The sequence below is a fragment of the Streptomyces sp. NPDC057702 genome (assembly GCF_042799315.1).
Taxonomy (GTDB): Bacteria; Actinomycetota; Actinomycetes; order Streptomycetales; family Streptomycetaceae; genus Streptomyces.
Genome location: NZ_JBHVJC010000003.1, coordinates 1 through 115,343, shown reverse-complemented (window position 1 = coordinate 115,343; position 115,343 = coordinate 1). Strand labels below are relative to the sequence as shown.

25 protein-coding genes (1 of these 25 running past the window's edge) are annotated in these 115,343 nt (G+C 72.2%); 11 read left to right on the top strand and 14 right to left on the bottom strand.

What is annotated here, in order from left to right; genetic code table 11:
• The 8 genes from ACFVFR_RS02810 to ACFVFR_RS02775 all read right to left on the bottom strand — a co-directional run.
• Window positions 1-1,815, bottom strand: the 5' portion of a protein-coding gene (locus ACFVFR_RS02810; protein ID WP_383697457.1) for an alginate lyase family protein. 171 nt of this gene lie to the left of the window's left edge; 1,815 of the gene's 1,986 nt are visible here — the first part of the coding sequence; its start codon is at window positions 1,813-1,815; the stop codon falls past the left edge of the window.
• Window positions 1,812-4,010, bottom strand: a complete 2,199-nt coding sequence (locus ACFVFR_RS02805; RefSeq protein WP_383697455.1) for a bi-domain-containing oxidoreductase — start codon at window positions 4,008-4,010, stop codon at window positions 1,812-1,814. Before ACFVFR_RS02805 ends, ACFVFR_RS02810 begins: the two co-directional genes overlap by 4 nt.
• A 26-nt stretch (window positions 4,011-4,036) precedes the next feature.
• Window positions 4,037-5,965 (bottom strand): asparagine synthase (glutamine-hydrolyzing), encoded by a 1,929-nt coding sequence (asnB, locus tag ACFVFR_RS02800; RefSeq protein WP_383697453.1) that lies wholly within the window; start codon window positions 5,963-5,965, stop codon window positions 4,037-4,039.
• A gap of 2 nt (window positions 5,966-5,967) precedes the next feature.
• Window positions 5,968-7,539: a Wzz/FepE/Etk N-terminal domain-containing protein gene (locus ACFVFR_RS02795; protein ID WP_383697451.1), complete on the bottom strand. Its 1,572-nt coding sequence runs from the start codon at window positions 7,537-7,539 to the stop codon at window positions 5,968-5,970.
• A complete protein-coding gene (locus tag ACFVFR_RS02790) occupies window positions 7,536-8,927 on the bottom strand; it encodes a Wzz/FepE/Etk N-terminal domain-containing protein (protein ID WP_383697449.1) in 1,392 nt (463 codons plus the stop codon). Before ACFVFR_RS02790 ends, ACFVFR_RS02795 begins: the two co-directional genes overlap by 4 nt.
• Window positions 8,924-10,189: a glycosyltransferase family 4 protein gene (locus tag ACFVFR_RS02785; protein WP_383697448.1), complete on the bottom strand. Its 1,266-nt coding sequence runs from the start codon at window positions 10,187-10,189 to the stop codon at window positions 8,924-8,926. The genes ACFVFR_RS02790 and ACFVFR_RS02785 overlap by 4 nt, the downstream gene beginning before the upstream one ends.
• On the bottom strand, window positions 10,179-11,495 hold the full coding sequence (locus tag ACFVFR_RS02780) for a nucleotide sugar dehydrogenase (RefSeq protein ID WP_383697446.1): 1,317 nt from the start codon (window positions 11,493-11,495) through the stop codon (window positions 10,179-10,181). The genes ACFVFR_RS02785 and ACFVFR_RS02780 overlap by 11 nt, the downstream gene beginning before the upstream one ends.
• 70 nt (window positions 11,496-11,565) lie before the next feature.
• A complete protein-coding gene (locus tag ACFVFR_RS02775; RefSeq protein ID WP_383697444.1) occupies window positions 11,566-13,044 on the bottom strand; it encodes a sugar transferase in 1,479 nt (492 codons plus the stop codon).
• Window positions 13,045-14,275: 1,231 nt separating this feature from the next.
• Here ACFVFR_RS02775 and ACFVFR_RS02770 point away from each other — a divergent pair.
• Together ACFVFR_RS02770 and ACFVFR_RS02765 are read left to right on the top strand one after the other, a co-directional pair.
• Complete coding sequence (locus ACFVFR_RS02770; protein WP_383697442.1) at window positions 14,276-15,886, top strand: alkaline phosphatase D family protein; 1,611 nt, start codon at window positions 14,276-14,278, stop codon at window positions 15,884-15,886.
• 651 nt (window positions 15,887-16,537) lie between these two features.
• On the top strand, window positions 16,538-18,157 hold the full coding sequence (locus ACFVFR_RS02765) for a M4 family metallopeptidase (RefSeq protein ID WP_383697441.1): 1,620 nt from the start codon (window positions 16,538-16,540) through the stop codon (window positions 18,155-18,157).
• Between the two features lie 90 nt (window positions 18,158-18,247).
• Here the strand turns inward: ACFVFR_RS02765 and sbnA are convergent, their stop codons facing one another.
• From sbnA to ACFVFR_RS02745, 4 genes are all read right to left on the bottom strand, one after another.
• Complete coding sequence (gene sbnA, locus ACFVFR_RS02760) at window positions 18,248-19,405, bottom strand: 2,3-diaminopropionate biosynthesis protein SbnA (protein ID WP_383697439.1); 1,158 nt, start codon at window positions 19,403-19,405, stop codon at window positions 18,248-18,250.
• An 89-nt stretch (window positions 19,406-19,494) separates the two neighbouring features.
• Window positions 19,495-20,502 carry a TauD/TfdA family dioxygenase gene (locus ACFVFR_RS02755; protein WP_383697437.1) on the bottom strand — a complete coding sequence of 336 codons (1,008 nt, stop codon included), beginning with the start codon at window positions 20,500-20,502 and terminating at the stop codon, window positions 19,495-19,497.
• A 35-nt stretch (window positions 20,503-20,537) separates the two neighbouring features.
• Window positions 20,538-23,789 (bottom strand): amino acid adenylation domain-containing protein, encoded by a 3,252-nt coding sequence (locus ACFVFR_RS02750; protein ID WP_383697435.1) that lies wholly within the window; start codon window positions 23,787-23,789, stop codon window positions 20,538-20,540.
• 138 nt (window positions 23,790-23,927) lie between these two features.
• Entirely contained in the window at window positions 23,928-26,573 is a 2,646-nt protein-coding gene (locus ACFVFR_RS02745) for a Pls/PosA family non-ribosomal peptide synthetase (RefSeq protein ID WP_383697433.1), read from the bottom strand.
• 2,711 nt (window positions 26,574-29,284) lie between these two features.
• Here ACFVFR_RS02745 and ACFVFR_RS02740 point away from each other — a divergent pair.
• The 3 genes from ACFVFR_RS02740 (at window position 29,285) to ACFVFR_RS02730 (ending at window position 31,539) form a co-directional block, all read left to right on the top strand.
• Window positions 29,285-30,088: a hypothetical protein gene (locus ACFVFR_RS02740; protein WP_383697431.1), complete on the top strand. Its 804-nt coding sequence runs from the start codon at window positions 29,285-29,287 to the stop codon at window positions 30,086-30,088.
• Window positions 30,085-30,525, top strand: a complete 441-nt coding sequence (locus tag ACFVFR_RS02735; protein ID WP_383697429.1) for a hypothetical protein — start codon at window positions 30,085-30,087, stop codon at window positions 30,523-30,525. Before ACFVFR_RS02740 ends, ACFVFR_RS02735 begins: the two co-directional genes overlap by 4 nt.
• 192 nt (window positions 30,526-30,717) lie before the next feature.
• Complete coding sequence (locus ACFVFR_RS02730; RefSeq protein WP_383697717.1) at window positions 30,718-31,539, top strand: SAM-dependent methyltransferase; 822 nt, start codon at window positions 30,718-30,720, stop codon at window positions 31,537-31,539.
• Between the two features lie 37 nt (window positions 31,540-31,576).
• On the opposite strand, the gene ACFVFR_RS02725 is transcribed toward ACFVFR_RS02730, so the two are convergent.
• Both ACFVFR_RS02725 and ACFVFR_RS02720 read right to left on the bottom strand, forming a co-directional pair.
• Window positions 31,577-32,512 (bottom strand): helix-turn-helix domain-containing protein, encoded by a 936-nt coding sequence (locus ACFVFR_RS02725; RefSeq protein ID WP_383697427.1) that lies wholly within the window; start codon window positions 32,510-32,512, stop codon window positions 31,577-31,579.
• 102 nt (window positions 32,513-32,614) lie between these two features.
• Complete coding sequence (locus ACFVFR_RS02720) at window positions 32,615-32,863, bottom strand: DUF397 domain-containing protein (RefSeq protein WP_383697425.1); 249 nt, start codon at window positions 32,861-32,863, stop codon at window positions 32,615-32,617.
• Window positions 32,864-33,220: 357 nt separating this feature from the next.
• Between ACFVFR_RS02720 and ACFVFR_RS02715 the strand changes: the two genes are divergently transcribed.
• From ACFVFR_RS02715 to ACFVFR_RS02690, 6 genes are all read left to right on the top strand, one after another.
• Window positions 33,221-36,199, top strand: coding sequence for an NACHT domain-containing protein (locus tag ACFVFR_RS02715; RefSeq protein WP_383697423.1), 2,979 nt, complete (start codon window positions 33,221-33,223; stop codon window positions 36,197-36,199).
• Between the two features lie 1,066 nt (window positions 36,200-37,265).
• Window positions 37,266-50,252, top strand: a complete 12,987-nt coding sequence (locus ACFVFR_RS02710; RefSeq protein WP_383697421.1) for a type I polyketide synthase — start codon at window positions 37,266-37,268, stop codon at window positions 50,250-50,252.
• Window positions 50,253-50,305: 53 nt separating this feature from the next.
• Window positions 50,306-69,400 carry a type I polyketide synthase gene (locus ACFVFR_RS02705; RefSeq protein ID WP_383697419.1) on the top strand — a complete coding sequence of 6,365 codons (19,095 nt, stop codon included), beginning with the start codon at window positions 50,306-50,308 and terminating at the stop codon, window positions 69,398-69,400.
• 64 nt (window positions 69,401-69,464) lie between these two features.
• Window positions 69,465-94,241 (top strand): type I polyketide synthase, encoded by a 24,777-nt coding sequence (locus ACFVFR_RS02700; RefSeq protein WP_383697417.1) that lies wholly within the window; start codon window positions 69,465-69,467, stop codon window positions 94,239-94,241.
• Window positions 94,242-94,272: 31 nt separating this feature from the next.
• Complete coding sequence (locus ACFVFR_RS02695; protein ID WP_383697415.1) at window positions 94,273-109,833, top strand: SDR family NAD(P)-dependent oxidoreductase; 15,561 nt, start codon at window positions 94,273-94,275, stop codon at window positions 109,831-109,833.
• A 97-nt stretch (window positions 109,834-109,930) separates the two neighbouring features.
• Window positions 109,931-115,343: SDR family NAD(P)-dependent oxidoreductase (locus ACFVFR_RS02690; protein ID WP_383697715.1), on the top strand; the 5,413-nt coding region annotated here is incomplete at its 3' end.

Below are 115,343 nucleotides of genomic sequence, written 5' to 3'. Positions count from 1 at the left end.
CAGGTCGAGCACGGCGGAGCGGTCCACCCCGTCCCGGGTCCAGCCGAGCACCGCCCGATGGCCCTCCAGACGGGCGGTGACGGTCGGCCCGAGGTGGAAGGCGAGCCGCGCGGCCCGGGGCGGTCCGCTCACCTCGTCCAGCACGCGCAACTCCCCGCTGCTGGAGTCCAGTTCGACCCGGCGGCGGTGAACGCAACCCTGGTACCCGTCGTGCTCGGCACACCAGCGGGAGGTCCCCCCGGTGGCGGCGCCCGAGGTGTCCGCGACCAGGACCCGGCTGCGAGCCTGCCGGGTCCACAGGAACGGGCCGCCGGAGACGGACTGGTCGAGACCGTCCAGGGACAGGGTGTTGTGGCCGAGGGTGGAGCGGAAGTACCGCCGCCACTCGGGCTGCCCGTGGTAGCAGTACGTCCCCGGGTCGGCGAGCACGTCGACGCCCTCGTGCCGGACCTCCACGGACAGCGCGTCCGCGTGGGCGTGCGCGGCGATGGACAGGAAGCCGTGCGGGCCACCGTCACAGCGGCACCAGATGCCACCCGGGCCGCGCAGCACGGTCAGCCCCGCGTCGGCGAAGTGGGCCGGCCGGCTGGCCGGGCGCAGCACCGACGGCGCGATGCCCTCGCGCGCGCGGGAGCGTACGAGCGCGGCCAGCAGCGGGGTGCGCACATCGGTACCGGTCACCGCCGGCCACCAGGCCAGCCGGCCGAACACGGCGTCCCCGGTGGCCAGCAGTGAGCCCCAGCGGTCGGTGCCGGCGCCGTCCACGACCAGGCCGTGCCCGTCGTCCGCGTCCCCCTGGCGCGGCGGGCGCAGCCGCTCGTCCACGACGGCCGCCAGCGCGTCGGTCATGCGCAGCAGCACCAGGTGGGTGGAGGCGGGCACCGGCACGCCGGCGACGTCCGCCTCGGCCACCGCGGCCAGGCCCAGCTCCAGCACGAGCCCGTGGTACTCGGTGGCCAGCTCGCGGTTGAGGCCACTGGCGAAGGTGTTGGTCCGCAGGTGTCGGTCCAGCGAGCGCAGCGCGTCCCGCCGCCAGCGCGCCGAGGCCGGGAACCAGTCGAACGCGCAGGCCGCGGCGAACTGCCCGGCGGCCTCGGCGATGACGTGGTTGTTCGCCGACGACCCCCGGCTGGGAAAGGCGGCCAGCCAGCGCTGGTGGTGCCAGATCTGCCCGAGCGCCACCGGGTTGGCCTCGAACAGCCCGGCCACGCCCGGCCAGGTGTGCAGCAGCCGGCGAATCCACACCCAGGACAGCAGCCGGATGCCCAGCTCGATGCCGCTGACCCAGTGCACCCCGCGCAACGGAGGGTTGGCCGCCCACCACGACCGCAGATGCGCGGCCACGCGCTCGGCGTACCGCTCGTCCTCGGTGATCGCGTAGGCGGCGGCCAGGATGGTCAGGTACTGGTGCCGGGACGGCTCCCAGAGCTGCTTGACGTCCCCGACCGCGTCCTCGCTGCGGTACGGCACGTCGAAGGCGTAACCCGAGGGGGCGCGGCGCCCGGTCTTCGGGTCGTACGACCAGTCCGGGTCGACGAGGTCGTCGCGAGCCACCCCGAAGAACTCCGCGTGTCCGGCCAGCAGTCGGTCCGCCTCGGCGACCAGCCGCTTCGCGGCGTCCGGCGGCACGGCGGCCAGCGTCCCGGCGGGCAGGGCCGCGGTGAACCGGGCGTCGCTCACGCGCGGGGCGGCGGGCAGCGCCGCGCGCCACCGCCGCCGACGCACCGTGTCACCCACCCGGCCGCCGACCTCGCGCGGCCCCATCCGGGACAGCCGCCGCAGGTACCAGCCCGCGCTGCCCGAGCGCACCGTCATCGCGTCCTCGCAAGCGTCACCGGCGCGCCGCCGACCAGGCTGGCCCGCACCGCGAGGGTGGCCGCCGTGGTGGCGGTCAGCGACTCCAGCGACACCGGCATCGGCCCGCCGGTGCGCACGGCCCGCACGAAGGCGGCCAGTTGGGCCGCCTGGCCCTTGTCCCGGGCCTTGGGCAGCCGCGAACTGACCCACCGCCGGTCGGCGTAGACCGAGGCGCGGACGAAGTCGTCCAGCCGCAGCACCCTGCCGTCGGCGACCAGGTCGAGGGTCTCCTTGGGGAAGCCGGCCGCGCCGGTGGTGACGTAGCTGACGGTGGCGGTGGACCCGTCCGGGTAGCGCAGCACGATCTGCAGGTCCTCGCTGCCGGGCGGGGCCACGGCGTACACCGAGATCGGGTCGGCCGCCAGCAGCCAGCTCACCGTGTCGAGGAAGTGGCCGCCCTCGCCGGCGAACCGCGTGCCCTCGGTGCGCTCCTTGAGGTACCAGCTGCCGTGCTCCAGGCGTCCCGCGTTGATCAGGTAGCGCACGCTGGCCGGGCCGCCGCGGGCGCCGAAGCGCGTTCTGGCCTCCTGGAGCAGCGGCGCGAAGCGGCGGTTGAAGCCCACCTGGAGTCGGTCGTTGCCGGACTCCTCCACCGCCGCGAGCACGCCGGCCAACTCGTCCTCGGTGAGCGCCAGTGGCTTCTCCACGAACACCGCCTTGCCGGCCAGCAGCGCCCTGCGGGTCAGTTCGGCGTGCGAGCTGTGCCGGGTGACCACGAACACCGCGTCGATGGCCGGGTCGTCCAGTGCCGCGTCGAGGTCGGTGGAGGCCGCGGTGAAGCCGAACTTGCGCTTGGCGTTGGCGGCGGACAGCGCCGTGGTGGTCACGACCCGGGCCAACTCGACGCCCGCGCGCTGGGCCAGGTGCGGCAGCAGCATCGACGTGGCGTAGTTGCCTGCGCCGACGAACGCCAGCCGCACCGTCGACCTGACCGGTCGGGCCGGGCCGGCGGCCGGGCCGGTGCGCCGCACCGCGGGCACGGCCACCGTCGCGGGCGGCTTTGCCTCGGCCCGGCCGGGCCGGTCGTCCTGGCCGGGGTAGCGGAACAGCACCGCCACGGCCTTCAGTTCGCCCTCACCCAGGCGCTGGTAGGTGTCGACCGCGTCGTCGAAGTCGGCTACGTGGGAGACCAGGGGCTCCACGTCGACGCGGCCCCGGGCCAGCAGGTCCAGGAAGCACGCCAGGTTGCGGCGCTCGGTCCAGCGCACGTAGCCGATCGGGTAGTCCCGCCCCTCCAGCTCGTACTCCGGGTCGTAGCGCCCGGGGCCGTAGCTGCGGGAGAAGCGGACGTCCAGCTCCTTCTCGTAGTACGCGTTCCACGGCAGGTCCAGGCGGGTCTTGCCGATGTCGACGACCCGGCCCCGGTCGCGGCTGAGCCGGGCGGCCAGCTCGACGGGCTGGTTGCTGTCACCACCGGCGGCCAGGTACACCTGATCCACCCCGTGCCCGTCGGTCAGCTCGGCCACCGCGCTGGCCACGGCCGCGGACGCCGGATCGTCGCAGGCCGTGGCGCCCAGCCGGGTGGCCAGCTCGCAGCGCGCCGGGTCGGGGTCGACGCCCACCACGCGCACCCCCGAGGCGACCAGCAGCTGGACCACCAGCTGCCCGATCAGGCCCAGCCCGATGACCAGCGCCACGTCACCCAGCTGGGACTCGCCCCGGCGCACACCCTGCATCGCGATCGACCCGACGGTGCCGAAGGCCGCGTGCCGTGGCGCGAGACCGTCCGGCACCCGGGCGTAGAGGTTCTGGGGCACCCAGTTCAGCTCGGCGTGCAGCGCGTGCTCGTTGCCGGCACAGGCCACCAGGTCGCCGACGGCCACGTCGTCGACCCCGGCGCCGACCTGCTCGACCACCCCGCACAGCGAGTAACCCAACGGCGTGTACGAGTCCAGCTTGCCCATCACCTTGCGGTAGGTGGCGGGTACCCCGTTGGTGGCCACGCTCTGCATGACCTTGGCCACCTGGTCCGGTCGCGAACGGGCCTTGCCCACCATCGACATGCCCGCCTCGGACACCTTCATCAGCTCGGTCCCGGTGGAGATCAGCGAGTACGCGCTGCGGACCAGCACCCCACCGGGCTTGCACCCCGGCACCGGCACGTCGAGCAGCGCCAGCTCGCCGCTCTTGTAGTTCTGCACAACCTGTTTCACCCGAGCTCCTCGTGATGTCTTCGCTGTCAGGCCGACTGGCTCCGGCCGCTGCCGGAGATCGCGCCGCGGTACCAGTACTCAAGGGTCAGCACGTGCCACAGATGTTTGGAGAAGTCCCGCTGCCCGGCCGCGTCCTCGGCGACCATCCGCGCCAGCGCCTCGCGGCGCAGCAGCCCGGAGCGGACCAGTTCGCCGTCGTGCACCACCTCGCGCACCAGCGGCGCCAGGTCCCGACTCATCCAGGCCCGCAACGGGGCGCTGAACAGGCCCTTGGGCCGGTAGACGATCTCCCGGGGCAGCACCGAGGTGGCCGCCTCCTTCAGAACGGCCTTGCCCTGCCGGCCGACGATCTTGCGATCGCCGGGCACGGCGAACGCCGCCCTGACCACCTCCACGTCCACGTACGGAACGCGTACCTCCGTCGAGGCGGCCATGCTGGAGCGGTCGGTGTACGCGAGGTTCAGGCCCGGCAGGAACATCCGCGCGTCGCCCAGGCACATCCGGTTGACGAAGTCGTCGAGGTCGTTGTCCGCGTAGAGGTCCGCGTGTTCCGTCAGCACCTCGTCGACCGCCGGGGCCAGGTCCGGGTTGACCAGCCCCAGCAGCTCGCCCCGGTCGTACATGGTGTAGCTGCGTCGGAACGCGGTCTCCTCGGGCAGGTCGGCGAAGGACAGGAACCGCTTGGCGAACCGCACCGACCGCAGCCCCCGGCGGGAGGTGGCGACCGGCAGCCGGTCCACCACGCGCGACAGGCCGCGCCGCAGGGGGCGCGGCACGCGCTGGTAGCGCAGCGCGAGCAGGTTGGCCAGGTGCTTGCGGTAGCCGGCGAACAACTCGTCCGCGCCCATCCCCGAGAGCATCACCTTCACCCCGGCCTGGCGGGCGGCCGAGCAGATCAGGAAGGTGTTGATGGCGGCCGGGTCACCGATCGGCTCGTCCAGCTGGTGCGTCATCCGGGGCAGCAGGTCCAGGACGTCCGGCGCGATCTCGATCTCCTTCAGGTCGACGCCGAACCGCTCGGCCACCCGTCGGGCGTAGCGCAGGTCGTCCGGCATCGCCTCGAACCTGGCGTCCTCGGCGCGGAACCCGATCGTGTACGCGGAGATGCCGGGCCGCTCGCGGGCGGCCAGCGCGGTCAGATAGCTGGAGTCCAGGCCGCCGGAGAGGAAGGTCGCCACCGGCACGTCGGAGACCAGGTGCCGCCGGTTGGACTCCTCGACCACGGCCGCCACGTCCGGCAGCTCGCCGCTACGGGCCCGCTCGCGGCCCTCGCTGGCCACCTGCCGCAGGTCCCAGAACCGGCCGCGCTCCACCCGGCCGTCGGCCCGGCACCGCAGCCAGCTCCCCGGCGGCAGCTTCTCCGCCTCGCGGAAGGCGCACCGCGAGTCCGGCACCCAGTAGTAGAGCAGCGAGGCCACCATGGCCGCGTGGTCCACCTCCAGCGTCCCGCCGCTGACCCCGGCCAGCGCCTTGAGCTCGGAGGCGAACATCAGGCCCCCGCCGCGCCGCAGCAGGAACAGCGGCTTGATGCCGAGCTGGTCACGTACGAGCACCAGGTCCCCGGTGCGCTCGTCGAAGACCGCGAAGGCGAACATGCCGCGCAGCCGGGGCAGGCAGTCGGTGCCCCAGCGCCGCCAGGCCGCCAACAGCACCTCGGTGTCGGAGGTGCCCCGGAAGCGCGCGCCGCCCGCCGCCAGCTCGGCGCGCAGCTCGGGCGCGTTGTACAGCTCGCCGTTGTACGTGAGCGAGAGGCCGTCGGAGACCATCGGCTGGGCGCCGGTCTCGGAAAGGTCGATGACGGCCAGCCGACGGTGTCCCAGGTGCACCTCGCCGTCGCCGGCGGGGTGGCTGTAGCGGCCGGCCCCGTCCGGGCCCCGGTGGGCGAGGAGGTCGGTGAGCCGGTCGGTCACGACCTTGCCGTCCGGCCACCGGTACGTACCTGCGATGCCACACATGTCTACCGCGCCTCCTGGTCGCTGTCCGGGACCCGAGCGGCCGGCATCGACGGCCGCTCCGCCCGGGGTGGGCCCGCCCTGTTCGGTCGGGCCAGCCGCCTGGTGCGGGGCCGGCCCGACTCGCTGTCGCGGGCCGGTGGTTCGAGGTGGCCGCGCAGCGCGGTGTGGAGCCCGTCCCACAGCGTGCCGTCGGTCCGATCCCCCGGGTCGGGGTCGATCAGCACCACACCCAGCACCGGAATGTGCTGGTCGGCGAGTTGCCGGGCCACGGTGTGCAGCCAGGCCGCGCTGCCGTGCCCGGCCCGTACGACGAGCACGGTCTGCTCGCCGAGGTAGCGCAGGTCGGTCCACGCCGTGCCGGGGGCGACCGAGCCGACGCCGATCCGGCGCACCTGGTCCGACACGGTCTCCGCCCGCTCGCCGCTGACCACGCTCACGTCCCGCGGCGGCTGGGCGCCGTGCGCGAGGTGCTGGCCGGGCAGGCCGTCGACGACGACCACCGGGCCCTCCGTCGCCAGGGCCTGGCCGACGGCGAGGGCGATGGCACCGGTGCTGCGCGCACAGCCGAGTTCCAGCAGCGACACGGGTTCGGCCGCGCCGCGCACGGCGCGGGCCACGGTCGCGGTCAGCCGGTCGCGCGCGGCCCGGGTGGCGCGGCGCTCCCAGCGCCCGCGCGCACGGCGGGGCGTACGGCGCCCCTCGGCGATCACCGAGGCGCCCAGGTTCGCCGCGATCTCCCGGCGCAGCACGGGGCGGTCCGCCACCACCGTGCCGACCGTGGCCAGCGCGAGCCCCAGGACGAGCCCGAGGACGAGGCCGATTCCGGCGTTGGTGACCAGGGCCCTGGACAGGGAGTACGGCACCGCGCGCGGGGCGTCCACGACCTGCGTGCCGGCGATGAGTCGGGGAGTGCCGGTGCGTGCCTCGGCGGCGCGCTGGTCGAAGTCGGCGATGCGTGAGTTGAGTTCGGAGCGGCGGGCGAACAGGGACTCGACGCTGGCCGACGCCTTGGGGTCGCTCTGCGGCGACCGGTCCCCGATCGTCTTGTTGACCTGGGCGAGCTCCGTGCGCAGGCGGTCCCGCTGGTCGAGGAGGGCCTTGGCCTCGGCCTGCGCGGCCTCCCGTATCCGTCGTACGTGGTCGGCGACGAACGCGTCGGCCAGCGCCCGGGCGCGGGCCACCGCCTCGGCCTCGCTGGCACCGCTCACGTCGATCTGGAGCAGGTTGTTGGTCAGACCGGTGCCCCGGTAGTCCCGCATGAAGTCCTCCGGTCTGGCCGTGGAGTCCAGGGACTTCAGGGCCGCGCCGGCGATCCGGGTGGTGTTCAGCAGCGCGACGTCGGTGCGGATCAGGGTTCCCATGTCGTTCGGCTGGTCCTCCCGGTGGACGACCAGCACCTTGGTCACCGCGGCCGGCGCCGGCGGCATCAAAACCGTCGCCACCGCGCCGACCAGCAGTCCGAGGAGGGCCAGGCAGACCCACAGGCGACGCCGTCTGCGGACGGCCACCACCAGCACCTGGAGGTCGAGCAGCGGAGTGGCCTGGGAGGACTCCGCGGTCGTGCTCGTGCTCACGCCGACCCTCCCGTCGCGTGACCGCGCACCGCGAGCGCCAGGGTGGCGCTGTCCGGGGGCTGGTCGCCCGACCGCGTCGGGCGGGCGCGGACCACACCGGCGACGACGACGCCGACGACCTCGTGCCCGCCGTCGGCGCACGCCCCGGCGATGCCGGCGAGCTCGCCCGCCGTGTGAGCGCCCGCGCCGAGCACGACCAGGGCACCGGTCTCGGTGTCCCGGTCGGGCACCACGGGCCGCGCCGCCGACACCTCCACCACCCGCAGCGCGGGCTGCCCGCCGCCGGACGCGCCGGTGGCCGGTTCGTTCCTGGCCTCGGCCACGAGCAGCCCGGCCGCCACCCGGGCGACCGCGTCACCCTCCGGCACGACCACCAACAGCCTTCGAGGTGAGGGCAGTTGGTCGCGAAGTCGGACGCACACCCGTCGGTAGCGCAGCCGTCTGCTGGCCTCGTCGCCGGAGGTCTGCGGGGCCGGTACGTCCCACCGCGCGTCCACGCCGAGCAGCCGGCGCACCCGGGCTCGCGGGCCGCCACCGCCCGCCCGGCCCGTGGCCTCCTGGGCGGGTACGTCGACGCTGCCCAGCGGGGGAGCGCCCAGCGCCGTGGCGATCTCCGCCTCGGTGCGCGGGCGACGGTTGGCCCGCGCGGCGGCCAGGTGCCCGACGGAGGCGAGCGCGAAGGCCAACAGCGCGCCGCCGATGACGAGGTGGGTCCTGGTCGGTGGCGCCGCACCGGTGGGACGGGTCGCCGGTCCCATGACGACCATGCCGGTCTTGTGGCTGGCCGGGTCGGCCTGGTCCAGCTTCTTCATGGCCTCCTCCAGCGCCGTACGCAGCTTCTCCAGCGCCGTGCGGGCCTGCACGCTCTCCACGGTGCGGCCCGGGTTCGCCGCGGTGGCCAGTTCGGTGATGCGACGGCTGGTCTGCGCGACCTTCTCGCGCAGCGCCTCGGGCCCGCTCGCCGTCTCGGTGCCGTCACCCGCCAGCCGGGCGGCGAACGCGACGAACTGCCGCGCCATCTGGTCGGCGAGCCGTTGCGCGCGCTCGGGCGAGCCGGCCGTCCCCGAGATCCTGATGATGTTGCCGTCGGTGACCTTGGCGCTCACCTGACCCCGCAGGTCACCACCGCTGACACCGGACCAGCCCAGCGCGGTGGCCGTCTGGTCGACCACCGTCGAACTGGTCACGATGTACGCCTGGGTCAGCAGTTCGCGCTCCTCCCACTGCCCCGGCAGCAGCACCGAGGCCGAGGCCGTGTAGCGCGGGGGGAACAGCACCGAGACGCCGTACCCCACCAGCGCGCCCAGCAGCGCCAGCAGGGTCAGCAGCCGCCAGCGCCGCTGGAACATCCGCCCGATCGTGACCAGGCGTATCGTGTCGTCGCTCAACGGTGCGGCCTCTTCCCGGCCCGGACCGGCGCGCGGCGCGCCACCGGGGTGTGGTCACGGCAGGCGGCGTCGTAGGCGGCGAGCAGCGAGCGTTGGGAGTTGCTCCAGGACAGCGGTCCGCTGATCCGCGCGCGGCCGATCTCGCCCATCCGGGCCCGCTGGTCCGGGTCGTCCAGCAGCAGCGCGATCAGCCGGGCGAACTCGGCCTCGTCGTTGGCCGGCGCGTAGTGGGCGGCGTCCCCGGCGGAGACGCGCGCCTCCCGCAGGTCGAACGAGACGACCGGTCGCCCCATGGCCATGTACTCCAGGACCTTGTTCATGGTGGACACGTCGTTGAGCGGGTTGCGCGGGTCGGGGGACAGGCACACGTCCGCGGTGGACAGGTAGCGCACCAGATCGGCGTCGGGAACGCGCCCGGTGAAGTGCACCTGGTCGGTCAGGCGGAGTCGCCGGGACAGCTCCACCATCGCCTCGAAGGCGTCCCCGGAGCCGACGAACACCGCGTGCCAGTCGGTCCGCCCCAGCTCGTCGCGCAGCCTGGCCAGGGCCCGCAGCGCGTAGTCGACGCCGTCCTGCGGGCCCATGACACCCAGATAGCACAGCAGATGCGGCTTGCCGCGCTTCAACTCGGGCTCTGGTGGGACGAGTTGGAACCGGTCGAGCTGCGGCGCGCTGCGCACCACGAAGACGTCATCGGGCCGCTTGCCGCCCCGGCTTACCGCCACCTCCCGGTAGCTCTCGTTGGTGGCGAGCACGATGTCCGCGGCCCGGTAGGTCAGCCGCTCCAGGGCGCGTACGGCGCGGTAGAGCAGGTCCTCGCCCCGGTCGAACCGCGACAGGTACAGCTCGGGCACCAGGTCGTGCTGGTCGAAGACGAACCGCGCCCCGCGCCGCTTGAGCCACAGGGCGGGCAGGAACAGCAGGTCGGGCGGGTTGCAGGCGTGCACGACGTCCACCGGGCCCACCCTGCGGGCCAGGCGAGCCGTGTGCCACAGCGCCGCCCCGTACTCCCGCAGGTAGCCGGCCGGGCCGCCGGTGGCCGCCCGCAGCGGGTAGCGGTGGACGTGTACCCCCTCGATCTCCGCCTCCGGCTCGGTGTCCCGCTTGCTGCCCTGCGGGCAGATGACGTGGACGTCCCAGCCGGCGTCGCGCAGCGTCGTGCACTCCTGCCACACCCGCCGGTCGAAGGGCACCGACAGGTTCTCCACCAGGATCAGCGCGCGTCGGCCCGGCCGCGCGGCGCCGGTCTGTTCACCAGGCAAGGCCCACGTACCCCGGCTCGGCCCGGCGCGCGTCGGCGTCGGGAAGGTGGACGAGGTCGATGAGCGCCGGGCCACCGCCGCGCGGCAGCGCCGCGAGGACGGCCGGGTCGCTGGTGCCCACCAGGCACACCTCGGCGTGCTCCAGCACCTCGGCGACGGAGTCCGCCAGGAGTTGCGCCAGGTGCGGCAGCCGGGTCTCGATGTACTCGCGGTTGGCGCCGAGCAGTCGGGACAGGCTGACGTTCGCGTCATGGATGCGCAGGTCGTACCCCTTGCCGAAGAGCCGCTCGGCCAGCTCGACCAGCGGGCTCTCCCGCAGGTCGTCGGTGCCGGGCTTGAAGGACAGCCCCAACAGGCCCACCCGGCGTTTGCCGGCCCGCTCCACCAGCTCCACCGCGCGTTGCAGATGCGCGGAGTTGGACGGCAGCACGTGGGAGAGGATGGGCACCGCGACGTCGGCCCGTTGCGCCGCGTGGACCAGGCTGCGCAGGTCCTTGGGCAGGCAGGAGCCGCCGAAGGCGAAACCGGGTCGCAGGTAGGCGGGGCTGATGTTCAGCTTGCGGTCGGCCATGAACACGTCCATGACCTGGTGCGAGTCCACCCCGAGTGCCTGGCACACCGCGCCCAGCTCGTTCGCGAAGCCGATCTTGAGGCCGTGGAAGGCGTTGTCCGCGTACTTGATGGCCTCGGCCGTGGGGATCGGCACTCGGAACACCTCGCCGGGTAAGTCCTCGTACAGCGCGCGCACCACGTCGCCGCTGGCCGTGTCGATCTCGCCGATGACGGTCTTGGGCGGGTCGAAGAAGTCCCGCACACTGGTGCCCTCGCGCAGGAACTCCGGGTTGACCGCGACCCCGAGGTCCACCCCGGCCGTGCCGCCGACGTACTTCTCCAGGATCGGCACCAACAGGTTCAGGCAGGTGCCCGGGAGCATGGTGGAGCGGAACACGACGGTGTGCCGGCCGCGCCGCTCGGCCAGCACGGCGCCGATCTCCTCGGTGACCCGTTCCAGGTAGGTGGTGGACAGGCTGCCGTTGGGCGCCGACGGCGTGCCCACGCAGACCAGCGACACCTCGCTGCCCGCGATCGCCTCGCTCACGTCGCTGGTGGCGCGCAGCGCCCCGCTGCCCACGACCTCGGCGATGAGTTCGCCGATCCGCTCCTCGACCACCGGGGCCTTGCCGTCGTTGACCAGGTCGACCTTCACCTGGTTCACGTCCACCCCGATGACCTGGTGTCCCATGCTGGCCAGGCACGCGGCCGACACGCAGCCCACGTAGCCGAGCCCGAAAACGCTGACCCTCATGACTCGTCCCTCCCCCCAGGCAGGCCCCGTGGGCCCGCGGTCCACGCGCTGGTCAAACGACCCCCGCGCATCAGTACGCCCCTTGTCCGTGCAGTACCGCCCGCAGCGTCTTCCACAAGATCACCGTGTCCAGGGCGAGCGACCAGTCCTCCACGTACCGCAGGTCGAGGCGGACCGCCTCCTCCCACGGCAGGTCGCTGCGCCCGCTGATCTGCCACAGGCCGGTGAGCCCGGGTTTGACCAGCAACCGCCGCCGGATGTCCGGTCCGTACGCGGCGGACTCCTCCGGCAGCGGGGGCCGTGGGCCCACGAGCGACATCGACCCGGCGAGCACGTTGACGAGCTGGGGCAGCTCGTCGATCGAGTAGCGGCGCAGGACCGTGCCGATCCGGGTCACCCGCGGGTCCCGGCGCAGCTTGAACAGCAACCCCGCGCCCTCGTTGCGATCCGCCAGCTCGGCGCGGGCCCGGTCGGCCCCGGCGACCATGGTGCGGAACTTGTAGAGGGTGAACTCGCGGCCGTCCTTGCCCACCCGGCGCTGGCGGTAGAACGCCCCGCCACGGCTGTCGACCAGGACGAGCAATCCGACCAGCACCATCAGGGGCGCGAACAGCAGCAGCAGGATCGCCGCGCCCAGCCGGTCGACGACCTCCTTGACCGCCCGCCGCCCCCCGGTGAAGGCCGGCATGCTCACCCGCAGCAGCGGCAGCCCGAGCACGGTGTCCACATGCAGCCTGGGCCCGGCCACCTCCATCAGCACGGGGGCCACGACCATCTCGGCGTCGCTGCCCTCCAGGTTCCAGGCCAGCCGTTGCAGGCGGTCCGGCGACCAGTGCGGGTCGGGTGTGACGGCGACGACGCGGTAGCCGTCGCGCCGGACGTGGTCGGCGACGTCCGTCAGCCGACCGACGACCGTCACCCCGTCCAGCTGGCCACCGTCGGCGCCGGTGCCCCGCGTCGTGCACACCGCGTCCACCCGCCAACCCAGGTGCGGGAACTTGCGGGTGCGGGTGATCAGGTCGTGCACGGTGGCCGGGCTCCCGGCGGCGAGCACCGGTCGCAGGCAGCGACCCTCCTTGCGCTGTCGGTGCAGCCACAGGCGCAGCAGATAGCGCGCGGTCAGGGTGGTGAGCGCGATCGCGGGGACCGCGACGAAGATCCAGAGCTTGATGTTGCGCGAGGTCAGGGCGATGCCGCCGAGCGCCAGGACGACGGTCGCGGTGAACAGCGCCCGCCCGAGCCGGCGGAACTCCTCGGCACCCTGGCCGAGCACGGCCGGCGCCCACGAGCGGCCCACGGCCAGCGCGCCCAGCACCAGGAGTTCGGTGCCGAAGGCGAGGATGCCCCACTTCTCGTGCCAGTTGGCCGCGTCCCGGGCCCCGAAGAAGTTGCCGATCGCCGCCACCACGAACGCGGTGGCCACGGTGTCACTGATGATCACGGTACGGCGGTACCGCTGCTCCCATTCGATCGCGGGTTGGCTGACTGTCCCGTTCGCCAGACGCCCGTGCGCTGGCGGAAACGGGCTGACTAACTCCCCCTGCCGCACAGAACCCCCCCAGGTCCCCAGTGGTGAGACGTGATCGCCTAAGACCGTTGCTCCGCTGGAGGCCCCCGCCCCCGCTGCTCTCCCTCTCGGAAGGCCCCCGCCTTCCGCGCATGACGATTCGGATCTTTCACCGGCACGTGAACAACCCGCTCCGACGGCAGTGGGCTCATGAGCCCTGCCGGACTCCCACGGTGGAACGAGACCTGTCGACACCCTGGGTGCTCCCCGCCCCGGGGTCCCGCTCAGGCTCCAAGAACTGATCACCCCGACGAGTGGCCCCGGGGACGACTGCTGCGGTCCGTGACGTCGGACCCATAGATCATTATTTGTCGCTTCGTGTCCGAACATCTGAAGCACGGTCAATCTAGAGCATCGGAGCCACGATGGAGAGGGGATGTGTGCAACTTGTGCGCGAGTTTTGAAACTGCACCATCAGATGTTGACCTTCCATGGGTTTAGTGGGATGGAAGTCAACTCCTGTGACGTGTGTGACGACTGTGCTGCCCTGACGCCCCCGTGCGCCCCGTAACGCCACCCGGACCGGAGCGCCACACGCCCCCAGCGCCGTCCCGCCCCCCGAGAACGCCAACCACCGCCCCAGCGTGCGGGGTTCGTCCCCGCGTGCCCGATCGGTCCCACCCTGCCGAGGCTCGGTCGCCGGGTCGGGTGGTCTCCGGCGATTGGCCGCTTTCCATGCACGGAGGCTGTCGCCGCCGGGAAGGGTGGGGGAGAGGTGGGGGAACAGTGAATCCGAGGCGGGTGGTGGGTGGGTGGAGCGGGAGGGGGACGTGAGGGTGGGTCGCCCTCCGCGCCGTGCGACCCGCACGTTCCCACGTGCTCACACCCGCTTACGCACCGCGATCGGCGCGGCTGGAACACAACTGTGCCTGGCGGGAGTTCCGACCCGTTGTGCCAGTTCAGCGGCGTTGTCGGCAGCGAGTCAGTCGATGCGGGTGGCGCGAAAATGCCCATAAGGGGGAGAGGAAGGGGGCACTCCGGTCGAACTGCCGCCGCGTCCGCTGCCGTTCGCGCCTCCGTGGCCCCCTGGCGTTCTGTTCCACCCGCCAGCGCAACCTGTGCTCGTGATCGTGGGCCAGTCCGTCGGCGGTACGGGGAACCGTGGGGACGCACACGCGTGAACGGGCCACTCCCCGTACCGGAGTCCGCCGGCGCCGTGTGTCCCGACGCCCCCTCCGCCGACCACTCGCGCGTCATCGAAGGGACCTGATCCGTGGATATCAGCAGACGTCGCCTGATCGGTGCCGCCGGTGTGACCGGTGCCGCACTCGGCCTGTTCAGCGCCGGTCTGAGCACCGGCGCGGCCTGGGCCGCCCCCCGCTACAAGGGCGACCCGTACCGTCTGGGCGTCGCCTCCGGCGACCCCGCCCCCGACGGCTTCGTCCTGTGGACCCGACTGGCCCCCGACCCGCTGGCCGTGGACAGCCGGGGTGGCATGCCCGAACGCAAGGTCGCCGTCGAGTGGCAGGTGGCCACCGACGAGCGGTTCCGTCACATCGTCCGCGTCGGCCTCGCCTGGGCCGTACCCGAACTCGCGCACTCCGTCCACGCCGAGGTCCACGGACTGCGCCCGGGTCGGGAGTACTTCTACCGCTTCCGCACCGGCGGCGCGATCAGCCCGGTCGGCCGCGCCCGCACCGCCCCCAACCCCTTCGGTTCCGGCCGGGGCTCCGAGGTGAAGTTCGCCTTCGCCTCCTGTCAGTGCTGGTACGAGGGCTTCTACACGGCCTACCGGCACATGGCCGCCGAGGACCTGGACTTCGTCGCGTTCCTCGGCGACTACCTGTACGAGGGGGGCGTGGGCGCCAACGCCGGTGTCCGTGACATGCAGTTGGACCCCTCGTACCAGCGCGAGACGTACACCCTCCCCGAGTACCGCAACCGCTACGCCCTCACCAAGCTGGACGTCGACCTCCAGGCCGCGCACGCCGCCTTCGCGTGGATCGTCACCTGGGACGACCACGAGATCGAGAACAACTGGGCCGGCGACATCGCCCAGGTCGACAAGGACGGCTTCCCTGACGACGACATCCCCTCCTTCCGCGCCCGCAAGGCGCGCGCCATGCAGGCGTACTACGAGCACCAGCCGCTGCGGCTGCCGCAGAAACCCCGGGGTCACCGCACCCGCATGTACCGGCGCCTGAACTTCGGCTCCGTCCTTGACCTGCACGTCCTGGACACCCGCGGCTACCGCGACGACCAGGTGGGCGGCGACGGCACCAAGCCCGGCTTCGACAAGGAGCGGCGCGAGAAGTCGCGCACCATGCTCGGCGCGGAGCAGGAGCGCTGGTTGCTGGGCGGCGCCGGCCGGTCCCACGCGACGTGGAACGTGCTCGCCAACCAGACCCTCATCGCCCAGGTCGACCAGGACCCTGACCCCGCGGTCCTCTCCTCCGGCCTGGACATGTGGGACGGCTACACGGCCGCCCGCGACCGGCTGCTCACCGGCTTCCACCGACGGGGTGTGAACAACCCGGTGGTGCTCACCGGCGACATCCACCGCAGCGTGGTCGCCGACCTCAAGCTGGACTTCGACAACCCCAAGTCACCCACCGTCGCCACGGAGTTCGCCGGTACGTCCATCACCTCTGGCAAGGACGGCGCCGCCATGGACAAGGTGGGCCGCGACTGGATGACGGAGGGTGTCAACCCGCACCTGAAGTGGCACAACGCCCAGCGCGGGTACACCCGGGTCCAGCTCAACCACCGTGAACTGCGGGCCGACTATCGCGTACTGCCGTTCGTGACCAAGCCGGGCGCGCCGGTGGAGACCGCCGCGTCGTTCCTGGTCAAGGCGGGTCGCCCCGGAGCCCAGCAGCTCTGACCCCCGGCACCGGGCGCCCCCGCCAGGCGGCGGTGCCCACACGGCGCGACGGGTGGGCCGTCTCCCACGGCCACCCGTCGCGCCGTCGCGTCCCCACCCGCCGCGGGCACCCCCGTACGCCAGCCGTCCAGCGCCCCGTACGCGCCTCGCGCCGAGTCACCCACCCCGCGTGGCGTACGCCGGACACCCCGCCCGGCCGCACCGCACCCTCCGCCCGGCTGTCGCTCCGCCCGGCCGCACCGCACCCCGCCGCACCCCCCGCCGCTCGGCGGCCCGGACCCGGCTTGGCCCGTCCGACCCGGCCGGGCGCGCACCGCCACCCGTCGCCTGGCCGCAGCGTCCAACTCCCGCGCCACGTGACCCCGTTGGGGGAGGCGGCCAGCCGGTCACCGCTGCCGCCTACGCGGGCCGCGTGTCGGGTGTGTCGCGGTCGTGTTGCCGGGACTTGGCGCCCACATGACCGCTCTTGTCCGCCCGTGAACGGACCTTGTGCGTCATGTGAACAACCACCCCGCCTATCGCCCTACACCGGACAGTCCCGTCATTTGGGGGCGTGACATGTGCGCGTCGCTCCGGGAACGTCATGCCTCGGCAAGGCCCTGACGCTCGTACGCCGGGCAGCACTCCAGCCGCCCGGCCTTCCCCACAGCCATGAGGAGATCAGCCGTGTCCGCCAACCCTCGCACCTCCTCCCGCGCCGCCCGCCGCAGAGGCCGCACGCTCGCCTTCTCCGGCGGCGCCGCCGCTCTCGCCGCCGCGCTCCTCGCCACCGGCGTCACCACCGGCACCGCGGGCGCCGCCACCAGCCACGCCACGGACACCGGGGCGTCGCGCACCGCCACCGTGCTCGGCCTGGGCGAGCGGGAGCAGCTCGTCGTCACGGACACCATCACCGACCGCGACGGCACCACGCACACCCGCTACGAGCGCACCTACGCCGGGCTCCCGGTGCTCGGCGGCGACCTGGTGGTGCACCGCGCCGCCGACGGCACCGTCACCGGCTCCACCCGGGCGACCAACCGCACCATCGCGGTCGACAGCCTCACCCCCAAGGTGACCCCGACCGCCGCCACCTCCCGCGCGCTGCGGGTGGCCAAGGCCGACCGCACGGCGCCCGGCGCCAAGAGCGACACCCCGCGCAAGGTGATCTGGGCCGCGACGGGCAAGCCCGTCCTCGCCTACGAGACCGTCGTACGCGGCGTCCAGGCCGACGGCACCCCCAGCCGGCTGCACGTGGTCACCGACGCCACCACCGGCCAGGAGCTCCACCGCTACCAGGCCATCCACAACGGCACCGGCACCAGCCAGTACAGCGGCAAGGTCCCGCTCACCACGCGCAAGTCGGGCAGCACCTACCAGCTCACCGACACCGCGCGCGGCGACCACAACACCTACGACCTCAAGGGCGGCACCAGCGGCCGAGGCACCCTGTTCACCGACGCCGACGACGTCTGGGGTGACGGCACGCCCGCCAACCGGCAGACCGCCGCCGTGGACGCCGCCTTCGGCGCGGCCACCACCTGGGACTTCTACAAGAACACCTTCGGCCGCAACGGCATCAAGAACGACGGCAAGGCCGCCTACAGCCGGGTCCACTACGGCAACAGCTACGTCAACGCCTTCTGGGACGACCAGGCGTTCGCCATCACCTACGGCGACGGCCAGGGCAACAAGAAGCCGCTGACCTCGCTGGACGTCGCGGGCCACGAGTTCAGCCACGGCGTCACCTCGGCCACGGCCGGCCTGCGGTACAGCGGCGAGTCCGGCGGTCTCAACGAGGCGACCTCCGACATCTTCGGCACCGGCGTCGAGTACGCCGCCAAGAACGCCAACGACCCGGGTGACTACCTGATCGGCGAGAAGATCGACATCCGGGGCGACGGCTCCCCGCTGCGCTACCAGGACAAGCCGAGCCGGGACGGCAGGTCCGCCGACTACTGGACCCCCGACGTCGGCAAGCTCGACGTGCACTACTCCTCCGGGGTCGCCAACCACTTCTTCTTCCTGCTCGCCGAGGGCAGCGGCAAGCGGGTCGTCGACGGCGTCTCCTACGACAGCCCCACCAAGGACGGCTCCACCATCACCGGCATCGGCCGGGACAAGGCCCTGCGGATCTGGTACAAGGCGCTGACCACGTACTTCACCTCCACCACCGACTACCGGGCGGCCCGCGCGGGCACCATCAAGGCCGCCAACGACCTCTACGGCGCAGGCGGTGTCGAGGCCAAGACCGTGGCCGCGGCCTGGACGGCCGTGGACGTCAAGGGCTGACCCACCACCGCGGCGCGCCCGCCAGGGGAGGCGCGCCGCGGGCAACCCCGCTCCGGGTGGCGGTGGGTCGACGGGCCCGCCGCCACCCGGTTACGGCGAGTCCACCTCCCCGCGGAGCGCGTTGATCCGCGGGGCGGCGGTGGCACCCCGTTCGCGAGCACCACCCCAGTCCCCCCGGTCGAACCCGGACCGGGGGGACCGCGCGCCACCCGCCTCGCGTCTGCCCTCGACCCGCACACCCGCCGGGTCGACCTCGTACGCCGGGCCGCCGACGCGCTCGGGCCCGCGCATGCCACGGTCGAGCACGTCGTCGCCGTAGGCCTCGCGCAACCACTGCGGGTGGTAGATCGTCTCCAGGTAGCGCTCGCCGAGGTCCGGGGCGATGGCCACCGAGGTCAGGTCGTGCGCGTCGTGCTGGTCGAGCCAGCGCTGCGCGCCACTGACCACCGTCCCGGTGGAGCCGCCGAACAGGAAGCCGCGCCGGGCCAGCCGGTGACAGGCCCGGATGGTGTCCGGCTCCTCGACGAGCACCACGTCATCCACGTACGACTCGTCGAGCAGCGCCGGGCGGACACTGGTGCCCAGGCCCGGGATCATCCGACGGCCCGACTCGCCGCCGAAGGTCACCGACCCCACGCTGTCCACCGCCACCACCCGCACCCGCCGGTTCAGCTTGCGGAAGTAGCGCGCGCAGCCCATCAGCGTCCCGGTGGTGCCGGCGCCGACGAACAGCACGTCCAGGCCCGGGAACTCGCGGGCGATGGCCGGCGCCGTCGTCCGGTAGTGGGCCTTCCAGTTGTCCGGGTTGGCGTACTGGTTGAGCCACACGTACCGGTCGTCGGCCGCGCACAGCTCCCGTACGTGGGCGATCCGCGCGCCCAACAGGCCGTTGCTGCTGGCGGGTTCGGCGATGACGTGCACCTGGCCGCCCAGCGCCTCGATGCTGCGGCGGGCCGACAGGTTGCAGCGGGCGTCGGTCACGCACACGAAGTCGTAACCCTTGCTCGCGGCGATGATGCTCAGCGCCACCCCCAGGTTCCCCGACGAGGACTCGACCAGGATGGACCCCGGTTTGAGCTGGCCGCTCCACTCGGCGGCCTCCACCATCTCCGTCGCCGCCTTCAGCTTGATCGACCCGGCGAAGTTGAAGCCCTCGCACTTCAGGAAGAGCGCGTGCCCCACGCTCGACTGGAGATCGACGTACAGCCCCTCCTCGTTGAAGTCGACCGGAGCAGAGATGACCGTCATGCCGCCCCCCTCGTCGTCAGGCGTGCTCGCGCGCGCTCAGCCATGGCCGCGCGGATCGTGTCGGCCGTCGATGGCGCAGGACCCACCGGTCACCTCGCGCTCACCTCGATCGTCGGCGAGCAGTCGGCCAGCCGCACCGGGTCGGCCATGCCCACCAGCACCTCGCGCGGCCCCTCGAAGGGGGCCCGGCTGTGGGCGGTGCGGATGTTGTCCACGACCAGGAGGTCCCCGTCCTGCCACGGCTCGCGCGCCGTGTGGGCGTCGTAGACACCGTTGAGCCGCTCGACGACGTCCGCGCCGATCGGTTCGCCGTCGCCGAAGAAGGTGTTGAACGGCAACCCGTCAGCGCCGTAGCTGTCCACCAGGAACTCGCGGACCTCGGGGTCGATCGTCCACTCGTTGAGGAAGGCGACCTGGTTGAACCAGCAGCGCCGGCCGGTGACCGGATGGCGGACCACGGCGCTACGCCGCTGGCGGGTACGGAGCGAGCCGTCGGGCTGCCACTGGTACGCGATGGCGTTGGCCCGGCAGTAGCCCTCCACGCTCGCGCGGTCGTCGGTGCCGAACGCCTCGGCCACCGACGCGCCGATCTCGTCGCTGTAGGTGCGCGTCAACAGCCAGCCCTGCCGCTCGAACCGCTTGACCAGCCGGCGGGGCAGCGCGTCCAGCACCCGCGACCCGTCGGCCACCCCGGTCTCCCCGCCCCCGGCGGGCGCCGTCAGGCAGGCGAAGAGCATCAGCCCGGGGAAGTCCAGCGTGTAACTGAGCTCGTGGTGCATGCACATCGGCTGGTTGCGCGGCCACTTCGAGGCGGAGAACACCCCGTCGGAGTGGACCCGCCGAGGCGCGAAGCTCTCCCGGTCGGCCCCCATCAGGCCGTGCGAGACGGCCCGGAAGACCGCCTCCACCCCGGCCACGTCACGCAGACCCAGGCCCCGGACCAGCAGGGAGCCGTGCTCGGCGACGACGGCGCGCACGGCGTCGCGATGCCGAACCGTCCAGGCGGCCGGATCGTCGCAGGAGCTGATCCGCAGCACCGGCGGACTGTCGGGCCGTAACACCACGTCCAGCGGTGACGTCACAGAGTGCGATCGCATGTCCAGTACCCCGATTCCTCTCGTGTGGTCGCGGTTCACGTCGACGCCGACGCGTGCGAGGTGCCCAGCACCGCTCGGGCCGCCTCGGCCGGTCGGGTGCGCGGGAAGTAGTGCCCGCCGTCGGGGAGTTCGCGCAGGTCGACCCGGTCGGCCAGCAGCTCCCAGGCGTGGTGGCGCCGCTGGGCGTCGGCGGTGCTCGCGTCGTCGGCCGCGACGACCACCGTCAGCGGAGCGGCCAGCCGCACCGCCGGCGGGTCCGTCAGCAGGTCCACGAAGTAGCGGTGCGCGCCGGCGCAGTCGTGCCGGTAGGCGGCACCGATGTGGTCGCCGTGCCGCGCGCCCAGGTCGCCCAGGGCGCTGTACCCACTGTCCGCGCTCAGTTCCTTGGCGAGCTGCGCGTCGCCGCGCGACGCCAACTCACCCAGCGCGGCTGCCCGTTCGGCCACATCCCCCAGGAGCTGCGCGCCGACGAACACCCGGTCCACGGGCACCCCCCGGGCCTGGAGGGCGCGGGCGGTCGCGACGGCCAGGGCGGCCCCCGAGGAGTGGCCCCACAGCCACAGGCGGGCGGGCCGTGGCCGGTCGAGTTCGGCCACGACCCGCTCGACCACCCACTCCAGCGACGCGAACGGCGCGCGCTCGGCGGCCAGGTCGTGACCGGGCAGCTCGACGGCGCTGACCGCCAGCCCACCGGCCCGCAGCGCGGCGGCCATCGGCTGGAAGTTGACCGCGTTGCCCCCGGCGTACGGAAAGCACACCAGCAGGCCGGTGGGCTCGCCCGCCGGCTCACCCAGCGGCTGCAACAGCCCCGACCGGCGCTTGGAACGCCCGTCGACCAGCGCGGCCAGATCGGCCAGCACCGGATTGCGGGTGAGGTCGTTCAGGGAGACCGCGCGGTCCAGCGCGATGGCCAGCTTCACGGCCGCCAGCGAGGTGCCCCCCAGGTCGAAGAAGTGATCACCGCGCCCGATCCGCTCCGCCGGCACCCCCAGGGCCGCCGCCCACGCCGTCGCCAGCCGCCGCTCGGTGGGCGTGCGCGGCTCCCGACGGTCGCCCTCGACGGCGGCCGGCTCGGCGGCCAGCGCCGTCAGCGCCTTCTTGTCGACCTTGCCGTTGGCCGTCAGCGGCAGCGGGTCGCGCCAGTGGAAGGCGGTGGGCACCATGTACGGGGGCAGCGCCTGGGCCAACCGGTCCCGCAGAACCGCCGCCTCCAGGGGCCGGGGCCCGGAGCAGAAGGCCACCAGATGCCGGGCCTGCCCCTCCCGCCCGGCCACCACGACCGCCCCGTCCCGCACCCCGGGCACCCGCGACAGCGCGCTCTCGATGTCCCCGATCTCGATCCGGAACCCACGGATCTTGACCTGGGCGTCCCGGCGCCCCAGGAACTCCAGCTTGCCACCGGGCAACCACCGGCCGAAGTCCCCGCCCCGGTACAGGCGCTCACCCGGCCGGTGCGGATCGTCCCCGAACGCCGCCCGGGTGCGCTCGGGATCGTTGACGTAGCCACGGCCGACACACACCCCGGAGAACACGATCTCGCCCGGCGCGCCCAGCGGCACCGGAGCCAGCCGCTCGTCCACCACGTAGACCCGTACGTTGTTCACACACGGGCCCAGCGGCACCCGCTCGCCCGTCGGCGCGCGGTCCATGACCTCGTGGTTGGTGTCGTCGGAGGTCTCCGTCAGACCGTACGCGTTGACCAGCCTGATCCCCGGCTGGACCGCGAACCAGCGCCGGGCCAACTCCATCCGCAGCGCCTCGCCGGTGACCGACACGCACCGCAGGTCCGGCAGCGCGCGCGGGCGCCGCTCCAGATCGGACAGGACGGCCTCCAGATAGGACGGGACGACCTGGAGCACACCCACCCGGCCCTCCACGAGCGTGTCGACGAACCGCTGGACGTCCAGGACCACCCGCTGCTCCACCAGCCGGGTGCGCCCGCCGACCAACAGGGCGGAGACCAGCTGCCACAGGGAGATGTCGAAGCTGAGGGGAGCGGTCTGGGCCACCACCTGTCCGAAGCGGACACCCAGGTCCTCGATCTTGGCGTACAGATGGTTGAGCATGCCCGCGTGCTCGCACATGGCCCCCTTCGGCTCGCCCGTGGAGCCGGAGGTGAAGTAGATGTAGGCGAGCTGGTCCGCCGTGACCTCGACGCCGAGGTCGCCGTCGGCGTGCTCCTCCGCGACGGCCTCGCCGACCAGGAGCGTCCGCACCCCCGGCAGCTCCGCCGTGACCTGGTCGAGCACGGCGATGCCGGGGCTGGTCAGGGCGAGCGTGCACCGCGCCCGGGAGAGCATGGCCGCGACCCGGTCGGCCGGGAAGCGCGGCTCGACGGGCAGGTAGGCGCCACCGGCCTTGAAGACGGCCAGGACGGCGGTCATCCAGTCCAGGTCGCGCTCGGTGACCACGGCCACCACCTGTTCGCGCGCCAGCCCACGCGCCAGCAGGGCCCGCCCCAACCGGTTGGCGCGGGCGTTCAGCTCCCGGTACGTCCACCGCCGCTCGCCGTACTCGACGGCGACGGCCTCCGGATGGGCCCGGGCCCGCTCCTCGAACAGCTCGTGGAAACGCCGGTCGGGCAGCGGACGCGACGCGCCCGCCAACCCCTCAAGCTGGAAGCGGAGTTCGGCGGCCGACAGCAGAGCGTGCCCCGCGTGCTCGGCGTCCGGCTCCTCGACCAGCCGCGCCAGCGCGCTCCGGTGGTAGCCGGCGACCCGGTTGGCGTACTCGGCGTCCAGTACGTCACCGCGGTAGCGCAGCCGCAGCGCGAGCCGCCCGCCCCGCCACCGGGCCGCCACCCGCAACACCGTGCTCGGGGCGAGATCACCGCCCACGTCCCGGGGGTCGACCTCGGTCTCGAACAGGGCCCGGTCCGGGCCCCGCTCGCCCCCGAGACCGGCCAGCGCACCTGCCTGGTGCGCCAGCAACCCGTCCCGAACGCCGGCGGCCTCGACCACCAGCGCGCGCCAGGTGGCCGGCGCGGTCGTCACCCGGCAGGGCAGCACCGGCCCCGTCGACGAGGCGACGTACCCCGTGCCCACCTCCCGCTCACCGGCCAACGCCGACAACACCCTGGCGTGCGCGGCCAGCAGCACCGCCTCCCACGGCACCCCCATCTCCTCCACCCGTCGGCGCAGGGTCGTCGCGAGTTCGTCGGGCACCCACACCACCCGTTCGGCGACCCCCGCCACCGGTCGCGGGGCCCACCGTGGGATCGCCGTGAATCCGCCCGCCTCCCGCACCGTGCGCCAAAACTCCCGGTCATCGTCCGTCGAGTCGCTCACCGAGCCTCCTTCCTCGCCCTGCCCTGGCGCCGCTGGTCACTGGTCGCGGACCTGCCGCGACGCGGCGATGGATCGTGCTGTGCCGGCCGGCCGTACGCCCCGCGCCGGGTCCGTGCCCGGCCGTGGCGGTGGTCGCCCTCACCGCGCCGCGCCCTTGGTGACGGCCGTGCCGTCCGGCGCGGGTCGCGCCACCAGCGGCGGGCCGACCACCCGTGGGGAGATCGCCGGCGCGGCCGGCGACGCCAGCCGGTGCTGTGGGTCGCGTGCCTCGGCGGCCGGGTTGCCCGCCCACCGCGCGGCGGCGGGCACCTCCTCGCCCTTCATCAGGAAGGAGTCGGCGGCCAGCACCGCCCCCGCGCCCATGGTCACGCCGTAGTGGACCAGCGCGCCGACGCCCAGGGTGCATCCCGCGCCCAGCGTGCTGCGGTCGGACTTGAACGTGCCGTCCTCCTGCGAATGGCACTGGATGGCGCTGGCCGTGTTGAGCGTGCAGTCGTCCCCGATCGTGGTGAGCGTGCGCTCGGAGAGGTCACAGCCGTCGTCGAAGACCCGCCGCCCCAGCCGTACGCCCAGCATCCGCCAGAACACGTTCTTGAACGGGGTGCCGTTGAGCGCCTGGAGATGGGCGTAGGGCACCTTCCACAGTCGCTCGTGGTGCCAGAAGTACGGGTCGTAGATGGAGCACACCGTCGGTTCCAGCGCCCTGAAGCGCGTCATGCACCGCTCGACCAGCACGTAGTACAGCGCCGTGAAGGTGAAGACCGCCACCAGCAGCGCGGCCTCCATCAGCTGCCCGACCGTGTCGTACCGGTCGACGGTGGCCAGGCTCAGCAGGGTGAGCACGAAGACGTGCGGCCACCGCAGCAGCAGGACCACACCCATCGTGCGGAGGTTGTAGCGGTTCTTCGCGGCCAGGCCCCGGCGCAGCCCCTCGCCGCCGCGCAGGTGGTCGAAGCGCGTGTCGCGCTCCACCGTGCGCGGGATCTCGAAGCTGGGCGAGCCGAGCAGCCCCGTCCCCGAGCGGACCTCGCCGTCCAGCGGGACCATCACCTTCGTCGCCAGCAGACAGTCCTCACCCGTGCGACCACCGGGCGGGTAGACGATGTGGTTGCCCAGGAAGCTGGTTCCGCCGATCGAGGTGCGGGTGAGCCGGAAGGAGGTGCTGGAGATGTCGGCGTTGATGATGGACAGCCCGTCGGCGACCATCGTGCCGCTGCCCACGGAGCTCAGGTACGGGGACTCGTGCCGCACGCGCACCCCGAAGTTCGAGCCGGTCTGCTCGACCCGCGACAGGTCGTACCCCAGCGCCTGGAGGTAGTGGACGACGTACGAGCTGTCGCCGAAGAGCCACAGGAAGAACCGGGCGTTGGTCATCCGCTCGACCGTGCGGTGCAGCGAGTAGCGGAAGCCGTACAGCGGATAGACCCGGTCCGGCGGCACGGCCAGGCTCAGCAGGCGCGGCACGGTGAACAGCACGAGCGGGCTCAGTACGAGGAACCCGGCGAACAGCACGAGGGAGAGAACCAGCCCTTCCACGTAGAACGCCGCCGACGTGACCGCCTCGGGGCCCGACGCGTGCGATCCGGCCAGCGGGCGTATCCAGCTCAACGCCAGCTCCACGACCGCCATCGCCAGCGGCACGACCACCAGGAACGTCTTGAGCGGGCCGGCGAGACCGAAGGCGAACCGGCGCAGCGTGCCGCACCTGGCCGGCGCGACGCGGAGGTAGTCGACCTCGGTGCGCTGCGCCGGCGAGCCGTGCCACCGCTGGTCGGCGGGCACGACCATGTCGCTGTGCAGCGCCGAGGCGTGACCGAGCTGCGAGCCATCGCCCATCGACGTCCGGATGTCGAGCACGGTGCGCTCACCGATGAACACGTCCCGACCGATGGTGACCGGCCCGGTCTGAATCCGCCCGGCATGGGCGCGATAGCAGAGGAAGAACGCCTCCTTGCGGACCACCGTGCCGGCGCCGATGGTGAGCAGATCGGCGCAGACCGGGACCCTGCGGGAGAGGATCGTGACGTGCCGCCCGACCTTCGCGCCCAGGGCCCGCAGGTAGAGCGCGTACGCGGGGCTGCCGACGAAGAGCACCATCGGGCTCGTGTGGACGAGCGTCCTGACCACCCAGAACCGCAGATAGGTCGGCCCCCAGACCGGAAACTCACGCGGCGTCCACCGGCCGATCAGAAGCCACTTGGCCACGATCGGCAAGGCACACAGACCGATGAAGTCCGCGCATCCGAAGAGTGCGGCCCGGCCGTAGCTCTCCACCGGCCCGGAGGCGTCCGAGACCCACCCGAAGCCCCGCACCGTGACCAGGGTGACGAGGTAGGCGTAGCCGAGGAAGAAGAGGAGCTGCAGCGCGCCGCACGTCACGTAGCGCCCGGTGCCGCTCGGCGCCGGTACGTCCTGCGACGGGCTGGCCGGGCCGCCGGGGGCGGAGACGGCGGGGGCGGGCGCCGGGACGGCGTCCGCGAGCTCCCGTGCCAGGGTGCTGATGGTGGGGCACCTGTAGATGTCCTTCATCGACGCCGACGGAAGCTCCGGCCGCTTCCTGAGGCGGGCGCAGAAATGCGCCATCACCAGGGAGTCCGCGCCGAGGTCGGCGAAGAAGTGGCTGTCGGGCGACACGCTGTCAACGCCGACGACCTCGGCCAGCAGCTCGGCGAGTTCCCGCGCCAAGTGACTTTCCGGACTCGCGCTTTCCGGTGACGTTCCCGTGCCTTCCCCCGTGCCTTCCCCCGCGTCGCCGTTCGCTGATTCGGTGGGTTCTCGCGCCATATGAACTCCCTGAGAGTCGGACGCACCTGGCTGGTGGCTACACGCAGTTCCCGAGACCCCTTCCACGCGCTCATTCCCACGCGGATCGAGAACGCCCGCGGCGTCGTGTCGCGACGACGACCGGGTGATTCCGCACCTCAGACGGCGCCGTCACGGACGTGCCGTACGGACGCGGGTGGCCTCGTGCCGCCGCGGCCCCCAGACGGCTGTCGTGATCCTTTATCCGGCGCTACGGGTCGTACTCCGCCGGGGAGGCGGCGACCAGGTGGTCCGCCGGAACGGCCACGTCCCCGGAAAGTGGGTGCGTTGAACATCGCTGTACGCCCCACGAACCCGATTTCCACCGCTGAAGCACGCGGAGTGTCGGATTCGATTCCGCAGGTCGCGAGGTCATGACGAGGCGCCGCGGCCGGAACGGCGATGGGCGTGGTCGTAGCGGGATCAGGCTGCCTGTCTCCGCTGCGAGCCAGAACCATAAAGCACTGGTATGGCGGCGGCAAGGTGTCGTAATGCCGGCCAATGGCTTAACTGGCCACGTCGTAGGTGTCCTGGTCGTTGCGTGGTACCGGCAGCTAAGTATGTGTCTTTTGCAGGAGATTCGTGAACTTGCTTCGTTCTATCCCATGCCATGAGCCCACTGGACACGTGTTGTCCGCCGGCGGCGGCCGACATCCGGATCGGTGCGGTATCCGCCCCTCGCCAATCCCTGTCGGTGACACCGTGATTCGGCTCGTGGGATTCGGATTGCGCTGTGTCGGGTGCTGGAAGGCGCAGGTCGTCGCCGTCCGGGCGGTATTTCGACGCCCCGGTGGCCGTGACCGGATAGCCGGAGTGTTGAGGGGATTTGGCAGTCATATCCGCCGCAGGGGCTCTTTGTGCCCCGAAAGCGCCTCGAATATCGACGATCGGGCCGCGCCACCCGACTCCTCGGTAATGTTATGGGTCCCGGCACGGACCGGGGTCCGGGACCAGCCACCGAATCGGCGCGACGATGGCGCACCTTCGCCTTCACCACCGCCGCCCGCGCGGCCGAAGCCGCCCCCGGTGCGGCCGTATACGCGGCGTCTGTCGGGCTCTGTGTGCCTGTGTGCCCCCTGCGGCGTGACGTCGCGTTGGTGCCACCCCCCCGCCGCCCGGACCCGATGCGCGCGAGGGGCCGACGATTACCACCACCCCACCCGCCCCCGCCTCGTCCAGCGCGGCCTCGCCCCACCCCACCCGGCCCCGGCTCGGTCCCGTACCGGCCTCTCCCTCGGTACGAGCGCCCGCCGAGCGGACCGTCCGCCCGGACGCCGTGCGTCGGGCCCGCCGCACTGTGCCGACCCCGCGCGTCCCGTGCCTGCGCCCGCGCCCTCCTCCGTGCCTGCGCTCGTGCCTGTGCCCGTGTCCGTGCCCCGTGTGACGCGGGCGCCGCGTGCCGGCCGCCCCGCGTCCCACTCGCCCGAGGTGGCGTGCGCCCCGCGCGTCGGGTCGCCACCGCGCGGACCGCGAACCGCCGCGCCGCCGCCCGTCGGGCGTCCTGGGCCGGGCTCGACGTCGGGCCCCTCGGGCGTGTGGTCCCGGAGGTGATGCGGTGTGCAGGTCCGGGCTGGCCTGGGGCGGGGTGCCGGCGATCGGGCGTTCGCGGTCAGGGGAGTCGTTCAAGCGGGCGAATTGAGCATCGCGTCACGGATGAGCTCGGCTGTTCCTCCCCTGGTGGTCCGCGCCGCATATTTGCCAAGTGAAGCCGTGTTGATCCCGGACGGCACCAGCGGACTCCCGTCTGCCCGGTCCGGCGAGGCGGATCGCTCGGCGTCGGAATTTGCGGCTGCGGCTTTGCAATTTTCCCATTCGCACGCGACGCGGCGGAGGGACGTGATGATTCCTCTTGTGTGCGTCCGGAGTGAGTCGGGCGGAAGCCTCGGCAGGCGCTCTCGTCAGGGAGGTTGTCAAAAGTAGCGCCCTATCGATCAGGATGTGACGGCGGAACTCGATCACTCTCAGAGGAAAAGGCAAAGGATCCGATGGGAAGAGATCGGTGAATGATCTCCCCGGATCGCCGCGTCGAGGGATTGCAAGATAGACGGCCTTGCATGGCGGGAAAGTCGCGATCGCAGATCGATAGGCGTCTCTGACGATATGGTGGAATGGTTAACGCAGCCGGCCGATGGCGGGCTGGAAATGGGAGTGGCCCCGGGCTGCCACCCGAGGCCACTTGACGGGTCGTCGACAATCACAGAAAGGACTGGCCGTGACCCATGGAGAAGGCCGGGAGCAGGCAATTGCTACCTCGGCGATTCCCCTCGACATTATCCCTGCCCCGGACAACCGCGAAACGCGGGGCCTCGTAAAGAACACCTCGTGGACGCGTGCGACCGTGCGCCTCCCCCTCGACGGGCGGACGACCGCCGCCCCCCTGCGACCCGCCGCGCGCCTCGCGCCGCCCCAGGCCGCCGAGCCACGGCCGGGCCGGGGCTCCCGCACGCCACCGGCCACAGCCACATCGCCCCAACCGGGCGCGCCGCGTGGCCCGTTGCCCCTGCCACGTCCGCTGGCGTGTCCGGCGGGCGGCTCCGACCGTCACCCTCACCACGTCCGTCGTGCGGGTCACCCTCGCGCGGGTCTCGCCCCGCTCACGGCTGGCCGGGCTCGCGCGGCACGCCCCCGCCGGTGACCGCTGGAGCCCCTCGGCGCGGCGGGCAACCACATGTGGGTCGGCGAAGGGAGTTCCCATGGCAGCGTTAGGACCAGAGGCGCGGTGCGCGTACTGCGGAAAGGCACTCCAGCGCTCCGAAGGGGGCGGGCGGCCACGGGACTACTGCGGTGTGCCGTGTCGTCGCAGGGCGCAGCGGCGACGCGACCACGGCCGGGGCGGTTCGATGCCGCCACGCGACGCCTGGGACGCGATCGTGGCCGACCTCGCCGCACGCGCACGGGAGTTGCGGGCCATCCACATCGAGCAGCTCGCCGCCGCGTTGGAGTTGGCCGAGGGGATTCGCGAGGACGCGGACTGTCTGGCCGCCGTCGCCGTGGACGCGGCGCGCCATCGCGGGCGTACCTGGGGTGAGATCGCGCCCGAGCTCGGTGTGAGCGAGGCGTCAGCCCGGGCCCGGTGGGGCGGTGTGCGGGTCTCCCGCATGGTGGCGGCGCGCGTCCCCCGGGTCCCGACGCAACCGACGTACCCGGCCCACCCAAAGGCCCCGCGCCCACCCTCCCGTGCCACGCCCGGCCAGCGGTCCGCGTCACCGGAGGCGGGTGCGGCCGTCGAGGCCCTCGGCACCGCCCTGCGCGACCTAGGCGAGGCGTTGCGAGGTGCCCAGCAGGCGGCACGGCACATCGAGGTGACAGCGGGTTCGCTGCCCCACTCCGACGCGGCTGACCTGCGGGCCCTCGTCGAGGGGCGGGCGGTGCCGGACTGGCCACCGCTGCGGGACCTCCTGATCGGGCTGGGGGTCGAACCGAAGCGCCCCGGGCCCTCGGACGAGGCCACGCGAGCCGGGCGGCCCGTCACCGGAGAGGAGGAGGACCGGTCGTGACCGACCACCGCCGCGGCGTGTCCCGCCCGCCCGCGCGCGAACTGGAGTTGACCGCCTTCCGCGAAGCACACCGCGACGCCTACCTCCGCTACGCGCAGGCCAGGATCGACGACCAGGCCCAGGCGCGGGCCTGCGTGGACGCCGTCTTCGACGCGTTGGCGGCACACTGGCTCGCGGTGCTCGGCAGCGCCTGTCCGGCAGCCCGGGTGTGGGCGGGGTTGCGTGGCGCGACCGAGCACCGGATGTGGCGCGAGCGGGTGCGGGCGGGGGAGTACCACACGGTTCTCCGTGGCGACCAGGCCGACATCATGCTGTTGCGCCACCGGCTCCGGATGCCCGTCGACCAGGCTGCCAGCCTGATGGGCCTGACCGGACACGACGGGCGCGCCCTGCTGCGCGGGGCCGAGCGGGATTTCGGGAGAACGCTGGGTCATTGAGAAGGGGGGACGTGACCGGCGCACTCCGCCCTGGCGGGGGGCGTGCGCCGGATCCCTCGAGGCATACACGCACACGGGTAACTGGCCTTCCTGGTGGCCCCTTTGAGTGACTAGCCGACTGCCGCACGGACTCCTAAGATGGGCCCCTACATCCAGGACACCCAGCCCGTACCGGGCCTCACAGGAGTGTGCATGGCCGAGGAGAAACCTCAAACTCGCTTCATCGACACCAGCAATGCCAGCGCCGCTCGCATGTACGACTGGCTTTTGGGGGGCACGGAGAACTACGAAGTCGACCGCGACGCGTGCACCGAACTGCTGAGGATCGCGCCCAGTACCCAGCAACTCGCGCGTACGAACAGGGATTTCCTCCGGCGTGTGGTGCGCATTCTGGCCACCGAGAAGAACATCTCCCAGTTCCTCGACCACGGCTCCGGGTTGCCCACCCAGGACAACGTCCACGAGGTGGCGCAGCGGGCCCGGCCGGGTTCCAAGGTTGTCTACGTGGACAACGACCCGATGGTCCTCGCCCATGCGTACACGGCGCTGGACGACAACGAGGACACCATGGTCCTCGACTACGACATGCGGCGCACGCACGACATCAAGCAGGCCACCGCGGAGTTCCTCGACTGGAACAAGCCCATCGCGGTCCTCTTCGTGTCCGTGCTGCACTGTCTGCCCGACACCGACGACGAACGCGACCCCGCCGCCCTGATACGGACCGTCGCCAGCCACCTCGTCCCCGGCAGCTACATGGTCATCTGCCAACTGGTCAGTGACGACGCCGCCGTACGACAGGGCGTCACCCAGCTCATGGAGGGCGCCACCCAGGGGAACTGGGGGCGGGTCCGGGAGCCGCACGAGGTGCGACGGTACTTCGAGACCCTGGAGATCCAGGAGCCGGGGTTGGTCGACGTGATCGACTGGCGGCCGGACTCACCGCCGCCTCCCCCGCACCTGCGTCCCACCGACTGGGTGGAGTGGGGTGGCGTCGGGCGCGTACCCGGGTGAGCCGACGGCACGGAAGCCGTCGCGCGGTGGTTCCGGTTCACGGTGCCGTGGGACCAGACTGCTTCTCGACGGCTTCGTGCTCCCAGTGATCGAGGGCTTCCATCAGCGATAACGTGCTGTTCTTCCGGTCGTAGGCGTTGGCTCGCACGTTGAGAAGCAGCTTGCGGTACTTGTCGAGCTGGCGCTTCTGGGTGACGTAGTTCGCCCCGTCGAGATGCTCCACGTAGGCCAGCTCCTGGAAGTCCCCGTCGGCGAACGACAGGTGGAAGATCGGGTAGGGCGGGGTCAGTGCGCCCTTGGGGACGATGCGGATGTTGAACCGGGTCGTCTGGGTGACCTTCAGCAGCAGGCGGATCTGTTCCGCCATCGCCTCCGGCGAGCCGTACCCCCGGAGCAGTACCTCCTCCGCGATGAGCGCGTCCAGGGCGCGGCCCCCCTGCTCGACGGCGAGCTGGCGTTGCATGCGCAGGCTGACCACGCGCTCGATGTCGGCGTCCGGGAGCCCGATCTCCATCATCCGCACCAACGCCCGCGCGTACGACTCGGTCTGGAGCAACCCTGGCACCACGTGCGGGTCGAAGACCGAGATCCTGTCCGCCGCGGCTTCCAGGCGGATCAGGCGCTTGAGGAAGTTGGGGGTGACGTCCGCGAAGCGGGCGTACAGGTCGGCGTTGCCGGCCTGGGCGAGGAGTTGGTCGATCTGGCTGCGCTGCTCGCGGGTGAGGCCGTAGAAGACCGTGAGGTCGTGTACGTCCCGGGGCTTGGCCGGGCTCTCGCCCCGCTCCAGTCGGCTCACCTTGGAGGTGGAGGCCCGGATCGCGCGTGCCGCGTCGGCGAGGGTGTAGCCGAGGCGTTCACGGTGGTAGCGCAGCTCGTCGCCCAGGAGTCGACCGGCGGGGCGCTGCTCGTCCGAGGTCTGTATCCGGATGACGGACGCGTCAGAAGCGGGTTGGGCCTTGCGAGCGGCGGACATACCAACTCCGAGTACTCAAGAGGCATATTAATGGCCCCCAGAGTGCCGGGCGTACGTCCGCCGCCGCAAACTATGGCCAGAGCGTAGCTCTGTGTTCTGCCGTTAGCGGGCGAGCTGGTCGAATTCCGAGCCCTTCGCGCCGTCCAGGAAGGCACGCAGCTCAGCCCTGGTGAAGATCAGCGCCGGGCCCTCGGGGTGCCGCGAATTCCGCACGGCGACCTCTCCCCCTGGCAGGCCGGCCATCTCCACGCACTCGCCCATGCCGACGCTCGCCTGCGCCTTCAGCCAGGTCACGCCCTTGATCTCACCCGCTGGGGTGCCGTTCTCGATCGTCATTGCTCCCTCGCTCATGTCTGGTCGTGCTAGCCGAACGACGGTGCACACGATTCCCGTATGGGAATCGGCCGCACCGTCCATGCAAGCATAGGTACCCGGTATCGCCTCAACAGACGCCCAAAAGAGTGGAGTTGGAGATCAGGTGGCGGGGTAGAGCTCGATGCCCTTTCCTGGAAAGCGCCTCAACGTGTGGACGTAGCGCGGTTGTTGAGCGTCAAATCGATCCTCTGGCGAGTCATGTGACTCATCGGGTCGTGAACTGCGGGACCGGGTGGCGCGGCGACGGTCGGCGGGTGTGCGGGTTGTCCGGTTCGCAGGGAAGGCCGCCGGGCCCGCTGCCACAATGCCGGGATTCGTCCCGGGGAGAGGTGCGTGGTGGTGGAAGCTGCGGTGTTACGACTGAGCGGAACGGTGGTCAACGCGGCGGCCCAGTTGTGGCTGGGTGGCCGGCGCGAGAAACAGGAACGCCTGCTGGAGATGGACGAGCTGGTGCGGGTGCGGGTGCCCGGGCTCCGGTTCCAGCGCGAGGTGCGGCAGCAGTTCGAGCAGATCACCAACGCGGTGTACGACCGCTTGGAGCCGCACCTGCGGCATGCGTTCCAGCGGCTGGACGAGGGTGGCCAACAGGCGGTGCTGGACGGTGTGGTCGACACGCTGTCCCAGGCCGACCTGACGGACGGCGAACTGCTCGCCGTCAACGTCCAACCGGCGGCGCTGGTACGCCGCATCGTCCGCGCCGTCAGCCCGCCGGTCGGACTGAGCGAGGCGGAGTCCAGACTGTACGAGGCGCTCTTCGCCGAGTGCGTCGAGTACTACGTGCGCATCGTGCGCAACCTGCCGGTCTTCGAGGGGCGGGCCGCGGCGGAGCTACTGGCCCGCACGGCGACCCTGGGGGCGGAGGTGGCGCGCATCCTGGAGCGCCTGCCCGACCGTTCGCTGTTCGCCCCGGAGGGCACGGACCACGACACGGACTTCCGGCGCCGGTACCTGGAGCTGGTCAGCCGGGACCTGGACGAGGTGGAGCTGTTCCGCCGCACGACCGACCAGGCGAGCGCGCCGAGCGTCCGGCTGTCTGTGGCGTACGTCAGCCTACGGACCACCGGGGGTGACGGCGGGCAGCGGAGCGCGGTCCGCGCGTTGCTCCCGCTCCGGCCCGACATGAGCCGGTGGGAGGACGGGGGCGATGTCGGGAGCGCCGGACAGCGGGTCGAGGCCGCGTTGAGTGGCGGGGCGAAGGTGTTGCTGCGCGGTGAGGCGGGCTCGGGGAAGACCACCCTGCTGCGCTGGCTGGCTGTCATGGCCGCGCGGGGTTCCTTCCACGGAGAGCTGGCCGCGTGGAACGGACTCACCCCGATTCTCATCAAGCTACGTGAGTACAGCGGCGGCGCGCTGCCCGGCCCTGAGGGGATGGTGGACGGTGTCGCCGGTCCCATCAGTGGAGTCATGCCGAGGGGGTGGGTGGAACGCCAGCTCGACGGTGGTGGCGTGCTGTTGCTGATCGACGGCGTGGACGAACTGCTCGACCGCGAACGACGGGCAGTACGGGTGTGGCTGCGCAAGTTGCTCGACGCGTACGAGGGCGTACGGGTGGTCGTCACCTCGCGCCCCGCCGCGGCCGGCGCGGACTGGCTGCGTCGCGAGGGCTTCACCTCGCTCCACCTGGACCGCATGACGCCGCCGGACCTGGCCGCCTTCGTACGGCAGTGGCACCAGGCCGTACGCGAGCTGGGCGACGAGCTGCCGATCCCGGTCGAGGAGGTGCCACGGTACGAGCAGGCGTTGCTGGCCAGCCTCAAGGACCGGGCACACCTCCAGTCGCTGGCCGGCACACCCCTGCTGGCCGCCATGCTGTGCGCCATGCACCTCAACCGGGGGCGCCAGCTTCCGAGGGACCGGATGGAGCTGTACCGCAACGCCCTGCACACCCTGGTACACGAGCGGGACGCGGACCGCAACGTACCGAGCGCCGTGGACAGCACGCTCAGCCTCGGCGACAAGCTGGTCATCCTGCGGGACCTCGCCTGGCGCCTTTCGGACAACAACCGCAGCGAGATCGACGTGGCGAAGGCGGCCGGCTACGTGTCGGCGAAGCTGCGGACGATGCGACACCTGGACGCACTCGACGGCGAACAGGTCCTGGAACAGCTGCGCCACCGCTCCGGGATTCTGCGTTCCCCCGCCCAGGGGCGGCTGGACTTCGTGCACCGCACGTTCCAGGAGTACCTCGCGGCCAAGGAGGCCACGGAGGAGGACCGCATCGGCAACCTCGTCGGCCGGGCCCATCTGGACCTGTGGCGGGAGACCCTCATCATGGTCGCGGGCCACGCCACCACCCGCCAGCGTGAGGAACTGCTCGGCGGCATCCTCGACCGGGCCGAGCGGGAACCCCGGCACGCGCGCCGGCTCCGACTGCTCGCGGCATCCTGCCAGGAGACGCTGCCCGCCATGTCGGAGGAGCTGGCGGGGCGGGTCGACCAGGCGGTGAAGCGGGTGCTCCCGGCGCGACGTATGACGGACCCGCCGGCGTTGGCGGCGGTGGGGACGAGTCTGCTGCGCTGGCTGCCTCGGTCGCTGGCCGGGCTGACGGAGAAGTCCGCCGCACAGACGGTGCGGACCGTGGCGCTGATCGGGGGAGAGGAAGCCCTCGCGCTGCTGGAGGGGTACGTGGGGGATGAGCGGGGCGGGGTCGTCGAGGCGTTCATTGGTGCATGGGTCTACTTCGATGCTGATCTTTACGTTGATCGCGTGCTGTCTCGGGTGCCGGTGGAGGATCGGCAGGTGAGGCTTGCTCATCCCGGGCAGATGAGGGCGGCAGCGAGACTGGGGCCTTTGGTTGATCTAGTTGTGTTCTATCCGATGCGGGACGCCTCAGTTCTCGCGGGCCTTGCCGGGTTGACTAGCTTGACAGTTCACGTATCTGCGGGGCAGGACCTTAGCGGGCTCCTCTTGATCCCTGGGTTGGAATTCCTCGCTTTGGTGCTGCCCGATACCGCATGCGATCTGAGTCCGCTCCGTGGGCTAAATCGCCTGAAGGGGCTGATTCTTGTGGGACCGCCAGCTCTGACAGGGCCGGTCGAGTCGCCCGACCTTGACGAACTGGGCGGGATGGCCACGCTCCGGCGCCTGACCTTCGCCTGGCAGGACGTGCGGAGTTGGCTCAACTGCCACCGGAGCAGCCCACCCGCCCTAGAGCACTTGGATCTGCTCAGGTGTGTCGTGCCGTACGACGGGGGCGCCTTCGCGCGGCTTGAAGAACTGAAGAGGCTCACCCTGAGAGAGTGTCGAACCGCCGACGGCCAACCCGTCGCCACCTTCGACGTCCCGGGTGTGCGAACCAAGATCACGTCGTAGCGGAGTCAGCCCCCCCACGCGCAGGGTGAGCCCTCCACCCAGCCCTCGGCCGGAACGGCCCCCGCCAAGCCCCCGATTCACGTTTGCGACCTTACAGGTTCCGCCCACCCGTGCCCCACCCGTAACGCGCCGCCGACACCCATCAGGGCGCCCCGCGCCGCCACCCCACGGAGCAACCCTCCCGCGTCTCCCCAGTGCTGGCCGAGCCCCGTCTCGGCCAGCACTTCGCGTGGGTCGGGCGAGGCTGTCGTGGTCCGAGGCGCCTGGAAGGTGGTCGCTCGCGCTCCGAAGGGAGCGCTCGGCATGGCGCGTGGGGTGGTGCGCGGAGGTGTTCGCGCCTGTCGTGTGGTCCCGTGCATCCACTTGATCGATGCGGTCATCCGAGGACGGTCGGTGTCCTCGCGGCGAGCAAGTGAACGCGTATTTCTTTCGTTTCTCATCTTTCCTTGAGTGTCTTCTGGCGAGTTTTGCAAGTCCGCCACGCTTGCGGACGGTAACGCCTTGCTGAACTATGGCGTCGATTCGGATGTGTGGTGCTGATCGGGGCGTTTCGGACTGGCTGGTCAGGTGACGGGGGGCGGGACGTGCGAGGCGAAACCGGGGCGAGCAGGCACGAACATAAAGCGGTCACGAATCGGAACGCGGAAGACCCTAATCGGGCGTCGTGTGACCGATCAGTACGCTCCCTCGATAACTTTGCGTGATGCATGAAATGACTTCGCGTCGAGTGTTGCGCGCGTGAAGTCGACATAAAAGTGCCAGGTGGAGCCGCCTCGTGTCCTTCGCTGTCGCGTATCTGTGGTGTTCATGTCGAACGGTCAGCGCACGCTACGTGGCAGTAGAAATGTGTCAAATCGCTCTCAATAACCGCAGGAAGAGAGGGTGGTTCGGGCAACGATCATGCGGATACTGTCGGCACTGGCACCGGACCGCGGGCTTCGCACCTCACTGACCTCGTGCGGGCCTTCCGCGTACCCAACACAACCTCCCGGGGCGTCAATTCGCTGACGCTCCGTGTCGTTCGTGGTGCCCCGGCACAGGGTTCATGCAAGAGGGGAACTGACGAGTGGTCACCGGCACTGTCGTCGTCATCGGGACCGCGCATGTCGCGCCGATGCGGGAAATGCTCACCTCCGGCGTGCTCACCGAGCTGATCGGTCAGCACATACCCGCGGACCGCGCGACCGAGTACGAGTCGGCGTGGCGGGCCTGTGAGGACGCGGGCATCGGCGCGTCCGACCGGGCCAACGCCGGGGTCTTCCTGGCCGCCGACGAGATGGGCGACGACGACGCGGGCGAGCTGGCGCGCGTGCTCGGACTGCGCGGCCCCTGTCGGGTCGGGCACGAACCGGTCACCGACGCGGTCACCGCCCTGCGAGCCGACGCGTGCGATCTGGCACTCGTCGGGGCGGGCGGCGCCTTTGCCGTGTTAGCGCGTGGGAACGGTGTGCGGACCGCACCCTTCGCCTACCGGCTCGGCGCCGCCCACCCGTGGCCCACCAGCGTCCCGGCCCTGGTCGAGGCCGCGCGCCAGGCGGGCAGGCCCGAGCCCGGACGTGCCGTACCGGACGGGCCCACCGTCCCCCTCACCCTGTCGGCGCACAGCCCGGATGCGCTGCGAGCGCGCGCCGCCGACCTGCACACCCTGCTGCGGGACCACCCCACCCTCCCGCTCGCCGACCTCGCCTACTCCCTGGCCACCACCCGTCCCACCCTCGCCCGGCGCGCCGTGCTCGTCGGCGCCGACCGCGCCCAGCTCACCGACGGGCTTCTCGCCGTCAGCGAGGGCCGCCCGGTGCCCGGACTCCTAACCGGCGGGCCCACCCCGCTCGGCACGGCCGGCCCCGCCTTCGTCTTTCCCGGGCACGGGCCGCAGTGGCTGGGCATGGCCGATGAACTGCTGGCCACCTCACCGGTGTTCGCCGAGCGACTGCACGCCTGCGCCGAGGCCCTGACGCCGTACGTGGACTGGCCCGTCTTGGACGTCCTGCGCGGCAGCACCGACACACCCTCGCTGGATCGGCCGGACGTCGGGCAGCCCGCGCTGTGGGCGATGATGGTGGCCCTGTCCGCGCTGTGGCGGTCCTGGGGTGTGTTGCCCGGGGCCGTGATCGGCTCCAGTGTCGGTGAGATCCCGGCCGCGACGGTCGCGGGCGCGCTGTCGATCGAAGACGGCGCGCGGGCCGTGGCCCTGTTCGGCCGGGCCCAGACACATCTGCTCGAACGCGGCGTGATGCTCTCCGTGTTGGCCTCCGCCGACGAGGTGCGCGAGCGGCTGACCCGCTACGACGGGCTGGACCTCGCCGCCGTGCACGCCCCCGGTTCGGTGCTGGTCTCCGGTGCCGAGGACGCCGCCGACGCGCTGTTGGCCGAGCTGACCGCCGATGGCGTCAAGGCCCGTGGCATCGCCATCCGCCTCGCCGCGCACGGCCGTCAGGTCGACGCCGTGCTCGACGCGATGCGCGCCGACCTCGCGCCGATCGCGCCCCGCGCGAGCCAGGTGCCGATCTACGCGGCCACCACGGGCGGGCGCGTCGACCCGCTCACGCTCACCGCCGACCACTGGTGCCGCAATCTGCGCCACACCGCCGACTTCGAGCGCGCCACGCGCGCCGCCCTGGCCGCCGGTCACCACCTGCTCCTGGAGCCCAGCCCGCACCCCGTACTCACCCGGGCCGTGCAGGAGAGCGCCGAGGACGCCGGCGTGGCGGCCGTCGCCGTCGGTACGCTGCGTCGCGACCACGGCGGCGTCGACCAGGCGATGTCCGCGCTGGCCGAGCTGTACGCGCACGGTGTCGCGCCCGACTGGGAGGCGGTGTTCGCCGGGCGCGACGTACGCCCGGTGCCACTGCCCGGCTACCCGTCGCACGCGGCGCCGCGGGTCAAGGCCGCCCCGTCGCTGGCCGACCGGCTCGCCGAGGCCGCCGACCGGGACGCGTACCTGCTCGACCTGGTGCGCGGGCAGCTCGCCGCCGTCGTCGGCGGTGACGCGCGGGCCGTCGTCGACGTGGACGCGCCGTTGTTGGAGCTGGGTGTCGACTCGGCGGGCGCGGTGGCGCTGCGCAACCTGCTCAACGTGGCCACCGGTCTGAGCCTGCCGGTCTCGGCGGTCTTCGACAACCCGACCTGCCGCGGCCTGGCCCGCTACCTCGACCGCACCCTGCGCGGCGTGCCGGTCGAGGACGACGAGCCGGTGCCCGCCCGCGCGGCCGGTGACGAGGACCCGATCGCCGTCGTGGCGATGAGCTGCCGACTGCCCGGTGGCGTACGCAGCCCCGAGGACCTGTGGGCGCTGCTGTCCGAGGGGGGCGACGGCGTCAGCGCCTTCCCCACCGACCGGGGCTGGGACCTGGACGGGCGCTACGACGAGGACGCCGAGCGGGCGGGCGGCTACTACCAGCGCGAGGCCGGGTTCCTGCACGACGTCCACCAGTTCGACCCGGAGTTCTTCGGGATCTCCCCGCGTGAGGCGCTGGCGATGGACCCCCAGCAGCGCCTGCTTCTGGAGATCGGCTGGGAGGCCATGGAGTGGGCGGGCATCGAGCCGGCCACCCTGCGCGGCACGCCGGCGGGTGTCTTCGTCGGCGCGATGACGATGGACTACGGGCCCCGGCTGCACGAGGCGCCCGCGGACCTGGAGGGCTACCTGCTCACGGGCAACACCGCGAGCGTGGCCTCTGGTCGGCTCGCGTACACCTTCGGGTTCGCGGGCCCGGCCGTCACCATCGACACGGCGTGCTCGTCGTCGCTGGTCACCCTGCACCTGGCGGTGGAGTCGCTGCGTCGTGGCGAGTGCTCGCTGGCGCTGGCGGGCGGTGTGACGGTGATGCCCTCGCAGGGCATGTTCGTGGAGTTCAGCCGGCAGCGCGCGCTGGCGGCCGACGGCCGGTGCAAGGCGTTCTCGGCGAGCGCGGACGGTTTCGGTCTCGCCGAGGGCGCCACGATGGTCCTCCTGGAACGGCTGTCGGACGCGCGGCGGCACGGGCACCCCGTGCTCGCGCTGGTCAAGGGCACCGCGATCAACCAGGACGGCGCGTCCAACGGTCTGACCGCCCCCAGCGGCCCCGCGCAGCGCAGGGTGATCCGGCAGGCGCTCGCCAACGCGGGTGTGTCGGCAGCCGACGTCGACGCCGTCGAGGCGCACGGCACCGGCACCCGGCTGGGCGACCCGATCGAGGCCGATGTACTGCTGGCCACCTACGGTCGCGAGCACCGGGCCGAGAGGCCGCTGTGGCTGGGCTCGGTCAAGTCCAACATCGGGCACACCCAGGCGGCGTCCGGCGTCGCGGGTGTGATCAAGATGGTGCTGGCGTTGCGGCACGGCGTACTGCCCAAGACGCTGCACGTCACCGAGCCCACCCCGCACGTGGACTGGTCGAGCGGCGCGGTGTCGCTGGTCACCGAGACCATGCCGTGGCCCGAGGTCGGGCGCCCGCGACGGGCGGGTGTGTCCTCGTTCGGCATCAGTGGCACCAACGCGCACGCCGTCCTGGAGCAGGCACCCGACGAGTCCTCGGTGGTGGCCAGGCCGACAGCCGGGCCGGTTCCGCTGGTGCTCTCCGCGCGCACGGCGGACGCCCTGCGCGCCCACGCCGCCCAACTCGTGCGCAGCGTAACGGAGTTGCCGGCCGTCGAGATGGCGGACGCGCTGCTGTCGCGGTCGGCCTTCGAGCACCGGGCCGTGGTGGTGTCCGGTGGCGTCGACGCGCTGACCTCGGTGGCCCAGGGAGTGGCGGCGGCCGAGCCCGCGCGGGTGGCGGTGGGGGTGGCGCGGCCGGTGGGCAAGGTGGTGTTCGTCTTCCCCGGGCAGGGTTCGCAGTGGCTGGGGATGGGGCTCACGCTGGCCGAGTCCTCGCCGGTGTTCCGGGCATCGCTGGAGGCGTGTGCCGAGGCGTTGGCGCCCCACGTGGAGTGGTCGCTGCGGGAGGTGCTGGCGGACGCGGCGGCGCTGGAGCGGGTGGACGTCGTACAGCCCGCGTTGTGGGCGGTGATGGTCTCGCTGGCCGAGTTGTGGCGTTCGTACGGCGTGGAGCCGGACGCGGTGGTGGGACACAGCCAGGGCGAGATCGCCGCCGCCTGTGTCGCCGGCGCCCTGTCGCTGGCCGACGGCGCCAGGGTGGTGGCGCTGCGGAGCAGGGCGATCCTGGCGCTCTCCGGGCAGGGTGGGATGGTCTCGCTCGGGACCTCGGTCGAGGAGGCCGAACGCCGCGTCGCCGCCTGGGACGGCCGGATCTCGGTCGCCGCGATCAACGGCCCCGGATCGGTGGTCGTCGCCGGCGACGCCGACGCCCTGGACGAGCTGGTCGAGGTGTGCGCCGCCGAGGAGGTGCGCGCCCGTCGCGTGCCCGTCGACTACGCCTCGCACTCCCCACACGTCGAACGCGTCCGGGAGGCGCTGGCCAGCGCGCTGGCCGAGGTGAGCCCGACGCGGGCCAGCGTCCCCATGCTGTCCACCGTCACCGGCCAGTGGCTGACCGGGCCCGAGGTGGACGGCGCGTACTGGTACCAGAACCTGCGCGACACCGTGCGCTTCGAGGAGGCCACCCGCGGCCTCCTGGACTGGGGCGCGGGCGCGTTCGTCGAGTGCGCCCCGCACCCGGTACTGGCCTTCGGGCTCCGCGAGACGCTGGACGCCACCGGCGGTGAGGCGGTCGTGGCGGGCACGCTGCGACGCGAGGACGGCGACCTGGACCAGTTCCTGCTCTCCGTCGCCGAGGCGTACGTGGAGGGCCTGCCCTTCGACTGGCGCCAGGTGGTGCCCGCCGGACGCCACGTGGACCTGCCCACCTACCCGTTCCAGCGCCGCCGCTTCTGGCTCGACCAGAGCGCCCGCGCGCGGTCGGGCGACGAGCCCGCGCAGGCGGAGTTCTGGGCCGCCGTGGAGCGCGGCGACCTCGCCACCACCCTGGACCTGCCCGCCGACGCGCCCCTGACCGACGTCCTGCCCAGCCTGGCCGACTGGCGACGGCGCACCCAGGAACGCTCCGCCGTCGACTCCTGGCGCTACCGCGTCACCTGGCGCCCCCTGGACACCCCGACCACACCCACCCTCACCGGCACCTGGCTGGTGGTCGACGCGCCCACCGACACCCCACACCCCTGGCACGCGGCGGCCGTCGACGCGCTGCGCGCCCACGGCGCCCACGTCCAGGTCAGCGACGGCTCGCCCGAGGCGCTGCGCGCCCTGGACCCCGCCCCCAGCGGCGTCCTGTCCCTGCTGGCCCTGGACGAGCGACCCGACCCCCGGGCGCCGGTCGTCCCCGGCGGGCTGTCCGGCACGCTGGCGCTGGTCCAGGCCCTCGGCGCGGCCGGCATCGGCGCGCCGCTGTGGCTGGTCACCTCCGGCGCCGTCTCCGTGGGGCGCTCCGACCCGCTGACCCACCCCACGCGCAGCCAGGCGTGGGGACTCGGGCTGGCCGTCGGCCTGGAGCACCCGGACCGCTGGGGCGGCCTCGTCGACCTCCCCGCCACCCCCGACACCAAGGCCGCCACCCGACTCGCCGCCGTCCTGGCCGGCCAGGGTGACGAGGACCAACTGGCCGTACGGGCCTCCGGCATCGTGGCGCGCCGCCTGACCCCCGCGCCCGCGCCGGCCACCGCACCCGCCTGGCGCGCCCGGGGCACCGTGCTGATCACCGGTGGCACCGGCGCCATCGGCGGCCACGTCGCCCGCTGGCTGGCCGGCAACGGCGCCGAACACCTCGTCCTGACCAGCCGCGGCGGAGCCAACGCCCCCGGCGCGCGCGAACTGGAGGCCGAGCTGACCGCGCTCGGCGTCCGTACCACCCTCGCCGCCTGCGACGCGGCCGACCGGGCCGCGCTGGCCGACCTGTTCGCCCGCCTCGACGCCGACGGCACACCGATCCGCTCGGTCTTCCACGCGGCCGGCACCGTCCCCGCCCTGCCGCTGGCCGACACCCGCACACCCGACCTCGCGCACGCCCTGGCCGCCAAGGCCGCCGGCGCCGCCCACCTGGACGAGCTGTGCGCCGGGCGCGACATCGACGCCTTCGTGCTCTTCTCCTCCGGGTCCGCCGTGTGGGGCAGCGGCGAACTCGGCGCGTACGGCGCGGCCAACGCCTACCTTGACGGCCTCGCGCACCGCCGCCGTGCCGCCGGGCTGCCCGCCACCTCCCTCTCCTGGGGCATGTGGGCCGGCGCGGGCATGGCCGCCGGCGACCTCAACGACCAACTGCGCCGCCGGGGCCTGCGCCCCATGCGCCCCGAGCTCGCCGTCGGCGCGCTGGCCACCGCCCTGGCCACCGGCGAGACGGCCCTGACGATCGCCGACATCGACTGGGCCCGCTTCGCCCCCGGCTTCACCGCCGCCCGCTCCCGCCCGCTGATCGGCGACATCCCCGACGTCATCGCGCTGGCCGCCCAGGACAGCGCGCCCGAGCCCACCACCGGCGGGGCCCTGGCCGACCAACTGGCCCTCCTGACCGAGGCCGACCAACACCGCCTGCTGCTCGACCTGGTACGCGGCCACGCGGCGGCGGTCCTGGGGCACGACGGGCCCGGGGCGGTCACCCCGGACCGGGCCTTCCGCGAGCTGGGCTTCGACTCGCTGACGGCCATCGAGGTCCGCAAGCGCCTGAACGCCGCCGTCGGCACCCGCCTGCCCACCACCGTCGTCTTCGACCACCCCACCCCCGAGGCGCTCGCCCGCCACCTGCACTCCGTGGTGCTCGGCGAACGGCGGGACGCCACGCCCGGACAGGTCGCGGCGCGCGCGGCCGACGAGCCGATCGCCGTGGTCGCCATGAGCTGCCGCTACCCCGGCGGCGTACGCGACCCCGAGGACCTGTGGTCGCTCGTCCTGGGCGAACACGACGCGATCGGCCCGCTCCCCGACGACCGGGGCTGGGACACCGACCGGCTCTACGCGCCCGACGCCCGGGAAGCGGGCCACAGCACCACCCTGGAAGGCGCGTTCGTCGAGGACGCGGGCGGCTTCGACGCCGGCTTCTTCGGCATCGCCCCGCGCGAGGCACTGGCCATGGACCCCCAGCAGCGGCAGGTCCTGGAACTGGCCTGGGAGGCGTTCGAGCGCGCGGGCATCGACCCCTCCTCGGTACGCGACAGCCTCACCGGCGTGTTCATCGGCGCCTCGGCACAGGGTTACGCGGGCACCCTGGAGCAGGCGGCGCCCGAGATGGACGGCTACCGGCTGACCGGCGACGCCCTCAGCGTCGTCTCCGGCCGCATCGCCTACGCCCTGGGCCTGCGCGGCCCCGCCGCCACCGTCGACACCGCCTGCTCCTCCTCGCTGGTCGCCCTGCACCTGGCACTCCAGGCGCTGCGCTCGGGCGAGTGCTCCATGGCCCTGGCCGGCGGCACCGCGATCATGGTGACGCCGACGCCGTTCGCCGAGTTCAGCCTCCAGGGCGGGCTGGCCCCCGACGGCCGGTGCAAGCCCTTCGCGGACGCCGCCGACGGCGTCGGCTGGGGCGAGGGCGCCGGCCTGGTCCTGCTGGAGCGCCTCTGCGACGCGCGGGCCAACGGCCACCAGGTGCTGGCCGTCGTCCGTGGCTCCGCCATCAACCAGGACGGCGCCTCCAACGGGCTCTCCGCGCCCAACGGGCCCGCCCAACAGCGCGTCATCCGCGCCGCGCTGGCCAACGCGGGCCTGACCACCGCAGACGTCGACGCCGTCGAGGGCCACGGCACCGGCACCCGCCTCGGCGACCCCATCGAGGCCCAGGCACTCCAGGCCACCTACGGCCAGGACCGGCCCGCCGACCAACCGCTGCTGCTGGGCGCGCTCAAGTCCAACATCGGCCACACCCAGGCGGCCTCCGGCATCGCCGGCGTCATCAAGATGGTGCAGGCCCTACGGCACGGCGTACTGCCCCGCACCCTGCACCTGGACCGGCCCTCCCGGCACGTGGACTGGACCGCCGGCGCCGTGGAGCTCCTGCCCGAGCGCCGGCCCTGGCCCGCGACCGGCCGGCCCCGCCGGGCGGCCGTCTCCGCCTTCGGCGTCAGCGGCACCAACGGACACGTCATCCTCGAACAGGCCGCCGAGCCCGCCCGTCCCACCCCGGCGCCCGCCGACGGCCGGCCGCTGGCCTGGGCACTGTCCGCCCGCGACACCACCGCGCTGCGCGCGCAGGCCACCCGCCTGGCGCACACCGTGGACCAGCGGGCCGCACTGTCCCCCGTGGACATCGCCCACACCCTGGCCACCGGACGGGCCGCGCTCGACCACCGCGCGGTCGTCCTCGGCGCCACCACCTCCCACCTGCGCGCCGGCCTGGCGGCGGTCGCCGCCGGCACCGACGACCCGACCGTGGTACGGGGCACACCCGACGGGGGCCGGCTCGCCGTGCTCTTCTCCGGCCAGGGCGCCCAACGCCTGGGCATGGGGCGTGAGCTGTACGCGACGCGACCGGTGTTCGCCGACGCCCTGGACACCGTGTTCGCCCACCTCGACCCGCTGCTGCCGCTGCCGCTGCGCGAGGTGGTCTTCGGCGACGACCAGGCCGCACTGGACCGCACCGAGTACGCCCAGCCCGCCCTGTTCGCCGTCGAGGTCGCCCTCTACCGACTGTGGGAGTCCTGGGGCCTGCGCGCCGACGCGCTCGCCGGACACTCGATCGGCGAACTGGCCGCCGCGCACGTGGCCGGCGTCTTCTCGCTCGCCGACGCCTGCGCGATCGTCGCCGCCCGAGGCGCGCTCATGCAGGCGCTGCCCGCCGGCGGCGTCATGGTCGCGGTGCAGGCCACCGAGGACGAGATCGCTCCGCACTGCTCCGAGCACGTCGGCATCGCCGCGATCAACGGCCCCCACTCGCTGGTCCTGTCCGGCACCGACCGCGAGGTACTCGCCCTGGCCGACCGACTCCGGGGGCAGGGACGCAAGGTGACCCGGCTGCGGGTCAGCCACGCCTTCCACTCCCCGCTGATGGAGCCCATCCTGGCCGAGTTCCGCCGCGTCGTCGCCAGCGCGGTGGCCAACCCGCCCACCCTGCCCCTGGTGTCCACCCTGACCGGCGCCCCCGTCGACGCCGACACCCTGGCCTCGCCGGACTACTGGGTCCGACACGTGCGCCAGCCCGTGCGCTTCGCCGACGCCGTCACCTCCCTGGTCGCCCAGGGTGTGACGACGATGGTCGAGGTCGGGCCCGGCGCCGTGCTCACCGCCATGGGCCAGGACAGCGCCCCCGACGCCGCGTTCGTCCCCACCCTGCGCTCCGACCGGCCCGAGCCCGACGCCCTGCTCCTGGCCGCCGCCGCCCTCCACGTCCGTGGCGCCCGACTCGACCTGGCCGCCGCCCTCGGCGGCCGGGGCGAGCGCGTGGACCTGCCCACCTACGCCTTCCAGCACGAGCGGTACTGGCTCACCGCGGCCGTCGCGCCCGCCGGCGCGGGCGCCACCGCCGCCCTCGGCGTCGCCGCCGGTGACCACCCGCTGCTGCGCGCCGCCGTCGAACTGCCCGACTCCGACGGCGTCGTCTTCACCGGCCGCCTGGCCACCAGCGCCCAACCCTGGCTGGCCGACCACGGCGTCGGCGACCGCGTCCTCTTCCCCGGCACCGGCTTCCTCGACCTGGCCCTCCACGCCGCCAGCCACTGCGGGCTCGACACGGTCGAAGAGCTCACCCTGCACGCCCCACTGGCCCTGCCCGAGCGCGGCGGCCTCGCCCTGCGCGTCACCGTCGGCGCGCCCCACGACGACACCCGCGCCATCCGCGTCCACGCCCGAGCCGAGGACGCCGACCCGGACACACCGTGGACCGAACACGCCAGCGGCACGCTCACCACCAGCGACACGCCGGCCACCGAACTGGCCGCGTGGCCGCCACCGGGCGCCACCCCGCTGGACGCCGCCGACGTCTACGACCGCCTCACCGACCTCGGCTACGCCTACGGCCCCGTCTTCCGCGCCCTGCGCGCCGCCTGGAGCCTGGACCAGGACGTGTACGTCGAGGTCACCCTGCCCGACCACGCCGACAGCACGGGCTTCCACCTCCACCCCGCGCTCCTGGACGCCGCACTCCACGCCCCCGTGCTCCGCACCCTGGAGGAGAGCGGCGGCGGCCCCCGCCTCCCCTTCAGCTTCACCGGAGTACGCCGGCACGCCGCCGGTGCCGCCACTCTGCGCGTGCGCTGGACACCCACCGGAGCGGGCACGATGGCGCTGGCCGTCGCCGACCCCGCCGGCCGGCCCGTAGCCAGCGTCGCATCGCTGGTCATGCGGCCCACGGAACTGCCCACGACGGCCTCCCGCGCCCTCGAGTCACTGCTCGCCCTGGAGTGGACACCCCTGGACCCGGGCCAGGACCCGACGCCCGGACTGGCCGTCCTCGGCACCGACACCCTGGGCATCGACGCCAGGGCCGTGCCCGACGTCGACTCCCTGGACGACATCGCCACCCTGCTCGCCCCCTGCCCGACCCCGCCGGAGCCCGGCGGGGACACACCGGGCCAGGCCGCCCGCGCGGCGGTGACCTGGGCGCTGCGCCTGGCCCAGGAGTGGCTGGCCGACGAGCGGACCACCCACTGCCGCCTGGTGTTCGTCACCCGGGGCGCGCTCGACACCCGCACACCCGATCCGGCCCAGGCCGCCGTGTGGGGCCTGGTGCGCTCGGCGCAGACCGAGCACCCCGGCCGGTTCACCCTCCTCGACCTGGACGAGAGCGCCGAGTCCGCCCACCTCGTCCCCGCTGCCCTGGCCTGCGACGAGACCCAGCTGGCCGTACGCGCCGGACGCGTGAGCGCCCCCCGCCTGACCCGCGCCGACACCGACGGCCGTCTCACCCCGCCCACCGAGGGCCCGTGGCGGTTGGACAGCCAACCGCGCGGCTCCTTCGACGGCCTCACCCTGACCCCGCACCCCGAGGCCGACGCGCCCCTGGCGCCCGGCGAGGTACGCGTCGCCGTCCGCGCCACCGGCGTCAACTTCCGCGACGTGCTCATCGCCCTCGACTCCTACCCCGGCGCGGCCGAACTCGGCAGCGAGGCCGCCGGCGTGGTCACCGAGGTCGGCGCGGACGTCACCGACCTGGCACCGGGAGACCGCGTGCTGGGCATGGTCACCCGTGGCTTCGGGCCGCTGGCGGTCACCGACCGCAAGCTGCTCGCCCCGATACCCGCCGGCTGGAGCTTCGCCCGAGCCGCCGCCACCCCCCTGGTCTTCCTCACCGCCTACTACGCCCTGCACGACCTGGCCCGCCTGCGACGCGGCGAGTCCGTCCTCATCCACGCCGCGACCGGCGGCGTCGGCATGGCGGCCGTCCAACTCGCCCGCCACTGGGGCGCGGAGGTCTTCGCGACCGCCAGCCCCGCCAAGTGGGACACCCTACGAGCCATGGGTGTGCCCGAGACACACCTGGCGTCCTCGCGCGACACCGACTTCGCGGACAAGTTCACCGCCGAGACCGCGGGCCGCGGTGTCCACGTCGTCCTCAACTCGCTGGTCCGCGAGTTCACCGACCGCTCCCTTGACCTGCTGCCCGACGGCGGCCGGTTCGTCGAACTCGGCAAGGCCGACGTCCGCGACGTCGACGACCTGCCCCCCGGCGTCACGTACGCCACCTTCGACCTGACCCAGCCGGGGCCCGACCGCTTCCAGGAGATGCTGGTCGAACTGCTGGACCTGTTCGAGACCGGCGCGCTGACCCCGCTCCCGGTAGGCGCCTGGGACGTACGCCGCGCACCCGAGGCGTTCCGCCACCTCAGCCAGGCCCGCCACGTCGGCAAGGTCGTCCTGACCGTGCCCGCCCCCCTCGACGTGGACCGCCCGGTCCTGGTCACCGGCGGCCTCGGCACACTGGGCGCCCTGGTGGCCCGCCACCTCGTCACCGACCAGGGCGCACGCCACCTCGTCCTGGTCGGGCGCAAGGGCCTGGCCACCGAGGGCGCGCCCGAACTCCGCGACGAACTCACCGCCCTGGGCGCCCGGGTACACGTCGCCGCCTGCGACATCGCCGACCGCGACGCCGTCGCCACCCTGCTGGCCTCCCTGGACCGCCCCCTGGGCGCCGTCGTCCACGCGGCGGGCGTCGTCGACGACGGCGTACTGGAATCGCTCGCCCCCCAGCGGATCGACCACGTCTTCGGCCCCAAGGTCGACGGCCTCCTCCACCTGGACGAGCTCACCCAGGACGCCGACCTGTCCGCCTTCGTCGTCTTCTCCTCCGCCGCCGGCGTCCTCGGCAGCGCCGGCCAGGCCAGCTACGCGGCGGCCAACGCGACACTGGACGCCCTCGTCCAACGCCGCCACGCACGCGGCCTGCCCGGCACCTCGCTGGCCTGGGGCATGTGGGCCGCCGCCAGCGGTATGACCGCCGGACTCGACGCCGGAGACCGGGCCCGACTCGGCCGCTCCGGCATCCGCGAACTGCCCACCCCCGACGCCCTCGCCCTCCTGGACGCGGCCACCCACGATGACCGACCCACCCTGGTCCCCGTCCACCTGGACACCCCCGCGCTACGCCGCCAGGCGGCGGACAACACCCTGCCCCCGCTCCTGCGCGGCCTGGTCCGCACCCCCGCCCACCGCGCCACCACGGCCACCCCCGCGCCGACCGTGTCGTTCGCGCGGGCCATCGCGGACCAGTCGGCCACCGACCGCGAGGAAACCGTCCTCGAACTGGTCCGCGCCCAGGTCGCCGCGGTCCTCGGACACGCCGCGGGCACCCAGATCGACCCCACCCGCGCCCTGCGCGACCTCGGCTTCGACTCGCTGACCTCGGTGGAACTCCGCAACCGCCTCACCGCCGCCACCGGCCTGCGCCTGCCCTCGACGCTCGTCTTCGACCACCCGTCGGCCACCGCCATCACCCGCCACGTGCTCACGCTGCTCCCACGCACCGAACCCGAGCCCGGCACCGACGTGCTGGACCAGCTCGACCAGCTGGAGAGCGCGCTGCTCGCCCTCACCGACGACGGCACCGCCACCAAGGCGGACCTGCGACTCCGCGCCCTGCTCGCCCGGTGGAGCGACGCGCGGGCCACCAGCGACAGCCCGGACGCCGAATCCGACCTCGCCGCGGCCACCGACGACGAACTCTTCGGCTACCTCGACAACGAACTCGAAACCTCGTGACCGGTCCGGACCGCGCCGATCTCGCCCGCACCGCCGTAAGGAGCGCACGCTAAATGGAGAACGAGGACAGGCTCCGCGACTATCTCAAGCGGGCCACCAACGACCTGCGCACCGCACGCCGACGCCTGCGCGAGGTGGAGGAGCGCGAGAACGAGCCCATTGCCATCATCGGCATGAGCTGCCGCTACCCCGGCGGTGTCGAGTCACCCGAGGACCTGTGGCGCCTGCTGGCCGACGGCGGCGACGCCGTTGTCGAGTTCCCCGCCGACCGAGGCTGGGACGCCGACGCCCTCCACGACCCGGACCCCGACCACGCCGGCACCTCCATCACCCGACACGGCGGCTTCCTCCAGGGCGCGGCGGGCTTCGACCCCACGTTCTTCGGTATCAGCCCGCGCGAGGCACTGGCCACGGACCCCCAGCAACGACTGCTCCTGGAAACCTCCTGGGAGGCCTTCGAACGCGCGGGCATCGACCCGGCACACGCCAGGGGCACCCGCACCGGCGTGTTCGCGGGCGTCATGTACAACGACTACGCCACGCGCCTGCCACAGGCCCCCGAGGGCTTCGAGGGCTTCCTCGCCAACGGCAGCGCCGGCAGCATCGCCTCCGGTCGCATCGCCTACACCTTCGGCCTCGAAGGGCCCGCCGTCACCGTCGACACGGCCTGCTCGTCCTCGCTGGTCGCGCTCCACCTGGCGATGGTCGCCCTGCGCCGCGACGAGTGCTCGCTGGCTCTCGCCGGCGGCGCCACCTTCATGTCCACCCCCCGCACCTTCGTCGAGTACAGCCGCCAACGCGCCCTGTCCGTCGACGGCCGCTGCAAGGCGTTCTCCGACAGCGCCGACGGCACCGGCTGGGGCGAAGGCGTCGGCATGCTCCTGGTGGAGCGGCTGTCCGACGCCCGCCGCAACGGTCACCCCATCCTCGCGGTCGTCCGTGGCTCGGCCGTCAACCAGGACGGCGCCTCCAACGGCCTCACCGCCCCCAACGGCCCCGCCCAACAGGCCGTCATCACCCAGGCGTTGGCCAGCGCGCGACTCACCCCGGCCCAGGTGGACGCCGTCGAGGCACACGGCACCGGCACCACCCTGGGCGACCCCATCGAGGCCCACGCCCTGATCGCGACGTACGGCCAGGAGCGCACCGCCGAGCGACCCCTGTGGCTGGGATCGCTGAAGTCGAACATCGGCCACGCCCAGGCGGCGGCCGGCGTCGGCGGCATCATCAAGATGGTCATGGCCATGCGCCACGGCACGCTGCCCCGGACACTGCACGTGGATGAGCCCAGCAGCCACGTGGACTGGTCGGCGGGCACCGTGGCCCTGCTCACCGAGGAGCAGCCCTGGCCGCAGGGCGAGGAGCCGCGCCGCGCCGGCGTCTCCTCGTTCGGCGTCAGCGGCACCAACGCCCACGTCATCCTGGAGGAGGCGCCCGCCCCCGACCCGGAGACCGCGCCCGACCCGACACCGCTGCCCGTGGCGCCCTGGGCGCTGTCCGCCCAGAGCCCCGCCGCGCTGCGCGCCCAGGCCGACCGGCTGCGCACGGCCGTGGCCGACGCCGACGCGACCGACTTCGACCCGACGGCCATCGGCTTCTCGCTGGCCACCACGCGAGCCACCTTCGACCACCGTGCCGTGCTGCTGGCCGACGACCAGGCCACCACCGTCGAGCGACTCGCCGCCCTCGCTGACGGGCGCGGCGCCCCCGGTGTCGTCCTGGGCGAGACCGCACCCCATCGACTGGCCTTCCTGTTCTCGGGTCAGGGTGCACAGCGACTCGGCATGGGGCGTGAGCTGGCTGCTCGTTTCCCGGTGTTCGCTGAGGCGTTGGACGCGGTGTTGGGTGAGTTCGATCCGCGTGTGCGGGAGGTGTTGTGGGGCCAGGACGCGGAGGCGTTGAGTGAGACGGGTGTGACGCAGCCTGCGTTGTTCGCGGTTGAGGTGGCGTTGTTCCGGTTGTTGGAGTCGTGGGGTGTGCGTCCTGACGTGTTGGCCGGTCATTCGATTGGTGAGTTGGCTGCGGCGCATGTGGCTGGTGTGTGGTCGTTGTCGGATGCTGCCCGGGTGGTGTCGGCGCGTGCTGGGTTGATGCAGGCGTTGCCGGCTGGTGGGGCGATGGTGGCCATCCAGGCGTCCGAGGCCGAGGTTGCGGGCGACCTGTCGGAGGGTGTGGGGATCGCGGCGGTTAACGGGCCGTCGTCGGTGGTGGTCTCGGGTGATGCCGCCCAGGTTGAGGCGGTGGGGGAGCGGTGGCGTGCGGCTGGTCGTAAGGTGTCGCGGCTGCGGGTCAGTCACGCGTTCCATTCGCCGTTGATGGATCCGATGTTGGAGGAGTTCCGGCGGGTTCTGGAGAGCGTGGCGTACGCGGCGCCGACGATTCCGATCGTCTCGACGCTGACCGGTCGGCCGGCTTCGGCTGAAGAGTTGAACTCGGCTGACTACTGGGTGCGCCACGTACGCGAGTCCGTACGCTTCCACGACGCGCTCCTGACGCTGGCCGAGCAGGGAGCCGACGTCTTCCTGGAGATCGGGCCCGGCGGCGTCCTGTCGGGCCTGGGGCAGCTCGGCGTCGCCGGCGCCACCTTCGTCCCCGCCCTGCGCACCGACCGGCCCGAGCTGGTCTCGCTGACCACCGCCGTCGGCCAGCTGCACGTACGCGGCCTCGCCGTCGACCTGGCGGCCTGCTACGCCGGCACCGGCGCCCGACAGGTGGACCTGCCGACGTACGCCTTCCAGCGCGAGCGCTACTGGCTGGAGGCCCCGGCGGGTGAGGCGGGCGAGTCACGGCTGTCGCCGGAGGAGTCCCGGTTCTGGGAGGTCGTGGAGGAGGGTGACGCGGTTGATCTCGCACGGACGTTGGGTGTGTCCGCTGACGATCCGCTCAGTGCCGTGCTGCCCAGGCTGTCCGCGTGGCGTCGTAAGCAGCGGGACCGCTCGGCCGCCGACGGCTGGCGCTACCGCGTGGAGTGGCGGCCCGTGGTCGCCGGCCCCCGACGCCTGGCCGGCACCTGGCTGGTCGTCGCCCCGGCCGGCGAGGAGCGAGGCACGTGGGTACGCGACGCCCTGGCCCGGCGCGGCGCCGACGCCCGGCTGGTGTCTGTGGACCCGACCACCTCCGACTGGGCCCAGCACCTGACCGAGCCGACCGAGCTCGACGGCGTGGTGTCGCTGCTGGGGCTCGCCGACGCCGGTGAGGGGCGCGTTCCCACCGGCGTGGCGGCCACGATCGGCCTGCTCCGGGCGCTGGGCGCGGCGGGGACGACCGCCGCGCTGTGGTGCCTGACCTCGGGAGCGGTCGCGGCCGGCGCGGACGCGGCCGTCGACGGGTTCGAGCAGGCCACGCTGTGGGGCCTGGGCCGAGCCGCCGCGCTGGAGCACCCCGACCGCTGGGGTGGCCTCGTCGACCTGCCCGACGCGCGGGACGAGGCGACCGGTGACCTGCTCGCCGCCGCCCTGGCCGACGCGGCCGACGAGGACCAACTCGCCCTGCGCGACGGTGCGATCCTGGGCCGCAGGCTGGTACCCGCACCCCTGGGCGAGCCCTTCGCCGACGGCTGGACGCCGCGCGGCACCGTACTGGTCACCGGTGGCACCGGCGCCCTGGGTGGGCACGTCGCCCGCTGGCTCGCGGCACACGGCGCCACACACGTCGTGCTCGCCAGCCGACGCGGCGAAGCCGCCGAGGGTGCCGAGGAGCTGGCGGCCGAACTGGACGAGCTGGGCGCGCGGGTCACGTTCGCCGCCTGCGACGTGGCCAACCGGGAGGCCGTCGCGGGGCTGCTGGCCGACCTGCCGACGCTTTCCGCCGTGGTGCACGCGGCGGGCATCGAGCGCTCGGCGCCCCTGGCCGACCTCGACCCCCACGACCTGGCCGAGTTCGCCGACGTCCTGGCCACCAAGGCCGCCAGCGCCCGCCACCTGCACGAACTGCTGGCCGACACGCCGCTGGACGCGTTCGTCCTCTTCTCCTCCATCGCCGGCGTGTGGGGCAGCGGCGGCCAGGCGGCCTACGGCGCCGCCAACGCCTACCTCGACGCCCTCGCCGACCACCGGCGCGCCACAGGTCTGCCCGCCACAGCCGTGGCCTGGGGGCCGTGGGGCGGCGGCGGCATGGTCGCCGACTCCGGCCAGGGCGCGCACCTGAGCCGCCGGGGCCTGACCGCCATGGACCCCGCCGCCGCCCTGACCGGTCTGGCTACGGCCGTCGCACACGGCGACGCCCAGGTCACCATCGCCGACGTGGACTGGCAGCGGTTCGCCGGCACCTTCATGGCCCGGCGCCCCAGCCCACTGCTGCGCGAACTCCCCGACGTCCAGGCGGCGTTCGCGAACCAGGCCGTCGAGCAGGGCGTTTCCGCGCTCGCCCAACGCCTGGCCGGCCGCACCGAGGCCGAGCGGGCAGCCCACCTCACCGACCTGGTCCGACACGAGGCCGCGACGGTGCTCGGCCTCGCCTCGGCCGAGACGCTCCCCGCCACCCGCGCCTTCCGTGAACTGGGCTTCGACTCGCTCACGGCGATGGAACTGCGCGCCCGCCTGAGCGAGACCACCGGCATCGCCCTGCCCGCCACCGTGGTCTTCGACTACCCGACCGCCGCCGAACTGGCCGGCTTCCTGCGCGTCGAGCTGTCCGGCTCGGACCTCGCGGCCCCCGCCGCCTCGACCGCCCCCCTGGCCGTGAGCGACGAGCCGATCGCGATCGTGGCGATGGCCTGCCGCTACCCCGGCGGCGTGACCAGCCCCGAGGACCTGTGGCGGGTGCTGCTGTCCGGCACGGACACCGTCTCGGAGTTCCCGGCCGACCGTGGCTGGGACCTGGAGGGGCTGTACGACCCGGACGCGGCGAGGGTGGGCACGTCGTACTCGCGCATGGGTGCCTTCCTGGACGGCGTCGCCGACTTCGACCCGGAGTTCTTCGGGATCTCGCCGCGTGAGGCGTTGGCGATGGACCCGCAGCAGCGGTTGCTCCTGGAGACGTCCTGGGAGGCGTTCGAGCGCGCCGGCATCGACCCGCACGCGCTGCGTGGCAGCCGCGCCGGCGTCTTCGTCGGCAGCAACGGCCAGGACTACACGACGCTCATGATGGCCGCCCCGGAGCGCGTCGAAGGGTACTTCGGCACCGGCAGCGCGGCGAGCGTCATCTCCGGTCGGCTGTCGTACACCTTCGGTCTGGAGGGGCCGGCGGTCACGGTGGACACCGCGTGCTCGTCGTCGCTGGTCGCGCTGCACCTGGCGGTGCAGGCACTGCACAAGGGCGAGTGCGAGATGGCCCTGGCCGGCGGCGTCACGGTGATGTCCACCCCCGCCGCGTTCGTCGAGTTCAGCACACAGCGCGGGCTGGCGGTGGACGGCCGCTGCAAGGCGTTCGGCGCAGACGCGGACGGCACCGGCTGGGGCGAGGGCATCGGCATGCTGCTCGTGGAGCGGCTGTCCGACGCCCAGCGCAACGGCCACCCCGTGCTGGCCGTCGTGCGGGGCTCGGCGGTGAACCAGGATGGTGCGTCCAACGGTCTGACGGCGCCGAACGGTCCGTCGCAGCAGCGGGTGATCCGTGCCGCGTTGGATTCCGCTGGTCTGTCGGCGGCTGAGGTGGATGTGGTGGAGGCGCATGGTACGGGGACGAGGTTGGGTGATCCGATCGAGGCGCAGGCGCTGTTGGCCACCTACGGTCAGGGTCGGCCGGCGGATCGGCCGTTGTGGTTGGGTTCGGTGAAGTCCAACATCGGTCACACCCAGGCCGCCGCCGGTGTCGCGGGCGTGATCAAGATGGTCATGGCGATGCGCCACGGCCTGCTGCCCCACACCCTGCACGTGGACCAGCCGTCGCCCCACGTGGACTGGTCGACAGGCGCGGTCGCGCTGCTGGCCGAGGCCCGGCCGTGGCCGGAGACCGGCCAGCCGTGGCGGGCGGGCGTGTCGTCGTTCGGGTTCAGCGGCACCAACGCGCACACCATCATCGAGCAGGCCCCCGCGACGGAGCGGGAGCAGGCCCCGGAGCCGCTGCCGACCGGGACGAGCGTCCCGTGGGCTCTGTCGGCCGCGACCCCCGAGGCGCTGCGGGAGCAGGCCGCGCGACTCGCGTCGTTCGTCGCCGAGGCGACGGACCCTGCCGTGGCGGACATCGGCCGCACCCTGGCGTTCTCGCGAGCCGCGCTGGAGCACCGCGCGTTGGTCGTCGCCACGGAACCCGCCGAGTTCCAGACGGCCCTGACCGCCCTCGCCGAGGGCCGCAGCGGAGCGGGCGTCACCGTGGGCGAGGCCGCCTCGCACCGGGTGGGTTTCCTGTTCTCGGGTCAGGGTGCGCAGCGGTTGGGGATGGGGCGTGAGCTGGCGGCGCGTTTCCCGGTGTTCGCTGAGGCGTTGGACGCGGTGTTGGGTGAGTTCGACCCGTCCGTACGAGAGGTGTTGTTGGGCGACGATGCGGAGGCGTTGAACGAGACGGGTGTGACGCAGCCGGCGTTGTTCGTGGTCGAGGTGGCCCTGTTCCGGTTGCTGGAGTCCTGGGGTGTACGTCCTGACGTACTGGCCGGGCATTCGATCGGCGAGCTGGCCGCCGCGCATGTCGCCGGCGTGTGGTCCCTGTCGGATGCGGCCCGGGTGGTGTCGGCTCGTGCTGGGTTGATGCAGGCGTTGCCGGCTGGTGGGGCGATGGTGGCCATCCAGGCGTCCGAGGCCGAGGTCGCGGATGACCTGCCGGAGGGTGTGGGGATCGCGGCGGTCAACGGGCCGTCGTCGGTCGTCGTCTCGGGTGACGCGGTTCAGGCCGAGGCCGTGGCTGAGCGGTGGCGTGTGGCCGGCCGCAAGGTGACCCGTCTTCGGGTCAGCCACGCGTTCCACTCGCCGTTGATGGAACCGATGTTGGAAGAGTTCCGACGGGTTCTGGAGAGCGTGTCGTACGCGGCTCCCACCATCGCCATTGTTTCCACCCTGACCGGTCAGCCGGCCTCGGCCGAAGAGTTGAACTCGGCGGAGTACTGGGTGCGGCACGTTCGGGAGTCCGTGCGGTTCGCCGATGCCGTCGAAGCGTCGCGGAAGCAGGGCGTGGGGGTGTTCGTCGAGGTCGGCCCGGGGGGCACACTGTCGGCTCTGGGCCAGGAGACCGCGCCGGACGCGGTGTTCGTGCCCGTGCTGCGCGGCGACCGTCCGGAGGTCGTGGCCGCCACCACGGCCGCCGGCCAGCTGTACGTACGGGGCGTCCAGGTGAGCTGGGAACCCTTCTTCGCCGGTCGCGGTGCGCGGCCGGTCGATCTGCCCACGTACGCCTTCCAGCGCCAGCGCTACTGGCTCGACACCCCGACCGCCATCGAGGGCATCGAGCACATGTCGCCCGTGGAGTCCCGGTTCTGGGAGGTCGTGGAGGAGGGTGACGCGGTTGATCTCGCGCGGGCGTTGGGTGTGTCCGCTGACGATCCGCTCAGTGCCGTGCTGCCCAGGCTGTCCGCGTGGCGTCGTAAGCAGCGGGACCGCTCGGCCGCCGACGGCTGGCGCTACCGCGTGGAGTGGCGTTCGGTGGCTGTCGAGGGGCGGTCGGCAGAGGGCGTCTGGTGGGTGGTGGCGACCGCGGGTGAGCCGCGCGCCGAGGCGGTACGCGACGCGCTGGAGCGCGCCGGCGCCGATGCTCGGGTGCTCCTCGTGGAGCCGACCGCGGTGGACTGGTGGGCCGAACTGTCCGAGGCGGGCGAGCTGGCTGGCGTGGTCTCGCTGCTGAGCCTCGACGACGGGGCGGTCACCCCCACGGTGGGACTGCTGCGCGCGTTGGGTGAGCTGGCGGGTTCGGCCCGGTTGTGGTGTGTGACCTCGGGTGCGGTGTCGGTGGGTGCGGGCGACAGGGTCGCCGGGTTCGAGCAGTCGGTGGCCTGGGGACTTGGCCGGGTCGCGGCGTTGGAGTACCCGGGGTGCTGGGGCGGGCTGGTGGACCTGCCCGGGGCGGTGGACGAGACGGTGGCCGACGCGCTGGTGTCGGTCCTCGCGGGAGCCGGCGACGAGGACCAGCTGGCGTTGCGGGACGGTCAGGTGTGGGGGCGCCGGCTGGTTCCCGCGCCGTTGGGCACCCCCGCCGCCGGTGCCGGCTGGACGCCGGGCGGCACGGTGCTGGTCACCGGTGGGCTGGGAGCGCTGGGCGGGCACGTGGCCCGCTGGCTGGCGGCCAACGGGGCCGAACACCTCGTCCTCACCAGCCGTCGCGGTGAAGCCACCGAGGGTGCCGAGGAGTTGCGGGCCGAGCTGGTCGGGCTGGGCGCCCGCGTCACGCTCGCCGCCTGCGACGTGGCCGACCGCGCGGCGCTCGCCGGCCTGCTGGCGGACACTCCGGACATCACCGCCGTGGTGCACGCGGCGGGCATCGAGCGCTCGGCGCCCCTCGCCGACCTCGGCCCCGACGACCTCGCCGATGTGTTGACGGCGAAGGTGGATGGGGCGCGGAACCTGCACGAGTTGTTGGGTGACACGTCGCTGGACGCGTTCGTTCTCTTCTCGTCCATCGCCGGCATCTGGGGCAGCAGCGGCCAGGGCGCGTACGCCGCCGCCAACGCCTACCTGGACGCGCTCGCCGCCCACCGACGTGCTGCCGGACAGCCCGCCACCGCCGTCGCCTGGGGGCCGTGGGGTGGTGGCAGCGGCATGGTCGCGACCACCGAACAGGTCGCGCTGCTACGCCGTTGGGGCTTGTCGGCGATGGCCCCGGCGGTGGCTGTCGCTGGTTTGGCGTCGGCGTTGGAGCGGGGTGACGAGGATGTTGTTGTCGCGGATGTGGATTGGGAGCGGTTCGCGGGGACGTTTATGTCTCAGCGTTCTAGTGCGTTGTTGGGTGAACTGCCGCAGGTGCGTAAGGCGTTGGAGGGCTCGGGGTCGGGGCGGGTTGGTTCGGTGTGGGCTGAGGGGTTGGTTGGGTTGGGGGTGGGTGAGCAGGAGTGGCGGTTGACGGAGTTGGTGCGGTTTGAGGCTGCGGCGGTGTTGGGGTATGTGTCGGGTGAGGTGTTGTCGGCGACGAGGGCGTTTAGGGAGTTGGGTTTTGATTCGCTGACGGCGATGGAGTTGCGTTCGCGGTTGAGTGAGGTGACGGGTGTCGCTTTGCCGGCGACGTTGGTCTTCGACTATCCGAACGCGGCGGTGTTGGCGGCGTATCTCCGCACCGAACTCGCGGGAACCAGCGCGACGCCCACGGCGGTGGCACCCTCGACCACCTCCCGGGTCAGCGACGAGCCGATCGCGATCGTGTCGATGGCGTGTCGGTTCCCCGGCGGCGTGGCCAGCCCCGAGGACCTGTGGGACGTCCTCCTCTCGGGCGGGGACGCGGTCACCGACTTCCCCACCGACCGTGGCTGGGACATCGAGGCCCTGTACAACCCCGACCCGGACGCGCCGGGCACCACCTACCTGCGCTCGGGGGCGTTCCTCTCCGACGTGAGCGGCTTCGACGCCGGCTTCTTCGGCATCTCGCCGCGTGAGGCGCTGGCGATGGACCCGCAACAACGGCTGCTCCTGGAAACCTCCTGGGAACTGCTGGAACGCGCCGGAGTCGATCCGGCGTCGCTGCGCGGCGAGCGGGTGGGGGTCTTCGTCGGCTCGAACGCCCAGGACTACGGACTGGTGCTGGGCGAGGCCGCCGAGGACGTGGGTGGCTATGTCGCGACCGGCAACGCGGCCAGTGTCGCCTCGGGTCGGCTGTCGTACACCTTCGGCTTCGAGGGCCCGGCGGTCACGGTCGACACCGCGTGCTCGTCCTCGCTGGTCGCGCTGCACCTGGCCGTGCAGGCCCTGCGCACCGGTGAATGCGAGATGGCCCTGGCCGGCGGCGCCACCGTCATGGCCACACCCGGCGCGTTCGTCGAGTTCAGCCGCCAGCGCGGACTGTCGCTGGACGGGCGTTGCAAGGCGTTCGCCGCCGCCGCCGACGGCACGAGCTGGGGCGAGGGCGTCGGCATGCTGTTCGTCGAGCGGCTCTCGGACGCGCGCCGCAACGGCCACCCCGTGCTGGCCGTCGTGCGGGGCTCGGCGGTGAACCAGGACGGTGCGTCCAACGGTCTGACGGCGCCGAACGGTCCGTCGCAGCAGCGGGTGATCCGTGCCGCGTTGGATTCCGCTGGTCTGTCGGCGGCTGAGGTGGACGCGGTGGAGGCGCATGGTACGGGGACGAGGTTGGGTGATCCGATCGAGGCGCAGGCCCTGTTGGCCACCTACGGTCAGGGCCGCCCGGCGGATCGGCCGTTGTGGCTGGGTTCGGTGAAGTCCAACATCGGACACACCCAGGCTCCCGCGGGCGTCGCGGGTGTGATCAAGATGGTGCTGGCCATGCGGCACGGCGTACTCCCGCGTACCCTGCACGTGGATGAGCCGTCGCCGCATGTGGACTGGTCGGCCGGCGCCGTGGAACTGCTCACCGAACAGCGTGTGTGGCCCGCCACCGACCGGCCGCGCCGGGCCGGCATCTCGTCGTTCGGCTTCAGCGGTACGAACGCGCACACCATCATCGAGCAGGCTCCGGAGCCGGAGGCTGTCGAACCCGAGGCCGTACCCGAAGCCCGCACCCGGGACAACCTGGTGCCGTGGGTCCTGTCGGCCAACGACGCGGACGCCCTGCGCGGCCAGGCCCAGCGCCTGCTGGCGCTGGTCGACGAACACACCCCCGTGGACGTCGGCTACTCGCTGGCCACCTCCCGCTCGGCCCTCGACCACCGCGCGGTCGTGCTCAGCGCCGACCACGCCGGATTCCTGTCATCCCTGACCGCCCTCGCCGAGGGCCGAAGTGGAGCGGGCGTCACCGTGGGCGAGGCCGCCTCGCACCGGGTGGGTTTCCTGTTCTCGGGTCAGGGTGCGCAGCGGTTGGGGATGGGTGGTGAGCTGGCTGCTCGTTTCCCGGTGTTCGGTGAGGTGTTGGACGCGGTGTTGGGTGAGTTTGATCCGCGTGTGCGGGAGGTGTTGTTGGGCCAGGACGCGGAGGCGTTGAGTGAGACGGGTGTGACGCAGCCTGCGTTGTTCGCGGTCGAGGTGGCCCTGTTCCGGTTGCTGGAGTCCTGGGGTGTACGTCCTGACGTACTGGCCGGGCATTCGATTGGTGAGTTGGCTGCGGCGCATGTGGCTGGTGTGTGGTCTCTGTCGGATGCTGTCAAGGTTGTCTCGGCGCGTGCTGGGTTGATGCAGGCGTTGCCGTCCGGTGGGGCGATGGTGGCGGTTCAGGCGTCTGAGTCTGAGGTCGCGGATGGTGGTCTGCCGGAGGGTGTGGGGATCGCGGCGGTCAACGGGCCGTCGTCGGTGGTGGTCTCGGGTGATGCCGTCCAGGTTGAGGCGGTGGGGGAGCGGTGGCGCGAGGCTGGGCGTAAGGTGTCGCGGCTGCGGGTCAGTCACGCGTTCCATTCGCCGTTGATGGATCCGATGTTGGAGGAGTTCCGGCGGGTTCTGGAGGGTGTGTCGTACGCGGCGCCGACGATTCCGATCGTCTCGACGCTGACCGGTCAGCTGGCTTCGGCTGAAGAGTTGATGTCGGCCGGGTATTGGGTGCGGCACGTGCGCGAGTCCGTACGCTTCGCCGACGCGGTGGCCACTCTCGTGGGTGAGGGTGTGGGGACGTTTGTCGAGGTGGGGCCGGGTGGGACATTGTCGGCTCTGGGACAGGAGACAGCGCCGGATGCTGGTTTCGTGCCGGTGTTGCGTGGAGACCGTTCGGAAGAGTTGGCGTTGGTCTCGGCGCTCGCCAAGGTTCATGTGCGTGGGGTTTCGGTGGACTGGGCGGCGTTCTTCGCCGGCAGCGGTGCCCGGCGGGTCGACCTGCCGACGTACGCCTTCCAACACCAGCGCTACTGGGCGACCGCCGCGCCCACCGTCGAGGTGTCCGCCGTGGACGCGGACGAGGCGCGGTTCTGGGCCGCTGTGGACAGCGAGGAGACGACGACCCTCGCGTCGTCCCTGGGTGTGACCGACGACGGGCAGGCCGACTCGCTCCGCGCGGTGCTACCCCTGCTGTCGTCGTGGCGCCGGCAGAGCCGCGCGAAGCGCGCCACCGACGCCTGGCGGTACGCCGTGCGCTGGCAGCCCCAGGCCCGCCCGGCGACCTCGCTCCCTTCGGGCACGTGGCTGGTCGTGGCGCTCGCGGGGGACGGCCGGGCCGCCGAACTGGGTGACCTCCTCGCGGGTCACGGCCTGGAGCTGGTACGCGTCGAGGTGGACCGCACGGACCGGGCCGGGCTCGCCGACGCGCTGCGCTCGGCCGCCGACGGGCACGAGGTCGGCGGGGTGCTGTCGCTGCTGGCGCTGGACGCGTCGCCGCACCCCGAGCACCCCGTGGTGCCGCGTGGTGTGGCGGCCACCCTGGCGCTGACACAGGCACTCGGCGACGTGGACGCTCCGGCGCCGCTGTGGTGCGTGACGACCGGCGCGGTCGCCGCGCTCGCGGGTGACGCGGTCGCCGGCCTGGGGCAGTCGATGGTGTGGGGCCTGGGGCGGGCCGCCGCGCTGGAGCACCCGGGTCGCTGGGGTGGGCTCGTCGACCTGCCGGAGGCGGTGGACGCCTCGGTGGCCGCGCGGCTGTGCGGGCTGCTGGGCGGGGCGGAGGACCAGGCCGCCGTCCGCGAGTCCGGCGTGTTCGTGCGCCGACTGCGGCGGGCCGAGCGGGCCGCCGCCGGCTCCGACTGGAGGCCGCGCGGCACGGTCCTGGTGACCGGCGGCCTCGGCGCCCTCGGCGCACGGGCCGCCCGCTGGGCGGCCTCCCAGGGCGCCGAACACGTCGTGCTGGTCAGCCGGCGCGGAGCCGACGCCACCGGCGCGGCTGAGCTGCGGGCGGAGTTGGAGGAGTCGGGCGCGCGGGTCACCGTCGCCGCCACCGACATCGCCGACCGGGCCGCGCTCGCCACCCTCGTCGACAGCCTGGCCTCGGCCGGCGACCCGATCCGTGCCGTCGTGCACACCGCCGGCCTGAACGACAGCGTCCCGGTCGACGAGACCGACCTGGCGCGCTTCGCCGACGTGGTCGCCGCCAAGGTGGCTGGCGCCACGCACCTGCACGAACTGCTGGCGGACACGCCGCTGGACGCCTTCCTGTGCTACTCCTCGATCGCCGGTGTCTGGGGCAGCGGCGGGCAGGTCGCCTACAGCGCGGCCAACGCCTACCTCGACGCGCTCGCCGCCCACCGCACCGCCTCCGGGCTGCCGGCCACCGCCGTGGCCTGGGGCCCGTGGGCCGGTGGCGGGATGGCCGACGACGAGGCCCAGCGTCAACTCTCCCGCCGCGGGCTCCTCGCGCTGGCGCCCGACCTCGCGGTCGGTGCCCTGGCTGACACGGTCGGCGCGGGCACGGCCACCACCGTCGTGGTCGACGTCGACTGGCGGCGGTTCGCCCCCGCGTTCACCGTCGGCCGCCCCAGCCCGCTGCTCGCCGACCTCGCCGAGGCGCGGGACGCGCTCGCTGACCAGGCGGTCGATGCCGCCGGGGTGGCCGAGCCGGCCGAGGCCGGGGCCGAGCTGCGGCGCCGCCTGGTGGGCCTGGACCCGGCGAAGCAGGGTGAGGCGACGCGCGCGCTGGTGGCCGCGGAGGCCGCCACCGTCCTCGGGCACGCCTCGGCTGGCGCCATCGACGCCGACCGGGCCTTCCGTGAGCTGGGCTTCGACTCGCTGACCGCCGTGGAACTGCGCAACAGGTTGACGGCCGTGTCCGGCCTGCCCCTGCCCGCGACCGTCGTCTTCGACTACCCCACGCCCGCCGCGCTCGCCGCCCACCTGTTGTCGGCGGTGCGCGAGCCGGAGGGTGAGAGCCCCTCGGCGGGTGACACCCCCACCCTGGCCGTGAGCGACGAGCCGATCGCGATCGTGGCGATGGCCTGCCGCTACCCCGGCGGCGTGGCCAGCCCCGAGGACCTGTGGGACGTGCTGGTGTCGGGCCGGGACGCGGTCTCGGAGTTCCCCGCCGACCGTGGCTGGGACCTGGAAGGGTTGTACGACCCGGACCCGGCCGGCGTGGGTACCTCGTACTCGCGCATGGGTGCCTTCCTCGACCGGGTCGCCGACTTCGACGCCGGGTTCTTCGGGATCTCGCCGCGCGAGGCGTTGGCGATGGACCCGCAGCAGCGGCTGCTCCTGGAGACGTCCTGGGAGGCGTTCGAACGCGCGGGCATCGACCCCGACGCCGTACGCGGCGAGCGCGTGGGTGTGTTCGTCGGATCGAACGTGCAGGACTACGGGATGGTCCTGGACGGGGCCGCCGAGGACGTGGGCGGACACGTGGCCACAGGCAGCGCCGCGAGTGTCATGTCCGGCCGCCTCTCGTACACCTTCGGGCTCGAAGGCCCCGCCGTCACCGTGGACACAGCCTGCTCGTCGTCGCTGGTCGCCCTGCACCTGGCGGTGCAGGCGCTGCGCTCGGGCGAGTGCGATATGGCCCTGACCGGTGGTGTCACGGTGATGTCCACCCCCGGCGCGTTCGTGGAGTTCAGCCGCCAGCGCGGACTGTCCGTGGACGGGCGTTGCAAGGCCTTCGCCGACGGCGCCGACGGCACCGGCTGGGGCGAGGGTGTGGGCATGCTGCTCGTGGAGCGGCTCTCGGACGCCGAGCGTGACGGACACCAGGTGCTGGCCGTCGTGCGCGGCTCGGCCGTCAACCAGGACGGCGCGTCCAACGGCCTCACCGCGCCCAACGGCCCCTCCCAGCAGCGGGTCATCCGGGCCGCGCTGGCCTCGGCCGGCCTGACGCCCACCGAGGTGGACGCGGTCGAGGCGCACGGCACCGGCACCACCCTGGGTGACCCGATCGAGGCCCAGGCCCTGCTCGCCACCTACGGCCAGGACCGGCAGGGTGAACCGCTGCTGCTGGGCTCGATCAAGTCCAACATCAGCCACACCCAGGCCGCGGCCGGCGTCGCTGGCGTCATCAAGATGGTCCTGGCCATGCGCCACGGTGTCCTGCCCAGGACACTGCACGTGGACGAGCCGTCCACCCACGTCGACTGGTCCGCCGGGGCGCTGGAACTGCTCACCGACCAGCGCGCGTGGCCAGCCGTGGACCGCCCGTGGCGGGCCGGCGTCTCCTCCTTCGGGTTCAGCGGAACCAACGCGCACACCATCATCGAGCAGGCACCCCGCCCGACCGGGGCGCCGACCCCGGTGACCGAGGTCGAGCCGGGCGCCGTGCCGTGGGTACTGTCGGCCCGCACGGGCGAGGCCCTGCGCGCCCAGGCGGCACACCTGAGCGCCGCGTTCGCGCACGAGACAGCGGGAACGGTCACCGACGTCGCCCACTCGCTGCGCTCCCGGTCGACCTTCGATCACCGGGCCGTGGTCCTCGGCCACGACCGGCAGGAGTTCCTGACCGGCCTGGCCGCCCTGGCCGACGGCCGCGAGGCACCCAACGTCGTCACCGGCGTGGCCGACAGCCGCCCCAACGGACCGGTGTTCGTCTTCCCCGGCCACGGCTCCCAGTGGGTCGGCATGGCCGGCGAGCTGCTGGACAGCTCACCGGTGTTCCGCGCGCGAATGCACGAGTGCGCACAGGTCCTGGACCCGCGCGTCGACTGGTCGCTGCTGGACGCCCTCCACGACCCCGACCTGATGGAGCGGCTGGACGTCGTCCAACCCGCCCTGTTCGCGGTCATGGTGTCACTGGCCGCCACCTGGCGCTCCTGGGGCGTCGAGCCCAGCGCCGTCCTGGGACACTCCCAGGGTGAGATCGCCGCGGCCTGTGTCGCGGGTGCCCTGAGCCTGGACGACGCGGCTGACCTGGTCGTCCTGCGCGGCAAGGCGCTCGCCGCGCTCGCCGGCCAGGGCGGCATGGTCGCGATCGCCCTCGACGTGACCGCCGTACGCGAACTGCTCACCGACTGGGACGGGCGACTGGGCATCGGCGTCGTCAACGGCCCCACCTCCGTCGTCGTCTCCGGCGACGCGGACGCCGTGGACGAACTGGTGGACCACTGCGCCGAGCAGGGCATCTGGGCGCGGCGCGTCCAGGCCGACTACGCCCCGCACTCCCACCACGTCGAGCGGATCGAGACCGAACTGCTCACCGGCCTGGCACACGTGCGACCCCGCGCCAGCGACGTGCCGTACTTCTCCCCGCTGGCCGGCGGCTGGCTGGACACTCGCGAGATGGACGCCACCTACTGGTACCGCAGCCTGCGCCAACCCGTGGAGTTCGCCGACTCCGTGGCCACCCTGGTAGCCACGGGGTACACCGACTTCGTCGAGGTCAGCCCGCACCCCGTGCTCGTGGCCGGACTGGGCGAACTGGCCGGTGCCGACGGCGTGGTGGTCGGCTCGCTACGCCGTGCCGACGGCGGCCCGGCCCGCCTGCTGAACTCGGCGAGCAGACTGTTCGTCCGTGGCGGCAAGGTGGCCTGGCAGCTCGCCGACGCGCGACAGGTGGACCTGCCGACGTACCCGTTCCAACGCCAACGCTTCTGGCCCACGACATCCCCCACCGCCACCGGCGACGTCACCTCGGCGGGACTCGGCCGCGTCGAACACCCCCTACTCGTCGCCGTCACCGAACTCGCCGACTCCGACAGCCTCGTCTTCAGCGGCCGACTGTCCCCACGTACCCACCCGTGGCTGGCCGACTACCGTGTCCAGGGCACCGCGCTGCTCCCCGGCGCGGCCTACGTCGACCTCGCGCTGCGCGCCGGCGACCACGTCGGCTACGCGGCACTGGACGACCTCGTCCTGGAAACACCCCTGGTACTGCCCGAGCGGGACGGCGTACAGCTGCGGCTCAGCCTGGACGGGCCCGACGCCACCGGCGGCCGGGCGTTCACCGTGGACTCGCGCGGCGACGGGGGCGGCGGCTGGACCCGACACGCCACCGGCACCCTGACGGAACGGGCCCAGCCCACCACCGGCGACCTGGTCGCCTGGCCGCCCAGCGAAGCCGAACCCGTCACCTTCGACACCCACTACGCCCACCTGGCCGCCACCGGCCTTGAGCACGGCCCCGCCTTCCAGGGCCTGCGCGCCGCCTGGCGCAAGGGTGACGAGGTGTTCGCCGAAGCCAGCCTTCCGGACGGGCTCGCCGACCCGGGTTTCGGTCTCCATCCGGCCCTCCTGGACGCCGCGCTGCAGGCCATCGGCCTCGGGGTCAGCTCGAACGGGCTGCCGTTCTCGTGGGCCGGGGTGCGCCTGTTGGCCACCGGGGCCACCACGCTGCGGGTGCGCGTCACCCCGGTCGGTGTGGACACCGTGGCGCTGCTGGTCACCGACGGCACCGGCCAACCCGTAGCCGCCGTGGACGAGTTGAGTCTGCGGGCCATGTCCGCCGACCAGCTCCACCTCGCCCGCTCCGCCCATCGCGACTCGCTGTTCGAGGTCAGGTGGGCCCCCCTGCCAGACGCCGCCCCCGAAACCGGCACCTGGGCCGTCGTCGGCGGCGACACCACCCGGCTGGCCAGCGCGCTCACCACGGCCGGCGCACCCGTCACCGAACACGCCAACCTCGCCGCACTGCTGACCGCCCTCGACGCCGGCGCACCCGTGCCCCACCACGTCGCCCTCACACCTGGCGAACACGCCACCACCCCCCGCGAGGCCGCCCACCACACCCTCGACCTGCTCCGTACCTGGCTGGCCGACGACAGGCTCGCCCCGTCGCGACTGGTGCTGCTCACCAGCGGCGCCCTCGCCACCACACCCGGCGAGCCCGTCCCGGACCTGGTCGCCGCCCCCGTCTGGGGCCTGGTGCGCTCGGCGCAGACCGAGCACCCGGCACGGTTCGTCCTGGTCGACACGGACGCGCACGACAGGTCGCTGCGTAAGCTCCCCGCCGCGGTCGCCACCGGCGAACCACAGATCGCCCTCAGGGACGGCGCCGCCACCATGGCCAGGCTGGCGCGACTCGCCACCCCCGCCGACGCACCCGAACCAGCGGCGTTCACCCCCGACGACAGGGTGCTGATCACCGGAGGACTGGGTGTCCTGGGCGGCATCACCGCCCGCCACCTGGTCACCCACCACGGCGTACGCCACCTCGTCCTCACCGGTCGACGCGGCCCGGACACCCCCGGGGCCACCGAACTGCGTTCCGAACTACAGAAGTTGGGCGCCCACGTCGCGGTCGTGTCCTGCGACGTGAGCGACCGCGCCGCCGTCGCCACCCTGCTGGCCGAACACCCGGTGACCGCCGTCATCCACACGGCGGGTGTGCTGGACGACAGCGTCATCGAGTCCCTGACCCCCGAGCACGTCGACACGGTCTTCGGCCCCAAGGCCGACGCCGCACTCCACCTGCACGAACTGACCGCCGAACTCGATCTCACGGCGTTCGTCCTGTTCTCCGCCGCGGCCGGCGTCTTCGGCGGCCCCGGCCAGGGCAACTACGCGGCGGCCAACGCCTTCCTGGACGCTCTCGCCCAGCACCGCCACGCCACCGGCCTGCCCGCCACCTCACTGGCCTGGGGCCTGTGGGCGCAGGCCAGCGGCATCACCGGGCACCTGGACGAAGCGGACGTCCAACGCATGGCACGCGGCGGCATGAACCCGCTGTCCGCCCAGGACGGCATGGCCCTGCTCGACGCGGCCCGCGCGACCGGCGCCCCCGCCGCCCTGCCCGCCGCCCTCGACCTGGCCGCCCTGCGAGCCAACCCGGACCAGGTACGCCCGCTGCTGCGCGGCCTGGTCCCCACCCTCGCCCGTCGGGCCGCCCGCGCCACCGACACCACCGGCCCGGTCCCGCTCGCCCAACGGCTCGCGGGCCTCACCGAGGCGGAACAGGACCGAGCGCTCATCCACCTCGTACGCACCCACACCGCCGCCGTACTCGGCTTCGCGGGACCGGAGGCGGTCGAGGCGGACCGGGCGTTCAAGGAACTCGGCTTCGACTCACTGACCGCCGTCGAACTACGCAACAGGCTGGACACCGAAGTCGACTCCCGACTCTCAGCCACCCTCGTCTTCGACCACCCCAACCCGGCAGCACTCGCCGCCCACCTGCGCACGAAGCTCCTCACGAGCCAGGGCACACCCGCCGCGGCGGTACTCGGCGAGCTCAACAGGCTGACGGTCACCATCTCCAAGCTCGACCCGAACGACGCGCTGGTCGAGGACATCCAACTACGCCTCCGCTCCCTCCTGTCCACGTGGGACGACAAGGAGCCCGAGGTCGCCGTGGACGACCTGAGCTCGGCAACGCTGGCGGACGTGTTCGACATCATCGACGAGGAACTCGGAAAGTCCTGACCAGCGGTTACGGACTCTCATCACCACGAGTACGAACTCTCACCCAAGAGGGGTAAGCACGCACATGTCGAACGACGACAAGGTCCTCGACTACCTGAAGCGCCTGACCGCGGACCTGCGGCAGACCAAGCAACGGCTCCGCGAGGTCGAGGACAAGGCCACCGAGCCGATCGCGATCGTGGGCATGAGCTGCCGCTTCCCCGGTGGGGTCGAGTCGCCCGAGGACCTGTGGCGTCTTGTCGAGTCCGGCGTGGACACGGTCTCCGAGTTCCCCACCGACCGTGGCTGGGACGTGGAGTCGCTCTACGACCCCGACCCGGAGCACCTGGGCACCACCTACGCCCACGAGGGCGCGTTCCTGCGCGGCGCCCCCGAGTTCGACCCCGGGTTCTTCGGGATCTCGCCGCGTGAGGCGTTGGCGATGGACCCGCAGCAGCGGTTGCTTCTGGAGACGTCCTGGGAGGCGTTCGAGCGGGCCGGGATCGACCCCTCCTCGGTACGCGGCAGCCGCTCTGGCGTCTTCATCGGGACCAACGGCCAGGACTACATGGCGTTGTTGATGGCGGCGCAGGAGAGTGTGGAGGGTTACGCCGGTACGGGTATCTCGGCCAGTGTCATCTCCGGTCGGCTGTCGTACACCTTCGGTCTGGAGGGGCCGGCGGTCACGGTGGACACCGCGTGCTCGTCCTCGTTGGTCGCGCTGCACCTGGCCGTGCAGGCACTGCACAAGGGCGAGTGCGAGATGGCCCTGGTCGGCGGTGTGACGGTGATGTCGACGCCTGGTTCGTTTATCGAGTTCAGTCGGCAGCGTGGGTTGGCGCCCGATGGTCGGTGTAAGGCGTTTTCTGACAGTGCTGATGGCACGGGTTGGGGTGAGGGTGTTGGGGTGCTGCTGGTGGAGCGGCTCTCCGACGCTCAGCGCAAGGGTCATCAGGTGTTGGCGGTGGTGCGCGGTTCGGCTGTCAACCAGGATGGTGCGTCCAACGGTCTGACCGCGCCCAACGGTCCCTCCCAGCAGCGGGTGATCCGGCAGGCCCTGGCCAGCGCCGGCCTGACCTCCTCCGATGTGGACGCCGTCGAGGCGCACGGCACCGGCACCACCCTGGGTGACCCCATCGAGGCGCAGGCGCTGCTGGCCACCTACGGGCAGGACCGTACTGGCGAGCCGTTGTGGCTGGGCTCGATCAAGTCCAACATCGGTCACACCCAGGCGGCGGCCGGTGTCGCCGGAGTCATCAAGATGGTCATGGCCATCCGCCAGGGCGTGCTGCCCCACACCCTGCACGTCACTGAGCCGTCGTCGCATGTGGACTGGTCGGCTGGTGCGGTGGAGTTGTTGGCGGAGTCTCGGCCGTGGCCGGTGGTGGGGCGGTCGCGTCGGGCGGGTGTGTCGTCGTTTGGCGTGAGTGGGACGAACGCCCACACGATCATCGAGCAGGCTCCGGAGCCTGAGGTCTCGGACGCTGAGCCCGTGGCGAAGGCCACCCCCGGTGGCGTGGTGCCGTGGGTGGTGTCGGGTCGGAGTGTGGAGGCGTTGCGCGCGCAGGCGGGTCGTCTTGCGGTGGGTACCGTGGGTCTTGATCCGGTGGATGTGGGTTTCTCGTTGGTGTCCTCGCGTGCGGTGTTGGACCAGCGTGCGGTGGTGGTCGCGGCGGATGCCGAGTCCCGACAGGCGGCGTTGACGGCACTGGCCGAGGGCGCCCAGCCGGCAGCCGTGATCACGGGCTCGCCCGTTGCCGGGCTGGTGGGTTTTCTGTTCTCGGGCCAGGGTGCGCAGCGATTGGGGATGGGGCGTGAGCTGGCGGCGCGTTTCCCGGTGTTCGCCGACGCGCTGGACGCGGTGTTGGGTGAGTTCGACCCGCGTGTGCGGCAGGTGTTGTCTGGCCAGGACGCGGAGGCGTTGAACGAGACGGGTGTGACGCAGCCTGCGTTGTTCGCGGTTGAGGTGGCGTTGTTCCGGTTGTTGGAGTCGTGGGGTGTGCGTCCTGACGTGTTGGCTGGGCATTCGATTGGTGAGTTGGCTGCGGCGCATGTGGCGGGTGTGTGGTCGTTGTCGGATGCTGCCCGGGTGGTGTCGGCGCGTGCTGGGTTGATGCAGGCGTTGCCGTCCGGTGGGGCGATGGTGGCGGTTCAGGCGTCTGAGTCTGAGGTCGCGGGGGGTGGTCTGCCGGAGGGTGTGGGGATCGCGGCGGTCAACGGGCCGTCGTCGGTGGTGGTCTCGGGTGACGCTGCTGCGGTGGAGCGGGTTGCGGAGCACTGGCGTGAGGCGGGGCGGAAGACCTCCCGGCTGCGGGTCAGCCACGCGTTCCATTCGCCGTTGATGGATCCGATGTTGGAGGAGTTCCGTCGGGTCCTGGAGAGCGTGTCGTGCGCGGCGCCGACGATCCCGATCGTCTCCACGCTGACCGGTCAGCTGGCTTCGGCTGAAGAGTTGATGTCGGCCGGGTACTGGGTGCGCCATGTGCGCGAGTCCGTCCGTTTCGCTGACGCCGTGTCCGCCCTCGTGGACGAGGGTGTGGGGACGTTTGTCGAGGTGGGGCCGGGTGGGACACTCTCGGCTCTGGGGCAGGAGACGGCGCCGGATGCCGGCTTCGTACCGGCTTTGCGGGCGGATCGTTCGGAAGAGTTGGCGCTGGTCTCGGCTCTGGCTGAGGTTCATGTGCGTGGGGCTTCGGTGGACTGGGCGGCGTTCTTCGCTGGGAGTGGGGCGCGGCGAGTTGATCTGCCGACGTACGCCTTCCAGCGTGAGCGCTACTGGCTCGATACGCCGCCTGTCGCCGGTGACGTCGCGATGCTCGGCCTCGGCTCGGTGGAGCACCCGTTGTTGGGCGCGTCCGTCGCAGTGGGTGACACGGATGGCGTGCTACTGACGGGGCGCTTGTCGGTTCAGACCCATGCGTGGCTGGCTGACTACGTGGTGCACGGTTCGGTGGTGCTGTCGGGCGCGGCGTTCGTGGAGTTGGCGGTGCGGGCTGGTGACCAGGTCGGGTGTGATCTGGTGGAGGAGTTGACGCTGGAGGCGCCGCTCCTCCTGCCCGAGACCGGTTCGGTGCGGGTGCAGGTATGGGTGGGAGCGGCGGACGCGACCGGCCGGCGCGAGCTGGGCTTGTACTCCAGTGCGGGTGAGGGCGACGGGGTGTGGTCGCGCCACGCCTCGGGTGTGCTGGCTGAGGGTGAGCGTACGGCCGGGGTGTCGTTGGTGGAGTGGCCGCCGGCTGGGGCGAAGGTGGTGGACCTGGAAGGGTTCTACGACCGTGCGGCCGAGGGCGGTTTCGGGTATGGGCCGGCGCTCCAGGGGTTGCGGGCTGCCTGGCGTAAGGGCGACGAGATGTACGCCGAGGTGGTCGCGCCCGACGGTGTGAGCGTGGACGGCTTCGGCCTGCACCCCGCACTGCTGGACGCGGCGGCACAGACGGCCGGCCTGATCGACGGAGACGCCGCTAGGTTGCCGTTCGCGTGGTCGGGTGTGCGGTTGTACGCCTCGGGCGCGAGGGTGCTTCGGGTGCGGGTGTTGCCCGGTGGTGTGGAGGGTGTGTCGCTGGCGGTTGCCGATGGTACGGGCGCACCGGTGGCATCGGTGGAGTCGCTGACCCTGCGCGAGGTGACGGCCGGGGAGCTGGCCGGAGCGGCCGGCGACGGCCTGGGCGACGCGCTGTTCGGCATCGACTGGGTGCCCGTGCCGATTGCCTCAGCCGTGGCCGGCGAGCTGCCGGTGCGGTGGGACGACCTGGAGGCGATGACCGGCCAGGCGGAGTTGTCTGGTTTCGTCGCGGTGGAGTGCCCGGTTGTTGCCCGTGACGGGGCCGACGCGGTGGTGGGTGCGCATGAGGCGGCGCATTGGGCGTTGCGTACCGTGCGGGGTTGGTTGGCGGATGAGCGGTTCAGCGCGTCACGCCTGGTGGTGGTGACGCGTGGTGCGGTGGCCGTAGCAGCTGATGAGGGTGTGTGTGGTCTGGGGCAGGCTGTTGTGTGGGGTTTGGTGCGTTCGGCGCAGTCGGAGAATCCGGGTCGGATTGTGTTGGTTGATCTGGATGGTGAGGTTGCTTCGGTTGAGGTGTTGGCTGGGGCGTTGGCTTTGGGTGAGCCGCAGTTGGCGGTGCGGGCTGGTGTGGTGAGTGTTCCGCGTCTGGTGCGGGCTGGGCGGTCTGTGGTCGAGGATCCTGGTTTTGGTGTGGGTCCGGTGTTGGTGACTGGTGCGACGGGGACGTTGGGTGGGTTGGTGGCCCGGCATTTGGTGGTTGAGCGTGGTGTGCGGAGCCTGTTGCTGGTCAGTCGTCGTGGTGGGGCGGCTGAGGGTGCTCAGGCGTTGGGCGCGGAGTTGGTGGGGCTGGGTGCCGAGGTGACGTTCGCCGCGTGTGATGTGGCGGATCGGGAGGCTGTGGCTGGGTTGCTGGCCGAGCATCCGGTGACGGCTGTGGTGCACACGGCCGGCGTACTGGACGATGCCACGATTGGTTCGCTGACTCCGGAGCGTATTGATGGGGTGTTTGGGCCGAAGGTTGATGCCGCGTGGCATCTGCACGAGCTGACTCGCGATCTGGACTTGTCGGCGTTTGTGTTGTTCTCTTCGGCGGCTGGTGTGTTTGGTGGGCCGGGGCAGGGTAGCTACGCGGCGGCCAACGCGTTCCTGGATGCGTTGGCCCAGCACCGGCGCGCCCAGGGCTTGCCCGCCACCTCGTTGGCCTGGGGTCTGTGGGCGCAGGCCAGTGGCATCACGGGCCAACTCGACGAGGCCGACGTACGACGCATGACACGGGGCGGCCTGGTGCCCCTGCGGTCGGCCCAGGGACTGGCGCTGTTCGACGCCGCGGGTTCGACGGGGCGTGCGCTGCTGGTGCCCGTGCCGCTGGACCTGTCGGTGTCGCGACGTGAGGCGCGTACCCAGCCTGTTCCGCACCTGTTGCGTGGGCTGGTTCGGGGGCCTGCGCGGCGGGCCGCCGAGTCCGGGGTCGTGGTGGGCTCGGCGCTGGCACGGTCGTTGACGGGGTTGACGGCGGCCGAGCGGGACAAGGCCCTGCTCGACCTCGTACTCGGCCATGTGGCCGCCGTGCTCGGACACGGCTCGGGGCAGGCCATCGCTCCGGAGCGGGCGTTCAAGGACCTGGGCTTCGACTCGCTCAGCTCGGTCGAGCTGCGCAACCGCCTCAACGGTGCCACCGAGCTGGCCCTGCCCGCCACGCTCGTCTTCGACTACCCCACCCCGGCCGCACTCGTCGGCTATCTCAGCGGGGAACTCGCGGGTGCCTCCGCTCTCGCGGGTGACACCGACGCGGCCGTGACCGCCGTGAGTGACGAGCCGATCGCGATCGTGGGCATGAGCTGCCGCTTCCCCGGTGGGGTCGAGTCGCCCGAGGACCTGTGGCGCCTGCTGGTCGACGGCGGCGACGCGGTGGGTGACTTCCCGACGAACCGTGGCTGGGACGTGGAGTCGCTCTACGACCCCGACCCGGAGCGCTTGGGCACCACGTACGCGCGGGAGGGTGGGTTCCTACACGACGCGCCCGAGTTCGATCCTGGGTTCTTCGGGATCTCGCCGCGTGAGGCGTTGGCGATGGATCCGCAGCAGCGGTTGCTCCTGGAGACGTCCTGGGAGGTCTTCGAGCGGGCCGGGATCGACCCGACCTCGTTGCGTGGCAGCCGCTCCGGTGTGTTCGTCGGGACCAACGGTCAGGACTACATGGCGTTGTTGATGGCGGCGCAGGAGAGTGTGGAGGGTTACGCCGGTACGGGTATCTCGGCCAGTGTCATCTCCGGTCGGCTGTCGTACACCTTCGGCTTCGAGGGGCCGGCGGTCACGGTGGACACCGCGTGCTCCTCGTCCCTGGTCGCCCTGCATCTGGCCGCGCAGGCGTTGCGGTCGGGTGAGTGCGAGATGGCGCTCGCGGGCGGTGTGACGGTGATGTCGACGCCTGGTTCGTTTATCGAGTTCAGTCGGCAGCGTGGGTTGGCGCCTGATGGTCGGTGTAAGGCGTTTTCTGACAGTGCTGATGGCACGGGTTGGGGTGAGGGTGTGGGGGTGCTGTTGGTGGAGCGGCTCTCCGATGCTCAGCGCAAGGGTCATCAGGTGTTGGCGGTGGTGCGTGGTTCGGCGGTGAACCAGGATGGTGCGTCCAACGGTTTGACCGCGCCCAACGGGCCCTCTCAGCAGCGGGTGATCCGCCAGGCCCTGGCCAGTGCGGGGCTGGAGCCGGCGGATGTGGACGCCCTGGAGGCGCACGGCACAGGCACCGCGCTGGGTGACCCGATCGAGGCCCAGGCACTGTTGGCCACGTACGGGCAGGACCGCACCGGTGAGCCGCTGCTGTTGGGTTCGGTGAAGTCGAACATCGGTCACACCCAGGCGGCTGCTGGTGTGGCGGGTGTGATCAAGATGGTCATGGCGATGCGGCACGGCATGCTGCCCAGGACGCTGCATGTCACTGAGCCGTCGTCGCATGTGGACTGGTCGGCTGGTGCGGTGGAGTTGTTGGCGGAGTCTCGGCCGTGGCCGGTGGTGGGGCGGTCGCGTCGGGCGGGCGTGTCGTCGTTTGGCGTGAGCGGGACGAACGCGCACACCATCATCGAGCAGGCTCCCGAACCGGAGGTCTCGGGTGAGCTTGAGGTCGCCCCCGGGTCGGTGCGTGCGGGTGTCGTGCCGTGGGTGGTGTCGGGGCGCAGTGTGCAGGCGTTGCGCGCGCAGGCGGGGCGTCTTGCGTCGGGTACGGCGGGTCTTGACCCGGTGGATGTGGGTTTCTCGTTGGTGTCGTCGCGTGCGGTGTTGGACCAGCGTGCGGTGGTGGTCGCGGTAGATGCCGAGTCCCGACAGGCGGCGTTGACGGCACTGGCCGAAGGCGCCCAGCCAGCAGGCGTGATCACGGGCGCAGCTACCACCGGGGCCCTGGGTTTCCTGTTCTCGGGTCAGGGTGCGCAGCGGTTGGGGATGGGTGGTGAGCTGGCTGCTCGTTTCCCGGTGTTCGCTGATGCGTTGGACGCGGTGTTGGGTGAGTTCGACCCGTCCGTGCGTGAGGTGTTGTCTGGCGACGACGCGGAGGCGTTGAACGAGACGGGTGTGACGCAGCCTGCGTTGTTCGCGGTCGAGGTGGCCCTGTTCCGGTTGCTGGAGTCCTGGGGTGTGCGTCCTGACGTGCTGGCCGGGCACTCGATTGGCGAGTTGGCTGCGGCGCATGTGGCCGGCGTGTGGTCCCTGTCGGATGCTGCCAAGGTTGTCTCGGCGCGTGCTGGGTTGATGCAGGCGTTGCCGTCCGGTGGGGCGATGGTGGCGGTCCAGGCGTCCGAGGCCGAGGTCGCGGAAGGCGGGCTGCCGGAGGGTGTGGGGATCGCGGCGGTCAACGGCCCGTCCTCGGTGGTGGTCTCGGGTGACGCGGTTCAGGCTGAGGCTGTGGCTGAGCGGTGGCGTGCGGCCGGCCGCAAGGTGTCGCGCCTGCGCGTCAGCCATGCGTTCCATTCGCCGTTGATGGACCCGATGTTGGAGGAGTTCCGGCGCGTTCTGGAGGGTGTGTCGTACGCGGCGCCGACGATTCCGATCGTTTCCACATTGACGGGTGTGCGGGCGTCGGAGGAGGAGCTGACGTCACCCGCGTACTGGGTGCGGCACGTTCGGGAGTCCGTACGCTTCGCCGACGCCGTGTCCGCCCTCGCGGACGAGGGCGTGACCACCTTCGTCGAGGTGGGGCCGGGTGGGACGTTGTCGGCTCTGGGGCAGGAGACGGCGCCGGACGCCGGTTTCGTGCCGGTGTTGCGTGGAGACCGTTCGGAAGAGTTGGCGTTGGTCTCGGCGCTCGGCAGGGTTCATGTGCGTGGGGTTTCGGTGGACTGGGCGGCGTTCTTCGCCGGGAGCGGTGCACGGCGGGTCGACCTGCCGACGTACGCCTTCCAGCGCGAGCGCTACTGGCTGGACGCACCGGCGCACGGGCGTACCGAGCGGACGTCGCCGGAAGAGGCGCGGTTCTGGGAGGTCGTTGAGGAAGGCGACCTGGACCACTTCGCCCGTACGCTGCACGTGTCGTCCGACGACCCGCTGAGTGCCGTGCTGCCGAGGCTGTCCGCCTGGCGCCGGGAGCAGCAGGGTCGGGCCGCCGTGGAGGGCTGGCGGTATCGGATCGGTTGGCGTTCGCTGGCTGTCGAGGGTCGGCCGCTGGAAGGCGCCTGGTGTGTGGTGGCGACCGCGGGTGAGTCGCGGGCCGAGTGGGTTCGCGACGCGCTGGCGCGTGCGGGTGCCGATGCGCGGGTGCTGTGGGTGGACCCGGCCGCGGTGGATTGGGCAGCGGAGCTGTCCGACGTGGCTGAGTTGCGTGGTGTGGTGTCGCTGCTGGGACTGGCGGATGCTGGAGCGGCGACCGTGCCTGTCGGCGTGGGTGCCACGGTCGGCTTGCTGCGGGCGTTGGATGAGGCGGCGGGTTCGGCGCGGTTGTGGTGCGTGACCTCGGGTGCGGTGTCGGTCGGGGCCGACGACACGGTGGCCGGTTTCGAGCAGTCGGTCGTGTGGGGACTTGGCCGGGTGGCCGCCTTGGAGTACCCGGGGCGCTGGGGCGGCCTGGTGGACCTGCCCGAGACGTGCGACGACGCGGCGGGCGATCTGCTGGCGTCGGCGCTTGCCGGTGCCGGGGGCGAGGACCAGTTGGCGTTGCGCGGTGGCGAGATGTGGGGGCGCCGGCTGCTACCCGCGCCGATGGGTGCTTCCGCCGCTCGCGCTGGTTGGACGCCGCGCGGCACCGTACTGGTCACCGGCGGCACCGGTGCGCTCGGCGCGCACGTCGCCAGGTGGCTGATCGCCAGGGGCGCCGAGCATCTGCTGCTGACCAGCCGGCGTGGGTTGGAAGCCGAGGGTGCTGAAGAGTTGCGTGCGGAGCTGACCGCGCTGGGCGCTCGGGTGACCATCGCGGCCTGTGACGTCGCCGACCGGAACGCGTTGGCGGAGTTGCTGGCCTCGGTACCCGCCGAGTTCCCGATCACGGGAGTCGTCCACGCGGCGGGCGTCGAGCGCTCGCCGCCGCTCGCCGACCTCGATCCCTCCGACCTCACCGAGTTCGCCGATGTGTTGGCGGCGAAGGTGGATGGGGCGCGGAACCTGCACGAGTTGTTGGGTGAGACGCCGTTGGACGCGTTCGTGCTCTTCTCGTCCATCGCGGGCATCTGGGGCAGTGGCGGTCAGGGTGCGTACGCCGCCGCCAACGCCTACCTGGACGCGCTCGCCGCCCACCGACGTGCTGCGGGGCTGGCTGCCACTGCCGTCGCCTGGGGGCCGTGGGCCGACGGTGGCATGGTCGCGAACGCCGGGCAGGACGCGGCGGGTCAACTGCGACGTCGGGGCTTGTCGGCGATGGCCCCGGCGGTGGCTGTCGTTGGTTTGGCGTCGGCGTTGGAGCGGGGTGACGTGGACGTTGTTGTCGCGGATGTGGATTGGGAGCGGTTCGCGGGGACGTTTATGTCTCAGCGTTCTAGTGCGTTGTTGGGTGAACTGCCGCAGGTGCGTGTGTTGTTCGAGGAGTCTGGGGTTGGTCAGGTCGCGTCGGTGTGGGCTGAGGGGTTGGTTGGGTTGGGGGTGGGTGAGCAGGAGTGGCGGTTGACGGAGTTGGTGCGGTTTGAGGCTGCGGCGGTGTTGGGGTATGTGTCGGGTGAGGTGTTGTCGGCGACGAGGGCGTTTAGGGAGTTGGGTTTTGATTCGCTGACGGCGATGGAGTTGCGTTCGCGGTTGAGTGAGGTGACGGGTGTTGCTTTGCCGGCGACGTTGGTCTTCGACTATCCGAACGCGGCGGTGTTGGCGGCGTATCTCCGCACCGAACTCGCGGGAACCAGCGAGGTCCCAGCCTCCGCCGCTCCGAGCACGGTCGTCGGCGCCACCGACGACCCGATCGCGATCGTGTCGATGGCCTGCCGCTATCCCGGCGGCGTGGCCAGCCCCGAGGACCTGTGGCAGGTACTGGTGTCGGGCAAGGACGCGGTGTCGGACTTCCCGACCGACCGAGGCTGGGACCTGGAGGCCCTGTACGACCCCGACCCGGACGGGGTGGGTACCTCGTACTCGCGCTCGGGGGCGTTTCTCTCCGATGTGAGCGGCTTCGACGCCGGGTTCTTCGGCATCTCGCCGCGTGAGGCGTTGGCGATGGACCCGCAGCAGCGGTTGCTCCTTGAGACGTCCTGGGAGGCGTTCGAGCGGGCCGGGGTCGATCCGGCGTCGTTGCGCGGCGAGCGGGTGGGGGTGTTCGTCGGCTCGAACGTGCAGGACTACGGACTGGTGCTGGGTGGGGCCGCCGAGGATGTGGGTGGCTATGTCGCGACCGGTAACGCGGCCAGTGTCGCCTCGGGTCGGCTGTCGTACACCTTCGGCTTCGAGGGCCCGGCGGTCACGGTCGACACCGCGTGCTCGTCCTCGCTGGTCGCGCTGCACCTGGCCGTGCAGGCCCTGCGCACCGGTGAGTGCTCGATGGCCCTGGCGGGCGGTGTGACGGTGATGTCGACGCCGGGTGCGTTTATCGAGTTCAGCCGTCAGCGTGGGTTGGCTTTGGATGGTCGGTGTAAGGCGTTCGCTGATGCGGCGGATGGTACGGGTTGGGGTGAGGGTGTGGGCATGTTGCTGGTGGAGCGGTTGTCGGACGCGCGCCGCAACGGCCACCAGGTGTTGGCGGTGGTGCGGGGTTCGGCGGTGAACCAGGATGGCGCGTCCAACGGTCTGACCGCTCCTAATGGTCCCTCGCAGCAGCGGGTGATTCGGCAGGCGTTGGTGAGTGCGGGGCTGTCTGCGTCTGAGGTGGATGTGGTGGAGGCGCATGGTACGGGGACGAGGTTGGGTGACCCGATCGAGGCGCAGGCGCTGTTGGCCACGTACGGGCAGGGTCGTGCGGCTGACCGTCCGTTGTGGTTGGGTTCGGTGAAGTCGAATATTGGTCATACGCAGGCTGCTGCTGGTGTGGCGGGTGTGATCAAGATGGTGATGTCGATGCGGCATGGTGTGCTGCCGCGTACCTTGCATGTGGATGAGCCGTCCTCGCATGTGGACTGGTCAGCCGGCGCTGTGTCGCTGTTGACGGAGACTCGTTCCTGGCCCGAGGCCAGCGGGCCGTGGCGGGCGGGTGTGTCGTCGTTCGGGTTCAGTGGCACGAACGCGCACACCATCATCGAGCAGGCTCCGGAGCCGGAGGCTGTCGAACCCGAGGCCGTACCCGAAGCCCGCACCCGGGACAACCTGGTGCCGTGGGTGCTGTCGGCCAACGACGCGGACGCCCTGCGCGGCCAAGCCCAGCGCCTGGTGACCGTGGCTCGCGAGCACGTGGTCGTGGACGTCGGCTACTCGCTGGCCACATCGCGCTCGACGCTCGACCATCGTGCGGTGGTGGTTGCCGGCGATCGGTCGGAGTTCCTGGCGGCTCTGGAGGCTGTGGCCGAGGGCCAGGTGTCCGGTGGCGTGGTTTCGGGCGTGGTGGGTGAGCCCGGTCGGGTGGGCTTCCTGTTCTCGGGTCAGGGTGCGCAGCGGTTGGGCATGGGGCGTGAGCTGGCGGCGCGTTTCCCGGTGTTCGCTGAGGCGTTGGACGCGGTGCTGGGTGAGTTCGATCCGCGTGTGCGGGAGGTGCTGTCTGGCCAGGACGCCGATGCGTTGAACGGGACGGGCGTGACGCAGCCTGCGTTGTTCGCGGTTGAGGTGGCGTTGTTCCGGTTGTTGGAGTCGTGGGGTGTGCGTCCTGACGTGTTGGCCGGGCACTCGATTGGTGAGTTGGCTGCGGCGCATGTGGCTGGTGTGTGGTCGTTGTCGGATGCGGCCCGGGTGGTGTCGGCTCGTGCTGGGTTGATGCAGGCGTTGCCGTCCGGTGGGGCGATGGTCGCGGTCCAGGCGTCTGAGTCTGAGGTCGCGGGGGGTGGTCTGCCTGAGGGTGTGGGGATCGCGGCGGTCAACGGGCCGTCGTCGGTGGTGGTCTCGGGTGATGCCGTCCAGGCCGAGGCGGTGGGGGAGCGGTGGCGTGCGGCTGGGCGTAAGGTGTCGCGGCTGCGGGTGAGCCATGCGTTCCATTCGCCGTTGATGGATCCGATGTTGGAGGAGTTCCGGCGGGTTCTGGAGGGTGTGTCGTACGCGGCGCCGACGATTCCGATCGTCTCCACGTTGACGGGTGCGCGGGCGACCGTCGAGGAGTTGAGCTCGGCCGCGTACTGGGTGCGGCACGTGCGCGAGTCTGTCCGTTTCGCTGACGCGGTGGCCACTCTCGTGGGTGAGGGTGTGGGGACGTTTGTCGAGGTGGGGCCGGGTGGGACGTTGTCGGCGCTGGGGCAGGAGACGGCGCCGGACGCCGGCTTCGTGCCGGTGCTGCGGGGTGACCGCCCGGAGGCTGTGGCCGCGATCTCGGCCGCTGGACAGTTGCACGTCCGCGGCGTGCCGGTGGGCTGGGAAGCCTTCTTCGCTGGTGGCGCGCGGCGGGTCGATCTGCCGACGTACGCCTTCCAGCGCGAGCGCTACTGGCCCGAGACGCTGCCTGCGGCGGGCGATGTCGGCGCGGTGGGGCTCGGCCCGGTCGAGCATCCGTTGCTGGGCGCGGCGGTGGCGGTAGGCGGTACGGGTGAGGTGTTGCTCACCGGGCGCCTGTCCATCCGCACCCATGCGTGGCTGGCTGACTATGTCGTACACGGTTCGGTGGTGTTGCCTGGTGCGGCGTTCGTGGAGTTGGCGGTGCGGGCTGGTGACCAGGTCGGGTGTGATCTGGTGGAGGAGTTGACGCTGGAGGCGCCGCTGGTGCTGCCCGAGACCGGTTCGGTGCCTGTGCAGGTGCGGGTGGGCGCGGCGGACGAGGCCGGTCGGCGTGAGCTGCGGCTGTACTCCAGCACTGGTGATCATGACGAGACGTGGTTGCTTCATGCCTCGGGTGTGTTGACTGAGGGCCAGCCCATCGCCGGGGTGTCGTTGGTGGAGTGGCCGCCGGCTGGGGCGAAGGTGGTGGACCTGGAGGGGTTCTACGACCGTGCGGCCGAGGGTGGTTTTGGGTATGGGCCGGCGTTCCAGGGATTGCGTGCTGTTTGGCGTAGGGGTGACGAGGCGTACGCCGAGGTTGTGTTGCCGGAAGGGGTGCGGGCCGAGGGGTTCGGTCTGCATCCGGCGCTCCTGGACGCGTCGCTGCACGCGGCCGGGCTGGCACGGGGCGAGCGTGGGAGCGAGGGTTCCTTCGACGGGTTGCCGTTCGCGTGGTCGGGTGTGCGGTTGTATGCCTCGGGTGCGAGGGTGCTTCGGGTGCGGGTGTCGCCCGCTGGTGCGGAGGGTGTGTCGCTGGCGGTTGCCGATGGTGCGGGCGCACCGGTGGCATCGGTGGAGTCGCTGGCCCTACGCGAGGTGTCCTCGGAGGAACTGGCGGGGGTGGCCAATGGCGGCCTGAGTGACGCGCTGTTCGCCGTGGACTGGATGCCAGTGCCGGTGCCGGCTGCGTCGGCTGGGGATGCCTTGCCGTCGGTCGAGTGGAGTGAGCTGGCGGAGGCTGCTGGGTCACCGGTGCTGGCTGACTTCGTGGCGGTGTCCTGCCCGGCGGGTGCCGCCGCTGATCCGGTGGTGGGTGCGCATGAGGCGGCGCATTGGGCGTTGCGTACCGTGCGGGGTTGGTTGGCGGATGAGCGGTTCAGTGGTGCGCGGTTGGTGGTGGTGACGCGTGGTGCTGTGGCTGTAGCGGCCGATGAGGGTGTGTGTGGTCTCGGGCAGGCTGTTGTGTGGGGTTTGGTGCGTTCGGCGCAGTCGGAGAATCCGGGTCGGATTGTGTTGGTTGATCTGGATGGTGAGGTTGCTTCGGTTGAGGTGTTGGCTGGGGCGTTGGCTTTGGGTGAGCCGCAGTTGGCGGTGCGGGCTGGTGTGGTGAGTGTTCCGCGTCTGGCCCGGGTCAGTCGGTCCGCCGTGGAGGATCCTGGTTTTGGTGTGGGTCCGGTGTTGGTGACTGGTGCGACGGGCACGTTGGGTGGGTTGGTGGCCCGGCATTTGGTGGTTGAGCGTGGTGTGCGGAGCCTGTTGCTGGTCAGTCGTCGTGGTGGGGCGGCTGAGGGTGCTCAGACGTTGGGTGCGGAGTTGGTGGGGCTGGGTGCCGAGGTGACGTTCGCCGCGTGTGATGTGGCGGATCGGGAGGCTGTGGCCGGGTTGCTGGCTGAGTATCCGGTGACGGCGGTGGTGCACACGGCCGGCGTACTGGACGATGCCACAATCGGTTCGCTCACCCCGGAGCGCATTGATGGGGTGTTCCGGCCGAAGGTCGATGCCGCGTGGCATCTGCACGAGCTGACCCGCGACCTGAACCTGTCGGTGTTCGTCCTCTTCTCCTCGATCTCCGGTGTGCTCGGCGGGCCGGGGCAGGGTAACTACGCGGCGGCGAACTCCTTCCTGGACGCGCTGGCCCAGCACCGGCGCGCCCAGGGCCTGCCCGCCACCTCGCTGGCCTGGGGTTTGTGGGCGGACGCGGCGGGGATGGCTGGCGGTCTGGACGACGCCGACGTGCGTCGCATGGCCCGAGGCGGGATGATTCCGCTGGGGTCGGCTGAAGGGTTGGCGTTGTTCGACGCGGCGGGTACGACGGGGCGGGCGCTGCTGGCACCCGTACCGCTCGACCTGCCGGTACTGCGCCGGCAGGCACGTACGCAACCTGTCCCGCACCTGTGGCGTGGCCTGGTTCGCGGCGTGGCGCGGCGGGCTGCCGAGGCCGGGGCCGTGGTCGGCTCGGCGTTGGCGAAGTCGCTGGCGGGGCTGACGGCGGCCGAGCGGGACAAGACTCTGCTCGATCTCGTGTTGGGCCACGTGGCGGTGGTGTTGGGGCACGGCTCGGGGCAGGCCATCGCTCCGGAGCGGGCGTTCAAGGATCTGGGCTTCGACTCGCTCAGCTCGGTCGAGCTACGTAACCGCCTCAACGGTGCCACCGAGTTGGCCCTGCCCGCCACGCTCGTCTTCGACTACCCCACCCCGGCCGCACTCGCGACGTATCTGGGCACGGAGCTGCTGGGTGGGGCGGTCGCTGTCGCGGCCGGTGCTCCCACCGTGATCGCCACGGACGAGCCGATCGCGATCGTGGGCATGAGCTGCCGCTTTCCCGGTGGGGTCGAGTCGCCCGAGGACCTGTGGCGCCTGCTGATCGACGGTGAGGACGCGGTGGGTGACTTCCCGACCGACCGTGGCTGGGACGCGGAGTCGCTCTACGACCCCGACCCCGAAAGCTCGGGCACGACCTACAGCCGTATGGGTGCTTTCCTTGACCGCGCGGCGGAGTTCGACCCGGCGTTCTTCGGCATTTCGCCGCGTGAGGCTTTGGCGATGGACCCGCAGCAGCGGTTGCTTCTGGAGACGTCCTGGGAGGCGTTCGAGCGCGCGGGCATCGACCCCGACTCGATGCGTGGCAGCCGCTCCGGCGTCTTCATCGGCACCAACGGCCAGGACTACGCGGCGCTGCTGCTCGCGGCGCGGGAGAACGTCGACGGGTACGCGGGCACCGGCAACGCCGCCAGTGTCATCTCCGGCCGGCTCTCCTACACGTTCGGACTCGAAGGCCCCGCCGTCACGGTCGACACAGCCTGCTCGTCGTCGCTGGTCGCCCTGCACTGGGCGAGTCAGGCTCTGCACCAGGGCGAATGCGAGATGGCGCTGGTCGGTGGCGTCACGGTGATGTCGACACCGGGTGCGTTCATCGAGTTCAGCCGTCAGCGCGGACTGGCACCCGACGGCCGGTGCAAGGCGTTCGCTGACGCGGCGGATGGTACGGGTTGGGGTGAGGGTGTGGGCATGCTGCTGGTGGAGCGGTTGTCGGATGCGCGCCGCAACGGCCACCAGGTGTTGGCTGTCGTGCGCGGTTCGGCGGTGAACCAGGATGGCGCGTCCAACGGTCTGACCGCTCCCAACGGTCCCTCGCAGCAGCGGGTGATTCGGCAGGCGTTGGCGAGTGCGGGGCTGTCTGCGGCTGAGGTGGATGTGGTGGAGGCGCATGGTACGGGGACGAGGTTGGGTGACCCGATCGAGGCGCAGGCGCTGTTGGCCACGTACGGGCAGGGTCGTGCGGCTGACCGTCCGCTGTGGTTGGGTTCGGTGAAGTCGAATATTGGTCATACGCAGGCTGCTGCTGGTGTGGCGGGTGTGATCAAGATGGTGATGTCGATGCGGCATGGTGTGTTGCCGCGTACCTTGCATGTGGATGAGCCGTCCTCGCATGTGGACTGGTCAGCCGGCGCTGTGTCGCTGTTGACGGAGACCCGACCCTGGCCGGAGGTGGACCAGCCGCGGCGGGCGGGCATCTCGTCGTTCGGTGTGAGCGGCACCAACGCGCACGCCATCGTCGAGCAGGCACCCACGACGGCGGAACCGGCGGACACCGAAGAGTCGGCGTTCGACGGCGGTGCCGTGCCGTGGGTGCTGTCGGCCAAGTCGGCCGAGGCGCTGCGGGGGCAGGCGGCGCGACTCGCGGGCTTCGCGGTCGAGTCGGCGGACCTGGGCATGGCGGAGGTGGGCCGCGCGCTGGCTACCTCCCGGGCCATGCTGGAGCACCGTGCGGTGGTGGTCGCCGATGACCGGTCGGAGTTCCTGGCGGCTCTGGAGGCTCTGGCTGACGGCCAGGTGTCTGGTGGCGTGGTTTCGGGTGTGGTGGGTGAGCCCGGTCGGGTGGGTTTCCTGTTCTCGGGTCAGGGTGCGCAGCGGTTGGGGATGGGTGGTGAGCTGGCTGCTCGTTTCCCGGTGTTCGGTGAGGCGTTGGACGCGGTGTTGGGTGAGTTCGACCCGTCCGTACGAGAGGTGTTGTTGGGCCAGGATACGGAGGCGCTGAACGAGACGGGTGTGACGCAGCCTGCGTTGTTCGCCGTCGAGGTGGCGTTGTTCCGGTTGCTGGAGTCCTGGGGTGTGCGTCCTGACGTACTGGCCGGGCACTCGATTGGCGAGCTGGCTGCCGCGCACGTGGCTGGTGTGTGGTCCCTGTCGGATGCCGCCAGGGTTGTCTCCGCACGTGCTGGGTTGATGCAGGCGTTGCCGGCTGGCGGAGCGATGGTGGCCATCCAGGCGTCCGAGTCTGAGGTCGCGGATGGTGGTCTGCCGGAGGATGTGGGGATCGCGGCGGTCAACGGCCCGTCGTCGGTAGTGGTCTCGGGCGACACGGCTCAGGCTGAGGCGGTGGGGGAGCGGTGGCGTGCTGCTGGTCGTAAGGTGTCGCGCCTGCGCGTCAGCCACGCCTTCCACTCGCCGTTGATGGACCCGATGTTGGAGGACTTCCGCCGGGTTCTGGAAAGCGTGGCATTCGCGACGCCGACGATCCCGATCGTCTCCACGTTGACGGGTGTGCGGGCATCGGAAGAAGAGTTGACGTCGCCTGCGTACTGGGTGCGGCACGTACGCGAGTCCGTACGCTTCGCTGACGCGGTGGCCACTCTCGTGGGTGAGGGTGTGGGGACGTTTGTCGAGGTGGGTCCGGGTGGGACACTCTCGGCGCTGGGGCAGGAGATGGCGCCGGACGCCGGCTTCGTGCCGGTGCTGCGGGGTGACCGCCCGGAGGCGGTGGCCGCGATCTCGGCCGCTGGAAAGTTGCACGTCCGCGGCGTGCCGGTGGGCTGGGAAGCCTTCTTCACAGGCACGGAGGCGCGGCGGGTTGATCTGCCGACGTACGCCTTCCAGCGCGAGCGCTACTGGCTGAGCACCCTGTCGCTGATGGGTGACGTCGCGGCGGTGGGCCTCGGTTCGGCGGAACATCCGCTGTTGGGCGCGTCCGTCGCGCTGGCTGGTACGGATGACGTGCTGCTGACGGGGCGCTTGTCGGTCCAGGCCCATGCGTGGCTGGCTGACTACGTGGTGCACGGTTCGGTGGTGCTGTCGGGTGCGGCGTTCGTGGAGTTGGCGGTGCGGGCTGGTGACCAGGTCGGGTGTGATCTGGTGGAGGAGTTGACGCTGGAGGCGCCGCTCCTCCTGCCCGACGCGGGCTCGGTTCGGGTGCAGGTGCGAGTGGGAGCGGCGGACGAGACCGGCCGACGCGAGCTGACGGTCCACTCCAGTACGGGTGGGGCCGACGACGGGTCGGCGTGGACCCGCCACGCCACCGGCGTGCTGTGCGCCGGTGAGCGCGTCGAGCAAACCGCCCTGGCGGAGTGGCCGCCGACGAACGCCGAGGCCGTTGACCTGGACGGCTACTACGACCGTGCGGCCGAGGGTGGTTTTGGGTATGGGCCGGCGTTCCAGGGATTGCGGACTGTTTGGCGTAGGGGTGGCGAGGCGTACGCCGAGGTTGTGTTGCCGGAAGGGGTGCGGGCCGAGGGGTTCGGTCTGCATCCGGCGCTCCTGGACGCGTCGCTGCACGCGGCCGGGCTGGCGCTCGCCGGGGGTGACGACGACCTGAGCGGGTTGCCGTTCGCGTGGTCGGGTGTGCGCCTGCATGCCTCGGGTGCGACCGCCCTACGCGTACGCCTGACGTTGGTGGGGCCGGATGCCGTATCGCTGACGGTCGCGGATGGTGCCGGTTCGCCCGTGGCCTCGATCGACTCGCTGACGTTCCAGCCGGCTACGGCGGCGCTCTCGCGACAGGACGCGCGGTCGCTGTTCGGAGTGGACTGGGTACCGCTGACGGTGCCGGAGGGAGCGGGTGGCGTTCCTTCCGTGGCGTGGGGCGAGTTGGCGGACGTGGCCGAGTCGACACCGCTGCCTGACTTCGTCGTGGCGGAGTGCCCGGTCGGACTCGCCGCCGCCGCTGATCCGGTGGCTGGTGCGCATGAGGCGGCGCATTGGGCGTTGCGTACCGTGCGGGGTTGGTTGGCCGACGAACGGGCTGACGCGACCCGACTGGTCGTGCTGACGCGTGGTGCTGTCGCCGTGTCGGCTGACGAGGATGTGCGTGATCTCGCGCAGGCTGCTGTGTGGGGTTTGGTGCGTTCGGCGCAGTCGGAGAATCCGGATCGGATCGTGTTGGTTGATCTGGATGACGAGGCTGCATCGGTAGGGGTGTTGGCTGGGGCGTTGGCTTTGGACGAGCCGCAGTTGGCGGTGCGGGCTGGTGTGGTGAGTGTTCCGCGTCTGGTACGGGCTGAGCAGGCGATAGTCGATGATCCGGGTTTTGGTGTGGGGCCAGTGTTGGTGACTGGTGCGACGGGGACGTTGGGTGGGTTGGTGGCTCGGCATCTGGTGGTTGAGCGTGGTGTGCGGAGTCTGCTGTTGGTCAGTCGTCGTGGTGTGGCGGCTGAGGGTGCTGAGGCGTTGGGTGCGGAGTTGGTTGGGTTGGGTGCCAAGGTGGCGTTCGCCGCGTGTGATGTGGCGGATCGGGAGGCTGTGGCCATGCTGCTGGCCGAACACCCGGTGACGGCCGTGGTGCATACGGCCGGCGTACTGGATGACGGCACGATTGGTTCGCTGACCCCGGAGCGGATTGATGGGGTGTTCCGGCCAAAGGTCGACGCGGCCTGGCATCTGCACGAGCTGACGCGCGAACTGAATCTGTCGGCCTTCGTGTTGTTTTCCTCGGTCGCGGGCCTGCTCGGCGGGCCGGGGCAGGGTAACTACGCGGCGGCGAACTCCTTCTTGGATGCGTTGGCCCAGCACCGGCGTGCCCAGGGCCTGCCCGCCACCTCGCTGGCCTGGGGTTTGTGGGCGGACGCGGCGGGGATGGCTGGCGGTCTGGATGACGCCGACGTACGTCGCATGGCCCGAGGCGGTGTGACTCCGCTGGGGTCGGCTGAAGGGTTGGCGTTGTTCGACGCGGCGGGTACGACGGGGCGGGCGCTGCTGGCACCCGTACCGCTCGACCTGTCCGTACTGCGCCGGCAGGCACGTACCCAGCCGATCGCGCATCTGCTGCGTGGGTTGGTCCGTGGCACCGCGCGCCGGGTTGTCGAGTCCGGCGCGGCTGCCGGGTCGGCGCTGGCACAGTCGCTGGCGGGGCTGACGGCGGCCGAGCGGGACAAGGCCCTGCTCGATCTGGTCCTCGGCCACGCGGCCGTGGTTCTCGGGCACGGGTCGGCGCGGGCCATCGCACCCGACCGGGCGTTCAAGGAGCTCGGCTTCGATTCGCTGACCGCCGTTGAGCTGCGTAATCACCTCAACGCGGCCACCGAACTGCGACTGCCCGCCACGCTCGTCTTCGACCACCCGAGCCCGGCCGCGCTCGCCGCCCACCTCGGTACCGAGCTCGCCGGCGCGCCCGCCGCGACGCCGGTCACCCGGGCGGCCCTGACCTCGGCGACCGACGAGCCGATCGCGATCGTCAGCATGAGCTGCCGCTACCCCGGTGGTGTGCGCTCGCCCGAGGACCTGTGGCAACTGGTGCTGGACGGCGTCGACGCGATCGGCGAGTTCCCGGCCAACCGAGGCTGGGACCTGGACGCGCTCTACGACCCGTCGGGTGAGCGGGCCGGCAGCTCCTACGCCCGCGAGGGTGGCTTCTTGCACGACGCCGACCAGTTCGACCCGGCGTTCTTCGGGATCTCGCCACGCGAGGCGCTCTCCATGGACCCGCAGCAGCGGTTGCTTCTGGAGACGTCCTGGGAGGCGTTCGAGCGCGCGGGCATCGACCCCAACGCGCTGCGCGGCCGAGATGTGGGGGTCTTCACCGGCTCCAACACGCAGGACTACGCCACGCTGCTGGCGGCCAGCGACGAGAGCTTCGAGGGTTACATCGGCACAGGCAACGCGGCCAGCGTGGTCTCCGGCCGGATCGCGTACACCTTCGGACTCGAAGGCCCCGCCGTCACCGTGGACACGGCCTGCTCGTCGTCGCTGGTGGCCCTGCACCTGGCGGCGCAGGCGCTGCGCTCCGGTGAGTGCTCGCTGGCCCTGGCCGGTGGTGTGACGGTGATGTCGACGCCGGGCGCGTTCATGGAGTTCAGCCGCCAACGAGGGTTGTCCGCCGACGGCCGGTGCCGGGCGTTCTCGTCCGACGCGGACGGCACCGGCTGGGGTGAGGGCGTGGGAATGCTCGTCCTGGAACGGCTGTCCGACGCGCGGCGCGCGGGCCACCGAGTGCTCGCGGTCGTCCGTGGTTCGGCGGTCAACCAGGACGGCGCGTCCAACGGCCTGACGGCGCCGAACGGTCCCTCTCAACAGCGCGTCATCCGTGCCGCGTTGGATTCCGCTGGTCTGTCGGCGACTGAGGTGGATGCGGTGGAGGCGCATGGTACGGGGACGAGGTTGGGTGATCCGATCGAGGCGCAGGCTCTGTTGGCCACCTACGGGCAGGGCCGGCCGGCGGATCGGCCGTTGTGGTTGGGTTCGGTGAAGTCCAACATCGGTCACACCCAGGCCGCCGCCGGTGTCGCGGGCGTGATCAAGATGGTCATGGCGATGCGCCACGGTGTGCTGCCCAAGGCGCTGCATGTCGCCGAGCCCACCCCGCAGGTTGACTGGTCGGCTGGTGACGTGGCGCTGCTCACCGAGGCGCGGGCTTGGCCTCAGAGCGACCGGCCGCGCCGGTTCGGCGTCTCGTCGTTCGGGTTCAGCGGTACGAACGCGCACACCATCATCGAGCAGGCCCCGGAGCCGGAGGCCGTCGCGACGCGGGCCACCCCCCGCCCGTCCGGGCGACCCGTGCCACTGCTGGTCTCGGGGCGTGGCGAGGACGCGCTCCGGGCACAGGCCGACCGGCTGCGCGCCCACCTTGTGGCGCACCCCGAGCTGAACCCGCTCGACGTGGCCGCCACCCTGGCGGGCGCTCGGCCCGCCCTCGACCACCGGGCGGTCGTCGTGGGGCAGGACCGCGACGGGCTGCTGACCGCCCTGGGCGCGCTGGCCACGGGACGGACGGGCAGCGGCCTGGTCTCCGGTGTCGCCGCCGGGCACCGGCTGGCCTTCCTGTTCTCCGGCCAGGGCGCCCAGCGCCTGGGCATGGGGCGCGAGCTGTACGTGCGCTTCCCGGTCTTCGCCGACGCGCTCGACGCGGTCTGTTCCCACCTCGACACTCACCGGGAGACGCCGCTGCTGGACGTGCTGTTCGGCGGGGACGCGGAGGCGCTGGACGAGACGGGTGTGACCCAGCCGGCGTTGTTCGCGGTCGAGGTGGCGTTGTTCCGGTTGCTGGAGTCCTGGGGTGTACGTCCTGACGTGCTGGCCGGGCACTCGATCGGTGAGTTGGCCGCCGCGCACGTGGCCGGCGTGTGGTCGCTGGCCGACGCCGCCGCCGTGGTGTCGGCTCGCGGGCGCCTGATGCAGGCGCTGCCTACGGGCGGTGCGATGGTCGCGATCCAGGCCACCGAGACCGAGGTGCTGCCCGGGCTACCCGCCACCGTCGGCATCGCCGCGATCAACGGTCCCACCTCGGTCGTCGTCTCGGGTGTGGCGACGGACGCGGAGACGGTCGCCGAGCGGTGGCGTACGGCGGGGCGGAAGGTGACCCGGCTGCGCGTCAGCCACGCCTTCCACTCGCCGCAGATGGAGCCGATGTTGGAAGAGTTCCGGCGCGTACTCGACGGCGTGACCTTCCACGCACCGCGCCTCCCGATCGTCTCCACACTGACCGGCGCCCGGGCAAGCGAGGAAGAGTTGACATCGGCCGCGTACTGGGTGCGCCACGTACGCGAGGCCGTGCGGTTCGCCGACGCCGTCACTACGCTGCACGAGCAGGGCACGGACGTGTTCCTGGAGGTCGGGCCGGGCGGGGTGCTCACCGCCCTGGGCCGCGAGAGCGCGCCCGACGCCACGTTCGTACCCGCCCTGCGCGGCGACCGGCCCGAGGCGCTCGCGCTCACCACGGCCGCCGGCCAGCTGCACGTACGCGGCGTCGCCGTCGACTGGTCCGAGCTGACCACCGGCGGCACCTCCGTGGACCTGCCCACCTACGCCTTCCGACGGCAACGGTTCTGGCCCACCCTGGCCGAGACAGCCACCCGTGATGTCACGGGCTCGGCCGACGCGCGGTTCTGGGCGGCTGTCGCCGACGGCGACCTTGGCGACCTGGCCGAAGAGTTGGCGGTCTCGCCCGACGACTCGATCGGCGCGGTGCTGCCCCGACTGTCGTCGTGGCGGCGGGCCCAGTCCGAGACATCCGCCGTCGACGCCTGGCGCTACCGCGTCACCTGGCAGCCGGTCACCGAACCCGCCGCGAACCTCACCGGCACCTGGCTCGTGGTCAGCCGGTCCGGTGTCGGCGAGGAACCCGTCGCCACCGCCCTCAGCCGCTACGGCGCGCGCGTCCTGCCCCTCCGGACCGCCGACGCGACGGACCGGGACGCGCTCACGGCCCTGCTGACCAGCGGCGAACCCGTCGCGGGCGTGCTGTCGCTGTTCGCGCTCGACCCCGAGCTGCCCGCCGGTGGCCTGGCCGCCACCCTCGCCCTCGTCCAGGCACTCGGCGACACCGGTCTCGCCGCGCCCCTGTGGTGCGCGACCCGGGGCGGCGTCGCCACCAACGGCAGCGACACACCCGCAAGCCCCGAACAGGCGATGGTGTGGGGCCTTGGCCGGGTCGTCGGACTGGAACACCCCGAGCGCTGGGGCGGTCTCGTCGACCTGCCCGAGTCGCTGGACGAGCGCTCCGGCGCCCGCCTCGCGGGCGTCCTGTCCGGCGCCCACGAAGAGGACCAGGTCGCGCTCCGCGGCAGCGGGGTGTTCGCCCGCCGACTCGTCCGTGGCACCACGCGCCGCACCGGCGACTGGGCCCCCACCGGCACTGTGCTGGTCACCGGCGGCACCGGCGCACTCGGCGCGCACGTCGCCAAGTGGCTGATCGCCAGGGGCGCCGAGCACCTGCTGCTGACCAGCCGTCGCGGACCGGCCGCCGAAGGCGCCGAAGAGCTGCGCGCCGAGCTGTCCGCGCTGGGCGCCCGGGTCACGATCGCCGCCTGTGACGCCGCCGACCGGGACGCGCTGGCCGAGCTGCTGGCCTCGGTACCCGCCGAGTACCCGCTGAGTGGCGTCGTCCACGCGGCGGGCGTCCTGGACGACGGCGTCCTGTCCGGCCTCACCCGCGACCGACTCGCCGCCGTCCTGCGCCCCAAGGTCGAGGCGGCACGCAACCTCGACGAGCTGACCCGGGGCCTGGACCTGTCCGCGTTCGTCCTCTTCTCCTCGGTGTCGGGCACGTTCGGCGCCGCGGGACAGGGCAACTACGCGGCGGCCAACGCCTACCTCGACGCGCTCGCCGAACGACGCGTCCAGGCCGGCCTGCCCGCCACCGCCGTCGCCTGGGGCCCGTGGGGTGGCGGCGGCATGGTCGAAGGCCAACTCGGCGACCACCTGCGCCGCCGTGGCCTGGCCCCGATGGCACCCGAGCGGGCGGTGGCCGCACTGGACCAGGCCGTACGCCAGGGTGACCCGACGGTGCTGGTCGCCGACGTCGACTGGGACGTCTTCGCCCCGGCCTTCACCTCCGTACGCCCCAGCCCCCTGCTGCGCGAACTGGTCGACACCCACCGAGCTCCGACCGCCACCGAGACGGCGGCCCCGCTCGACCTGGCGACCCAGCTCGCCGCACTGTCCGCGCCGGAGCGCGAACGCGCCGTGCTGGACCTGGTCCGCGAGCAGGCAGCCGCCGTCCTCGGCCACGACGGCACCAAGCTGGTCGAGCCCGGCCGGGCGTTCAAGGAACTGGGCTTCGACTCGCTCACCGCGGTCGAGTTCCGCAACCTCCTGGGCGCGACCACCGGACTGAACCTGACCGCCACCCTCGTCTTCGACCACCCCACGCCGGCCGCGCTGGCCGCGCACGTGCTCGACGAGCTGCCGGGCGGCGGAGCGCCCACCATCGACACCGAGCTAGACCGCCTGGAATCCGCGCTGTCCCTGCTGACACCGGATGACCAGCAAAGCGCCGCCGTCAGTGCCCGCCTGCGCGCACTGCTGTCCCAGTGGGACGGGGCGCACACCCGCACGGAACCCGCCGAGTCCCACACGGACGCGCGCACCGCGCCGGCGGACGAGCTGCTCGCGCTGCTCGACGAAGAACTCGGTAGGTCCTGAGCCGATGAACACGCCTGAAGGGTCGCAACACATGTCGAACGAGGAGAAGTACCTCGACTACCTCCGGCGGGCCACCGTGGACCTGCAGGAGGCGCGCGGCAAGCTGCGCGAGGTCGAGGAGCGCGAGAGCGAACCGGTCGCGATCGTCGGGATGAGCTGCCGGTTCCCCGGCGGCGTACGCACCCCCGAGGACCTGTGGCGACTCCTGCTCGACGGCACGGACACCGTCGCCGAGTTCCCCACCGACCGTGGCTGGGACCTCGAAGCCCTCTTCGACGACGACCCCAACCGACAGGGCACCTGCTACACCCGCGAGGGTGCCTTCATCTACGACGTCCCCGACTTCGACCCTGCGTTCTTCGGCGTCTCACCGCGCGAGGCCGCGGCGATGGACCCGCAGCAGCGGCTGCTCCTCGAAACCACCTGGGAGGCGTTCGAGCGCGCGGGCATCGACCCGCATACCCTGCGCGGCAGCCGCACGGGTGTGTTCGTCGGCACCAACGGCCAGGACTACGCGGCCCGCCTGCTGACCGGAGTGCCGGAGGGTTACGAGGGCCACCTTGGCACCGGGAACGCGGCGAGCGTGATCTCGGGGCGCGTCTCCTACACGTTCGGCTTCGAAGGCCCGGCGCTGACCGTCGACACAGCCTGCTCGTCCTCCCTGGTGGCCCTGCATCTGGCGGTGCACGCGCTGCGCACGGGCGAGAGCCCGCTGGCCATCGCGGGTGGCGTCACCGTCATGTCCTCACCCGGCGTGTTCATCGACTTCAGCCGGCAGCGGGGCCTGGCCATGGACGGTCGCTGCAAGGCCTTCGCCGACGCCGCCGACGGCACCGGCTGGGGCGAGGGCATCGGCCTGCTCCTCCTGGAACGCCTCTCCGACGCCCGCCGCAACGGTCACCCTATCCTCGCGGTCGTCCGTGGCTCGGCCGTCAACCAGGACGGCGCCTCCAACGGCCTCACCGCCCCCAACGGCCCCGCCCAGCAGCGCGTCATCCGCCAGGCCCTGGCCAGCGCGCGACTCACCGCCGCCCAGGTGGACGCGGTGGAGGCGCATGGTACGGGGACGAGGTTGGGTGACCCGATCGAGGCGCAGGCGCTGTTGGCCACGTACGGGCAGGGTCGTGCGGCTGACCGTCCGTTGTGGTTGGGTTCGGTGAAGTCGAATATTGGTCATACGCAGGCTGCTGCTGGTGTGGCGGGTGTGATCAAGATGGTGATGTCGATGCGCCACGGTGTGTTGCCGCGCACTCTGCATGTGGATGAGCCGTCGTCCCACGTGGACTGGTCGGCTGGTGCTGTGGAGCTGTTGACGGAGTCCCGGCCCTGGCCGGAGGTGGACCAGCCGTGGCGGGCGGGCGTCTCGTCGTTCGGTGTGAGCGGCACCAACGCGCACGTCATCGTCGAGCAGGCACCCGCGACCGAGCCCCGGGACACCCAGGGCCCGAACCACACCCCGGAGCCGGCGAGCGGTGGCCCGGTCCCGTGGCTGCTGTCGGCCCGCAGCCCGGAGGCGCTGCGAGAGCAGGCCGCACGCCTCAGTTCCTTCGTGGCCGGCACACCAGCCACGGGTGCGACACAGGCAGGCGTGGCGGAGGTGGGCCGCGCACTGCTGAGCTCGCGGGCCACGCTGGAACACCGCGCCGTCGTCGTGGGCACCGACCACGCCGAACTGCTCACCGCGCTCACAGCCCTGGCCGAAGGCCAGCCGACCGCCGCCGCGACCACCGGACTGGCCCAGGACCCCGACCAGGTGGCCTTCCTGTTCTCGGGTCAGGGGGCGCAGCGGTTGGGGATGGGTGGTGAGCTGGCTGCTCGTTTCCCGGTGTTCGGTGAGGCGTTGGAGGCGGTGTTGGGTGAGTTTGACCCGCGTGTGCGTGAGGTGTTGTGGGGTCAGGACGCGGATGCGTTGAGTGAGACGGGTGTGACGCAGCCTGCGTTGTTCGCGGTTGAGGTGGCGTTGTTCCGGTTGTTGGAGTCGTGGGGTGTGCGTCCCGACGTGTTGGCTGGGCATTCGATTGGTGAGTTGGCTGCGGCGCATGTGGCGGGTGTGTGGTCGTTGTCGGATGCGGTCAGGGTGGTGTCGGCGCGTGCTGGGTTGATGCAGGCGTTGCCGGCTGGCGGCGCGATGGTGGCCATCCAGGCGTCCGAGTCTGAGATCGCGGAAGGTGGGCTGCCGGAGGGTGTGGGGATCGCGGCGGTCAACGGCCCGTCGTCGGTGGTGGTCTCGGGTGACGCTGCCCAGGCTGAGGCGGTGGGGGAGCGGTGGCGCGAGGCGGGCCGTAAGGTGTCGCGCCTGCGCGTCAGTCACGCGTTCCATTCGCCGTTGATGGATCCGATGTTGGAGGAGTTCCGCCGGGTTCTGGAGAGCGTGGCGTACGCGGCTCCCACCATCCCGATCGTCTCGACGCTGACCGGTCAGCTGGCTTCGGCTGAAGAGTTGACGTCGTCCGCGTACTGGGTGCGCCACGTGCGCGAGTCCGTACGCTTCGCTGACGCGGTGGCCACTCTCGTGGGTGAGGGTGTGGGGACGTTTGTCGAGGTGGGGCCGGGTGGGACGCTGTCGGCGCTGGGGCAGGAGTCCGCGCCGGACGCGGTGTTCGTGCCCGTGCTGCGTGGCGAGCGCCCGGAGGCCGTGGCCGCCACCCTGGCGGTGGGGCAGCTGCACGTGCGGGGCATCCCGGTGGACTGGCGGCCCTTCTACGGCGACCACCCCGCGCGGTGGCTCGACCTGCCCACGTACGCCTTCCAGCGCGAGCGCTACTGGCTCGACGCGCTGCCGCTGACCGGCGACGTTACTGCCGCCGGACTCGGTCCGGCTGACCACCCGCTGCTGGGGGCGGCCGTCGCTCTCGGCGGCACGGACGGCGTACTGCTCACCGGCCGCCTCTCGCTCCAGTCCCACCCCTGGCTCGCCGACCACGCGATCATGGGCTCGGCGCTGCTCCCTGGCACGGCGTTCGTGGAGTTGGCGGTGCGGGCTGGTGACCAGGTCGGGTGTGATCTGGTGGAGGAGTTGACGCTGGAGGCGCCGCTGGTGCTGCCCGAGACCGGTTCGGTGCGGGTGCAGGTGTGGGTGGGCGCGGCGGACGCGTCGGGCCGGCGCGAGCTGACGTTCCACTCCAGTACGGGTGAGGCCGACGACGGGACCGCGTGGACCCGCCACGCCACCGGTGTGCTGCGCGAGGGCAGCCGCACGGTGGGAACCTCCCTGGTCGAGTGGCCACCGGCGAACGCCGAGGCCGTCGACCTGGACGGCTACTACGCGCGCATGGCCGAAGGCGGCTTCGGCTACGGGCCGGCCTTCCAGGGGCTGCGGTCCCTGTGGCGTGCCGGCGAGCAGATGTACGCCGAGGTCGCGCTGCCGGACGCGGCGGAGGCCGACGGCTTTGGCCTGCACCCGGCGCTGCTGGACGCGACCCTGCACGCCATCGGCCTGATGGGCGCGCCCGACGCGCCGGGCCGACTGCCGTTCGCGTGGTCGGGTGTACGCCTGCACGCCTCGGGTGCGACCGCCCTGCGCGTACGTCTGACGCCCACGGGGTCGGAGGGCGTGTCGTTGGCGGTCGCGGACGGTGCCGGATCGCCTGTGGCCTCGGTCGACTCGCTGGTGCTGCGTCCGGCCGCGCCGGACCAGATCGCCGGCGACGCGCTCGGCGACGCGCTGTTCGGCGTCGACTGGACACCTGTTGCTCCGCCCGAGGGCGCCTCGCCGTCGGTGGAGTGGGCCGAGCGGGAGACGGCACTGGCTGTGACGGAGTCACCCGACTTCGTCGTTGCGGAGTGCCCGGCTGGCACCGTCGCCGGGGCCGGCCTGGCGGCTGGCGCACACGAGGCGGCGCATTGGGCGTTGCGTACCGTGCGGGGTTGGCTGGCTGAGGAACGGGCTGACGCGGCCCGGCTGGTGGTGGTGACGCGTGGTGCGGTGGCCGTAGCGGCCGATGAGGGTGTGTGTGGTCTGGGGCAGGCTGTTGTGTGGGGTTTGGTGCGTTCGGCGCAGTCGGAGAATCCGGGTCGAATTGTGTTGGTTGATCTGGATGGTGAGGTTGCTTCGGTTGAGGTGTTGGCTGGGGCGTTGGCTTTGGGTGAGCCGCAGTTGGCGGTGCGGGCTGGTGTGGTGAGTGTTCCGCGTCTGGTGCGGGCTGGGCGGTCTGTGGTCGAGGATCCTGGTTTTGGTGTGGGTCCGGTGTTGGTGACTGGTGCGACGGGCACGTTGGGTGGGTTGGTGGCCCGGCATTTGGTGGTTGAGCGTGGTGTGCGGAGCCTGTTGCTGGTCAGTCGTCGTGGTGGGGCGGCTGAGGGTGCCGAGGCGTTGGGTGCGGAGTTGGTGGGGTTGGGTGCTGAGGTCACCTTCGCGGCGTGTGATGTGGCGGATCGTGAGGCTGTGGCTGGGTTGCTGGCTGAGTATCCGGTGACGGCTGTGGTGCATACGGCTGGTGTGCTGGACGATGCCACGATTGGTTCGCTCACTCCGGAGCGTATTGATGGGGTGTTTGGGCCGAAGGTCGATGCCGCGTGGCATCTGCACGAGCTGACCCGCGACCTGAACCTGTCGGCGTTCGTGTTGTTCTCTTCGGCGGCTGGTGTGTTTGGTGGGCCGGGGCAGGGTAACTACGCGGCGGCCAACGCGTTCCTGGATGCGTTGGCCCAGCACCGGCGCGCCCAGGGTCTGCCCGCCACCTCGCTGGCCTGGGGTCTGTGGGCGCAGGCCAGTGGCATCACGGGCCAACTCGACGAGGCCGACGTACGACGCATCACCAGCGGTGGCATGCTGCCGTTGGACTCCACCGACGGCCTGGCGCTGTTCGACGCGGCGGGTACGACGGGGCGCGCCGCACTGGTGCCGATCCCGCTCGATCTGGGCGTACTGCACCGGCAGGCCCGCTCCCACCCCGTGCCGCACCTGCTGCGCGGGCTGGTGCGGGGCACCGCGCGTCGGGCCGTCGAACGGGCCGCCGCGAAGTCCGCGCTGGCACAGTCGCTGGTGGGGCTGACGGTGGCCGAGCGGGACAAGGTCCTGCTCGACCTCGTCCTGGGACACATCGCCGCCGTACTCGGGCACAGCTCCGCGCACGCCGTCGCGGCCGACCGCGCGTTCAAGGATCTGGGCTTCGACTCGCTGAGCTCCGTCGAACTGCGCAACCACCTCAACGCGGCCACCGAACTGCGACTGCCCGCCACCCTGGTCTTCGACCACCCGAACCCCGCCGCGCTCGCCGCCCACCTCGGTGCCGAACTCGCCGGCGCGCCGGCCGTCGCGGCCCCGGCCCGTACGACCGTGGCCGCCGCGACCGACGAGCCGATCGCCATCGTCGGCATGAGCTGCCGCTACCCGGGGGGCGTGAGCACACCCGAGGAGCTGTGGCAACTGGTGTCGGGTGGCGTCGACGCCATCAGCGGGTTCCCCACCAACCGTGGCTGGGACCTGGACGCGCTCTACGACGCCGACCCCGACCACGTGGGCACCTCCTACACCCGCGAGGGTGGCTTCCTGCACGAGGCCGACCAGTTCGACCCCGGGTTCTTCGGGATCTCGCCGCGTGAGGCGTTGGCGATGGACCCGCAGCAGCGGTTGCTTCTTGAGACGTCCTGGGAGGCGTTCGAGCGGGCCGGGATCGACCCCGAGTCGGTGCGCGGCAGCGCCACCGGGGTGTTCGCCGGCCTGATGTACCACGACTACGTGTCGCGCCTGCGTTCCGTCCCGGACGGCGTCGAAGGCTATCTCGGCACCGGCGGGTCCGGCAGCGTCGCCTCGGGCCGTGTCGCCTACGCGCTGGGCCTGGAGGGCCCGGCCGTCACCGTCGACACCGCGTGCTCCTCGTCGCTGGTCGCCCTGCACTGGGCGTGCCAGGCGTTGCGCCAGGGTGAGTGCGAGATGGCGTTGGCCGGCGGTGTCGCCGTGATGGCCACTCCCGGCACCTTCGTCGACTTCAGCCGGCAGCGCGGGCTGTCCGCCGACGGTCGGTGCAAATCCTTCTCCGACAGTGCCGACGGCACCGGCTGGGGCGAGGGTGCCGGCATGCTCCTGGTGGAGCGGCTGTCCGACGCCCGGCGCAACGGTCACCCCATCCTCGCGGTCATTCGTGGTTCGGCCGTCAACCAGGACGGTGCGTCCAACGGTTTGACCGCGCCCAACGGTCCCTCTCAGCAGCGGGTGATCCGGCAGGCCCTGGCCAGCGCCGGCCTGACCTCCTCCGATGTGGACGCGGTCGAGGCGCACGGCACTGGCACCACCCTGGGTGACCCCATCGAGGCGCAGGCGTTGCTGGCCACCTACGGGCAGGACCGCACCGGTGAGCCGTTGTGGCTGGGCTCGATCAAGTCCAACATCGGTCACACCCAGGCGGCGGCCGGTGTCGCCGGCGTCATCAAGATGATCATGGCGATGCGGCACGGCGTCCTGCCGCCCACCCTGCACGTGGACGAGCCCTCGTCGAACGTGGACTGGACCGCCGGCGCCGTCGACCTGCTCACCGAGGCCCGCGCCTGGCCGGAGACGGGTCGCGTACGCCGCGCGGGTGTGTCGTCGTTCGGCGTCAGCGGCACCAACGCGCACACCATCATCGAGTACGTGCCCGCCGAGGACCACACCCAGGCCCCGGCCGACGGCGTGGTGCCGTGGGTGGTCTCGGCGCGGAGCCCGGAGGCGTTGCGGGACCAGGCGTCGCGCTTGGGTGAGCGGGTCGGTGGCGACTCCGGTGCCGGTACCTGGGATGTCGGGTTCTCGTTGGCGACGTCACGGTCGACGTTCGGTGAGCGTGCCGTGGTGGTGGGCACGGACCGCGCACGGATGACGGCCGGGCTTTCCGCTGTGGCGGACGGCGGTGAGATGCCCGGGTTGGTGACAGGCTCCGTCGTCACCGGTGGCCTGGCCTTCCTGTTCTCGGGTCAGGGTGCGCAGCGGTTGGGGATGGGGCGTGAGCTGGCGGCGCGTTTCCCGGTGTTCGCCGACGCGCTGGATGCGGTGTTGGGTGAGTTCGATCCGCGTGTGCGGGAGGTGTTGTCTGGCCAGGACGCCGATGCGTTGAGTGAGACGGGTGTGACGCAGCCTGCGTTGTTCGCGGTTGAGGTGGCGTTGTTCCGGTTGCTGGAGTCGTGGGGCGTACGTCCTGACGTGCTGGCCGGGCACTCGATCGGTGAGTTGGCCGCCGCGCACGTGTCGGGCGTGTGGTCGTTGTCGGATGCTGCCCGGGTGGTGTCGGCGCGTGCTGGGTTGATGCAGGCGTTGCCGTCCGGTGGGGCGATGGTGGCCATCCAGGCGTCTGAGTCTGAGGTCGCGGAAGGTGGCCTGCCGGACGGCGTGGGCATCGCGGCGGTCAACGGGCCGTCCTCGGTGGTGGTCTCGGGTGACGCCGCCCAGGCTGAGGCGGTGGGGGAGCGTTGGCGCGAGGCGGGCCGTAAGGTGTCGCGGCTGCGGGTCAGTCACGCGTTCCATTCGCCGTTGATGGATCCGATGTTGGAGGAGTTCCGGCGGGTTCTGGAGGGTGTGTCGTACGCGGCGCCGACGATTCCGATCGTCTCGACGTTGACGGGTGGGCGGGCGTCGGCTGAAGAGTTGACGTCGGCCGCGTACTGGGTGCGGCACGTTCGGGAGTCCGTACGTTTCGCTGACGCGGTGCGGACGTTGGCGGATGAGGGTGTGGCCACCTTTGTCGAGGTGGGCCCGGGTGGGACGCTCTCGGCGCTGGGGCAGGAGACGGCGCCGGACGCCGGCTTCGTACCGGTGCTGCGGGGGGACCGTTCTGAGGAGTTGGCGCTGGTCTCGGCTCTGGCTGAGGTTCATGTGCGTGGGGTTTCGGTGGACTGGGCGGCGTTCTTCGCTGGGAGTGGGGCGCGGCGGGTTGATCTGCCGACCTACGCCTTCCAGCGCGAGCGCTACTGGCTGGACACCGGCGTGGGCGCGGGCGATCTGGACGCGGCGGGGCTGGGCCCGGCCGGGCATCCGCTGCTCGGCGCGGTCGTGGACGCCGCCGACGCCGACGGGCATCTCTTCACCGGTCGGCTGTCGGTGGAGTCCCACCCGTGGCTGGCCGACCACGCCATCCGGGGTTCGGTGTTGCTGCCGGGAACGGCCTTCGTCGAGCTGGCCGTACGAGCCGGTGACCAGGTCGGATGCGCCTGCGTGGAGGAGCTGACGCTGGAGGCACCACTCGTGGTGCCCGAGCGCGGCGGCGTACGGGTGCAGGTGCGGGTGGGCGCGGCGGACGAGGCCGGCCGCCGTTCGGTGACGGTGCACGCGCGGGGCGACGAGAGCGATCTGTGGGTGCGGCATGCCAGTGGTGTGCTGGCCGGCGAGGGTGGTGTTCCCGCTGAGCTGGGTGTGTGGCCGCCGGTGGGGGCTGAGGTGGTGGATCTGGCGGGGTTCTATGACCGGATGGCTGATGGTGGTTTTGGTTATGGGTCGTTGTTCCGGGGGTTGCGTGCGGCGTGGCGTAAGGGTGATGAGGTCTTCGCCGAGGTGGCTCTTCCGGGTGAGGTCGAGGTGGCTGGGTTTGGGCTGCACCCGGCGCTCCTGGACGCGTCCCTGCACGCCATCGGGCTGATGGGCGCCGCCGACGCGCCCAGCGGGCTGCCGTTCTCCTGGTCGGGTGTGCGGTTGCACGCCTCGGGTGCGACGGCTCTGCGCGTACGGGTGTCGCCCGCTGGGTCGGACGGGGTGTCACTGGCGGTCGCCGACGCGACGGGTGCCCCGGTGGCCTCGATCGACTCGCTGGTGCTGCGCCCGCTCTCGGAGACCGTCGCACGGCAGGCGGGGGAGTCGCTGTTCCGGCTGGACTGGGTGCCCGCCACCGCTGCCTCCGTGACGGTTGGCGCGGTAGGAGAGTTCGCCGACTGGGCGGCCGTACGCGCCGCGCTGGAGGCGGGGGAGAGCCTGCCGGACAACGTCGTGGTGCGCTGCGGCGCCACACCCTCCACCGAGGTGACCTCGGTACGCGCGGAGGTGCTGGCCACCCTGGAGCTGGTGCGGAACTGGCTGGCCGACGCGCGCACCGCCGACGCGCGGCTGGTGGTGGTGACCCGGGGTGCCGTGGCGGTCGGCGCCGAGGTCGACGTACCCAACCTGGCGGCAGCCGCGGTGTGGGGCCTGGTGCGTACGGCGCAGGTGGAGAACCCCGACCGACTCGTCCTGGTGGACGCCGACACCAAGCAGGGCTGGCAGCCGGCACTGGCCACCGGGGAGCCGCAGGTCGTCGTACGGCACGGGAAGGCGCGGGTGGCCAGGCTGGCCCGGGTGCGGCCGGAGGCCGAGGCGGCCGGCGCCGAGCCGGCGTTCGGGCCGGACAGTACGGTGCTGGTGACCGGTGCCTCCGGTGCGCTGGGTGGCCTGATCGCCCGGCACCTGGTCACGCACCACCAGGTCGGACGGCTCGTCCTGGTCAGCCGGCGGGGAATGGCGGCCGAGGGGGCCGCCGAACTGCGCGACGAGCTGGTCGCGCGAGGTGCCGAGGTCGCCGTCGCCGCCTGTGACGTGGCGAACCGGGACGCGCTGGTCGAGCTGCTGGCCGAGTACCCGGTGACCGCGGTCGTGCACACCGCCGGCGTACTGGCCGACGCCACGATCGGCTCGCTCACCCCGGCCCAGGTCGACACCGTCTTCCCACCCAAGGTCGACGCGGCCTGGCACCTGCACGAGCTGACCCGCGACCTGAACCTGTCCGCGTTCGTGCTGTTCTCCTCCGTGGCGGGCACGCTCGGCGCGCCGGGGCAGGCCAACTACGCGGCGGCCAACGCCTTCCTCGACGGGTTGGTCCGTCGCCGGCACGCACAGGGTCTGCCCGGCACCTCGCTCGCGTGGGGCCTGTGGGCCGACGGCATGGGCGCCCGGGTGGCGCAGTCCGCGGCGCGGGGCCTGTCCCACGCGGAGGGTGTCGCACTGTTCGACACCGCGCTCGCCGGCCCCGACCCCGTCCTGGTCCCGATGCGGCTCGACCTGCGAGCCGTACGCGAGCTGCCGGCGATCCCGCCGGTACTCAGCGGCCTGGTGCGGACGACCCACCGCAGGGCCGCCGGCGGCGGGGCCGACCCCGCCGTGGCGCTGCGCGAGCGCCTGGCGTCGCTGGCGGCCGACGAGCGCCAGCGGGCGCTTCTCGACCTCGTCCGCACCCAGGCGGCCCTGGTGCTCGGCCACCCCGGGCCGGAGGCGGTCGCACCCGACCAACCCTTCACCGAGCTGGGCTTCGACTCGCTGACCGCCGTCGACCTGCGTAACCGGCTCAACCTGGCCACGGGGCTGCGGCTGTCCGCGACCCTGGTCTTCGACTACCCGAGCCCCGCCGCGCTCGCCGCGTTCGTCGGCACCGAGTTCGCGGGCGACTCCACCGCGGTCGCGACGGCGCCCGTGGTCGTCGCCCCGGTGGACGAGCCGATCGCGATCGTCGGCATGAGCTGCCGCTACCCCGGCGGCGTCCGCTCACCCGAGGACCTGTGGCGGCTGGTGGCCGACGGCGCCGACGGCATCACCCCCTTCCCCACCGAGCGCGGGTGGGACACGGAGACGCTGTACGACCCGACCGGCGAGCGGGCGGGCAGCTCGTACACCCGTCAGGGTGGCTTCCTCCACGACGCCGACCGGTTCGACCCGGAGTTCTTCGGCATCAGCCCGCGCGAGGCGTTGGCGATGGACCCGCAACACCGGCTGCTCCTGGAAACCTCCTGGGAGGCGTTCGAGCGGGCCGGCATCGACCCCAGGTCGGTGCGCGGCAGTGCCACCGGGGTGTTCGCCGGTGTGATGTACCACGACTACGCCGCCCAGTTGCACGGCGCGCCGAAGAGCATCGAGGGCTACCTGGGTACGGGCAACGCGGGCAGCGTCGCCTCCGGCCGGCTGTCCTACACGTTCGGGCTCGAAGGCCCCGCGATGACCGTGGACACCGCGTGCTCCTCGTCGCTGGTGGCACTCCACCTGGCCGCGCAGGCGCTGCGCTCGGGCGAGTGCTCGCTGGCGCTGGCGGGCGGTGCGACCGTCATGGCCACACCCGCCGCGTTCATCGACTTCAGCCGCCAGCAGGGGCTGTCGCCGGACGGCCGGTGCCGCTCGTTCTCCGACGACGCCGACGGCACCGGCTGGGGCGAGGGCGTGGGCATGCTCGTACTGGAGCGGCTGTCCGACGCGCGACGCAACGGGCACCAGGTGCTCGCCGTCGTGCGTGGCTCGGCTGTCAACCAGGACGGCGCGTCCAACGGTCTGACCGCGCCCAACGGTCCCTCCCAGCAGCGGGTGATCCGCCAGGCCCTGGCCAGCGCGGGCCTGACCCCCGCCGACGTGGACGCGGTCGAGGCGCACGGCACCGGCACCACCCTGGGTGACCCGATCGAGGCCCAGGCCCTGCTCGCCACCTACGGCCAGGACCGCGCGGCCGACCAGCCGCTGTGGCTGGGTTCGCTCAAGTCCAACATCGGACACACCCAGGCCGCCGCCGGCGTGGGTGGCGTCATCAAGATGGTCATGGCACTGCGCCAGGGTGTGCTGCCCAAGACGCTGCACGTGGGCGAGCCCTCGTCGAACGTGGACTGGTCCGCGGGCGCCGTGGACCTGCTCACCGAGGCGCGACCGTGGCCCGGAGCGGACCGCCCCCGACGCGCGGGTGTGTCGTCCTTCGGCTTCAGCGGTACCAACGCGCACGTCATCATCGAGTCCGCCGCCGACACGGACGGGCCGCGATCTCCCGTGCCGCCGCTCGGCCCCTGGCTGGTCTCCGGTCGCACGGAGGGCGCCTTGCACGCACAGGCGCTCCGGCTGCGTGACCACCTGGCCGCCCGGCCCGACCTCGATCCGGCGGTCGTCGCCCGCGCGCTGGCCACCTCGCGGGCCGGGTTCGAGCACCGACTGGTCGTCGTCGGCCGGGACACGGCCGAGCTGCTGGCCGGACTCACCGACGCCGTCGAGGGCCAGCCGAGCGGCCGGAACGTACGCGGCGTCGCCGCCGAGCACCGGCTTGCCTTCCTCTTCTCGGGTCAGGGTGCGCAACGGTTGGGGATGGGTCGTGAGCTGGCGGCGCGTTTCCCGGTGTTCGCTGACGCGCTGGACGCGGTGTCGGGTGAGTTTGACCCGCGTGTGCGGGAGGTGTTGTGGGGCCAGGACGCGGAGGCGTTGAGTGAGACGGGTGTGACGCAGCCGGCGTTGTTCGCGGTTGAGGTGGCGTTGTTCCGGTTGCTGGAGTCCTGGGGTGTGCGTCCTGACGTGTTGGCTGGGCATTCGATTGGTGAGTTGGCTGCCGCGCACGTGGCTGGTGTGTGGTCCCTGTCGGATGCTGCCAAGGTTGTCTCGGCTCGTGCTGGGTTGATGCAGGCGTTGCCGGCTGGCGGGGCGATGGTGGCCATCCAGGCGTCTGAGTCTGAGGTCGCGGAAGGTGGGCTGCCGGAGGGTGTGGGGATCGCGGCGGTCAACGGACCGTCCTCGGTGGTGGTCTCGGGTGACGCCGCCCAGGCTGAGGCGGTGGGGGAGCGGTGGCGCGAGGCTGGGCGTAAGGTGTCGCGCCTGCGCGTCAGTCACGCGTTCCACTCGCCGTTGATGGACCCGATGTTGGAGGAGTTCCGCCGGGTTCTGGAGAGCGTGTCGTACGCGGCTCCCACCATCCCGATCGTCTCGACGCTGACCGGTCAGCCGGCTTCGGCTGAAGAGTTGAACTCGGCTGACTACTGGGTGCGGCACGTACGCGAGTCCGTACGCTTCGCCGACGCCGTGCGTGAGACGGGCGCGGACGTGCTCGTCGAGATCGGGCCCGGCGGCGTGCTGTCGGCCCTGGGGCAGGAGACCCTGCCGGACGCGGCCTTCGTGCCGGCGTTGCGCGCCGACCGCGCGGAGGACGGCGCCGTACTGACCGCGCTCGCCGAACTCCACGTCCGGGGCGTGCCCGTCGACTGGGCCACCTACTACGCCGGCCACGGCTACGACCTGGACCTGCCGACGTACGCCTTCCAGTACCAGCGGTTCTGGCCCGACGCGAGCGCGCGCCCCGCCGCCGACGCGACCGGGCTCGGGCTCGGCTCCGCCGACCACCCGCTGCTGGGCGCGGCGGTCGTCCTCGCGGACGAGGAAGCCACCCTGTTCACCGGTCGGCTGTCGCTGTCCACCCACCCGTGGCTGGCCGAACACACCATTCGGGGTTCGGTGTTGCTGCCCGGGACGGCCTTCGTCGAGCTGGCCGTACGGGCCGGTGACCAGGTCGGATGTGCCTGCGTTGAGGAACTGACGCTGGAGGTGCCGCTGGTGCTCTCCGAGCGTGGCGGTGTACAGGTCCAGGTGCGCGTCGGCGCGCCGGACGCGTCGGGCCGATGCGCGCTGACCGTCCACGCGCGGGACGAGAACAGCGACTCGTGGGTGCGGCACGCCAGCGGTGTGCTGGCTGGCGAGGGTGACGTTCCCGCGGAACTCGGTGTGTGGCCGCCGGTGGGGGCGGAGGTGGTGGACCTGGCGGGGTTCTACGATCGGATGGCTGATGGTGGCTTCGGTTATGGGCCGTTGTTCCAGGGGTTGCGTGCGGCGTGGCGTCAGGGTGACGAGGTCTTCGCCGAGGTGGCCCTTCCGGACGGGGCCGAGGTGGATGGCTTCGGCCTGCACCCGGCGCTCCTGGACGCGTCCCTGCACGCCATCGGGCTGATGGGCGCCGCCGACGCGCCGGGTCGACTGCCGTTCTCCTGGTCGGGTGTGCGGTTGCACGCCTCGGGTGCGCGGATGTTGCGGGTGCGGCTGTCGCCGTCCGGGTCGGACGGGGTGTCGTTCGTGGTGGCCGACGGGGCGGGCGCTCCGGTGGCCTCCATCGACTCGCTGGTGGTGCGGGAGGTGTCGGCGGACTCGCTGGCTTCGGCTCGGCGGTACGAGTCGCTGTTCCGCCTCGACTGGGTGCCCGCCCCCGCTCCCGCCGTGGTCGCTGGCGCGGTAGGAGAGTTCGCCGACTGGGCGGCCGTACGCGCCGCGCTGGAGGCGGGGGAGAGCCTGCCGGAGAACGTCGTGGTGCGCTGCGTACACACCGGCGGCCCCGACGCGGACGCGGTACGTCGACACGTGCACGCCACCCTGGAGCTCGTGCGGGGCTGGCTGGCCGACGAGCGCACCGCCGACGCGCGGCTGGTGGTGGTGACCCGGGGCGCCGTCCTGGTCGGCGCCGAGGACGACGCGCCGGACCTGGCGTCGGCCGCCGCGTGGGGTCTGGTGCGCACGGCGCGCGCGGAGAACCCGGGCCGCCTGGTCCTGGTGGACGTCGACGACGAGGACGGCTGGAAGCCCGCCATCGCCAGCGCGGAACCCGAACTCGCCGTGCGCGACGGGGAACCCTTCGTGTCGCGGCTGGTACGCACCCGCCCCGCGGAGACGGAAGGAGCGGGCTTCGGCGCCGGGCCGGTGCTGGTGACCGGCGCGAGCGGCAAGCTCGGCGGCCTGGTGGCACGCCACCTGATCGAGCGGCACGGCGTACGCGGCCTGGTGCTGGCCAGCCGGCGCGGCCAGGTCGGGACGCTGCGCGAGGAGTTGACGGCCCTGGGTGCCGAGGTCGCCGTGGTCGCCTGTGACGTGGCGGACCGGGACGCGGTGGCGGCCCTGCTCGCCGCGCATCCGGTGACCGCCGTCGTCCACGCGGCCGGCGTCCTGGACGACGGGGTGATCGGATCGCTGACGCCCGAGCGGGTGGACACGGTCTTCCGGCCCAAGGTCGACGCGGCCTGGCACCTGCACGAGCTGACCCGCGACCTGAACCTGTCGGCCTTCGTCCTGTTCTCCTCGGCGGCCGGCACCCTGGGCAATCCCGGCCAGGGCAACTACGCGGCGGCCAACGCCTTCCTCGACGCGCTCGCCCACCACCGGCGCGCCCAGGGCCTGCCCGCCACCTCGCTGGCCTGGGGCCTGTGGGTCGGCGAGGACGGCATGGGCGCCCGGATGGCCGAGACCGGGGCCGTGGGCCTGTCCACCGAAGAGGGGCTGGAGCTCTTCGACGCGGTGGCCGTCGGCGCCGACCCCGTCGTCGTACCGATGCGGCTCGACCTGCGAGCCGTACGCGAACTGCCGGCCGTGCCAACCGTGTTCGGCAGCCTGGTGCGAACGACGACCCGCAGGGCCGCCGAAAGCGGCGCCGACCCCGCCACCGCGCTGCGGGAGAGGCTGGCGGCGCTGCCACCGACCGAGCGCACCTCGGCCCTGGTGGACCTGGTGTGCACGCACGTCGCGGCCGTACTGGCCTTCGCCGGCCCGGAGGCGGTCGACGAGCGGCGCGCGTTCACCGAGCTGGGCTTCGACTCGCTGACCGCCATCGACCTGCGTAACCGTCTCAACGCCGCCACCGGGCTGCGGCTGCCGGCCACCCTCGTCTTCGACTACCCGACCCCGCTCGACCTGGTCGGCTACATCGCGGACGGGCTCGTCGTCGACGAGCCTCTCGGAGTGGCCCCGCTGCTGGCGGAGCTGAACCGCATCGAAGCCAGCCTGGCCGCGATCAAGCCAGGCGACGACGAGGACGACCAGGTCGGCACGCGCCTGTCGGCGCTGCTGACCGCCTGGCGCGACAGCCGCGCCGACGTCCCCCAGGCGGCCGACGACCTCGACGACGCGACCGACGACGAGGTCTTCGAACTGCTCGGCAAGGAGTTCGGCATCTCCTGACCCGCCCGCCCGGCCATCCCACTCGCTCGACGTTCCCCGGCTCGACGTTCCCTGGAGTAGAAACACCATGCACAACGAGGACAAGCTCCGCTACTTCCTGAAGCGGGTCACCGCCGACCTGCGTGAGACGAAGCGGCGGCTGCGCGAGGTCGAGACGGGCGAGCACGAGCCGATCGCGATCATCGGGATGAGCTGTCGCTACCCCGGCGGCGTGCGCTCACCCGAGGACCTGTGGGAGCTCGTCGCGGCCGGCCGCGACGGCGTCACACCCTTCCCCACCGACCGGGGCTGGGCCGACGTCGAACTCGCCGACCCGGAGGACCCCGAGCGCGAGTTCCGGACCGAGGGTGGGTTCCTGCACGACGCGGCCGACTTCGACCCCGGCGTGTTCGGGATCTCGCCGCGTGAGGCGCTGGCGATGGACCCCCAGCAGCGGCTGCTCCTGGAAACCTCCTGGGAGGCGTTCGAGCGGGCCGGCATCGACGCGGCCACGCTGCGCGGCAGCCGCACCGGCGTGTTCGCCGGGGTGATGTACCACGACTACGTGTCACGGCTGCGGTCCGTCCCCGAGGGCCTGGACGGTTTCCTGGGCACCGGCAGCTTCGGCAGCGTCGCCTCCGGCCGCGTCTCGTATACCTTCGCGCTGGAGGGCCCCGCCGTCACGGTCGACACCGCCTGCTCGTCCTCCCTGGTCACCCTGCACCTGGCCGCGCAGGCGCTACGCTCGGGCGAGTGCTCGCTGGCGCTGGCGGGCGGCGTCACCGTGATGGCCACCCCGGACACGTTCATCGGCTTCAGCCGACAGCGCGGACTGGCCGCCGACGGCCGGTGCAAGTCCTTCTCCGACGACGCCGACGGCACCGGCTGGGGCGAGGGCGCGGGCATGCTGCTCCTGGAGCGCCTCTCCGACGCCCGTCGCAACGGACACCGGGTACTGGCCGTCGTCCGTGGTTCGGCCGTCAACCAGGATGGTGCCTCCAACGGCCTGACCGCGCCCAACGGTCCCTCCCAGCAGCGGGTGATCCGCCAGGCCCTGGCCAGCGCGGGCCTTGAGCCCGCCGATGTGGACGCGGTCGAGGCGCACGGCACCGGCACCACCCTGGGTGACCCGATCGAGGCCCAGGCCCTGCTCGCCACCTACGGCCAGGACCGCGCGGCCGACCAGCCCCTGTGGCTGGGATCGGTCAAGTCCAACATCGGACACACCCAGGCCGCCGCCGGTGTCGCCGGCGTCATCAAGATGGCCATGGCCATGCGACACGGCGTCCTGCCGCCCACCCTGCACGTCGGTGAACGCTCCCGGCACGTCGACTGGGCCGCCGGCGAGGTCGAACTCCTCACCGAGACCAGGTCGTGGCCGGCGGCCGAGCAACCCCGCAGGTCGGCCGTGTCGTCGTTCGGCATCAGCGGCACCAACGCCCACGTCATCCTCGAACAGGCCCCCGTCGAGGACCCCGACGACGACCAGAGCGGGCCCGCCGAGCCCGCCGAGCCGGTCCACGCCGAGGCGGTGGCCTGGGTGCTGTCCGGCAACGACCCCGCCGCGCTACGCCAACGCGCCGCCACCCTGCGAGCCCACCTCACCCGCGCCGACGGCACGGCGACCCCCTCGCCGGTGGACGTCGGCCACGCGCTGGCCCTCACCCGCACCGCCCTCGAACACCGCGCCGCCGTCGTCGCCACCGACCGCGCGGAACTCCTGGCCGGCCTGGAGGCCCTGGCCGCCGACGGCGAAGCGGCCACCCTCGTACGCGGCACCGTGGGCAGCCGAGGCAAGCTCGCCTTCCTCTTCAGCGGGCAGGGCAGCCAACGCGTGGGCATGGGCCGCGAGCTCTACCGGGAGTACCCCGTCTTCGCACGAGCCCTGGACGAGGCCTGTGCCAGCCTCGACCCCCACCTGGACCGCCCGCTGCGTGACGTGCTCTTCGCCGAGCCCGACACCGAAACAGCCACCCTGCTCGACCACACCACCTACACCCAGCCCGCGCTGTTCGCCATCGAGGTGGCCCTCTTCCGCCTCGTCACAGCCTGGGGGCTGACGCCCCAGTTCCTCGCGGGCCACTCCATCGGCGAACTGGCGGCGGCCCACGCGGCGGGCGTCCTCTCGCTGGCCGACGCGGGCAGCCTGGTCGCCGCCCGCGGCAGGCTGATGGGCGCCCTGCCCGAGGGCGGCGCGATGCTCTCGCTGCGCGCCGACGAGACCACCGTGCGCGGCCTGATCGCCGAGCACGGTGGCGTGGTCGACATCGCGGCCGTCAACGGTCCCGAATCCACCGTCGTCGCCGGCGACGCCGACGCGGTCGCCACCCTCGACAGCGCATGGCGCGAACGCGGCGGCAAGACCCGCTACCTGCGGGTCAGCCACGCCTTCCACTCACCCCACGTCGACGCCGCCCTCAGCGACTTCCGCGCCGTCGCCCGCACCGTCACCTACCACGCGCCGACCATCCCCATCGTCTCCACCCTGACCGGCGCCGTCCTGACCCCCACCCAGGCCCGCGACCCGGAACACTGGGTACGCCACGTCCGCGAGAGCGTACGGTTCCTCGACGCCATGCGCGGCCTGCGCGAACTGGGTGTCACCCACTTCCTGGAGCTGGGCCCCGACGCGGTACTCACCGCCGCCGGCCGCGACTGCGTCGACCAGGGTGCCCACCTGGTGGCCGCCACACGCGCCAACCGCCCCGAGGGCACCACCCTCACCACGGCGATCGCCACCCTGCACGTGCGGGGCGTCACCCTCGACTGGCAGGCCGTCTTCGCCGGCCGTGGCGCCCAGCGGACCGACCTGCCCACCTACCCCTTCCAGCGCGCCCGGTACTGGCTGGACGCCGGCGCGTACGCGGGTGACGTCGCCGCGATGGGCCTGCGCCCCGCCGACCACCCGCTACTCGGCGCCGCGGTCACCCTGGCCGACGAGGAGGGCGCCCTCCTCACCGGCCGGCTCTCGCTGGCCACCCACCCGTGGCTGGCCGACCACACCGTCTCCGGCGTGGTCCTGGTGCCCGGCGCCGCACTGGTGGAACTGGCCATCCGGGCGGGCGACCAGGTCGGCCTCGACCACGTCGAGGAGCTGACCCTGGCGGCGCCGCTGGTGCTACCGGCGGACGGTGCCGTACGACTCCAGGTGTCCGTCGGCGCGCCCGACGCGAACGGGCGCCGCGCCCTGAGCGCCTACTCGCGCGCCGACGACGCCCCCGACGACGAACCCTGGACCCGGCACGCCGTCGGCACACTCGGCACCGCCGAACCCACCCCGGCCACCACCGACCACACCTGGCCCCCCGCCGGCGCCCAGCCCGTCGACATCGAGGACCGCTACGACACCCTCGCCGCCTCCGGACTCGGCTACGGCCCCACCTTCCGGGGCCTACGCGCCGCCTGGCGTCACGCCGACGACGTGTACGTCGAGATCGAGCTGCCCGACACGGACGACGCGGCCTCCTTCGGAATCCACCCCGCCCTCCTCGACTCCGCGCTGCACGCCATCGGCCTCGGCACCTTCGTCGCCGACACCGAGCGACTGCACCTGCCCTACTCCTGGCGCGGAGTGCGCCTGTACAGCAGCGGCGCGACCACACTGCGCGGGCGACTGTCCCCGGCGGGCACCTCGGGCGTCGCGATCACCCTGACCGACACCGCCGGCGCCCCCGTCGCCTCCGTCGAGGCCCTCTCGCTGCGCCCGCTGGCGGCGGACGGGTTGGCCGGCGAGCGGCTGGACTCCCTCTTCCGGATCGACTGGACCCGCGTCCAACCCGCCTCCACGCCCCCGACCGACTGGGCCGTCCTGGGACAGGGCTCTGGCCAGTCGGAGTCCACCGACCCGACCCACACCCACCTGGGCCTGGCCGACCTGGCCCACGGCGAAGGCGACGTGCCGAACCTGGTCCTCGCCCTCCTGCCCCCGGCCGCGAGCCCCGCCCAGGCGACGTACACGGCCCTCGAACTGATCCAGGGCTGGCTCGCCGACGACCGTTTCGCAGCGAGCCGCCTGGTCCTCGTCACCGACGGCGCCGTGGCCGCACGGCCCGACGAGGACGTCACCGACCTGTCCAACGCCCCCGTCTGGGGCCTGGTCCGCGCGGCACAGGCCGAGCACCCCGGACGCTTCGTCCTCGTCGACGCCGACCGGGCGATGACCACCCCCGCCACCCTGGCGAGCGCCGCCACCACCGACGAACCCCAACTCGCCCTCCGAGCGGGCGAACTCCTCGCCCCCAGGCTCGTACGCGCCCGCCCCACCGAGACCGCGACCCCGTCTTTTGGGCCGGGGAGTTCGGTGTTGGTGACGGGTGCGAGTGGGGTGTTGGGTGGTGTGGTGGCGCGGCATTTGGTGGTGCGTCATGGTGTGCGGGATTTGGTGTTGGTCAGTCGTGGTGGTGATGTGGGTTTGTTGGGTGATGAGTTGACGGAGTTGGGTGCGCGGGTTGTTGTGGTGGCGTGTGATGTTTCGGATCGGGGTGCGTTGGCGGAGTTGTTGGCTGAGTATGTGGTGTCGGCTGTGGTGCATGTGGCGGGTGTGTTGGATGACGGTGTGGTGGAGTCTTTGTCGCCGGCGCGGGTTGATGCAGTTTTTGGTGCGAAGGTGGATGCGGCGTGGGGTTTGCATGAGTTGACGCGTGGGTTGGATCTGTCGGCGTTTGTGTTGTTCTCGTCGGCTGCGGGGACGTTTGGTAATGCTGGGCAGGGTAATTACGCGGCGGCTAACGCGTTTTTGGATGCGTTGGCGCAGCATCGGCGTGCGCAGGGTCTGCCGGCTACCTCGCTGGCCTGGGGCCTGTGGGCCGACGCCAGTGGCATGACCGACGAGCTGGCCGAGACCGACCGTGGCCGCCTCGCACGGGGCGGCGTCACCGGACTGTCCACCGAGGAGGGGTTGCGCCTCTTCGACGCCGCCATCGCCCTGCCGTCAGCCGTGGCCGTACCCATGCGACTGGACCTCGCCCCGCTGCGCGCCCACCCCGAATCCGTCCCCGCCCTCCTGCGCTCCCTCGTGCGCACGACACGACCCGAGGCGGCGAAGACGACGCGCGGCGACGGCGGTCTGGCCGTCCGGCTCGCCGACCTGCCGGCGGACGAGCGCCTGCCACTGCTCCTTGACCTCGTCCGTACCTCCGTCGCCGCCGTACTCGGCCACGCGTCCGCCGCGGAGGTGGAGCCGGAGCGCGCCTTCGGCGAACTCGGCTTCGACTCGCTCACAGCGGTCGAACTGCGCAACCGGCTCGACGCGGCGAGCGGCCTGCGCCTGCCCGCCACCCTGATCTTCGACTACCCGACCCCCCTGGTCCTCGCGGGCCACCTGCGCTCCACCCTGCTCGGCGACGCCGAGACCCGAACAGTGACCACCCACACGGCCGCCACCGACGAGCCCATCGCGATCGTCGGCATGAGCTGCCGCTACCCCGGCGGCGTGACGTCGCCGGAGGGGTTGTGGCGGTTGGTGGTGGAGGGTCGGGATGCGGTGTCCGATTTTCCGGGCAATCGGGGTTGGGATGTGGAGTCTCTCTATA

Excerpts from the sequence above, each read along its gene's own strand:
- ACFVFR_RS02730 (WP_383697717.1), top strand. The coding sequence starts at position 30,718 with ATGGCCGAGGAGAAACCTCAAACTCGCTTCATCGACACCAGCAATGCC.
- ACFVFR_RS02740 (WP_383697431.1), top strand. The coding sequence starts at position 29,285 with ATGGCAGCGTTAGGACCAGAGGCGCGGTGCGCGTACTGCGGAAAGGCA.
- ACFVFR_RS02725 (WP_383697427.1), bottom strand. The coding sequence starts at position 32,512 with ATGTCCGCCGCTCGCAAGGCCCAACCCGCTTCTGACGCGTCCGTCATC.
- ACFVFR_RS02780 (WP_383697446.1), bottom strand. The coding sequence starts at position 11,495 with ATGAGGGTCAGCGTTTTCGGGCTCGGCTACGTGGGCTGCGTGTCGGCC.
- ACFVFR_RS02705 (WP_383697419.1), top strand. The coding sequence starts at position 50,306 with ATGGAGAACGAGGACAGGCTCCGCGACTATCTCAAGCGGGCCACCAAC.
- asnB (WP_383697453.1), bottom strand. The coding sequence starts at position 5,965 with ATGTGTGGCATCGCAGGTACGTACCGGTGGCCGGACGGCAAGGTCGTG.
- ACFVFR_RS02695 (WP_383697415.1), top strand. The coding sequence starts at position 94,273 with ATGTCGAACGAGGAGAAGTACCTCGACTACCTCCGGCGGGCCACCGTG.
- ACFVFR_RS02755 (WP_383697437.1), bottom strand. The coding sequence starts at position 20,502 with ATGCGATCGCACTCTGTGACGTCACCGCTGGACGTGGTGTTACGGCCC.
- ACFVFR_RS02765 (WP_383697441.1), top strand. The coding sequence starts at position 16,538 with ATGAGGAGATCAGCCGTGTCCGCCAACCCTCGCACCTCCTCCCGCGCC.
- ACFVFR_RS02700 (WP_383697417.1), top strand. The coding sequence starts at position 69,465 with ATGTCGAACGACGACAAGGTCCTCGACTACCTGAAGCGCCTGACCGCG.
- ACFVFR_RS02720 (WP_383697425.1), bottom strand. The coding sequence starts at position 32,863 with ATGAGCGAGGGAGCAATGACGATCGAGAACGGCACCCCAGCGGGTGAG.
- ACFVFR_RS02745 (WP_383697433.1), bottom strand. The coding sequence starts at position 26,573 with ATGGCGCGAGAACCCACCGAATCAGCGAACGGCGACGCGGGGGAAGGC.
- sbnA (WP_383697439.1), bottom strand. The coding sequence starts at position 19,405 with ATGACGGTCATCTCTGCTCCGGTCGACTTCAACGAGGAGGGGCTGTAC.